The sequence below is a fragment of the Escherichia sp. E1130 genome (genome assembly GCF_005781065.1).
Lineage (GTDB): Bacteria > Pseudomonadota > Gammaproteobacteria > Enterobacterales > Enterobacteriaceae > Escherichia.
Genome location: NZ_VATL01000027.1, coordinates 1 through 115343, shown reverse-complemented (window position 1 = coordinate 115343; position 115343 = coordinate 1). Strand labels below are relative to the sequence as shown.

98 protein-coding genes, 1 tRNA gene, 2 other RNA genes and 2 pseudogenes (1 of these 103 running past the window's edge) are annotated in these 115343 nt (G+C 50.5%); 64 read left to right on the top strand and 39 right to left on the bottom strand.

Annotated features, from left to right (window positions below; all coding sequences use genetic code 11):
- From typA to fabY, 9 genes and pseudogenes are all read left to right on the top strand, one after another.
- On the top strand, nucleotides 1-1495 hold the 3' portion of the coding sequence (gene typA, locus FEK66_RS21685) for a ribosome-dependent GTPase TypA (protein ID WP_001514692.1). It extends 329 nt beyond the left edge of the window; only the last 1495 of its 1824 coding nucleotides appear in the window; its start codon lies beyond the left edge, outside the window; it ends in the stop codon at nucleotides 1493-1495.
- A 216-nt stretch (nucleotides 1496-1711) separates the two neighbouring features.
- Entirely contained in the window at nucleotides 1712-2422 is a 711-nt protein-coding gene (locus tag FEK66_RS21680) for a GntR family transcriptional regulator (protein WP_130209978.1), read from the top strand.
- Between the two features lie 7 nt (nucleotides 2423-2429).
- Nucleotides 2430-3410 carry a TIM barrel protein gene (locus FEK66_RS21675; protein WP_135495357.1) on the top strand — a complete coding sequence of 327 codons (981 nt, stop codon included), beginning with the start codon at nucleotides 2430-2432 and terminating at the stop codon, nucleotides 3408-3410.
- A 101-nt stretch (nucleotides 3411-3511) separates the two neighbouring features.
- On the top strand, nucleotides 3512-4777 hold the full coding sequence (locus FEK66_RS21670) for an MFS transporter (RefSeq protein WP_135495356.1): 1266 nt from the start codon (nucleotides 3512-3514) through the stop codon (nucleotides 4775-4777).
- A 103-nt stretch (nucleotides 4778-4880) separates the two neighbouring features.
- Nucleotides 4881-5115: pseudogene (locus FEK66_RS21665) on the top strand (aldose 1-epimerase); the annotation flags it as partial.
- A 140-nt stretch (nucleotides 5116-5255) separates the two neighbouring features.
- Nucleotides 5256-5855, top strand: coding sequence for a glucose-1-phosphatase (gene yihX / locus FEK66_RS21660; RefSeq protein WP_130209984.1), 600 nt, complete (start codon nucleotides 5256-5258; stop codon nucleotides 5853-5855).
- Nucleotides 5849-6721: a virulence factor BrkB family protein gene (locus tag FEK66_RS21655; protein WP_130209986.1), complete on the top strand. Its 873-nt coding sequence runs from the start codon at nucleotides 5849-5851 to the stop codon at nucleotides 6719-6721. The genes yihX and FEK66_RS21655 overlap by 7 nt, the downstream gene beginning before the upstream one ends.
- Entirely contained in the window at nucleotides 6718-7155 is a 438-nt protein-coding gene (gene dtd, locus FEK66_RS21650) for a D-aminoacyl-tRNA deacylase (protein WP_000560983.1), read from the top strand. Before FEK66_RS21655 ends, dtd begins: the two co-directional genes overlap by 4 nt.
- Nucleotides 7156-7199: 44 nt before the next feature.
- Nucleotides 7200-8141 (top strand): fatty acid biosynthesis protein FabY, encoded by a 942-nt coding sequence (gene fabY / locus FEK66_RS21645; protein WP_001297068.1) that lies wholly within the window; start codon nucleotides 7200-7202, stop codon nucleotides 8139-8141.
- Between the two features lie 63 nt (nucleotides 8142-8204).
- On the opposite strand, the gene FEK66_RS21640 is transcribed toward fabY, so the two are convergent.
- Nucleotides 8205-9113 (bottom strand): alpha/beta hydrolase, encoded by a 909-nt coding sequence (locus FEK66_RS21640; RefSeq protein ID WP_135495355.1) that lies wholly within the window; start codon nucleotides 9111-9113, stop codon nucleotides 8205-8207.
- Between the two features lie 202 nt (nucleotides 9114-9315).
- Between FEK66_RS21640 and FEK66_RS21635 the strand changes: the two genes are divergently transcribed.
- Nucleotides 9316-9534, top strand: coding sequence for a CopG family transcriptional regulator (locus FEK66_RS21635; RefSeq protein WP_130260093.1), 219 nt, complete (start codon nucleotides 9316-9318; stop codon nucleotides 9532-9534).
- Between the two features lie 214 nt (nucleotides 9535-9748).
- Here FEK66_RS21635 and fdhE read toward each other — a convergent pair whose 3' ends face one another.
- From fdhE to fdnG, 4 genes are read right to left on the bottom strand one after another with little or no spacing between them, the layout of a single operon-like run.
- Nucleotides 9749-10678 (bottom strand): formate dehydrogenase accessory protein FdhE, encoded by a 930-nt coding sequence (gene fdhE, locus FEK66_RS21630; protein WP_000027708.1) that lies wholly within the window; start codon nucleotides 10676-10678, stop codon nucleotides 9749-9751.
- Nucleotides 10675-11310, bottom strand: a complete 636-nt coding sequence (fdoI, locus tag FEK66_RS21625; RefSeq protein ID WP_130209996.1) for a formate dehydrogenase cytochrome b556 subunit — start codon at nucleotides 11308-11310, stop codon at nucleotides 10675-10677. The genes fdhE and fdoI overlap by 4 nt, the downstream gene beginning before the upstream one ends.
- The gene (gene fdoH / locus FEK66_RS21620) at nucleotides 11307-12209 is read right to left on the bottom strand and encodes a formate dehydrogenase O subunit beta (RefSeq protein WP_000331381.1); all 903 of its coding nucleotides are present in this window, start codon (nucleotides 12207-12209) and stop codon (nucleotides 11307-11309) included. The genes fdoI and fdoH overlap by 4 nt, the downstream gene beginning before the upstream one ends.
- A gap of 12 nt (nucleotides 12210-12221) precedes the next feature.
- The gene (gene fdnG, locus FEK66_RS21615) at nucleotides 12222-15272 is read right to left on the bottom strand and encodes a formate dehydrogenase-N subunit alpha (RefSeq protein ID WP_130209998.1); all 3051 of its coding nucleotides are present in this window, start codon (nucleotides 15270-15272) and stop codon (nucleotides 12222-12224) included.
- A 193-nt stretch (nucleotides 15273-15465) separates the two neighbouring features.
- On the opposite strand from fdnG, the gene fdhD reads away from it, so the two are divergent.
- From fdhD to FEK66_RS21595, 4 genes are all read left to right on the top strand, one after another.
- Nucleotides 15466-16302: a formate dehydrogenase accessory sulfurtransferase FdhD gene (gene fdhD, locus FEK66_RS21610; protein WP_135408289.1), complete on the top strand. Its 837-nt coding sequence runs from the start codon at nucleotides 15466-15468 to the stop codon at nucleotides 16300-16302.
- 434 nt (nucleotides 16303-16736) lie between these two features.
- Nucleotides 16737-18572 carry an ATP-binding protein gene (locus FEK66_RS21605; protein ID WP_000105778.1) on the top strand — a complete coding sequence of 612 codons (1836 nt, stop codon included), beginning with the start codon at nucleotides 16737-16739 and terminating at the stop codon, nucleotides 18570-18572.
- A gap of 1 nt (nucleotide 18573) precedes the next feature.
- On the top strand, nucleotides 18574-20880 hold the full coding sequence (locus FEK66_RS21600; protein WP_135495354.1) for a tetratricopeptide repeat protein: 2307 nt from the start codon (nucleotides 18574-18576) through the stop codon (nucleotides 20878-20880).
- A 212-nt stretch (nucleotides 20881-21092) separates the two neighbouring features.
- Nucleotides 21093-22148, top strand: coding sequence for a YiiG family protein (locus FEK66_RS21595; RefSeq protein WP_135495353.1), 1056 nt, complete (start codon nucleotides 21093-21095; stop codon nucleotides 22146-22148).
- A gap of 81 nt (nucleotides 22149-22229) precedes the next feature.
- Here FEK66_RS21595 and araD read toward each other — a convergent pair whose 3' ends face one another.
- The 9 genes from araD to yiaK form a co-directional block, all read right to left on the bottom strand.
- Nucleotides 22230-22925 carry an L-ribulose-5-phosphate 4-epimerase gene (araD, locus tag FEK66_RS21590; RefSeq protein WP_135408284.1) on the bottom strand — a complete coding sequence of 232 codons (696 nt, stop codon included), beginning with the start codon at nucleotides 22923-22925 and terminating at the stop codon, nucleotides 22230-22232.
- Entirely contained in the window at nucleotides 22919-23779 is an 861-nt protein-coding gene (locus tag FEK66_RS21585) for an L-ribulose-5-phosphate 3-epimerase (RefSeq protein WP_130260099.1), read from the bottom strand. The genes araD and FEK66_RS21585 overlap by 7 nt, the downstream gene beginning before the upstream one ends.
- The gene (gene ulaD, locus FEK66_RS21580; RefSeq protein WP_000089481.1) at nucleotides 23772-24434 is read right to left on the bottom strand and encodes a 3-keto-L-gulonate-6-phosphate decarboxylase UlaD; all 663 of its coding nucleotides are present in this window, start codon (nucleotides 24432-24434) and stop codon (nucleotides 23772-23774) included. Before ulaD ends, FEK66_RS21585 begins: the two co-directional genes overlap by 8 nt.
- Nucleotides 24431-25927, bottom strand: a complete 1497-nt coding sequence (gene lyxK / locus FEK66_RS21575; protein ID WP_135495352.1) for an L-xylulokinase — start codon at nucleotides 25925-25927, stop codon at nucleotides 24431-24433. The genes ulaD and lyxK overlap by 4 nt, the downstream gene beginning before the upstream one ends.
- Before the next feature lie 3 nt (nucleotides 25928-25930).
- Nucleotides 25931-26917 carry a 2,3-diketo-L-gulonate TRAP transporter substrate-binding protein YiaO gene (gene yiaO, locus FEK66_RS21570; protein ID WP_130258797.1) on the bottom strand — a complete coding sequence of 329 codons (987 nt, stop codon included), beginning with the start codon at nucleotides 26915-26917 and terminating at the stop codon, nucleotides 25931-25933.
- A 12-nt stretch (nucleotides 26918-26929) separates the two neighbouring features.
- Nucleotides 26930-28207 carry a 2,3-diketo-L-gulonate TRAP transporter large permease YiaN gene (gene yiaN, locus FEK66_RS21565; protein WP_130258798.1) on the bottom strand — a complete coding sequence of 426 codons (1278 nt, stop codon included), beginning with the start codon at nucleotides 28205-28207 and terminating at the stop codon, nucleotides 26930-26932.
- 2 nt (nucleotides 28208-28209) lie between these two features.
- Nucleotides 28210-28683 carry a 2,3-diketo-L-gulonate TRAP transporter small permease YiaM gene (yiaM, locus tag FEK66_RS21560; RefSeq protein ID WP_130210018.1) on the bottom strand — a complete coding sequence of 158 codons (474 nt, stop codon included), beginning with the start codon at nucleotides 28681-28683 and terminating at the stop codon, nucleotides 28210-28212.
- A 124-nt stretch (nucleotides 28684-28807) separates the two neighbouring features.
- Nucleotides 28808-29275 (bottom strand): YhcH/YjgK/YiaL family protein, encoded by a 468-nt coding sequence (locus FEK66_RS21555; RefSeq protein ID WP_135408272.1) that lies wholly within the window; start codon nucleotides 29273-29275, stop codon nucleotides 28808-28810.
- Between the two features lie 11 nt (nucleotides 29276-29286).
- Nucleotides 29287-30285 (bottom strand): 3-dehydro-L-gulonate 2-dehydrogenase, encoded by a 999-nt coding sequence (yiaK, locus tag FEK66_RS21550; RefSeq protein ID WP_135495351.1) that lies wholly within the window; start codon nucleotides 30283-30285, stop codon nucleotides 29287-29289.
- A gap of 214 nt (nucleotides 30286-30499) precedes the next feature.
- On the opposite strand from yiaK, the gene yiaJ reads away from it, so the two are divergent.
- Both yiaJ and FEK66_RS21540 read left to right on the top strand, forming a co-directional pair.
- A complete protein-coding gene (gene yiaJ / locus FEK66_RS21545; RefSeq protein WP_130260105.1) occupies nucleotides 30500-31333 on the top strand; it encodes an IclR family transcriptional regulator YiaJ in 834 nt (277 codons plus the stop codon).
- A 101-nt stretch (nucleotides 31334-31434) separates the two neighbouring features.
- Nucleotides 31435-31908, top strand: a complete 474-nt coding sequence (locus tag FEK66_RS21540) for a 4Fe-4S binding protein (protein WP_130210026.1) — start codon at nucleotides 31435-31437, stop codon at nucleotides 31906-31908.
- 141 nt (nucleotides 31909-32049) lie between these two features.
- Here FEK66_RS21540 and avtA read toward each other — a convergent pair whose 3' ends face one another.
- Both avtA and malS read right to left on the bottom strand, forming a co-directional pair.
- Nucleotides 32050-33303, bottom strand: coding sequence for a valine--pyruvate transaminase (avtA, locus tag FEK66_RS21535; RefSeq protein WP_135495362.1), 1254 nt, complete (start codon nucleotides 33301-33303; stop codon nucleotides 32050-32052).
- 177 nt (nucleotides 33304-33480) lie between these two features.
- Nucleotides 33481-35508 (bottom strand): annotated as a pseudogene (gene malS, locus FEK66_RS21530) (alpha-amylase); the annotation flags it as partial.
- A gap of 320 nt (nucleotides 35509-35828) precedes the next feature.
- On the opposite strand from malS, the gene FEK66_RS21525 reads away from it, so the two are divergent.
- On the top strand, nucleotides 35829-36653 hold the full coding sequence (locus FEK66_RS21525) for a protein bax (RefSeq protein WP_032337158.1): 825 nt from the start codon (nucleotides 35829-35831) through the stop codon (nucleotides 36651-36653).
- Nucleotides 36654-36781: 128 nt separating this feature from the next.
- On the opposite strand, the gene xylR is transcribed toward FEK66_RS21525, so the two are convergent.
- The 4 genes from xylR to xylF form a co-directional block, all read right to left on the bottom strand.
- Nucleotides 36782-37960, bottom strand: coding sequence for a D-xylose utilization transcriptional activator XylR (gene xylR / locus FEK66_RS21520; protein WP_130210034.1), 1179 nt, complete (start codon nucleotides 37958-37960; stop codon nucleotides 36782-36784).
- Nucleotides 37961-38037: 77 nt separating this feature from the next.
- Nucleotides 38038-39219: a xylose ABC transporter permease XylH gene (gene xylH / locus FEK66_RS21515; protein WP_130210036.1), complete on the bottom strand. Its 1182-nt coding sequence runs from the start codon at nucleotides 39217-39219 to the stop codon at nucleotides 38038-38040.
- Nucleotides 39197-40738 carry a D-xylose ABC transporter ATP-binding protein gene (xylG, locus tag FEK66_RS21510; RefSeq protein ID WP_135495350.1) on the bottom strand — a complete coding sequence of 514 codons (1542 nt, stop codon included), beginning with the start codon at nucleotides 40736-40738 and terminating at the stop codon, nucleotides 39197-39199. The genes xylH and xylG overlap by 23 nt, the downstream gene beginning before the upstream one ends.
- Nucleotides 40739-40815: 77 nt before the next feature.
- Nucleotides 40816-41808 carry a D-xylose ABC transporter substrate-binding protein gene (gene xylF / locus FEK66_RS21505; protein ID WP_135495349.1) on the bottom strand — a complete coding sequence of 331 codons (993 nt, stop codon included), beginning with the start codon at nucleotides 41806-41808 and terminating at the stop codon, nucleotides 40816-40818.
- A 366-nt stretch (nucleotides 41809-42174) separates the two neighbouring features.
- On the opposite strand from xylF, the gene xylA reads away from it, so the two are divergent.
- The 4 genes from xylA to yiaA all read left to right on the top strand — a co-directional run bounded on the left by xylA (nucleotide 42175) and on the right by yiaA (nucleotide 46013).
- Nucleotides 42175-43497 (top strand): xylose isomerase, encoded by a 1323-nt coding sequence (gene xylA, locus FEK66_RS21500; RefSeq protein ID WP_064527882.1) that lies wholly within the window; start codon nucleotides 42175-42177, stop codon nucleotides 43495-43497.
- Between the two features lie 70 nt (nucleotides 43498-43567).
- Entirely contained in the window at nucleotides 43568-45022 is a 1455-nt protein-coding gene (xylB, locus tag FEK66_RS21495; protein WP_135495348.1) for a xylulokinase, read from the top strand.
- A 166-nt stretch (nucleotides 45023-45188) separates the two neighbouring features.
- Nucleotides 45189-45530, top strand: a complete 342-nt coding sequence (gene yiaB / locus FEK66_RS21490; protein ID WP_130210044.1) for an inner membrane protein YiaB — start codon at nucleotides 45189-45191, stop codon at nucleotides 45528-45530.
- Between the two features lie 45 nt (nucleotides 45531-45575).
- Nucleotides 45576-46013: an inner membrane protein YiaA gene (yiaA, locus tag FEK66_RS21485; protein WP_130210046.1), complete on the top strand. Its 438-nt coding sequence runs from the start codon at nucleotides 45576-45578 to the stop codon at nucleotides 46011-46013.
- 36 nt (nucleotides 46014-46049) lie between these two features.
- On the opposite strand, the gene wecH is transcribed toward yiaA, so the two are convergent.
- The gene (gene wecH, locus FEK66_RS21480) at nucleotides 46050-47045 is read right to left on the bottom strand and encodes an O-acetyltransferase WecH (RefSeq protein ID WP_131161474.1); all 996 of its coding nucleotides are present in this window, start codon (nucleotides 47043-47045) and stop codon (nucleotides 46050-46052) included.
- Between the two features lie 174 nt (nucleotides 47046-47219).
- On the opposite strand from wecH, the gene FEK66_RS21475 reads away from it, so the two are divergent.
- The 5 genes from FEK66_RS21475 (at nucleotide 47220) to yidD (ending at nucleotide 51629) form a co-directional block, all read left to right on the top strand.
- Complete coding sequence (locus FEK66_RS21475) at nucleotides 47220-47519, top strand: YsaB family lipoprotein (protein WP_135495347.1); 300 nt, start codon at nucleotides 47220-47222, stop codon at nucleotides 47517-47519.
- Between the two features lie 94 nt (nucleotides 47520-47613).
- Nucleotides 47614-48525 (top strand): glycine--tRNA ligase subunit alpha, encoded by a 912-nt coding sequence (gene glyQ, locus FEK66_RS21470; protein WP_001168544.1) that lies wholly within the window; start codon nucleotides 47614-47616, stop codon nucleotides 48523-48525.
- A gap of 9 nt (nucleotides 48526-48534) precedes the next feature.
- Nucleotides 48535-50604, top strand: coding sequence for a glycine--tRNA ligase subunit beta (gene glyS / locus FEK66_RS21465; RefSeq protein ID WP_138211538.1), 2070 nt, complete (start codon nucleotides 48535-48537; stop codon nucleotides 50602-50604).
- 322 nt (nucleotides 50605-50926) lie between these two features.
- On the top strand, nucleotides 50927-51079 hold the full coding sequence (gene hokA / locus FEK66_RS21460; RefSeq protein ID WP_138211537.1) for a type I toxin-antitoxin system toxin HokA: 153 nt from the start codon (nucleotides 50927-50929) through the stop codon (nucleotides 51077-51079).
- A gap of 157 nt (nucleotides 51080-51236) precedes the next feature.
- A complete protein-coding gene (gene yidD, locus FEK66_RS21455) occupies nucleotides 51237-51629 on the top strand; it encodes a membrane protein insertion efficiency factor YidD (RefSeq protein WP_130210054.1) in 393 nt (130 codons plus the stop codon).
- A gap of 53 nt (nucleotides 51630-51682) precedes the next feature.
- Here yidD and cspA read toward each other — a convergent pair whose 3' ends face one another.
- Together cspA and FEK66_RS21445 are read right to left on the bottom strand one after the other, a co-directional pair.
- Nucleotides 51683-51895, bottom strand: a complete 213-nt coding sequence (gene cspA, locus FEK66_RS21450) for an RNA chaperone/antiterminator CspA (protein ID WP_000014594.1) — start codon at nucleotides 51893-51895, stop codon at nucleotides 51683-51685.
- 281 nt (nucleotides 51896-52176) lie between these two features.
- Nucleotides 52177-52467, bottom strand: a complete 291-nt coding sequence (locus FEK66_RS21445; RefSeq protein WP_135495346.1) for an HTH-type transcriptional regulator — start codon at nucleotides 52465-52467, stop codon at nucleotides 52177-52179.
- A 419-nt stretch (nucleotides 52468-52886) separates the two neighbouring features.
- Here FEK66_RS21445 and FEK66_RS21440 point away from each other — a divergent pair, with 419 nt between their 5' ends.
- Nucleotides 52887-53597, top strand: coding sequence for a DUF3053 domain-containing protein (locus FEK66_RS21440; RefSeq protein WP_130210058.1), 711 nt, complete (start codon nucleotides 52887-52889; stop codon nucleotides 53595-53597).
- Nucleotides 53598-53645: 48 nt separating this feature from the next.
- Here FEK66_RS21440 and ghrB read toward each other — a convergent pair whose 3' ends face one another.
- Together ghrB and FEK66_RS21430 are read right to left on the bottom strand one after the other, a co-directional pair.
- A complete protein-coding gene (ghrB, locus tag FEK66_RS21435; protein ID WP_130210060.1) occupies nucleotides 53646-54620 on the bottom strand; it encodes a glyoxylate/hydroxypyruvate reductase GhrB in 975 nt (324 codons plus the stop codon).
- 103 nt (nucleotides 54621-54723) lie between these two features.
- The gene (locus FEK66_RS21430; RefSeq protein ID WP_000747625.1) at nucleotides 54724-55383 is read right to left on the bottom strand and encodes an OmpA family lipoprotein; all 660 of its coding nucleotides are present in this window, start codon (nucleotides 55381-55383) and stop codon (nucleotides 54724-54726) included.
- A 152-nt stretch (nucleotides 55384-55535) separates the two neighbouring features.
- Between FEK66_RS21430 and bisC the strand changes: the two genes are divergently transcribed.
- The gene (gene bisC / locus FEK66_RS21425) at nucleotides 55536-57869 is read left to right on the top strand and encodes a biotin sulfoxide reductase (protein WP_135495345.1); all 2334 of its coding nucleotides are present in this window, start codon (nucleotides 55536-55538) and stop codon (nucleotides 57867-57869) included.
- Here the strand turns inward: bisC and FEK66_RS21420 are convergent.
- Both FEK66_RS21420 and tag read right to left on the bottom strand, forming a co-directional pair.
- The gene (locus tag FEK66_RS21420; RefSeq protein ID WP_130210064.1) at nucleotides 57838-58278 is read right to left on the bottom strand and encodes an N-acetyltransferase; all 441 of its coding nucleotides are present in this window, start codon (nucleotides 58276-58278) and stop codon (nucleotides 57838-57840) included. The genes bisC and FEK66_RS21420 overlap by 32 nt on opposite strands.
- The gene (gene tag / locus FEK66_RS21415) at nucleotides 58275-58838 is read right to left on the bottom strand and encodes a DNA-3-methyladenine glycosylase I (RefSeq protein WP_135408256.1); all 564 of its coding nucleotides are present in this window, start codon (nucleotides 58836-58838) and stop codon (nucleotides 58275-58277) included. The genes FEK66_RS21420 and tag overlap by 4 nt, the downstream gene beginning before the upstream one ends.
- Before the next feature lie 157 nt (nucleotides 58839-58995).
- Between tag and FEK66_RS21410 the strand changes: the two genes are divergently transcribed.
- The 12 genes from FEK66_RS21410 to dppA all read left to right on the top strand — a co-directional run bounded on the left by FEK66_RS21410 (nucleotide 58996) and on the right by dppA (nucleotide 71609).
- A complete protein-coding gene (locus tag FEK66_RS21410; RefSeq protein ID WP_130260119.1) occupies nucleotides 58996-59694 on the top strand; it encodes an autotransporter outer membrane beta-barrel domain-containing protein in 699 nt (232 codons plus the stop codon).
- Nucleotides 59695-59922: 228 nt separating this feature from the next.
- On the top strand, nucleotides 59923-61125 hold the full coding sequence (locus tag FEK66_RS21405; RefSeq protein ID WP_130260120.1) for an MFS transporter: 1203 nt from the start codon (nucleotides 59923-59925) through the stop codon (nucleotides 61123-61125).
- 323 nt (nucleotides 61126-61448) lie between these two features.
- Nucleotides 61449-61973 (top strand): long polar fimbrial major subunit LpfA, encoded by a 525-nt coding sequence (gene lpfA, locus FEK66_RS21400; protein WP_130210072.1) that lies wholly within the window; start codon nucleotides 61449-61451, stop codon nucleotides 61971-61973.
- 83 nt (nucleotides 61974-62056) lie between these two features.
- Nucleotides 62057-62743, top strand: coding sequence for a long polar fimbrial biogenesis chaperone LpfB (gene lpfB / locus FEK66_RS21395; RefSeq protein ID WP_130210074.1), 687 nt, complete (start codon nucleotides 62057-62059; stop codon nucleotides 62741-62743).
- A 23-nt stretch (nucleotides 62744-62766) separates the two neighbouring features.
- Nucleotides 62767-65298, top strand: a complete 2532-nt coding sequence (lpfC, locus tag FEK66_RS21390; RefSeq protein ID WP_130210076.1) for an outer membrane usher protein LpfC — start codon at nucleotides 62767-62769, stop codon at nucleotides 65296-65298.
- 10 nt (nucleotides 65299-65308) lie between these two features.
- A complete protein-coding gene (gene lpfD, locus FEK66_RS21385) occupies nucleotides 65309-66361 on the top strand; it encodes a long polar fimbrial protein LpfD (protein WP_240782963.1) in 1053 nt (350 codons plus the stop codon).
- 5 nt (nucleotides 66362-66366) lie between these two features.
- Complete coding sequence (lpfE, locus tag FEK66_RS21380; protein ID WP_135408246.1) at nucleotides 66367-66891, top strand: long polar fimbrial protein LpfE; 525 nt, start codon at nucleotides 66367-66369, stop codon at nucleotides 66889-66891.
- 252 nt (nucleotides 66892-67143) lie between these two features.
- A complete protein-coding gene (gene eptB, locus FEK66_RS21375; RefSeq protein ID WP_130260123.1) occupies nucleotides 67144-68835 on the top strand; it encodes a kdo(2)-lipid A phosphoethanolamine 7''-transferase in 1692 nt (563 codons plus the stop codon).
- A gap of 91 nt (nucleotides 68836-68926) precedes the next feature.
- A tRNA-Pro gene (locus FEK66_RS21370) sits at nucleotides 68927-69003 on the top strand.
- A 35-nt stretch (nucleotides 69004-69038) separates the two neighbouring features.
- Nucleotides 69039-69172, top strand: a non-coding RNA gene (locus FEK66_RS21365) — RtT sRNA.
- Between the two features lie 34 nt (nucleotides 69173-69206).
- Nucleotides 69207-69340, top strand: a non-coding RNA gene (locus FEK66_RS21360) — RtT sRNA.
- A 661-nt stretch (nucleotides 69341-70001) separates the two neighbouring features.
- The gene (gene dppA / locus FEK66_RS21355; RefSeq protein ID WP_001222876.1) at nucleotides 70002-71609 is read left to right on the top strand and encodes a dipeptide ABC transporter substrate-binding protein DppA; all 1608 of its coding nucleotides are present in this window, start codon (nucleotides 70002-70004) and stop codon (nucleotides 71607-71609) included.
- Between the two features lie 62 nt (nucleotides 71610-71671).
- Here dppA and FEK66_RS25745 read toward each other — a convergent pair whose 3' ends face one another.
- Nucleotides 71672-71899, bottom strand: coding sequence for a hypothetical protein (locus FEK66_RS25745; protein ID WP_165383329.1), 228 nt, complete (start codon nucleotides 71897-71899; stop codon nucleotides 71672-71674).
- Nucleotides 71900-71916: 17 nt separating this feature from the next.
- Here FEK66_RS25745 and dppB point away from each other — a divergent pair, with 17 nt between their 5' ends.
- The 7 genes from dppB to FEK66_RS21315 all read left to right on the top strand — a co-directional run bounded on the left by dppB (nucleotide 71917) and on the right by FEK66_RS21315 (nucleotide 77701).
- Nucleotides 71917-72936 carry a dipeptide ABC transporter permease DppB gene (gene dppB / locus FEK66_RS21345; RefSeq protein WP_000938857.1) on the top strand — a complete coding sequence of 340 codons (1020 nt, stop codon included), beginning with the start codon at nucleotides 71917-71919 and terminating at the stop codon, nucleotides 72934-72936.
- 9 nt (nucleotides 72937-72945) lie between these two features.
- Nucleotides 72946-73848 (top strand): dipeptide ABC transporter permease DppC, encoded by a 903-nt coding sequence (gene dppC / locus FEK66_RS21340; RefSeq protein ID WP_135495342.1) that lies wholly within the window; start codon nucleotides 72946-72948, stop codon nucleotides 73846-73848.
- A gap of 10 nt (nucleotides 73849-73858) precedes the next feature.
- On the top strand, nucleotides 73859-74842 hold the full coding sequence (dppD, locus tag FEK66_RS21335) for a dipeptide ABC transporter ATP-binding protein (RefSeq protein WP_001196445.1): 984 nt from the start codon (nucleotides 73859-73861) through the stop codon (nucleotides 74840-74842).
- The gene (gene dppF, locus FEK66_RS21330; protein ID WP_135495341.1) at nucleotides 74839-75852 is read left to right on the top strand and encodes a dipeptide ABC transporter ATP-binding subunit DppF; all 1014 of its coding nucleotides are present in this window, start codon (nucleotides 74839-74841) and stop codon (nucleotides 75850-75852) included. The genes dppD and dppF overlap by 4 nt, the downstream gene beginning before the upstream one ends.
- A 222-nt stretch (nucleotides 75853-76074) precedes the next feature.
- Entirely contained in the window at nucleotides 76075-76398 is a 324-nt protein-coding gene (locus tag FEK66_RS21325) for a helix-turn-helix transcriptional regulator (protein WP_130210090.1), read from the top strand.
- Nucleotides 76383-76694 (top strand): HipA N-terminal domain-containing protein, encoded by a 312-nt coding sequence (locus FEK66_RS21320; RefSeq protein ID WP_130210092.1) that lies wholly within the window; start codon nucleotides 76383-76385, stop codon nucleotides 76692-76694. The genes FEK66_RS21325 and FEK66_RS21320 overlap by 16 nt, the downstream gene beginning before the upstream one ends.
- The gene (locus FEK66_RS21315) at nucleotides 76694-77701 is read left to right on the top strand and encodes a HipA domain-containing protein (RefSeq protein ID WP_130210094.1); all 1008 of its coding nucleotides are present in this window, start codon (nucleotides 76694-76696) and stop codon (nucleotides 77699-77701) included. The genes FEK66_RS21320 and FEK66_RS21315 overlap by 1 nt, the downstream gene beginning before the upstream one ends.
- Nucleotides 77702-77717: 16 nt before the next feature.
- Here the strand turns inward: FEK66_RS21315 and FEK66_RS21310 are convergent, their stop codons facing one another.
- Nucleotides 77718-78989 (bottom strand): amino acid permease, encoded by a 1272-nt coding sequence (locus FEK66_RS21310; RefSeq protein WP_130210096.1) that lies wholly within the window; start codon nucleotides 78987-78989, stop codon nucleotides 77718-77720.
- 475 nt (nucleotides 78990-79464) lie between these two features.
- Between FEK66_RS21310 and FEK66_RS21300 the strand changes: the two genes are divergently transcribed.
- The 4 genes from FEK66_RS21300 to FEK66_RS21275 all read left to right on the top strand — a co-directional run bounded on the left by FEK66_RS21300 (nucleotide 79465) and on the right by FEK66_RS21275 (nucleotide 81019).
- Nucleotides 79465-79572: a type I toxin-antitoxin system toxin Ldr family protein gene (locus tag FEK66_RS21300; RefSeq protein ID WP_002431793.1), complete on the top strand. Its 108-nt coding sequence runs from the start codon at nucleotides 79465-79467 to the stop codon at nucleotides 79570-79572.
- A 374-nt stretch (nucleotides 79573-79946) separates the two neighbouring features.
- A complete protein-coding gene (locus tag FEK66_RS21295; RefSeq protein ID WP_002431793.1) occupies nucleotides 79947-80054 on the top strand; it encodes a type I toxin-antitoxin system toxin Ldr family protein in 108 nt (35 codons plus the stop codon).
- A 375-nt stretch (nucleotides 80055-80429) separates the two neighbouring features.
- Nucleotides 80430-80537, top strand: coding sequence for a type I toxin-antitoxin system toxin Ldr family protein (locus FEK66_RS25740; protein ID WP_074399497.1), 108 nt, complete (start codon nucleotides 80430-80432; stop codon nucleotides 80535-80537).
- 374 nt (nucleotides 80538-80911) lie between these two features.
- Complete coding sequence (locus FEK66_RS21275; protein WP_002431793.1) at nucleotides 80912-81019, top strand: type I toxin-antitoxin system toxin Ldr family protein; 108 nt, start codon at nucleotides 80912-80914, stop codon at nucleotides 81017-81019.
- 85 nt (nucleotides 81020-81104) lie between these two features.
- Here FEK66_RS21275 and bcsG read toward each other — a convergent pair whose 3' ends face one another.
- Genes bcsG through bcsE form a run of 3 tightly spaced genes read right to left on the bottom strand, consistent with a single transcriptional unit; the run spans nucleotide 81105 to nucleotide 84540 of the window.
- Nucleotides 81105-82784, bottom strand: a complete 1680-nt coding sequence (gene bcsG / locus FEK66_RS21270) for a cellulose biosynthesis protein BcsG (RefSeq protein ID WP_130210100.1) — start codon at nucleotides 82782-82784, stop codon at nucleotides 81105-81107.
- Nucleotides 82781-82972 carry a cellulose biosynthesis protein BcsF gene (gene bcsF / locus FEK66_RS21265; RefSeq protein ID WP_130210102.1) on the bottom strand — a complete coding sequence of 64 codons (192 nt, stop codon included), beginning with the start codon at nucleotides 82970-82972 and terminating at the stop codon, nucleotides 82781-82783. Before bcsF ends, bcsG begins: the two co-directional genes overlap by 4 nt.
- Complete coding sequence (bcsE, locus tag FEK66_RS21260) at nucleotides 82969-84540, bottom strand: cellulose biosynthesis c-di-GMP-binding protein BcsE (RefSeq protein WP_130260936.1); 1572 nt, start codon at nucleotides 84538-84540, stop codon at nucleotides 82969-82971. The genes bcsF and bcsE overlap by 4 nt, the downstream gene beginning before the upstream one ends.
- A gap of 273 nt (nucleotides 84541-84813) precedes the next feature.
- Here bcsE and bcsR point away from each other — a divergent pair, with 273 nt between their 5' ends.
- The 9 genes from bcsR to FEK66_RS21215 all read left to right on the top strand — a co-directional run bounded on the left by bcsR (nucleotide 84814) and on the right by FEK66_RS21215 (nucleotide 100555).
- Nucleotides 84814-85002 (top strand): cellulose biosynthesis protein BcsR, encoded by a 189-nt coding sequence (bcsR, locus tag FEK66_RS21255; protein ID WP_064527810.1) that lies wholly within the window; start codon nucleotides 84814-84816, stop codon nucleotides 85000-85002.
- Nucleotides 85003-85013: 11 nt separating this feature from the next.
- A complete protein-coding gene (gene bcsQ / locus FEK66_RS21250) occupies nucleotides 85014-85766 on the top strand; it encodes a cellulose biosynthesis protein BcsQ (RefSeq protein ID WP_135495339.1) in 753 nt (250 codons plus the stop codon).
- Complete coding sequence (bcsA, locus tag FEK66_RS21245; RefSeq protein WP_135488607.1) at nucleotides 85763-88381, top strand: UDP-forming cellulose synthase catalytic subunit; 2619 nt, start codon at nucleotides 85763-85765, stop codon at nucleotides 88379-88381. The genes bcsQ and bcsA overlap by 4 nt, the downstream gene beginning before the upstream one ends.
- 10 nt (nucleotides 88382-88391) lie before the next feature.
- Entirely contained in the window at nucleotides 88392-90731 is a 2340-nt protein-coding gene (gene bcsB / locus FEK66_RS21240; RefSeq protein WP_135495338.1) for a cellulose biosynthesis cyclic di-GMP-binding regulatory protein BcsB, read from the top strand.
- Nucleotides 90732-90737: 6 nt separating this feature from the next.
- On the top strand, nucleotides 90738-91844 hold the full coding sequence (gene bcsZ / locus FEK66_RS21235; RefSeq protein ID WP_135495361.1) for a cellulose synthase complex periplasmic endoglucanase BcsZ: 1107 nt from the start codon (nucleotides 90738-90740) through the stop codon (nucleotides 91842-91844).
- Nucleotides 91826-95299, top strand: a complete 3474-nt coding sequence (gene bcsC / locus FEK66_RS21230) for a cellulose synthase complex outer membrane protein BcsC (protein WP_138211536.1) — start codon at nucleotides 91826-91828, stop codon at nucleotides 95297-95299. The genes bcsZ and bcsC overlap by 19 nt, the downstream gene beginning before the upstream one ends.
- A gap of 82 nt (nucleotides 95300-95381) precedes the next feature.
- A complete protein-coding gene (hmsP, locus tag FEK66_RS21225; RefSeq protein WP_130210114.1) occupies nucleotides 95382-97370 on the top strand; it encodes a biofilm formation regulator HmsP in 1989 nt (662 codons plus the stop codon).
- A gap of 182 nt (nucleotides 97371-97552) precedes the next feature.
- Nucleotides 97553-98839, top strand: coding sequence for a C4-dicarboxylate transporter DctC (gene dctA, locus FEK66_RS21220; protein WP_130210116.1), 1287 nt, complete (start codon nucleotides 97553-97555; stop codon nucleotides 98837-98839).
- A gap of 219 nt (nucleotides 98840-99058) precedes the next feature.
- Nucleotides 99059-100555: a pitrilysin family protein gene (locus tag FEK66_RS21215; protein ID WP_130210118.1), complete on the top strand. Its 1497-nt coding sequence runs from the start codon at nucleotides 99059-99061 to the stop codon at nucleotides 100553-100555.
- A gap of 124 nt (nucleotides 100556-100679) precedes the next feature.
- On the opposite strand, the gene FEK66_RS21210 is transcribed toward FEK66_RS21215, so the two are convergent.
- The 3 genes from FEK66_RS21210 to kdgK form a co-directional block, all read right to left on the bottom strand.
- A complete protein-coding gene (locus FEK66_RS21210; RefSeq protein WP_130259064.1) occupies nucleotides 100680-102764 on the bottom strand; it encodes a hypothetical protein in 2085 nt (694 codons plus the stop codon).
- On the bottom strand, nucleotides 102751-103956 hold the full coding sequence (locus FEK66_RS21205) for a DUF3142 domain-containing protein (protein WP_135495337.1): 1206 nt from the start codon (nucleotides 103954-103956) through the stop codon (nucleotides 102751-102753). Before FEK66_RS21205 ends, FEK66_RS21210 begins: the two co-directional genes overlap by 14 nt.
- A 94-nt stretch (nucleotides 103957-104050) precedes the next feature.
- Nucleotides 104051-104980, bottom strand: coding sequence for a 2-dehydro-3-deoxygluconokinase (gene kdgK / locus FEK66_RS21200; protein WP_130260942.1), 930 nt, complete (start codon nucleotides 104978-104980; stop codon nucleotides 104051-104053).
- A 232-nt stretch (nucleotides 104981-105212) separates the two neighbouring features.
- On the opposite strand from kdgK, the gene pdeH reads away from it, so the two are divergent.
- A complete protein-coding gene (gene pdeH / locus FEK66_RS21195; protein ID WP_135495336.1) occupies nucleotides 105213-105980 on the top strand; it encodes a cyclic-guanylate-specific phosphodiesterase in 768 nt (255 codons plus the stop codon).
- 68 nt (nucleotides 105981-106048) lie between these two features.
- A complete protein-coding gene (locus FEK66_RS21190) occupies nucleotides 106049-108109 on the top strand; it encodes an AsmA family protein (RefSeq protein ID WP_135408230.1) in 2061 nt (686 codons plus the stop codon).
- A 109-nt stretch (nucleotides 108110-108218) separates the two neighbouring features.
- On the opposite strand, the gene FEK66_RS21185 is transcribed toward FEK66_RS21190, so the two are convergent.
- The 3 genes from FEK66_RS21185 to FEK66_RS21175 form a co-directional block, all read right to left on the bottom strand.
- Nucleotides 108219-109541 carry an MFS transporter gene (locus FEK66_RS21185; RefSeq protein ID WP_130210130.1) on the bottom strand — a complete coding sequence of 441 codons (1323 nt, stop codon included), beginning with the start codon at nucleotides 109539-109541 and terminating at the stop codon, nucleotides 108219-108221.
- A 410-nt stretch (nucleotides 109542-109951) separates the two neighbouring features.
- Complete coding sequence (yhjD, locus tag FEK66_RS21180; RefSeq protein ID WP_130210132.1) at nucleotides 109952-110965, bottom strand: inner membrane protein YhjD; 1014 nt, start codon at nucleotides 110963-110965, stop codon at nucleotides 109952-109954.
- A gap of 48 nt (nucleotides 110966-111013) precedes the next feature.
- Nucleotides 111014-111913: a LysR family transcriptional regulator gene (locus FEK66_RS21175; protein ID WP_205714135.1), complete on the bottom strand. Its 900-nt coding sequence runs from the start codon at nucleotides 111911-111913 to the stop codon at nucleotides 111014-111016.
- Between the two features lie 515 nt (nucleotides 111914-112428).
- Between FEK66_RS21175 and FEK66_RS21170 the strand changes: the two genes are divergently transcribed.
- Nucleotides 112429-113031 (top strand): response regulator transcription factor, encoded by a 603-nt coding sequence (locus tag FEK66_RS21170; protein WP_064527789.1) that lies wholly within the window; start codon nucleotides 112429-112431, stop codon nucleotides 113029-113031.
- 50 nt (nucleotides 113032-113081) lie between these two features.
- Here the strand turns inward: FEK66_RS21170 and FEK66_RS21165 are convergent, their stop codons facing one another.
- A complete protein-coding gene (locus FEK66_RS21165) occupies nucleotides 113082-114731 on the bottom strand; it encodes an alpha,alpha-trehalase (protein ID WP_135495334.1) in 1650 nt (549 codons plus the stop codon).
- Nucleotides 114732-115231: 500 nt separating this feature from the next.
- On the opposite strand from FEK66_RS21165, the gene FEK66_RS26060 reads away from it, so the two are divergent.
- A partial coding sequence (locus tag FEK66_RS26060; protein ID WP_240730938.1) for a hypothetical protein occupies nucleotides 115232-115343 on the top strand: 112 nt, incomplete at its 3' end.

The window sequence follows — 115343 nt, the reverse complement described above, 5'->3', positions numbered from 1 at the left end:
CTTCGTAACCAAAAAAGCGTTTGCTTACGGCCTGAAGCCGATTGTTGTTATCAACAAAGTTGACCGCCCTGGCGCGCGTCCTGACTGGGTTGTGGATCAGGTATTCGACCTGTTCGTTAACCTCGACGCGACCGACGAGCAGCTGGACTTCCCGATCGTTTACGCTTCTGCGCTGAACGGTATCGCGGGTCTGGACCACGAAGATATGGCGGAAGACATGACCCCGCTGTATCAGGCGATTATTGACCACGTTCCTGCGCCGGACGTAGACCTTGACGGTCCGTTCCAGATGCAGATTTCTCAGCTCGATTACAACAGCTATGTTGGTGTTATCGGCATTGGCCGCATCAAGCGCGGTAAAGTGAAGCCGAACCAGCAAGTTACTATCATCGATAGCGAAGGCAAAACCCGCAACGCGAAAGTCGGTAAAGTGCTGGGCCACCTCGGTCTGGAACGTATCGAAACCGATCTGGCGGAAGCTGGCGATATCGTGGCGATCACGGGCCTGGGCGAACTGAACATTTCTGACACCGTTTGCGACACGCAAAACGTTGAAGCGCTGCCGGCACTCTCCGTTGATGAGCCGACCGTTTCTATGTTCTTCTGCGTTAACACCTCGCCGTTCTGCGGTAAAGAAGGTAAGTTCGTAACGTCTCGTCAGATCCTGGACCGTCTGAACAAAGAACTGGTACACAACGTTGCGCTGCGCGTAGAAGAAACCGAAGACGCCGATGCGTTCCGCGTTTCTGGTCGTGGCGAACTGCACCTGTCTGTTCTGATCGAAAACATGCGTCGTGAAGGTTTCGAACTGGCGGTATCCCGTCCGAAAGTTATCTTCCGTGAAATCGACGGCCGTAAACAAGAGCCGTATGAAAACGTGACTCTGGACGTTGAAGAACAGCATCAGGGTTCTGTGATGCAGGCGCTGGGCGAACGTAAAGGCGACCTGAAAAACATGAATCCAGACGGTAAAGGCCGCGTACGTCTCGACTACGTGATCCCAAGCCGTGGTCTGATCGGCTTCCGTTCTGAGTTCATGACCATGACTTCCGGTACAGGTCTGCTGTACTCCACCTTCAGCCACTACGACGACGTTCGTCCGGGTGAAGTAGGCCAGCGTCAGAACGGCGTACTGATCTCTAACGGTCAGGGTAAAGCGGTAGCGTTCGCGCTGTTCGGTCTGCAAGATCGCGGTAAGCTGTTCCTCGGTCACGGTGCAGAAGTTTACGAAGGTCAGATTATCGGTATTCACAGCCGCTCTAACGACCTGACTGTAAACTGCCTGACCGGTAAGAAACTGACCAACATGCGTGCTTCCGGTACTGACGAAGCCGTTGTTCTGGTTCCGCCTATCCGCATGACTCTGGAACAAGCTCTGGAGTTCATCGATGATGACGAACTGGTAGAAGTGACTCCGACCTCTATCCGTATTCGTAAACGTCACCTGACGGAAAACGATCGTCGTCGCGCTAACCGCGCACCGAAAGACGATTAATTTCGCTTTTCAGTCATAAAAAACCTGCCAGCGATGGCAGGTTTTTTTTTGCCTGTCGTGAGCGCTCACCAATGCGAGTATCTCCCTTATAAGTCTGTGGTTACGTCAATAGAGAGCTTTGTCACAATTATCTGCAAAGTCATGCGCCGTTAATTGCTTTCTTTTTTGGCGTAAGCGTAAGATGCCTCATCTGGTTTAAACCAAAAGGATTAAACAATGACGGGAAATCAATCCACCGTAGAAAATGCAAAAGAGAAACTGGATCGGTGGTTAAAAGATGGCATCACCACGCCAGGTGGAAAACTCCCTTCAGAAAGAGAGCTGGGAGAGCTGCTGGGCATTAAACGTATGACGCTGCGCCAGGCGTTGCTGAACCTCGAGGCAGAATCCAAAATCTTCCGTAAGGATCGTAAAGGTTGGTTCGTGACTCAACCGCGATTTAATTACAGCCCGGAGCTGTCGGCGAGCTTTCAGCGGGCCGCTATTGAACAAGGGCGGGAACCTTCCTGGGGATTTACTGAGAAAAAACGTACCCGCGACATTCCTGAAACGCTCATGCCACTGATTGCAGTGACGCCGTCAACCGAACTCTACCGCATTACCGGTTGGGGGGCGCTGGAAGGACATAAAGTTTTCTATCACGAAACATATATTAATCCTGAAGTTGCCCCAGGTTTTATTGAACAACTTGAAAACCACTCATTTTCTGCAGTCTGGGAAAAGTGCTACCAAAAAGAGACGGTAGTAAAAAAATTGATTTTCAAACCCGTCAGAATGCCGGGCGATATCAGCAAGTATCTTGGCGGTTCTGCGGGTATGCCTGCGATCTTAATTGAAAAGCATCGCGCCGACCAGCAAGGCAATATTGTCCAGATAGATATTGAATATTGGCGATTTGAGGCCGTAGACCTCATCATTAATCTGTAGGTGTTTTATGGTGACAATAAATAACGCAAGAAAGATTCTACAACGTGTCGACACTCTTCCTCTTTATTTACATGCCTATGCCTTTCATTTAAATATGCGGCTGGAAAGAGTGTTGCCTGCTGATTTACTTGATATCGCGAGTGAAAATAATCTGCGGGGCGTCAAAATTCATGTTCTGGATGGCGAGCGTTTTTCTCTTGGCAATATGGACGATAAAGAACTCTCTGCCTTTGGTGATAAAGCCCGCCGTCTGAACCTTGATATTCATATTGAAACTAGCGCCTCAGATAAGGCATCTATTGACGAAGCCGTCGCCATCGCGTTGAAAACTGGGGCATCGTCCGTACGTTTTTATCCACGTTATGAAGGTAATTTGCGCGACGTATTATCGATCATCGCTAACGATATTGCCTATGTACGGGAAACGTATCAGGACAGCGGCCTGACTTTTACGATCGAGCAGCATGAAGATTTAAAAAGCCATGAGCTGGTGTCGCTGGTCAAAGAAAGTGAGATGGAATCTCTTTCCTTACTGTTTGATTTTGCGAACATGATCAATGCAAATGAGCATCCCATGGACGCTTTAAAAACGATGGCGCCGCATATTACCCAGGTGCATATCAAAGATGCATTGATTGTTAAAGAACAGGGTGGTCTGGGCCATAAAGCCTGTATTTCAGGTCAGGGAGATATGCCATTCAAAGCGTTATTAACGCACCTTATCTGCCTGGGCGATGATGAGCCGCAGGTGACGGCATATGGCCTGGAAGAAGAGGTTGATTATTATGCTCCGGCGTTCCGCTTTGAAGACGAAGATGATAATCCGTGGATCCCTTATCGCCAGATGAGTGAAACACCACTACCAGAAAATCATTTACTGGATGCGCGGTTACGTAAAGAAAAAGAAGATGCAATTAATCAGATAAATCATGTGCGTAACGTACTACAACAAATCAAACAAGAGGCAAGCCATCTTCTGAACCACTAATAAGTTTTAACCCATACGCAGTTAATAAAACCATTCCATAAGAATGGTCGATATCTTATTGCCTTTAAAACAGTGATTTTAAAAATCGCTTAGGGGATGTTATGCTCACGAAAAAGAAATGGGCGTTATTTAGTCTATTAACACTGTGTGGCGGTACAATTTATAAATTACCGTCGCTGAAAGATGCGTTTTATATCCCGATGCAGGAATATTTCCATTTGACTAATGGTCAAATTGGTAATGCTATGTCGGTAAACTCATTTGTCACCACAGTGGGCTTTTTTCTGTCTATTTATTTTGCCGATAAACTACCGCGCAGATACACCATGTCATTCTCCCTCATTGCGACGGGATTACTGGGTGTTTATTTGACGACAATGCCAGGTTATTGGGGCATCCTCTTTGTCTGGGCGCTATTTGGCGTTACCTGCGACATGATGAACTGGCCGGTCTTGCTCAAGTCGGTAAGTCGACTGGGCAATAGCGAACAACAAGGTCGTTTGTTTGGCTTCTTCGAAACAGGGCGTGGCATTGTTGATACCGTGGTGGCATTTTCTGCGTTGGCAGTATTTACCTGGTTTGGCAGTGGCTTGTTGGGCTTTAAAGCGGGTATCTGGTTCTATTCCCTTATTGTGATTGCCGTGGGCATTATCATTTTCTTTGTACTGAATGACAAAGAAGAGGCACCGTCCGTGGAGGTGAAAAAAGAAGACGAAGCATCGCAAAACACCAGTATGACTTCGGTGCTGAGAGACAAAACCATTTGGCTTATCGCTTTCAACGTCTTCTTCGTTTACGCGGTTTACTGTGGCCTGACATTCTTCATTCCATTCCTGAAAAACATCTATCTGCTACCCGTTGCGCTGGTGGGGGCTTACGGCATCATTAACCAATACTGTCTGAAAATGATCGGTGGACCGATTGGTGGCATGATTTCAGATAAGATCCTGAAATCACCGAGTAAATATCTATGCTACACCTTTATCATCAGTACCGCTGCGCTCGTACTGTTGATTATGCTGCCGCACGAAAGCATGCCGGTCTATTTAGGGATGGCGTGTACGCTGGGCTTTGGCGCGATTGTCTTTACGCAGCGCGCCGTATTCTTTGCACCTATCGGCGAAGCAAAAATTGCTGAAAATAAAACAGGCGCGGCGATGGCGTTGGGTAGCTTTATCGGTTACGCCCCGGCGATGTTCTGCTTCAGTCTGTATGGCTACATTCTGGATTTAAATCCGGGGATTATTGGCTACAAAATCGTGTTTGGCATTATGGCCTGCTTCGCATTCTGTGGTGCGGTGGTTTCCGTAATGCTGGTTAAGCGAATTAGTCAACGTAAGAAAGAGATGCTGGCGGCTGAAGCTTGATTAATGGCCGGATGTGTTTAATCCGGCCATTGAAAACAATACCAGCCTTATCAACCGTAGCCCGTATCCAGCAAAACAAAATTTTTTGCACCAGACTGATTGAGCTGGCCCTTGGGACGACTGTTTTGTCTTTTATGACGGGATGAAGGTTAAGTTACTGTGGCCTGGTAAACTCGTGATGACCATGACTTCTTCTGCAAACAGTCTGGTGGTATTTGATAAACAGCCCGATGCCACCTGTGTTAATCCACTTACCCAGGCAACTAAGGCCGGAATTAGCGGCACCAGATAAGCCACTGCTCATTGAAACCCATTGGCAATTTACACCTGAATCTTAACCATTCATCTATTGCGAAAAAGCCAGTGAAATTACTCTGCTTTTTCGCAATCAGCATCACAAGATTACCCTTATTGTCACATAGCCAAACCCATCCTTTCCCGCTACAGTTAATTTCTTGTGGCGAGAAAGGAGGCAAAAATGCTCTATATCTTTGATTTAGGTAATGTGATTGTCGATATCGACTTTAACCGTGTGCTGGGAACCTGGAGCGATTTAACGCGTATTCCGCTGGCATCGCTTAAGAAGAGTTTTCATATGGGGGAGGCGTTTCATCAGCATGAGCGCGGGGAAATTAGCGACGAAGCGTTCGCAGAGGCGATGTGCCATGAGATGGCTCTACCGCTAAGCTACGAGCAGTTCTCCCACGGCTGGCAGGCGGTGTTTGTCGCGCTGCGCCCGGAAGTGATCGCCATCATGCATAAACTGCGTGAGCAGGGGCATCGCGTGGTGGTGCTTTCCAATACCAACCGCCTGCATACCACCTTCTGGCCGGAGGAATACCCGGAAATCCGTGATGCTGCTGACCATATCTATCTTTCGCAAGATCTGGGCATGCGCAAACCTGAAGCACGAATTTACCAGCATGTTTTACAGGTGGAAGGTTTTTCACCCAGCGATACAGTCTTTTTCGACGATAACGCCGATAATATAGAAGGAGCAAATCAGCTAGGCATTACCAGTATTCTGGTGAAAGATAAAACCACCATCCCGGACTATTTCGCGAAGGTGTTATGCTAAAAACCATCCATGAAAAAGCCAGGTATCGTACCCGTCCGCTATGGGCCTGGCTGAAACTACTCTGGCAACGCATTAATGAGGACAACATGACCACCCTGGCAGGTAATCTTGCCTATGTGTCGTTGCTCTCATTAGTGCCGCTGGTTGCCGTTGTTTTTGCGCTTTTCGCCGCTTTTCCCATGTTTTCCGACGTCAGCATTCAGTTGCGTCACTTTATTTTTGCCAACTTTCTGCCTGCCACTGGCGACGTTATCCAGCAATATATTGAACAGTTTGTTGCCAATTCCAACAAGATGACCGCCGTCGGGGCATGTGGCCTGATCGTCACGGCGTTATTGTTGATGTATTCCATTGATAGTGCATTGAATGCCATCTGGCGAAGTAAACGGGTACGGCCAAAAATTTACTCTTTTGCTGTGTACTGGATGATCCTGACGTTAGGGCCGCTGTTGGCGGGGGCCAGTCTGGCGATCAGTTCCTATCTGCTCTCCCTGCGCTGGGCGAGCGATCTCAATACTGTCATCGACAATGTGCTGCGTATTTTTCCGCTGCTGTTGTCGTGGATCTCCTTTTGGTTGCTTTACAGCATCGTTCCCACCATCCGCGTACCCAACCGCGACGCGATTGTCGGCGCGTTTGTTGCTGCGCTCCTGTTCGAAGCAGGAAAGAAAGGTTTCGCGCTTTATATCACCATGTTCCCGTCATATCAGCTCATTTACGGCGTGCTGGCGGTGATACCCATTCTCTTTGTCTGGGTCTACTGGACATGGTGTATCGTCTTGCTTGGCGCGGAAATTACTGTCACTCTCGGGGAATACCGCAAACTAAAACAAGCAGCTGAACAAGAAGAAGACGACGAACCATGATTGCATTAATTCAACGCGTAACCCGTGCCAGCGTCACCGTGGAGGGAGAAGTGACGGGCGAAATTGGCGCGGGACTTTTGGTGTTATTGGGTGTCGAAAAGGATGACGACGAACAGAAAGCAAACCGTCTGTGCGAGCGTGTGCTCGGCTATCGCATTTTTAGCGATGCCGAAGGCAAGATGAATCTCAACGTGCAACAGGCGGGCGGCAGTGTGCTGGTAGTTTCCCAGTTTACCCTTGCCGCAGATACCGAACGAGGGATGCGCCCAAGCTTCTCCAAAGGCGCATCACCGGATCGCGCAGAGGCGTTATATGACTATTTCGTCGAACGCTGCCGTCAGCAGGAGATGAACACGCAAACAGGACGCTTCGCTGCGGATATGCAGGTATCGCTGGTCAATGATGGTCCCGTGACATTCTGGTTGCAGGTATGAGCCAGCTTCCAGGGGTGTCACGGGAAACAAGAGAGAGTATCGCTATGTATCACCTTCGGGTTCCACAAACAGAAGAAGAATTAGAGCGCTACTATCAGTTCCGCTGGGAGATGTTGCGTAAACCCCTGCATCAACCAAAAGGTTCGGAACGCGACGCGTGGGATGCGATGGCGCATCACCAGATGGTCGTCGACGAGCAGGGTAATCTGGTGGCAGTAGGGCGGCTGTATATTAATGCCGATAACGAAGCGTCCATTCGCTTTATGGCCGTTCATCCCGACGTGCAGGACAAAGGGCTGGGAACGCTGATGGCGATGACCCTGGAGTCTGTAGCGCGCCAGGAAGGCGTTAAGCGCGTGACCTGTAGCGCCCGCGAAGACGCAGTAGAGTTTTTTGCCAAACTGGGATTTGTTAATCAGGGAGAGATCACCACGCCAACCACCACGCCAATCCGCCATTTTTTGATGATTAAACCCGTCGCCACTCTGGATGACATTCTGCATCGCGGCGACTGGTGCGCGCAGTTGCAACAAGCGTGGTACGAACATATCCCGCTGAGTGAAAAAATGGGCGTGCGCATTCAGCAATATACCGGGCAAAAATTTATCACCACCATGCCGGAAACCGGCAATCAGAATCCGCACCATACGTTGTTTGCCGGGAGTTTATTCTCTCTGGCAACGCTCACCGGTTGGGGGCTAATCTGGTTGATGCTGCGCGAACGCCATCTCGGCGGAACGATTATTCTTGCCGATGCGCATATCCGCTACAGCAAGCCGATTAGCGGCAAACCCCATGCGGTAGCCGACCTTGGTGCGTTAAGCGGCGATCTTGACCGTCTGGCGCGCGGACGAAAAGCGCGCGTGCAGATGCAGGTCGAAATCTTTGGCGATGAGACGCCGGGTGCAGTGTTTGAAGGCACGTATATCGTTCTGCCCGCGAAGCCATTTGGCCCGTATGAAGAGGGCGGGAACGAAGAAGAGTAGGGGCGTTTTACTTGACTGAAAAGGTTTTCAATCTGAAAACCTTTTCAGGGCCCAGGTCCGAAGTTACCCTCCCGCTCTCCAGGCAACATCCCGTAGTGCCGATCGCGCGGCCTCACTGATACCACCTAACTGAAAAAATCCGTGGATAACGCCAGGGTAGCGTTGGCAGGTACATTGCACTCCTTGCCCTGTCATGCGGTGATACAACGCTTCGCCTTCATCACAAAGCGGATCATATTCTGCGGTAATGATATGAACAGGCGGCAAGCCATTAAAATCATCGCGCCATAGAGGACTGGCTTCAGGATGCTTGCGATCAATATCTGGCAGGTACATCTCAAAGCCGCTCAGTAGAGTATCGCGTGTAATGATGTAATCGTGACCATTGCGGATATAGCTTTCGAAATGCGCAGTCGCATCAAGCATGGGATAAATTAAAATGAGGTGTGCCGGTTGCCAGTTGCCAGCACGCTTTAATCGCAAAGCGGTCACCAGCGCCAGATGCCCACCTGCGCTGTCGCCTGCAAGGGTTATCCGTTGTTTATCAACGCCGAGTTGTTCGGCGTGCTGCCAGACTAATTCTGCACCTCGTTGCGCATCATCATGGGCGGCGGGGAAAGTATGTTCCGGTGCCAGCCGATACTGGACGGCAATAACCCGACATTGCCCGTAATAGGCTAACTGGCGCAGCTGGTTGTCGTGAGTTGCGAACCCGCCGCTAACAAAACAGCCACCGTAGTAATAAATTATCGTCGGGAGTAATGTCGGGGCATTCAGCGGTGACACTATTCGTAAGGTCATCCCTTCAAGTTCGATAGTCTGAATATCTACCCGCGTTTCTGTCTCACCCGCAAGGACAGCGCTGGCGATATAGCCCTCCCTGCGTTGCGCAATACTTTGTTGACGCGATGAGGGGCGACCCGCAGCGATAAACTCTGCGACTAACTCTGCAATTCCTTTTTCCAGTGCCATAGTAGAACTCGTTTTGCTGTATGAATGTACAGCTTTATACGCCCGTTTTTGCTGGATGGATACAGGGAAATTCACGGGCGTGAAAAATCTGGAAAGCGTCTCGCAAAAACAAAACAACATGCAAAAATCCGCTTTTTTTTAATGATTTTCCGGCGTAATTTTCGCACATACATTAATGAGTAATATATGTAAGGTGGTGGCAATGGCGATGAATACGGTTTTTCTTCATTTATCAGAAGAGGCAATTAAACGGCTGAACAAGCTTAGGGGCTGGCGTAAGGTTTCACGATCTGCAATTTTACGCGAAGCGGTAGAGCAATATCTGGAGCATCAGCAATTTCCGGTGCGTAAAGCAAAGGGTGGCAGGCAAAGGGGGGAGACAGTAGGTGTTGATGATCAGTGTAAGGAGCATAAGGAATGACAAAAATTTTTTATTCTTGAATATAAAAAACCAGATGCCCTTATTCTGGTATTAATACAAGATTGTTTTACCTGAACTTATAATAACTGCAACTGTTACATCATATCTGGAAAACGCCTCGCAAAATACGAGAGGTTTTGCGGGAATAGCAGGTGTCGTCACACCCTATGAGCTGTAATCCGGGCGACCAGCGCCACCCGGAAAACGTCAGAGATTATTCCCCTTCACCCGGAAACAGGAACGGGTTAATGGAACTGCGGGCGTAGCCTTCTTGCTCCATTCGCGCGTCCAGTACCAGAGAGGCGAGGTCATCTGCCACGGCTTCAACTTTCGGCTCTTTTTCCTGATAAAGAATCTTCAGGTAAGTGCCGCAGTCATCGCAGCTTTCGGCTTTAATCGCGGCCTGTTCGTCATCCAGCGACCAGTAGTGCAGTTTGCCGCTCTGCTCGCAGTTGCTGCATTTTACGCGCACCACGTGCCATTCGGTTTCACACAGGTTGCAGTGCAGGTAACGCAGCCCCTGAGTGGTGCCAATTTGCACCATGCTGGATACCGGCATAGAACCACAAACCGGGCAATATTGACGCTGTTCGCCGTATTCAGCGCGGGCTTTGCCGGGGATCAGATTGGCCATCTGCGCCCAGTAGAGCGACAGTGCAGCCCAGATAAACGGCGCTTTATCGCTGCTGACGGAAGAGAAATCAGAGGCAAACAGTGCGCTGGCCATATCTTCCAGCTCCTGGGTCGATGCCTTCTCCAGATTCTCAATCACCGCCAGCGCCGGGCCGCTCATTTCAGGTTTCAGTTCAGCAATCAGAGCCATCAGCAGTTTTTGCCAGTGCTTATCACGCGGCAGAACGTGAATATCCAGCGGTGGCTTGCCCTGTGCGCTGGCTTCTTTAATGCGCGCGGTCAGATCCATCTCCAGCGGATGGTCGTACAGCACCACTTCCTGGGCGTGGGCGATAAGCGCAGCAAAGCGCAGGTAATCACCCAGCGGATTATTTTCTGCCAGCTCGCGCAGACGCTCGGCGCGGCGGTTGTATAAATTTTTGAGCCGAGGGAACAATAACGGCGGAATCATATCCGCCGTACGTTTCTCGCTCGAACCCAGCTCATCTTGCGGGATTATGCGAATACTCATTCAGCTTTCTTTTCCGTTGTCTTGCGGACCTCACGGTACCAGCGCGGGTGATGTTTCTTCGCCCAGGCGCTGGTAACCCATCCTTCCACCATGGCGGTAATCGTGCCTTTCACCCAAAGGGCGGCGTAGATATGCACCATGATAACCACAATTAACGCCACTGCGGCAAATGAATGCAGCATTAACGCGAATCGGATCACCGGGATTGAGAAAGCAGGCGCAAAATAAGGACGCCAGATAATCACGCCGCTCACCAGCAGCAGGACCAGGAAAATAATCGCCGCCCAGAAAACGCATTTCTGACCGAAGTTATAACGCCCGGTGTCACCTACTTCCTCGTTGACGACGATCTTACGAATATTCTTCGCCCAAAAGATATCATCCCGATTGATTAGGTTGTGATGCCAGTAACGGAAAAACATGATGATGAACGAGGCAAACATAACCACGCCGACAAACGGGTGCAGAATGCGCGCCAGCTGCGGTGTGCCCATGATTTGCATCAACCAGTTGAAGGAGGGGAAGAAAAACCCCAGCCCGCTCACCGCCGCCAGGATGAAACAGAAGGCGGTGACCCAGTGGTTGATACGTTCCGGCGCGGTGTAGCGCACGATGGTGTCACGTCGTTTCATTTGCGCTCCTCGTCTTTCTCTTCGTGCAGATTGTTCTCTTCCTCATCCGCACGGTTCGGACCGACACCCACGTAGTGGAAGATACTGGCCGCAAAGGTAGCCGCAAAGCCAACAGCCGCGAGCGGTTTCCAGATGCCTTTCCAGAATTTCACGGTTTGGCTGATTTCCGGGTTCTCCGGCAAGCCATGATACAGATTCGGCTTGTCAGCATGGTGCAGCACGTACATGACGTGTGTACCACCAACGCCAGCCGGATCATACAGACCCGCATTGTCGTAACCACGGGTTTTCAGCTCAGCCACGCGCTCGCTCGCCAGCGTTTTCATCGACTCTTTCGTACCGAAGTGAATCGCACCCGTCGGGCAGGTTTTCACGCAGGCCGGCTCTTGCCCAACCACCACGCGGTCAACGCACAGCGTACATTTGTAGACGCGGTTGTCTTCCGGGTTGAGGCGCGGAATATCGAACGGGCAGCCCGCAATGCAATAACCGCAGCCAATGCACTGCTCGGACTGGAAGTCGACGATACCGTTGGCATACTGAATAATTGCCCCTTCCGCCGGGCACGCTTTCAGGCAGCCTGGATCGGAACAGTGCATACAGCCGTCTTTGCGGATCAGCCATTCCAGTTTGTCGTTCTGCTCCACTTCCGAGAAGCGCATTACCGTCCACGATTTGGCGCTTAAATCATTGGGGTTGTCGTACACCCCAATGTTATTGCCGACGGTATCGCGAATGTCGTTCCACTCTGAACACGCCACCTGACAGGCTTTACAGCCGATGCAGGTGGTGACGTCGATGAGTTTCGCCACTTCTTCCTGGAAGTCCCGCGCCTGAGGCGCGGGGGTCAGACCGTTAGTCGCGGAGCGACGAATAATGTCTTGCGATTGATAAGCCATATGTCGTCTCCGTTATACCTTTTCCACATTCACAAGGAAGGACTTAAACTCCGGCGTCTGCGTGTTCGCATCACCAACGAATGGCGTTAACGTATTGGCAATAAAGCCTTTTTTTGCAACACCTTCATAGCCCCAGTGAATTGGAATACCGATGGTATCGATATCTTTGCCGTTCGCTTTCAGCGTGCGAATACGTTTGGTCACCACCGCTTTGGCTTTGATATAGCCACGGTTGGAGGAGACTTTCACGGTATCGCCCTGGGCAATGCCAAGTTTATTCGCCAGCGACTCACCGATTTCCACAAACTGCTCTGGCTGCAAAATCGCGTTCAACAGCGCGTGTTTGGTCCAGTAGTGGAAGTGCTCGGTCAGACGATAGGTGGTTCCGACATATGGGAACTTATCGGCTTTACCCAGAGCTTCGGCGTCGTCTTTAAAGATACGCGCAGCCGGGTTCGAGATAACGTTTGGATGCAGTGGGTTAGTCCCCAGCGGCGTTTCAAACGGCTCGTAGTGTTCCGGGAACGGACCTTCCGCCATCTTATCGAGGGCAAACAGACGTCCCATGCCTTCCTGCTGCATGATAAACGGCCCGACGCCACTGCCCGGAGGCGCTGCGCTGTAGTCCGGAATATCCCAGCCGGTCCACTTAGTGCCGTCCCATTTCAGCAACTGACGCTTCGGATCCCACGGGTTACCCTGCGGGTCTGCGGAGGCGCGGTTATACAGAATGCGGCGGTTAAGCGGCCATGCCCATGCCCAGCCCAGCGTGTTACCGAGGCCAGACGGATCGGCGTTATCACGACGCGCCATCTGGTTGCCTTCTGGCGTCCAGCTACCGGCGAAAATCCAGCAGCCACAGGAGGTCGTACCGTCATCGCGCAGTTGGGCGAACGAGCTAAGTTGTTGGCCTTTCTTGACGATAACCGCACCGGTTGCCGGATCGGTAATATCGGCCAGCGCCTTACCGTTACTCTCCATCGCCACTTCTTCTGAAGATGGCTCATGCGGAATGGCGTAGTTCCAGGTCATGTTCAGCACCTGGTCCGGGTTCGCGCCACCCTGTTCGGCATACATCTTGCGCAAGCGCAGGAAGATACCGGAGAGGATCTCGCCGTCAGTCAGCGCAATCCCCGGGGCGTCCGCACCTTTCCAGTGCCACTGCAACCAGCGACCGGAGTTAACGATTGAACCGTTCTCTTCCGCGAAGCAGGTCGATGGCAGACGGAACACTTCGGTCTGGATCTTCGACGAGTCAACTTCGTTCAGCTCACCGTGGTTCTGCCAGAAGTTGGAGGTTTCAGTATTCAGTGGGTCGATGGTCACGAGGAACTTCAGTTTCGACAGACAACCGATCACTTTGTTTTTGTTCGGGAATGAGGCAACCGGGTTAAAGCCCTGGCAGATATAGCCATTGACCTTGCCCTCTTTCATCATCTCGAAGTATTGCAGGACGTCGTAGCCTTTATCCCACTTCGGCAACCAGTCAAAGCCCCAGCTATTTTCCGCCGTCGCTTTATCACCAAAGAAGGCCTTCATCATGGAGACGAAGAATTTCGGGTAGTTGCTCCAGTAGTTAACCTGTCCTTCCAGCAGCGGTTTCGGCGTGCTGGCGGCGAGGTAGGTTTGCAGATCAGTCTGCTTCTCGCTTGGCAGCGTCATGTAACCTGGCAGGCTCTGCGACAGCAGCCCCAGGTCCGTCAGCCCCTGAATGTTGGAGTGACCGCGCAGGGCGTTAACGCCGCCGCCTGCCATGCCCATATTGCCGAGTAGCAGCTGGATCATCGCCATCGTACGAATGTTTTGCGCGCCAACGGAGTGTTGCGTCCAGCCGAGCGCGTAGAGGAACGAGGCAGTTTTATCGTGAGCACTGGTTTCGGCGATATATTCGCAGACTTTCAGGAACGCGTCTTTTGGCGTACCACAGATGTTTTCAACCACATCTGGCGTGTAGCGGGAAACGTGCTGTTTCAGCAAGTTCCACACGCAGCGCGGATGTTGCAGCGTGGTATCGCGTTTGGCGAAGCCGTTTTCGTCCAGTTCGTAGGTCCAGCTGGATTTATCGTACTTGCGTTTTTCCGCGTCGTAGCCGGTGAACAGGCCATCTTCAAAGCCGTAATCCTCACGCACGATCAGGCTGGCGTTGGTATAGGCTTCGGTGTATTCGCGGTTGAATTTTTCATTGTTCAGCAGGTACAGCAATACGCCTGACAGGAAAGCAATGTCAGTACCGGAACGAATAGGGGCATAGTAGTCAGCCACCGCCGCCGTACGCGTAAAGCGAGGATCGATCACAATCAGCTTCGCGCCGTTGTGAATTTTGGCTTCCATCGCCCAGCGGAACCCGACCGGGTGAGCTTCAGCGGCGTTACCGCCCATCACCACGACGAGGTTGGCGTTCTTGATGTCGACCCAGTGGTTGGTCATCGCACCGCGACCAAATGTTGGAGCAAGACTTGCTACCGTTGGTCCGTGTCAGACACGCGCCTGGTTGTCGACCGCGAGCATACCCAGCGCGCGGGAGAATTTTTGCGTTAAATAGCCGGTTTCGTTACTCGACGCGGAAGCACACAGCATCCCGGTGGAGAGCCAGCGGTTAACAGTCACGCCTTCGGCGTTTTGCGCAATGTAGTTAGCATCGCGGTCTTCTTTCATCAGTTTGGCGATGCGATCAAACGCCTCTTCCCAACTGATTTGCTGCCATTTATCAGAACCTGGCGCACGGTATTCCGGGAACTTCAGACGGCTTTCGGAGTGGATGAAATCCACCAGGCCAGCGCCTTTCGGACAAAGTGCACCGCGGTTGACCGGGTGATCCGGATCGCCTTCGATATGGAAGATAGATGCTTTGGCGTTTTTTGCTCCGTCACCGAGGCTGTACATCAACAGCCCACAGCCTACGGAACAATAGGTGCAGGTATTACGGGTTTCGCGGGTGCGCAGCAGTTTATACTGCCGGGTTTCCGCGAGTGCTACGCTGGGTGCAAAACCCAGTGCCGCTGCCGTGGTGCCTGCCATACCGCCAGCGCAGATCTTAAAGAACTGCCTTCTGCTGACCTGCATGGATTGCTCCTTGTTTCGACATTGTCACGTCCCATTTACATTCGCTTGCTGAGTGTGCAGGGAGTGGGAGTTATTTTTCTTTGCGGAAGGGGCCGCAAAGGTCCAGAATTGGCTCAATTTCCCTCCATCCAAGAAGGGTTTGTAACAGAATACCATAATGTTGGTGTGTGTGTTCTTATCTGGTTAAGAGAAAGTGAAAAAAACACAGCAAAAAGAAACCAAAAATGTGACAAATATCACAGGTGTTCGTCAAATTGAGTTATGGCGGCGTGACGATTTACAACACCCACGGTTAGATGAGGTGGCGGAAGAAGTTCCCGTTGCGCTGGTCTACAACGGTATTTCGCATGTGGTGATGATGGCGTCGCCCAAAGACCTTGAGTACTTTGCGCTCGGTTTTTCGCTTTCCGAGGGGATTATAGAAAGCCCGCGCGATATCTTCGGCATGGATGTCGTTCCTTCCTGTAATGGTCTTGAAGTACAAATTGAGCTTTCCAGCCGCCGCTTTATGGGGTTGAAGGAGCGCCGCCGGGCGCTGGCGGGACGTACGGGCTGTGGCGTATGCGGCGTGGAGCAACTTAATGACATCGGAAAACCGGTGCAGCCGCTACCGTTCACCCAGACGTTTGATCTCAATAAACTGGATGATGCATTACGTCATCTCAATGATTTCCAGCCAGTGGGGCAACTGACTGGTTGTACTCACGCCGCCGCCTGGATGTTGCCATCTGGCGAACTGGTCGGCGGGCATGAAGACGTGGGTCGCCATGTGGCGCTGGATAAACTGCTGGGCCGCCGGGCGCAAGAAGGGGAAAGCTGGCAGCAAGGTGCGGTGCTGGTTTCCAGTCGTGCCAGTTATGAAATGGTGCAAAAGTCGGCGATGTGTGGCGTAGAGATTTTGTTTGCGGTGTCTGCCGCGACCACACTTGCCGTGGAAGTGGCCGAGCGCTGTAATCTGACGCTGGTGGGCTTTTGTAAACCGGGGCGGGCAACGGTTTATACGCATCCGCAGCGTTTGATTCATAATTAAAGAAATACCGCAATTCTGATTCTGGATTGCGGTTTTATTTTTCTATTAAATAATCCTCAATATATTATTCAGCATTTATACTCGTCATACTTCACGTTGCATGTGCTGCGACTGCGTTCGTTCACCCCAGTCACTTACTTTAGTAAGCTCCTGGGGATTCACTCGCTTATCGCCTTCCTGCAACTTGAATTATTTAGAGTATAAATAATATTTCACCACAAGAAATTATCTCGTTAACTTCGGTTTATATCGATATACTCCAGTCGCATTAATCCTTTAAGAATTAATCATTATTTATATAAAACATTTTGTTTTAATCATCGCGTCAATAAATAAATGTTTCCGATGTGTGAATGAAAATAACAAACCTTGCACCGGTTGTAAAAACAGCAATGTATTTTCAATAGTAGGTGATGGATTATGAGTATTGAAAAATGAGTACATTACAGTTACCTGGCAGTTCATATTCTACAGAAGTTAATTTAAACGGCTTAATTGAGGTGCTCAGTAAGCATCTTTACTCCACACCCGTGGTTGCCGTGCGCGAGCTGGTGCAGAACGGCCATGATGCGATTGTGCGCCGCAGGATTGAGCAGCCCGATGCGCCAAAGGATAACCAAATTCGTGTGGTGGCTGACGTGGCGAAGTCCACCATCACCATTACCGATACCGGTGCGGGTCTGACAGAAAGCGAAATACACGGCTTCCTGGCGACAGTAGGTGTGGGTTATACCCGAATGTTGCGCCAGCAGGATGACAACACCGGTTTAATTGGTATGTTCGGCCTCGGTTTTTTGTCGGCCTTTGTACTGGCAAAAGAGGTCACGGTGTTGACCACATCCTGGCAAACGCCGGATCAGAGCTGGAAATACCACTCTACCGACGGGCAAAAATATACCGTTACGCCGCATCAGTCCTCGGAAACGGGAACGCAGGTGATTCTGACGCTCAAAGAAGAGTACAGCCATCTGGCGAGTAATAATTTGCTGAACCGCGTTCTTTCCCGCTACTGCATATTGCTGCACGAACCGGTCTATGTCGGCGATGCCAGCGAGCCGGTAAATAAACTTCAACCACCGTGGCGTGAAGTTGCCCCCGAAGGCGTAACCATGCACCGTGCGCTAGTACAGCGTAAAAATCTCGCCTTTGCCGCGCAGTTTGAATCCTCCTTCGAACCGATTTGCACCATTCCGGTGGTGCCCGCGGGAATGAGCGACGCGGTCGGGATTTTATGGATTCAGGATGGCGCGACCTACGGCACCAGCGATAACCGCAACCTGTCGTTGTTTTTGCGCGGTATGTTACTGGATGATGAAGCGCGTGAATTGTTACCGCCCTGGGCCGGATTTATTGGCGGCGTGATTGAGTCATCGAAACTGACGCCGACGGCGAGCCGGGAAGATCTTCAGCGGGACGAAACCTGGGTTGCGGTACAAGAAGCGTTAAAAGAGGCGCTGATCTCTGGTTTGTCCGATCTCGCACAAAATCAGCCAGAAATCTGGCGGCGTGTATTAATGCGCCACAACGAAGCGTTGCTGGGTGCGGCATTGTGTGATGACCGCCTGTTTGATTTGCTCAAAGATCGCTTGCAGGTGCCAACGTCAAAAGGGGCGCTGCTGGCGAAGGATTTACGCGTTAATAACAGCATTCATATTCTGTTAAGCCGCGACGGCGGTTTTGAAGAGATGTTGTTCCACATTCTGCAACGGCCCGTAGCCCGTGGCGATCGCTATGCGGTGGTGCCATTTTTACGCCGTTGGGCGCTGTTATATCACTGCCGGATTATCGAAGTCGGTACGCAAACAGGTAATGAGCAGTTGTTCAGCCTGGCGGAATTACCCGAAGAGCAGGTGGCTTATCTGGAAGAGCATCTTTGCGATGGCGAGCAATTAATTATCTCCCGCTTCGAACCAGCGGTTTTACCGCTCGTGGTCACGCCAGACCGTGAAGCAGAATTAAAACAAATTCTCGAACAGGATGACGCAGATAAACGCATCAGTACCGCAGCGTTAATGCTGGCGCGGCAATTTACCTCGCAAATCCAAAAAACGAAAACCTCAAGTCTGTATATCAATCTTAATAACCCCTGTGTCATGCAACTGGTGACTGCCTTACAACACCATCAACAGCCAGCGGCAGCATTACGGTTATTAAAATCGCTGAAAGTGATTTTGTGCTCCAGCGGCAATAAAGAACAGCAGTGGGATTTACATCAGGCACTGGAAGATTTTACTCAGGTTATTCCTGTCTTAATTAATCAAGGAAAATAAAATGGATACATGGGAGTGGTACAACAAATATAGTCAGGAGTTGCGCGATGCCGGGCAAGAATATATTCCGCAGCTTATTGATGATTTTTCAGAAAGTGTTTTGCACCTGCAAATAGAAAAATGCGATTCGCTATTGCCGGAAATGAAAGCACTGAATCAAGTAGCCAAAAATCCGTGGCTGGAAATATTTATTGGTCACTGGGAAATGCGTCATCGCCTGACTAACTATGAAGAAGGTGAAAAGGTGCTGCCAGACGTGGTAGCGCTGTTTGAAAAAGCGCATCGGGAAGAGGCGAAAGATTGCCCGCAGTCCATTTGCGTTACCCAGGATTTATCAGCCTGCTACGAAAATATTGATGCACCTGGCTGGGCGAATGAACGCATGGCGGTGTGTGAGGAAACCATCGCGCGCATTGATCCGACCTGGAGCTGTTTTCAATGTTTGTCCACCGAATATGCCAGCGCACTGATAGATTCCAAAAGGGCAGAAGAGGCACTGGCGTACCTGGATCGGCAAATCGACGCGGTTAAAGCATCCGGTGATGATGATATTGAAGCATTATTGAATACCCGTGCCGATATTTTGATTGAACTGCAACGTTACGATGAAGCACGTAAATTAATTGATGAACTGGCAAAAGAGAACGATTACTGGGGACGTGATCGCATCAGTTATCACCTCAAAAAACTGTACATCATGGCGTTATGTGGGCAGGACGAAGAGGTCTGGGAGGAATTGCCTCGTTGGTCAGATCTGACCCCCTATTCGTGGGGCATGTGGGTGAAGATAATCACCGTGTTACTTCCCCGTCATCCACAAAGAAACAGCTGGCAGTTGGCGCGCATCATCCAACAAATATTGGAACATCGTTCGCAGGCCGGGGCGCACCGCAAAGCGGTTGATCTGGCGAAACTGCAAATTACCCTGGCGCTGGAGCGCGAATCCGTCTGGATTGCCAAAATGGCGATGAAACTGGCCCAGCGGCACATGCCAAAATTACGCTCGTTACTGGGCGTTGATCGCGAGTTTCTCGAACTTAGCGAAAAAATTGCCGCCAAAGAAGCGGAGTTGCTTGCTCGTCCGGTTGTAGAAGTACCTGAAAATAGCGATGAAGAAACGCAGCCCGACCCCGAAAAAGACGTCGAAACATTCCGTCGCGCTTATCTGAACACGCCAGATGATGCGGAATTGCTGGGCAAACTGGTCAATGCGTTAAACGCCTGTAATGCGATTAATGAGTCGATCGAACTTTTGCAACGCCACGTTGAAAGTCACCTTCAGGAAGATAACGGCCTTTGCTTCGATCTACTGGATCTCTTGCTTAACCGTGGCGATCAGCAAGCGATCGAGTACCTGGCGAAGCTGTATGAACAGGCGGGTCTGCTACATATGGCGCTGTGGTTCCGTGCGCGGGTGATTAACCAACAGGAAGACTGGAGTGAACTGGAGTCGATTGGGCAACAGTTGCTGCAACACGAAAAAGGGCGTGAGTGGGTTGGCGTTTATCGCATGTGCTCCTGGGCAGCACAAAAACAGGAAGCCTGGGATCGACAACTGGATTATTTACAGCAATTGCAGCAACTGATGATTAGCCGTGAAGAAGATATTCGAAATCTCCAGTGGGATATCATGGCGACCGCCAGCATCCTGCAACAATGGGATTTGGTTCGTGCTATTGCTGCTGAACTGGAAATCGAACTCACGGAAGGCGAAGGTTTTATTGACGAAAAATGGGGGCTGTTAAACATCCGCTTCCGGGAAAATTATGAATACCGCTATTACTATGCTCAACGTATTGGGCCGGTAACAGCAAGGATCATTGAGCCAACTTACCGGACCGATTATCCGCAACATGTTGATGAAGTTGTGGTATTCGATGCAGAAATGTTGAACTCCCGACCAGAGGATGAGGAAGAGCAGAAGAATTTCACGCCACTTTATGCCTGCCTGCAAACCATTATTCCGACCGAATACGGCGAGTCCTGGTTCTGCGAAGGTGTCATGCCTGGTGAAGAACAGTTTAATGCCTTCCGTGAGGCGCTCCGCGAACGAAACTGGTACTACTGGAGCAACAGTAATGATGACTATACGTTAACCGATAGTCATCAGGGTGAAGATGCGCAGCCACTTCCCGCATTCTACTTTGTTATCAGTGCGCCGCGTTCAGTTTCTAAAGGTGATATCGACAAGACCTTGCACGAATTGACCGCTGACTGGGAACATCCGTTGTGCTGGTGGCGTCTTGCCAAAGAAGCCGGGGCGAATGAAGAGAAGCATGCCGCTATTGCCGAACGCTACGGGATGTAGTGCGTGATTAATGGCGGGGGGGAGATGACACTCCCTCTCGCCAGGGTTGTGCCGTTAATTAAAATGAGTCCTGTGATTTAGAGATTAAATTACAGGACTCATTCATTTTGTGGATATTATAGATTTATTTATAAACAAAACACGCGTAGTGACATTTTCTTTTTTCCTTTATTATATTCACTCTCTTATCTATATATTTATAAGGCAATTAAATGAAAAGGAATTTATTATCTTCAGCTATTATTATCGCTATAATGGCCCTCGGTATCACCGGATGTGATGATAAAAAAACTGAAACAGAAACTCCCCCGCCCGCCAATAGTCAACCTGCCGCACCAGCCCCTGAAGCGAAACCTACTGAAGCTCCCGTTGCAAAAGCAGAAGCTAAACCTGAAACGCCTGCGCAACCGGAGGTGGATGAACAAGCGGTTTTCGATGAAAAAATGGATGTCTATATCAAGTGCTACAACAAGTTACAGATCCCTGTACAGCGCAGTCTGGCGCGTTATGCTGACTGGCTGAAAGATTTTAAACAGGGACCAACGGGTAAAGAGAGTCATGTTTATGGCATCTACGGCATTAGTGAATCCAGTCTTTCTGAGTGTGAAAAAGGCGTGAAAAGTGTTGTGGCGTTAACGCCTGAGCTGCAACCTATTGATGGCGTGGCGTTGAATTATATTAATACCGCAGTCGCGCTGGGGAATACTATTAATGAAATGGACAAATATTACACCCAGGAAAATTATAAAGACGATGCGTTTGCCAAAGGGAAAACGCTGCACCAGACATTCTTAAAAAATCTTGAAGCCTTTGAACCTGTAGCAGAATCTTATCATGCGGCAATTCAGGAAATTAATGATAAGCGTCAGCTTGTAGAACTGAAAAATATTGAACAAAGAGAAGGGAAAACATTCCACTACTACTCTCTGGCTGCCATGATTTCAGCGAAACAAATTAATAACCTGATATCGCAAGAGAAGTTTGATGCAGAAGCGGCAATGAAGAAAGTGGCTGAACTTGAAACGCTGGTGGCGCAAGCCAAAGAAGTGAGTAAAGACAGTATGAATTCTCTCTTCACAGGGGCAGCAGACCGATATCAAATTGCATCTAAAAAATATGTTCGTCGTATCAGAGATAAAGTCCCGTATTCTGACTGGGATAAAAAGAAACTTCAGGACGCAAACACAAGCTGGATGGTCGAAGACTCATATCCGAAATCATTACAAGCTTATAATGAACTGGTCGGTAACTATAATCGCCTGCGTTAAACGTTTCTGATTTTTGTGCGCAATGTAATCGGGAGTATATCAATTCATAGTACCGGGGCGATGAAGCCCCGGCGTGAGAGATTATTGCCCGTAATAAGCATTGGCCCCATGCTTACGCAGGTAGTGCTTATCTAAGAGTTCGTTTTGCATGGCAGGAAGCTGCGGCGCGAGCTGGCGTGAGAACAGGCCCATATAGGCGCATTCTTCCAGCACTACGGCATTATGCACCGCATCGGCGGCGTTTTTACCCCATGCGAACGGACCGTGAGAATGCACCAGTACCGCCGGAATTTGTGCCGGACTCCTGCCACGTTCTTCGAAAGTTTCAATGATCACTTTGCCGGTCTGGTATTCATACTCGCCGTTGATCTCCTCTGCGGTCATCTGGCGTGTGCAGGGGATTGCACCATAAAAATAATCGGCGTGTGTGGTGCCCCAGGCGGGGAGATCCAGCCCGGCCTGTGACCAGATAGTGGCGTGGCGCGAGTGGGTATGCACAATGCCACCGATTTCGGCATAGCGACGGTAGAGCGCCAGATGCGTTGGTGTGTCGGACGAGGGCTTTTTGCTGCCTTCCACCACCTTGCCGCTGGCTATCTCAACCACCACCATATCATCGGCGGTCATCACGTCGTACTCGACGCCGGAAGGCTTGATTACCATCCATTGCCGCGTGTTGTCTACCGCGCTGACATTGCCCCAGGTGAATGTCACCAGATGGTGAGCGGGAAGCGCCAGATTCGCCGCCAGCACGTCGGCTTTCAGTTGCTCTAACATAGAAATCCGGCCTCCTGCATACGCGCTTCAATCCACCGCCGTGCCTGAATAATCTCCAGTACCGGCTCGTTGGCTTTTTCGGTCCACATCTCAATCAGAAATGATCCGCGATAGTTCAGCTCATGCAGCGTTTTGAAGATGCCAACGAAATCGACGCAGCCTTCGCCAAACGGCACGTCGCGGAACTGTCCGGGGCTTTGCTCGGTAACGGGTTGAGTGTCTTTCAGGTGGATTGCGGCAATACGGTCAATGCCCAGCTTCAGTTCGGCGGGAACATCATTGCCCCAGGCGCTAAGATTGCCGACGTCCGGGTAGACGGTAAACCACGGCGAGGCGAGCATCTCGTCCCATTTTTTCCATTTGCTGATGGAGTTCATAAACGCGGTATCCATAATCTCCACCGCCAGCATTACTTGTGATGCCGCCGCCTGTTCTACCGCCCACGCCAGCCCTTCAGCAAAACGTTGCTGCGTGCCGTCGTCATGGTCTTCGTAATAGACGTCGTAACCAGCCAGTTGAATGGTGCGAATGCCGAGATCGCGCGCCAGGCGAATCGCTTTACTCATGATTTCCCGCGCCCGTTCGCGCACCGCCTCGTCCCGGCTGCCAAAAGGAAAACGGCGATGGGCAGACAGACACATTGACGGAATAGCAACGCCCGTTTCGATCATCGCGGTGACCAGTGAGGCACGTTGTGCGGCGCTCCAGTCAAGACGTGAAAGCCGTTCGTCGGTTTCATCCACTGACATTTCGACAAAATCAAAGCCGCAGCTTTTTGCCAGCACCAGCCGCTCCGGCCAGGAGAGATCTTTCGCCAGCGCTTTTTCATAAATCCCTAACGGATGATTACGCACGCGCGCCTCCCCAGATAGCATCGATTTGCGCATGGAAATCGCCAGCCACCTGCGCCGGATTTGCTGCTCCCGCCAGCGCCCGCCCGGCAATAAACGCCTTCACGCGGATATCTTTAAACAGCGGCAGGTCAGCAGGGGTAATCCCGCCAGTAATGGAAAGCTCAAGGCCGATATCGGAAAGCGCTTTCATGCGCGCCAGATCGGCCTCGCCCCACTGTTGCCCGCTGGCCTGCGCGTCACGACCACGATGATAAATGGCCTGCCGCACGCCAATACGATGCCAGTCACGGGCGTCGTCCAGTGTCCAGTTACCAAACAGCTCTATCTGGATTTCACCGCCGCAGCGTTGCGCCATCGCGTGGCCTTTTTCTACCGTGGCGAGCGGCGCGGCGCAGATGATGGTCATCCAGTTAGCGCCTGCGCCAAAAGCCTGTTGCGCGAGTGTTTCACCAGCGTCGGCGACCTTCCAGTCAGCAACGATGATTTTGTCCGGGCACTGTTCGCGCAAGGCTTTCACCGCGCCAAGCCCTTCGTTTAAGCAGAGAATGGTACCCGCTTCAACAATATCGACGCTGTCTTTTAACAGCGTAACGTCGCGCTGCGCGGCTTCAAGTGATGAGTGGTCGAGGGCCAGTTGCAGAAGTGGTCGGCTCATAATGTGTGCTCCTTAATGCGGGCGTGATAACCCTGAAGTGCAGCAATGAGATGCTGATAGCGTTGATATTTTTGTTGGTAAAGTTGATGCGCGGTCATATCCGGCAGCAGGGTGCGTACCGGGTGCTGTAAGTCACGTTGGGCTTCGCTGAAATTGCGATAAACCCCGGTGCCGACGCGGGCGGCAAGCGCCGCGCCAAAACAGCCGGTTTCTTCCACCTGCGGCAGCTCGATACGCAGACCGCTGACGTCCGCCAGCATTTGCATCCAGACATCGGAGTGCGCCGGACCGCCAGTCACGCGCAGGGTGTGAACATCAGTAAAACGTTCGCGCATCCGGTTGAGATGGGTCATATGGCTGAACACCACCCCTTCATAGATGGCCTGCAACAGGTGCGCGCGGGTATGAATGGCCTGCATCCCGTAGAAACCGCTGGTCATCTCAAGTCCGGCGTTGCTGCCGTACAGGAACGGCAAGAAAAAGAGATCGCCACCGGCTTTCGGCAAGCTGGCAACCGCCTGGTTGATCTCTGCAAACGAGATTTCTCCCCACTGTGCGGTAAACCATTCGAGGTTGCCGGAAGAAGTAGGGCTGGCTTCGTGCACGATAAATTCACCATCGTTAACGTAGCGACCATAGACATACGGATGCGCTTCACCGTCACGTAGACCGCTGGTTATGCCGCTGGTCACCGCCCAGGTGCCCATCACCGCATTGAGGGTAAATTCGTCTTCGATCCCGGCGCAGAGTGCGGTAGAAACCACATCAAACAGGCCGCCGACAACGGGCGTACCCGCTTGCAGACCTGTCAGTGCTGCTGTCTGAGCGGTGATTTCCCCGCAGATTTCGGCAGATCCCACAACAGGCGGCAGGGCGGGGTTGATTTCACCGATCCCCAGCCAGTCGGTGAGACACGGGTCATATTCCCCAAGACTCATGTTGTAAAGATTGGACTCGGAAATATTGCTCTCTTCGCAGCCTTTCACGCCAGTTAAACACCAGCGCAGGTAGTCGTGCGTCATCATCACGCAGCCAATTTGCGTGTAGCGTTCCGGTTCGTGCGCTTTCAACCAGCGTAACAATGACACCGGATGCCCGGTCCACAAGGTTTGTCGGGTCAATGGGTAGAGTTTTTCCGGGATGCCATCTTCCTGCCAGCGACGAACGATTTCCATCGCCCGGCGATCCGAAGACAAAATAGCATTACCGAGCGGCTTGTCGTTTTTATCCAGTAAAAACAAACCTTTTCCCTGAGCGGAGATACCGATGCCAACAATTTGTTCCCCGCTGACGCCGGAATGGGTAAGCAGGGCGCGAATGACAGCAGTGCAGCATTGCCACAGTTCTGCCATATCGCGCTCTGCCCAGCCTGGCTGCGGGCTTAATGCGCATAGCGGCAGGCGCTGCACGCCTGCCTCCCGGCCTTCGCGGTCATACAGCCCGGCTTTCAGCCAGCTACCGCCACAATCTAACCCCAGCCAGTATTGCGTCATGGTTTATTGCACCTCATCCACGGCTTTCAGCAGATCGGCGCCCTGCGGAACATCTTTAACAAACATGTCGCGAACCTGGTTCCCCAGCGCATCGCTAAAGGCTTTGCGATCGAGATCGGTGATGACTTCTACGCCCGCGTCTTTCATGCCGTCGATGATTTTTTGCTGATTTTCGGCGACTAGTTTGCGCTGGTAATTACCCGCTTCTTGCGCGGATGAGATAAGCACTTGCTGGAACTCCGGGCTTAAGCCATCAAACTTCGCTTTGTTGATTACCACCAGAAGCGGTGAATAGGCGTGGTGTGTCAGAGAAAGATACTTCTGCACTTCATAAAATTTTGCCGACCAGACGACGTTGATCGGATGCTCCTGGGCGTCGATGGTGCGGGTTTCCAGCCCGGTATAGACTTCGGCAAACGGCATCGGGATCGGGTTAGCGCCAAAGACTTTGAATGCTGCGATATTCATCGGGCTATTGTTGGTGCGGATTTTCAGCCCTTTCAGGTCGGCAGGCGTTTTAACCGGTGCGCGCGAGTTGGTGACATCGCGCCAGCCGTTTTCCCAGTAGGCCAGTACTTTCAGTCCTTTACCTTCAAGGGAGGCTTTCAGGTCATCACCGACTTTACCATCAAGCGTTTTATGCGCATGGGCGGTGTCGCGGAACAGGAAAGGAACGTCGAGCAGGTTCATCACCGGCGACAACCCGGCGAAGTTATTCGAGCCGGACATCTCCATATCAATAGTGCCGCCGCGCACGCCGCTAATCATCGCCTGTGCGTTACCGAGAGTGCTGTCCGGGAACAGTTTTAATTTCAGTTCGCCTTTGGTTCTCTCCTGTAATAATTCATTGAATTTTTTCGCCGCAATATGTTGTGAATCGGTTTGTGAGGTTTCATAACCGAAACGTAATGATTGCGCCGCCAGTGAAGATGTACTGAATGCAGCCAGGCCAGCAATGAATAATGCGTAGGTTACAGAGCGTAATTTCATAATATTTTCCTTTTAATTAATCCATTTCGAAGGGAGGATGATGAGATCGGGAATAAAAATAAATGCGGCTAATAAAGAATATAAAACCAATACGTAAGGGAAAACGCCTCTGACTGCATCATCAAATTTTAATCTCGCCACACCTGAAATAACGTTAAGTACATTACCGATGGGGGGTGTAATTAAGCCGATTGAACAGTTGATGATAAACATGACACCGAAATAAATCGGATCAATGCCAGCCTCTTTAACTAAAGGCATTAATACCGGAGTGAGAATTAACACGGTTGGTGTTAAATCCATAACCATGCCGACGATCAAAATTGCCAGCATAATCACGATAAACAACAAACGTGGTGAATCGACCAACGGTTGCAGTAAATCAGAAACCATCATCGGCAGTTCAGCAATGGTAATCAGCCAGGCGGAAACTTGTGCCGAGGCCACCAGAAACATGACCACAGAGGTCGTTTTCGCCGCGCCAATTAGCACATGCCAAAGTGTGGCGAAGGTCATTTCACGGTAAATAACTGTGGCGACAAACAACGCATAGAAAGCAGCAACGGCCCCGGCTTCGGTAGGGGTAAACAGACCGGAGCGAAAACCCCCAATAATGATGACCGGAAGAAACAGCGCCCAGATACCGGAGACAAAAGAGTGCCAGATTTCCTGCATTGTCGCTTTTTGCTGGCGGGGTAAATTAAGACGACTGGCCTGCCACCACCAGGTGAGCATCAGCGTTGCGCCCATCATAATGCCTGGGGCAATTCCTGCCATAAACAGTTTGCTGATGGACAAACCACTGGAAACGCCAAAAATAATAAATGGAATGGAAGGTGGAATAATGGGAGCGATAATCCCGCCTGAGGCAATTAGCCCCGCGGCCCGGTTGACCGGGTAGTTGGCGCTGCGCATCATCGGCACTAATAGCGCGGCAACGGCGGCGGTATCCGCAACGGCAGAACCGGAAAGACTTGCCATAATCATTGCCGCCAGAACACCCACGTAGCCCAACCCGCCAGGTTTATGCCCAACCAGTTTCATCGGCAGGTCAACAATGCGTTTTGACAAGCCGCCCGCATTCATGATTTCACCCGCCAGCACAAAGAATGGTATCGCCAGCAGGGAGAAACTGTCGGCTCCGTTCACCAGCGTTTGTGCCATGATCTGGACATCAAACATCTCCAGCCAGAACATTAACGCTGCGCCACATAACAAAAGTGCCCAGGCAATAGGCAAACCGATAGCAATGCCACCCAACAGGCAGCCCAGAAAAATCAGCACAGCCATGATTAAGCTCCTTGCGGTGGCGGCGTAACAGAATCGCTGCGCGAGATGAGTTGATATAAATGACGCAGTTCAAAGAAAGCGATAACAAGGCTGGTGGGCAGGCAAGCGGCATACATCAGGCCGATGGGTAAGCCGAGGATCGGTGAATAATCGCTCCAGTCCTGAATTGTTTTTAGCGTTGCGCCCCAGGCCAGTGCACCACAAATAAATAAGATTAAGGAATGGGTGACCAGAGCGACTCGTCGCTGCCATGCGGGAGAGAGTTTCTCTACCAGAAAGGTGACCTGAACGTGGGCGTTATCCATAAAAGCCACAATTGCGCCAATAAATGTTAACCAGACAAATAAATAACGCGATAATTCATCTACAGATAAAATACTTGTCTGAAAACCATATCTTAAAATAATATTTACAAACACAATACAGGAGAGCACGGCGAGATTAATCGCCAGTATTGCTTCAAGTATTTTCTTCATAGCTATTCCTTTAGGCTATACCCGTCATACTTCAGATTGCATGTGATGCGATTTGAAATATTTAGGGTATATATATTTAGCGCAATGACATTACCTTGTCGTTCTGGCGTAGAAGAGTCTTCGGTTAATCCAGCGCCGTTAATGCGACCTTAACCACAACTTTTCGTATCTCAGAGGCTGCTTCCAGAATACAACCTGGTCGATGAACATCCTGAGGGAAGAAAATAGCGTAACTGCCGGGCGTCATTTGAATAAATGATTCTTTTTCACAATGGTGATAAAAAATAATATCGCGCTGTTCTAATAGGGATTCGCTGACTTTATTATTTCCGGTATCAATAGCAATGCCGATTTTCTCTTCGCCCCATGCCAGATATTGAATATCAATATAGCGACGATGTACTTCTGGGCGATTTTCCTCCACCTGGCGCGTCGTTAAGTCGATAATTTGCGCAAAAATATTCTTGCCGTCGATTTCGACAACGCCCGGTTCCTGGGCGTTGAAGTCGGTAGCGCGCAGAAAATCGAGCGCCTTTTCAATGGCAGCGGGTAAACGGCACGGATTAGGCTGCGTGATATGTCCAGATATCATGGTCTATCTCCTTATAACGCCTGAATTTTTGCCCATACGCTGTCGTCAACGGTAATACCGTTACGGCGGTTTTCTGCCAGCAAAGTAGTAAATTCGTGTCCGGGTAAACGAATAGCCTGGTTTTCGTCAGCGCGTTCGGCGGTGGTAACGTAATCCATGATGCGTTGCAGCTTGGCGTCGCGGGTGGCGCCGTCGATCAATTTATCCACTTCAATGGCAATAAAGATTTGTGAAACACCGTATTCGTCGCTGTTATCCTCGGTGACTTCAGCAACCGATGCGCCATCAGAAAGGAGAGTAGCGATCATATCCAGCACAATCGACATGCCCGAACCTTTCCAGTAGCCCATCGGCAAAATGCGGCGATTTTTCTCGATAACGCCAGGTTCTTTGGTCAAATTGCCCTCATCATCAAAGCCACCATCTACCGGGAGCTGACGACCTGCCAGGCGGTTAACTTCTAACATGCCGTAGGAAAACATCGACATCGACATATCGACCATCGTAATGGGTGAGGAAGGAATGGCTACGATCAGCGGGTTAGTGCCGATGCGACACTCTTTTGCGCCCCACGGCGGCATCACGGCGATGGAGTTGGTCCAGCAAATGCCAATATAGCCTTTTTCCGCCGCCTGCCAACCGTAGCTGCCGCCGCGCATCCAGTGATTGGCGTTACGTAACGCCACCAGGCCAATTCCGTGACTGGCAGCCAGTTCGATGGCGCGATCCATCATCTTTTTCGCCGTCAGGTTGCCGATTGAGCGCTGAGCGTCCCACTGCTCAATCGCACCGAGGCTGGTCACGCGTTTGGGGTGGGCGTCAGGAATGATATCGCCGTTATCCAGTTGTTGAATGAAACGGGGGAAACGATTTACACCGTGGGAATAAACGCCGGACTCGGTGGTGCGGGCGAACATTTCCGCGCAGGCATCGGCAGTTTCGCTGTCAACGCCACGTGAAATTAAGACCTGATTAAAGGCCGCTTTTAACTGCTCAAATGTCACTTTCATCCCTGGCTTCCTTGTTTTTTTGAACGCTTTTTTAGCTTAAAATTCCACTATGCGAAATTTGATTTCAAATATATCGATCGCTTTTTAACAAAGCAATCCGCGCCATGATTTTCAAAAATCATATAAATCAAAATGTTATAAATTATCTGTCGAGATCGTGAACTACGACACACTTTGCGCTACCATCAGGACGCGACAAAATGGGGAAAAAGCGATGGGAAAAAATGAGAACGAGATGGCACAGGAAAAAGAGCGTCCAGCCGGAAGTCAGAGCCTGTTTCGTGGGTTGATGCTGATTGAGATTTTGAGTAACTATCCAAACGGTTGCCCACTGGCGCATCTCTCAGAACTGGCAGGTTTAAACAAAAGTACCGTCCATCGTTTATTGCAGGGATTACAGTCCTGTGGCTATGTGACCACCGCGCCTGCCGCAGGGAGTTACCGCCTGACCACCAAATTTATTGCCGTCGGTCAAAAGGCCTTGTCTTCGCTGAATATCATTCATATCGCAGCCCCGCATCTTGAGACGCTCAACATCGCCACCGGCGAAACCATTAATTTCTCCAGTCGCGAAGATGATCACGCTATTTTGATTTATAAACTGGAACCCACCACGGGTATGCTGCGTACTCGCGCCTATATTGGTCAGCATATGCCACTCTACTGTTCCGCAATGGGCAAGGTCTACATGGCGTTTGGTCACCCGGACTACGTGAAGTCGTACTGGGAAAGCCATCAGAATGAAATCCAGCCGTTAACCCGCAATACCATTACCGAGTTACCTGCGATGTTCGACGAACTGGCGCACATTCGTGAAAGCGGAGTAGCGATGGACAGAGAAGAAAATGAGCTCGGTGTCTCCTGTATTGCTGTTCCGGTATTTGATATTCATCGACGGGTGCCGTATGCCGTGTCGATTTCGCTTTCGACATCACGGTTGAAACAGGTAGGGGAGAAGAATCTTCTGAAACCACTGCGTGAAACCGCTCAGGCCATCTCTAATGAACTGGGATTTACTGTCAGAGACGACCAGAGTGCAATCACATAACGCTTTAGACAGGTGACAAAACTTTAACATTTCCTTCGTTGGATCAAAGCAGTAGAGGGGCGCTCTCTGGCACTCTGCTGTTTTAGTGCAAAGGAGTGATCATGAACCGGTTTATTATTGCGGATGCGACGAAATGTATCGGTTGCCGTACCTGTGAAGTGGCTTGCGCGGTGTCGCATCAGGAAAATCAGGATTGCTCTGCGTTGTCGCCGGGCGAGTTTATTTCGCGAATTCGAGTCATCAAAGACCATACCTGGACCACTGCAGTAGCCTGTCATCAGTGTGAAGATGCTCCGTGTGCGAATGTCTGCCCTGTGGAGGCGATTCGCCGCGAACATGGGCATATCTTTGTTGAACAATCACGTTGTATTGGCTGTAAAAGCTGTATGCTGGCTTGCCCGTTTGGTGCGATGGAGGTGGTTTCGGCGCGCAAAAAGGCGAGGGCGATTAAGTGCGATCTGTGCTGGCATCGGGCGACGGGACCGGCCTGTGTTGAAGCCTGCCCGACACAGGCGTTGCAATGTATGGATGTCGAGAAAATCCAGCGTCAGCGGCTACAGCAGCAGCCTGTTTGAAACGTTTTTCCGGCGTTATTCAACGCCGGAATTGTGCGCTTTGTTTATGCCGGATGCGGCGTAAACGCCTTATCCGACCTACAAATTCAATTGATTGCAGAAATTATGTAGGTCTGATAAGCGCAGCGCATCAGGCAATTTTTAATGGCTTTCAGCCCAGGCGCGTTCAATCTCTTCCGCCAGAATCTTCACACCCGCCTCAATTTTCTCCGGCTCTGGTACGTAGTTCATGCGCATACATTGATGTGTATGCGGCCACGGTTTATCCAGCCCTGGGAAGAAGTTGTGGCCCGGCACCATCAGCACGCCGCGCGCTTTCAGGCGCTGATAGAGCTGCTCGGTGGTAATCGGCAAATCCTTAAACCATAACCAGAGGAATATTGCCCCTTCTGGTTTATGAATCAGGCAGCGATCTTCCGGTAAATAGCGGCGAATGATAGCGATAGTCTCCTGAACACGCTGGTAATAGAACGGCTTGATGACCGTTTCTGACAGGCGCAGTAGATCGTTACGCTTAATCATTTCACACATTATCGCCGGACCAATGCCGCCAGGCGCGAGGCTGATAATGCCGTTCATATTGGTGATGGCGGTGATGATTTTTTCATTGGCGATGATAATGCCGCAGCGCGAACCTGGCAGACCCAGCTTGGAAAGGCTCATGCATAGCACGATATTCGGATTCCACAGCGGGCGCGCTTCGCTAAAGATGATGCCCGGGAACGGGACGCCATAGGCGTTATCAATCACCAGCGGGATCCCGTGCTGATTCGCCAGCGCATCCAGCTTCAGCAACTCTTCATCGGTTATCACATTACCTGTTGGGTTCGTCGGTCGCGAGACGCAAATCATCCCCGTCTCTTCGCCAATGCGCAGATGTTCGAAATCGACGTGATATTTAAACTGGCCCTCTGGCAGTAGTTCGATATTCGGACGCGTAGAAACAAACAGATCCTCTTCCAGCCCGGCATCCGCGTAGCCAATGTATTCCGGTGCCAACGGGAACAGCACTTTTTTGATCCGGCCATCGGCACGGCGTCCGGCAAACAGGTTAAATAAGTAGAAAAACGCGCTCTGGCTACCGTTTGTTAGTGCAATATTCTGTGGTTCGATATCCCAACCCAGCTTCTCGCGTAACATACCGGCAAGCAGAGACAGCAGCTCCGTTTTCCCCTGTGGCCCATCGTAATTGCACAGCGCATCCATTGCTTTACCGCTTTCCAGCATGTCGGTTAGCAGTGTCTGGAAGTAGTCCTGCATTTCCGGGATCTGCGCCGGATTGCCGCCGCCAAGCATAATCGCGCCGGGGGTGCGTAAACCGTCGTTCAGATCTTCCATCAGCAGCGTAATGCCGGAGTGGCGGGTAAATTTGTCACCAAAAAGGGAGAATGTCATAGCGGGATATCTGTCGAACTCTGTAGCAAGGAAGGTAACAATAACGCTACATTTGCCAGGGTGCAAATCACGCTGTTGACGGTGGATTGACACTTTATGCTGTGGTTTTCGGTTAGGATGGTATTTTAGTCTGGGTGGCTTCCCGACGTACTGCCGCACGGGAAGCCGGAAAAGTTGCTGTTGCCCCGCCCAGACGACCATTACTTTATCGTCGCCGTGTTCACGGACAAATCCGTAGCCCTGTTTCAGCGAAAGCGCCGTTTGTTTGCCTGCGCCAATGGCTGGATGCCGTGCGCGGAACTGACTGATGCGCTGCCAGTGCGCGACGCTGGCGGCAGATTTACCACTGATATCCTGCCAGTTCATATCAGAACGTGTGCCTTGTAGGGGATCAGAACCGGTGGGACCGAACGGACGTAAGGATTCATCACCGTAAAAGATTTGCACTGCACCTGGCGCGAGTAACAATAACTCTGCTGCTTTGCCGCCCCCTTCGCGGAACAAGCGGGTATCATGCGAGGAGAGATAGCTCAACACATTGAAATCTTGCAATTTCTCGGCCATTTGCTGCCAGGTGGTATCCATCTGCGCCAGGCAATCGACCGCTTTCGCCGCCTGTTCCTGATAATCAAAATTGATCATCGCGTCGAATCCGTGGCGATAGTAGTCGCTTTGCATTACACCATGGCCCCAGGCCTCGCCGGTCATCCAGAAAGGTTTGTCATCTAATGCTTTCTCGGGGTTAGCTTTTTTCCATTCGCGAAGTGCGGCGCTGGCCTGAGTTTTCAGTTGCTGCCAGGCGGGCAACTCAACATGTTTGGCGGTATCGACCCGAAAACCATCAATACCGTAGTCGCGGACCCATTGGCTTAACCAGTGGGTTAAGTAATCGCGCGGCGTATAGCCGTCAATGGCTTTGGCGTGGGTATCCGGTTTGTTTTTATAGAATACCGGCAGACCAGAAGCGGTAGTTGATTCGGTTTTGATATCCGGCAAAAAGGCTAGCGACATGGTGAGATCGTCGAATCCAGGATTGTCGTAATCGCCGATATCGGTACGGATCCAATTTTTCCCCCACCATTTATCCCAACCTGTTTTGTCGCTGAAATTAATGTAATCGTTAAAGCTATGCCAGGTTTGCCCGGCGGTAGGTTTCCAGTCGCTCCAGCGTTCACCCAGCGTTTTTTTCACTTCGTCACCTGAAAGGTATAACGCGCCAAACTGATACTCCTGCATATCCGCCAGCGTGGCATAGCCGGTGTGGTTCATCACCACATCAAAAATAATGCGGATACCGCGCTGGTGCGCGCTATCAACCAGCGTCCGTAGATCGGCTTCGTTGCCCATATTGGCATCAAGATTCGTCCAGTCCTGTGTGTAATATCCGTGGTAGGCATAATGTGGGAAATCGCCTTTTGTACCGCCGCCGACCCAGCCGTGAATTTGCTCAAATGGGGCGCTTATCCATAAAGCATTGACGCCCAGCTGCTGGAGATAATCCAGTTTGTTGGTCAGGCCGCGTAAATCACCGCCGTGGAAAGTGCCAATTTCCTCCATGCCGTCTTTATGACGTCCGTAGCTCTGGTCATTGCTGGGATCGCCGTTTTCGAAACGGTCTGTTAGTACAAAATAAATCGTGGCGTTATGCCAGTTGAAGGGGGCGGATGTGGCGGTTTCTGCCCGTTCCAGCAGTAGCAAGCCGTTACTGGTGGCGGCAGGTTGTAACGTTATTTGGCCGTTCTTCACCGTCGCGATTTGCTGGCTGTAATAATCCCGGACTACCGTACCTTCCGGGAAAGTGCCGCTGACATTAAGCGTCAGTGGTTTTCCATCCCATTTGGGGCATTCACGAGCCAGGTTCGCTACCGGTTCGGTGGTGTTCTGGACCGAAATCATCAACGTTGGTGTGCCGGAGCGGGTATCTATTTGCAGCGTATATTCACCGTTCCTGAACAATCGCCACTGAGGGGGCGTGCTGTCGCAAGGTTTGAGAGAAAGCATCTGATTGAGTTTTATCGCATCCGCAGGCTGCCAGCATTGTTGGTTAAAATTTAGCGTCAGCGGTCGCGTACCTTTGGTCAGCTGGGCATGACTAACAAATGTTCCTGCACTTTGTTCAGCAAAGGTTGGAAATCCCTGAGATGTCCAGTTGGCGGCAATGGCAACACTGGGCAGGAGTATCAGAAAACAGGCGGCAAGTTTCATAACGGATGAGTCCTTGTTGCTGCGAATTTCACCAGTTTGCCAGTGATAATACTGGTAAAACTCCTCCCTGATGAGGATTGCGGCAGGATGAGACGAAAGGGGGAGTATTTCACCTGAGATTTAAGCTTATTTTTTGCGATAAACCCCACATTTTCTGCGATTTAGCGCCAATCTGAACGGTTAACACGTGACATAGTTTCAGATTTGGACTATTCCTTGGGGTGCTCTTGACAGCTATTTTTGATATGATTTGAGATTCAACTCTCAAATTTGTGAAAAATATAAGGTGTTGGAATGATTAAATCCGACCAGGAGAACTGATGATTTTGACTCCCATACGACGATATGGGGCGATGATTCTTATGTTACTCACTCTGATGTTTTCGAGTGAGGTGTTAGCGAAAACGCACACGACAACAGCGAGTCAAAAGTCCCACATAACCAAAGCTAGTAATAAACAGGTAAGCAGTAAACAAGAGTATTCTCGCAATAGTGCAAAGAGCAGTTCACTTCCTGATTTGCGAAAATACCCTTCCGGAACACCAAGGAAAAAAGCGTTTCTCCGGACCGTAATGCCTTACATTACCAGCCAAAATGCTGCCATTACGGCGGAACGTAACTGGCTGATTTCAAAACAGTACCAGGGCCAATGGTCGCCTGCAGAGCGTGCGCGTCTGAAAGACATCGCCAAACGCTATAAGGTGAAGTGGTCTGGTAATACACGAAAAATCCCGTGGAATACGCTGCTTGAACGCGTAGACATTATCCCGACCAGTATGGTGGCGACGATGGCTGCGGCAGAAAGTGGTTGGGGTACGTCGAAGCTGGCGCGTAACAACAACAACCTGTTTGGCATGAAGTGCATGAAAGGGCGTTGTACCAATGCACCGGGTAAAGTGAAAGGCTACTCACAGTTCAGTTCTGTCAAAGAATCGGTGAGCGCCTATGTCACTAACCTGAATACGCACCCGGCGTACGCTTCGTTCCGTAAATCACGTGCACAATTGCGTAAAGCTGATCAGGAAGTCACCGCCACAGCGATGATTCACAAGCTGAAAGGTTATTCAACGAAGGGACAGAGTTATAACAACTACCTGTTCGCGATGTACCAGGATAACCAGCGGTTAATCGCTGCGCATATGTAATTGTATTCCCTCGAGCCTTATCCGACTTGTTGGTCGGATAAGGCTTTTGCTCGCATCAGGTGGTTGTGCTGCGTTACCTGATGCGACGCTGGCGCGTCTTATCATGCCTGGCGGCTTTTCTCCTCCTGCTACAGCAGGACCTCGCTGTTTACATCGCGATACTCTTTCGGCGTTGTGTCATATGCTTTTTTAAATACAGAGTAGAAATATTGCAACGATGGATAACCGCACATTTGCGATATCTCGTTTATTGATAAGGTTGTTGAAATTAGCAGGCTGCGCGCTTTCTCCAGCTTCTCGGCATGAATCATTGCGTGTATGGTTTCGCCCACCTCTTCTTTAAAACGCTTCTCAAGATTGGAGCGTGATATGCCGACAGCGTCCAGTACCTGATCCACTTTAATCCCTTTGCAGGCGTGATTGCGGATGTAATGCATGGCCTGAATAACAGCCGGGTCGGTCAACGAACGGTAATCCGTAGAACGTCGTTCAATGACGCGTACTGGCGGGACCAAAATCCGCTGCAACGGCATCGCTTCTTTATCTAACAACCGATGCAGAAGTTTTGCCGCCTGATAGCCCATTTGCCGTGCGCCCTGGGCAACCGAAGAAAGCGCGACGCGAGAAAGATAGCGGGTCAGCTCTTCGTTATCGATGCCAATTACGCATAATTTTTCCGGTACGGGAATATGCAGATGCTCGCAAACTTGCAGAATATGCCGCGCCCGGGCGTCAGTAACGGCAATAATCCCGGTTTGCGGTGGCAGCGTTTGCAACCAGTCGGCCAACCGGTTTTGCGCATGCTGCCAGTTTTCTGGCGCAGTTTCCAGTCCCTGATAAACGACACCACGGTACTTTTCTTCGGCAACAAGCTGGCGAAAAGCATATTCGCGTTCGGCTGCCCATCTTTTGCCACTCGACTCCGGTAGACCATAAAAAGCAAAGCGGTTAACGCCTTTTTCTTTTAAATGCAAAAATGCGCTTTCAACCAGCGCATAGTTATCAGTGGCAATGTAATGTACGGGCGGATAGCTTTCTGCCAGGTGATACGAGCCGCCAACCCCGACAATGGGGACGTCGACATCAGCCAACGCTTGCTCGATTTGTTTATCGTCAAAGTCGGCAATAACGCCATCTCCTAACCAGTCCTTGATTTTATCAATGCGGGCGCGGAAATCTTCTTCAATGAAAATATCCCATTCCGATTGTGACGCCTGTAAATATTCCCCCACACCTTCTACAACTTGACGGTCATAGGCTTTATTAGCATTGAACAGTAATGTGATTCGGTGACGTTTAGTAAACATGGTTCTTTTCCTGCTGAATCATGCAAAAACTCAAAACCGGCAACACGTTACCGGTTTTGAGAAAATTTTTATCAAAATCAGGAACGGCGTTTGGTTGCGGAGTCCATCCATACTGCCAGCAACAGAATCGCACCTTTGACGATATACTGCCAGAAGGTCGGAACATCCATCATACTCATGCCGTTATCCAGCGAAGCCATGATGAATGCCCCCATCACAGCCCCCGCAACACTCCCTACGCCGCCAGCCAGACTGGTGCCGCCAATCACGCAGGCTGCAATGGCATCCAGTTCGGCGATATTACCGGCAGAAGGCGAGCCTGCACCAAGCCGTGAACTGAGGATTAACCCCGCGATGGCCACCATCAAACCGTTGATAGCAAACACGACAAGTTTGGTGCGTTCTACGTTAATCCCGGAGAGTCGCGCCGCTTCCAGATTGCCGCCAATAGCGTAAATGCGCCGCCCGAAAGCTGTCCTTGTTGCCATAAACATGCCGCCGAGTAACAGCAACGTCAGCAGCAGGACAGGAGTAGGAACGCCACGGTAATCATTCAGTAGCCAGATTGCGCCTAATACGATGATGGCGGTCAAAGCCTGGCGACCGACCACCGCTGTAGATGCCGGAGATTGTAAACCCAAAGCTTGTCGGCGCATTCTTCCACGCCACTGCCAGCCGACAAAAGCCATTAAGCCAAGCGCGCCAATAATGAAACCGGTGCTGGCGGGTAGATAGCTCTGTCCAATTTGTGACATCGCGGCGCTGGTGGGGGAAACCGTCGTACCGTTGGTGATGCCAATGAGGATGCCGCGAAATGCCAACATGCCCGCCAGAGTGACAATAAATGAAGGCACTTTGCGGTACGCGACCCACCAACCATTCCATGCGCCGAGAAGCAGGCCCAGAACCAGCGTCACAATAATGGTGAGCGGCAGAGGCCAGCCTAACCAGACGTCGCAGATAGCGGCGACGCCGCCTAATAGCCCCATCATCGAGCCGACCGAGAGGTCGATTTCGGCAGAAATTATGACGAACACCATCCCTACCGCAAGGATGCCGGTAATCGCGGTCTGGCGCAGCAAGTTGGAGACGTTACGGGCGCTTAAATAGGCGCCGTCAGTAGTCCAGGTAAAGAACAGCATGATGGCGATGATTGCTGCAATCATCACGAAGACTTGTAAATTCAGTGACTTCAGCACAGAGAAGCCACCGGATGTCGGTACGGCTAATTTCACTTCAGACGGATTGCTTTTCGACATGATGTTCGCTCCTCAATGCGGCTTCCATCACCTGCTCCTGAGTCAGGTTATGATTTATCAGGTTGGCTTTTAGTTTTCCTTCATGCATAACCAGTACGCGATCGCTAAGACCAAGTACTTCAGGTAATTCAGAAGAGATGACAATGACGGCTATACCCTGCTGGACGAGTTGGTTAATTAATTTGTAGATCTCGTATTTCGCGCCAATATCGATACCCCTGGTAGGTTCATCAAGAATGAGAATGCGCGGGTTGAGTAACAGACAGCGTGCCAGGATCGCTTTTTGTTGATTGCCGCCGCTTAAACGTCCAATAGCAAGTTCCGGAGACGACGTTTTCACTTTGAGTCGCTGGATTGATTCCAGAATACATTTTTGCTCTGCGGCATCATCAAGCTGGCTAATACCCCCGGTAAATTTACTGAGTGCGGCGAGGGTAATATTTTTACCAACTGCCATTACCGGAACGATGCCATCACGCTTTCTATCTTCTGGCACCATTGCAATACCCTGGGCGATGGCGTGCTGGCAATTACGAATATCCACTTGTTTGCCATCAATATAGATTTTCCCTTCCCATTGTCCGGGCCAAACGCCAAAAAGGCATTGAATAGTTTCGGTGCGACCAGCGCCGACCAGTCCAGCAATCCCCAGTATTTCGCCACGTTTCAGGGAAAACGAGACATCGTTAACCCGTTTAATATGACGATTAACCGGATGCCATGCCGTCAGATGTTCTATGCGTAATATTTCATCGCCAGTGGTATGTGGTTCGTTTGGGTACAGTGCCGTTAATTCTCGCCCAACCATCATGGTGATAATATCGTCTTCGCTCATTCCGGCTGCATCACGCGTACCTATGTGCTGACCGTCGCGAATAACACAAATTGTGTCGGAAATCGCTTTGACTTCGTTGAGCTTGTGAGAAATATAGATACATGCGATGCCGTGTTGTTGCAGATCGCGAATAATATCCAGTAAAACTGTGGTTTCCAGCTCAGTTAATGTGGCTGTTGGTTCATCGAGAATTAATAAACGCACCTGTTTATTTAGTGCCTTGGCAATTTCAACGAGTTGTTGTTGCCCAAGCCCTAAATCACCCACGCGGGTATCTGGTGAAATGGATAAGCTGACTTGCGCTAACAGTTTCTGACAGCGTAGCGTCATCAGGTCATAATCCATGACCCCATTGTGGGTTATCTCATTGCCAAGAAAGATATTTTCCAGCACGGTCAACTCTTTCACCAATGCTAATTCCTGGTGAATGATGGCAATACCTTTGCGTTCGGTATCGCGGATGTGACTTGCCTGTATTACTTCACCAGCAAAAGTAATTTCGCCTTCGTAACTGCCAAAGGGATAAATTCCGCATAGCACTTTCATTAATGTTGATTTACCAGAACCGTTCTCACCGCAAAGTGAGACGATCTCACCAGCATTTAGCCGTAAACTGACGTTATCTATCGCCTTTACGCTGCCGAAAGTTTTGGTAATGCTCTTCATTTCAAGTAGATAAGACATAACGACTCCACCTAAGCCAATCAGTTCATGCGGCATGGAGAGAAATCACGTCCCCGTTGTCGACAGGGACGTAACGCTTAAAGCTCGCTCTCCTTGTGGAAACCGTCTTTAATCACCGTGTCTTTGATGTTGTTTTTATTCACATCAATAGGTGTCAGCAGGCGGGATGGAACATCTTTCAGCCCATTATTCAGCGTGGTATCTGCTTTAGGTTGTTGATCGTTACCCAGTTCAACGGCAATTTCCGCGGCAGTATTTGCCAGAAGAGTAATCGGTTTATACACCGTCATGGTTTGCGTACCCGCAGCAATACGTTTAATGCCGGCGAGATCCGCATCCTGACCGGAAATGGCGACTTTCCCTGACAAACCTTGCGCGCTTAATGCCTGAATAGCCCCGCCAGCAGTAGCATCGTTAGAAGCAACAACAGCGTCAATTTTGTTATTGTTGGCGGTCAACGCGTTTTCCATAATTTTCAGCGCGTTTTCTGGTAACCAGCCATCAACCCATTGGTCGCCTACGACTTTAATTTTCCCGGAGTCGACGTAAGGTTTTAATACTTTCATTTGCCCGGCGCGGAAAAGCTTAGCGTTGTTATCCACCGTAGAGCCGCCCATCAGGAAATAATTTCCTTGCGGGACGATATCGACCAGCGCTTTTGCTTGTAGTTCGCCCACTTTTTCGTTATCGAAAGAAATATAAAAGTCGATATCAGCATCATTAATCATGCGGTCGTAAGCTAATACTTTAATGCCTTCTTGTTTTGCTTCTTTTACAACGTTACTTAATACCTGTCCGTTATACGGAATAATGACAAGAACATCGACTCCCCGGTTAATCATGTTTTCAATCTGCGACATTTGAGTTTCTTCGTTGCCATTTGCAGACTGCACAAATACTTTTGCGCCGAGAGATTCAGCTTTTTTCACGAAAATATCCCGGTCTTTCTGCCAGCGCTCAAGACGGAGATCATCAATAGCCATACCAATTTTGACTTCTTTAGCATGTGCCGCAACGTTGGTTAGCAGAAGTGAGGTGCACAGGGTGAGTAAAATGTTCTTTATTTTCATGGTTCAGAGGCCTTCTTTTGTTAGAGGGTAGCTTTAAAAAGTAACAATCACCGCGTTAAACGTGACCAATTTTTAGCAACTAAATGGGGGAAAACAATTACAGATTTTTATCTTTCGATTACGATTTTTCGTTTATTTCTTGATTTATGACCGAGATCTTATTTTTGTTGGTTAATCGAATTTGTTGCATTTTTCTCTTCGAGTAATTACCCAATTTCATCATTCCATTTTATTTTGCGAGCGAGCGCACACTTGTGAATTATCTCAATAGCAGTGTGAAATAACATAATTGAGCAACTTAAAGGGAGTGCCCAATATTACGACATCATCCATTACCCGCGGCATTACCTGATTATGGAGTTCATTATGCAAGCTTATTTTGACCAGCTCGATCGCGTTCGTTATGAAGGCCCGAAATCCTCTAACCCGTTAGCATTCCGTCACTACAACCCCGACGAATTGGTGTTGGGTAAGCGTATGGAAGACCATTTGCGTTTTGCTGCTTGCTACTGGCACACCTTCTGCTGGAACGGGGCGGATATGTTTGGCGTAGGCGCGTTTAACCGTCCCTGGCAGCAACCTGGCGAGGCGCTGGCATTGGCGAAGCGTAAAGCAGATGTCGCATTTGAGTTTTTCCACAAATTACATGTGCCTTTTTATTGCTTCCACGATGTGGACGTTTCCCCGGAAGGCGCATCGTTAAAAGAGTACATCAATAACTTTGCGCAAATGGTCGATGTGCTGGCAGGTAAACAAGAAGAGAGCGGCGTGAAACTGCTGTGGGGAACCGCTAACTGCTTTACTAACCCACGTTATGGTGCGGGCGCAGCTACGAATCCCGACCCGGAAGTTTTCAGCTGGGCAGCAACACAAGTCGTTACGGCGATGGAAGCGACGCATAAACTGGGTGGTGAAAACTATGTATTGTGGGGCGGTCGCGAAGGTTACGAAACGCTGCTGAATACCGATTTGCGTCAGGAGCGTGAACAGATTGGCCGCTTTATGCAGATGGTGGTTGAGCATAAACATAAAATCGGTTTCCAGGGTACCCTGCTTATCGAACCGAAACCGCAAGAGCCGACCAAACATCAATATGATTACGATGCCGCGACGGTCTACGGCTTCCTGAAGCAGTTTGGCCTGGAAAAAGAGATTAAACTGAATATTGAAGCAAACCATGCAACGTTGGCGGGGCACTCTTTCCACCATGAAATTGCCACCGCCATTGCGCTTGGTCTGTTCGGTTCTGTCGATGCTAACCGTGGTGACGCGCAGTTGGGCTGGGATACCGACCAGTTCCCGAACAGCGTGGAAGAAAATGCGCTGGTGATGTATGAAATTCTCAAAGCGGGCGGTTTTACCACCGGTGGTTTGAACTTCGATGCCAAAGTACGTCGTCAGAGCACCGATAAATATGACCTGTTCTACGGTCATATTGGCGCGATGGATACGATGGCACTGGCGCTGAAAATTGCAGCACGCATGATTGAAGACGGTGAGCTGGATAAACGCGTAGCGCAACGTTATTCCGGCTGGAATAGCGAACTGGGCCAGCAAATTCTGAAAGGCCAAATGTCACTGGCGGATTTAGCAAAATATGCCCAGGAACATAATCTTGCACCGGTGCATCAGAGTGGTCGCCAGGAGCAGTTAGAAAATCTGGTAAACCATTATCTGTTCGACAAATAACGGCTAACTGTGCAGTCCGTTGGCCCGGTTATCGGTAGCGATACCGGGCATTTTTTAAGGAACGATCGCTATGTATATCGGGATAGATCTTGGCACATCGGGCGTGAAAGTCATTCTGCTCAACAAACAGGGTGAGGTAATTGCTTCACAAACAGAAAAACTAACCGTTTCGCGCCCACATCCCCTCTGGTCGGAACAAGACCCGGAACAGTGGTGGCAGGCAACTGATCGTGCAGTGAGAACACTTGCGCGACAATGTTCTTTGCAAGAGGTTAAGGCGTTAGGTATTGCCGGACAGATGCACGGAGCAACGTTACTTGATGCTCGGCAGCAGGTATTACGTCCAGCGATTTTGTGGAATGACGGGCGCTGTGCGCAAGAGTGCGCTTTGCTTGAAGCACGAGTCCCGGATTCGCGCGCTATAACCGGCAACCTGATGATGCCCGGATTTACCGCGCCTAAGCTGCTGTGGGTGCAACGCCATGAGCCAGATATATTCCGTCAGGTAGACAAAGTTTTATTGCCAAAAGATTATTTGCGTCTGCGTATGACCGGAGAGTTTGCCAGTGATATGTCTGATGCGGCAGGCACCATGTGGCTGGATGTCGCGAAGCGTGACTGGAGTGATGTCATGCTGCAAGCTTGCCAGCTGTCCCGTGACCAGATGCCAGCATTATACGAAGGCAGTGAAGTTACCGGGACTTTGCTACCCGAGGTGGCAAAAGCATGGGGAATGGCGGCAGTGCCCGTTGTCGCGGGCGGCGGCGATAATGCGGCTGGCGCGGTTGGTGTGGGTATGGTTGATGCCAACCAGGCAATGCTGTCGCTGGGAACTTCTGGTGTTTATTTTGCGGTGAGCGAAGGGTTCTTAAGCAAGCCGGAAAGCGCCGTACACAGCTTTTGCCATGCATTACCACAGCGTTGGCATTTAATGTCGGTGATGTTGAGTGCGGCATCGTGTCTGGATTGGGTCGCGAAATTAACCGGCCTGAGCAATGTTCCAGCCTTAATTACAGCTGCGCAACAGGCAGATGAAAGTGCCGAGCCAATCTGGTTTTTGCCTTATCTTTCCGGCGAGCGTACCCCGCACAATAATCCACAGGCGAAGGGGGTTTTCTTTGGCCTGACCCATCAACACGGTCCTAATGAACTGGCGCGAGCAGTGCTGGAAGGCGTGGGTTATGCGCTGGCCGATGGCATGGATGTCGTGCACGCCTGCGGTATTAAACCGCAAAGTATTACCCTGATTGGTGGTGGAGCACGTAGTGAGTACTGGCGTCAGATGCTGGCGGATATCAGCGGTCAGCAGTTGGATTACCGCACGGGTGGTGATGTAGGACCTGCACTGGGCGCAGCAAGGTTGGCGCAGATTGCGGTGAATCCAGATAAATCACTCAGTGAATTGTTGCCGCAACTGCCGTTAGAGCAGTCGCATATGCCGAACGCGCAGCATCATGCCGCTTATCAGCCACGACGCGAAACATTCCGTCGTCTCTACCAGCAACTTCTGCCACTAATGGCGTAAACTTATCCCCTGCCTGACCGGGCAGGGATAATTCCTGTCTATATAAATTATCAATTCATTAGTATTCAATATGAATTTATTCTGAAAATCATTTGTTAATGGTATTTTTCAGTTTTGTCTTTCGTTGGTTAATCGTAATGTATCGCTGGTAGATACGGAGATCATTATGAAAACCTCAAAGACTGTGGCAAAACTATTATTCGTTGTCGGGGCGTTGGTTTATCTGGTTGGGCTATGGATCTCATGCCCATTGTTAAGCGGCAAAGGCTATTTTCTCGGTGTGTTAATGACGGGAACGTTTGGCAATTATGCTTATCTTCGTGCTGAAAAACTCGGGCAACTGGATGACATGTTTATTCGCATCTGCCAGTTAGTTGCGTTAATCACTATCGGTCTGTTGTTTATCGGTGTTTTAAATGCACCTATCAATGCTTATGAAATGGTGATCTACCCCATCGCCTTTTTTGTCTGCTTGTTTGGTCAAATGCGTTTGTTTCGCTCGGCATGAGCAACATAAAGCTCTTACACATTCAGGAATGAAAGGAATACTGTGATGGAAAACAAAATATCAACCTATTCTCCAGCATTTAGCATTGTGTCATGGATAGCGCTTGGCGGCGGTATTGTTACCTATTTATTAGGGCTATGGAATGCGGAAATGCAGTTAAATGAAAAAGGATATTACTTTGCTGTTCTGGTGCTAGGACTATTTTCAGCCGCATCTTATCAAAAAACTGTGCGGGACAAATATGAAGGCATCCCCACTACATCCATTTATTATATGACCTGCCTGGTTGTCTTTATCATTTCTGTCGCATTACTGATAGTTGGTCTATGGAATGCAACATTATTACTCAGCGAAAAAGGGTTTTATGGGCTGGCCTTCTTTTTAAGTTTGTTTGGTGCAGTAGCAGTGCAGAAGAATATTCGTGATGCTGGAGTTAATCCAACAAAAGAAACTGTGGTTGTTCAGGAAGAATATAGCGAATAATCCTTGTAAGCCCGGTCAATGTGACCGGGCTTTTGCTCAACTTACGAATCTGTTGCGGTCGATTCGTTGCACCAGCACAGAAAGTAATAAGCTTGTGGCCAGCGTGGCGCAGAAGATCCAGATAATATCCAGTATTGGCCAGTTTTTAAGCTCAATCCCCCGGGTACGCAGCGCATGGATAATCAATGCGTGGAACCCGTATATACCTAAAGAATGGCGTGATATCAGCCCAAGCCCGGGAACAGTGCGTGTATCCAGCGTATTTTTTACCAGCGTCAGTAACGCGATTGCACAGATAAAAACCATCGGTCCGCAATAGAGATACCAGGTATCGGCAAAATTTCCTCGCCACTGTAATTCATATAATGTCCCGCGAGAGATAATAAATACCCCCGCAACAAACAGCGTGGCGCTCACCCACGACAGTGATTTATGTTGCGTATCCATCATGCCAATGGCGCGGCCCAACATGCCATACAGGATGTAGTAAAAAGTATCGCCATTGATATATAAGTTAATCGGTAGCCATTCGAAGCTGTCGATCTTCTGTGGCACTGTGTTTGGGTTAGCGATGATGCCAATCACCACCATTAGTACCAGCAACATTTTACCGCTAACGTTTTTCACCTGAACCAGCGGCGAAACCAGATAAATCACCGCAATCGCGAAGAAAAACCATAAGTGATAAAACACAGGCTTTTGTAGCAGGTTTTTCAGCGCTAACTCCACATTGATAGCGGTAAAAAGCGCAATGTAGATCAACGCGATGACACTATAAAACAGCAGGCATAAGCCAATACGCAAAAAATGACGCGGCTGGGCACTACGTTCGCCAAAAAAGAGATAGCCGGAAATCATGAAAAATAGCGGCACGCTGACACGGGAGGCAGAATTTAGAACATTCGCGATATCCCAGGTTACGGGGCTAACGCTATGGGCGTTGGTTACATACCAGGTGGTGGTATGAATCATCACCACCATTAAACAGGCTATCCCTCGCAGGTTATCAATCCAATAAATTTTGGGCTGCATCTGTGTCTCTGTAACTGGTTAAAAAAAGGTCTGACCGATAAATCATTCAGCTGTTGCACTGGAATAATCCGAGTTTTATCTCTACAGCTTATAGAGGCTTGAGGAAATTCGTTAGATTCAGCCACTATACCGATATTAATAATAAGACTCACCTGCAAATAAGACGGTAATTTAATGATGATGAACTCTTTCTTTCCAGCAATGGTACTTATTGTGTTAGTGGGATGCTCGACACCGCAACCCGAGCAGAAAGCACAGCGGGTAAAGGTTGAGCCGCTGCGTTCATTGAATATGGAAGCATTGTGCAAGGGTCAGGCAGCAAAACGTTATAACACCGGCGAGCAAAAAATCGACGTCACTGCCTTTGAACAGTTCCAGGGAAGCTACGAAATGCGTGGTTATACCTTCCGGAAAGAGCAGTTTGTCTGTTCTTTTGACGCAGATGGCCATTTTTTGCATCTTTCCATGCGTTAAGCCCTGCTTTTTCCCGTTTCGTACTGTATATCTTCCATCCAGCGGGTATACTGATCCCTTCCTTTAAATCCACACGTATCCAGCACGAAATAATATGCAAAAGTTTGATACCAGGACCTTCCAGGGCTTGATCCTGACCTTACAGGATTACTGGGCTCGCCAGGGCTGCACCATTGTTCAACCATTGGACATGGAAGTCGGCGCGGGAACCTCTCACCCAATGACCTGTCTGCGCGCGCTGGGGCCAGAACCGATGGCGGCTGCTTATGTTCAGCCTTCTCGTCGCCCGACCGATGGTCGCTACGGCGAAAACCCCAACCGTTTACAGCACTACTATCAGTTCCAGGTGGTGATTAAGCCATCGCCGGACAATATTCAGGAGCTGTACCTCGGTTCTCTGAAAGAGCTGGGCATGGACCCGACTATCCACGATATCCGTTTCGTGGAAGATAACTGGGAAAATCCGACGCTGGGTGCCTGGGGGCTGGGCTGGGAAGTGTGGCTGAACGGCATGGAAGTGACACAGTTCACTTACTTCCAGCAGGTTGGTGGTCTGGAGTGTAAACCGGTTACCGGCGAGATCACCTACGGTCTGGAACGTCTGGCAATGTACATTCAGGGCGTAGACAGCGTTTACGACCTGGTCTGGAGCGACGGCCCGCTGGGTAAAACCACCTACGGCGACGTGTTCCATCAGAACGAAGTGGAGCAGTCCACTTACAACTTCGAATACGCGGATGTGGACTTCCTGTTCACCTGCTTCGAGCAGTACGAGAAAGAAGCCCAGCAGCTGCTGGCGCTGGAAAATCCGCTGCCGCTGCCAGCCTACGAGCGTATTCTGAAAGCCGCCCACAGCTTCAACCTGCTGGATGCGCGTAAAGCCATCTCCGTCACCGAGCGTCAGCGCTACATTCTGCGCATTCGCACCCTGACCAAAGCAGTGGCAGAAGCATACTACGCTTCCCGTGAAGCCCTCGGCTTCCCGATGTGCAACAAAGATAAGTAAGAGGCGGCTATGTCTGAGAAAACTTTTCTGGTGGAAATCGGCACTGAAGAGCTGCCACCAAAAGCACTGCGCAGCCTGGCTGAGTCCTTTGCTGCGAACTTTACTGCGGAGCTGGATAACGCTGGCCTCGCACACGGCACCGTTCAATGGTTTGCTGCTCCGCGTCGTCTGGCGCTGAAAGTAGCTAACCTGGCGGAAGCACAGCCGGATCGCGAAATCGAAAAACGTGGCCCGGCAATTGCCCAGGCGTTCGACGGCGAAGGTAAACCGAGCAAAGCGGCAGAAGGTTGGGCGCGTGGTTGCGGTATTACCGTTGACCAGGCAGAGCGCCTGACCACTGACAAAGGCGAATGGCTGCTGTATCGCGCCCACGTAAAAGGCGAAAGTACCGAAGCACTGCTGCCGAATATGGTTGCGACTTCGCTGGCGAAACTGCCGATCCCGAAACTGATGCGCTGGGGCGCGTCTGACGTTCACTTTGTGCGTCCGGTTCACACCGTAACCCTGCTGCTGGGCGACAAAGTTATTCCGGCGACGATCCTGGGCATTCAGTCCGATCGCGTGATTCGCGGTCACCGCTTTATGGGCGAACCGGAATTCACTATCGACAATGCCGATCAGTATCCGGAGATTCTGCGTGAGCGCGGGAAAGTCATCGCCGATTATGAAGAACGTAAGGCGAAGATTAAAGCCGATGCCGAAGAAGCAGCGCGTAAGATTGGCGGTAACGCTGACTTAAGCGAAAGTCTGCTGGAAGAAGTGGCTTCTCTGGTTGAATGGCCGGTTGTTCTGACCGCGAAATTCGAAGAGAAATTCCTCGCTGTGCCGTCTGAAGCACTGGTTTACACTATGAAAGGTGACCAGAAGTACTTCCCGGTGTACGCGAACGACGGCAAACTGCTGCCGAACTTTATCTTCGTTGCCAACATCGAATCGAAAGATCCGCAGCAAATTATCTCCGGTAACGAGAAAGTCGTTCGTCCACGTCTGGCAGATGCCGAGTTCTTCTTCAACACCGACCGTAAAAAACGTCTGGAAGATAACCTGCCGCGCCTGCAAACCGTGCTGTTCCAGCAACAGCTGGGTACGCTGCGCGACAAAACTGACCGCATCCAGGCACTGGCTGGTTGGATTGCTGAACAGATTGGCGCTGACGTTAACCACGCAACCCGTGCGGGCCTGCTGTCTAAGTGTGACCTGATGACCAACATGGTCTTCGAGTTCACCGACACCCAGGGCGTTATGGGGATGCACTACGCGCGTCACGATGGCGAAGCGGAAGATGTTGCTGTTGCGCTGAACGAGCAGTATCAGCCGCGTTTTGCCGGTGATGACCTGCCGTCTAACCCGGTGGCCTGTGCGCTGGCGATTGCTGACAAGATGGACACCCTGGCGGGTATCTTCGGTATTGGTCAGCATCCGAAAGGCGACAAAGACCCGTTTGCGCTGCGTCGTGCCGCACTTGGCGTGCTGCGTATTATCGTTGAGAAGAACCTCAACCTTGATCTGCAAACGCTGACCGAAGAAGCGGTGCGCTTGTACGGTGATAAGCTGACCAACGCCAACGTGGTTGATGACGTTATCGACTTTATGCTTGGTCGCTTCCGCGCCTGGTATCAGGACGAAGGTTACACTGTTGACACCATCCAGGCGGTACTGGCGCGTCGTCCGACTCGTCCGGCAGATTTCGATGCTCGTATGAAAGCAGTATCGCACTTCCGTACGCTGGATGCGGCGGCTGCACTGGCGGCGGCGAACAAACGTGTATCCAACATTCTGGCGAAATCTGCCGAAGTGCTGAGCGATCGCGTGAATGCCTCTACCCTGAAAGAGCCGGAAGAAATTAAGCTGGCGATGCAGGTTGTGGTGCTGCGCGACAAACTGGAGCCGTACTTTGCTGAAGGTCGTTACCAGGATGCGCTGGTCGAACTGGCCGAGTTGCGTGAACCGGTAGATGCTTTCTTCGATAAAGTGATGGTCATGGTTGATGACAAAGATCTGCGTATCAACCGTCTGACCATGCTGGAAAAACTGCGCGAATTATTCCTGCGCGTTGCGGATATTTCGCTGTTGCAGTAATAACACCGTTATTAAATAGCCTGCCACTTGGCAGGCTTTTTTTATCGCTAAATAATACAGCTACCTTTAAAAATTTTCTGCTGAATAAAAATTATCTCATATATTAATTTCATGAGATTTTTTTAGGATTTTATTAAGGAGAGGAAAGGAATTTATTACGCTAGAATAGCTGTGGGTGCTTGAGACTGTTTGTCTCAGGTATTCACCGAAAGGCAGACAGAGAAAAGCCCCACCTGACTATAAATCAAAGTGAGGCTACCCTATGCCTGAACACCATAAGGTTAGCCTCTTACTCGTTGGAAATCAACACAGGAGGCTGGGAATGCCGCAAAAATACGGATTACTTTCTTTAATAGTGATTTGTTTCACGCTTTTATTTTTCACCTGGATGGTAAGAGATTCACTGTGTGAATTGCATATTAAACAGGAGAGTTATGAGCTGGCGGCGTTTTTAACCTGCAAATTGAAAGAGTAAGAGTTTTCGGCGGGAAGTTATTCCCGCCTTTCTTACGGTGTTGGGTATTCTCAATGCACCCTAATTTATTTCCTTGATGAATATTATTTAAAAAATGCGAATGGATTTGGCTATTAAATAGGTTTTTAATTGAGAACAGGAATAGTTCGGAGCCTTCATGAATAAACTGCTTTTACTGTTGATAATGCTTTATCAACGACATCTTTCTCCTCGCAAAGGATACCGCTGTGCTTACAGTGTGTTGCACCAAACGCAGGGATGTTCGGGAGCGGTCAAAGAGATTATTCAACAGAAAGGTGTTATTGCAGGCTGGGGCGAGATACGTCAGCGTTTTGCAGATTGCCGACTTGCGGCACAGACAATCAGGCAGAAGCAACACCTGAACGAGGTTATACGTAAAAAGAAGAATAATGATTGTGATTGTTCCGGGTGTGATGGTGCGGCCTGTCGTGATTGCCATATCCCGGACTTTTGCCCGGACATCCCGGTGCCGGATCTGGATTGTTCCTGCGACTGTTCTTCTCTACATTTAAAGCGGTTTTTCCAATAAAAAAATCCCCGCCAAATGGCAGGGATCTTAGATTCTGTGCTTTAAAGCAGAGATTACAGGCTGGTTACGTTACCAGCTGCCGGGCCTTTAGCGCCGCTTTCGATGGTGAAGGACACTTTCTGACCTTCGTCCAGAGATTTGTAACCATCGTTCTGGATAGCAGAGAAGTGTACGAACACGTCTTTAGAGCCATCGTCAGGAGTGATGAAGCCGAAGCCTTTGTCAGCGTTGAACCATTTTACGATACCAGTCATTTTACCGGACATAGTGTATTACCTTTAATAATTAAGTGTGCCTTTCGGCGATATGGCGTGCTTTACAGATTTTGAAGCGTTAAAGGAAATGTGCACTACGAGGGGTATCAACGATAACTCTTGAAGGGACTTGCCTTACTACACTGCTTTAATGGTCTGTACGTCAAACCGTTGATGTGCATTAAGCCACGCATTGGAGGTGGATGCAACAATTATTTTTCAAATTTATGATTAATCGGTCGGAAAACGGCCCTGTCATCAGGACCGTAAACATCAAAAAAGTTAATAAAACTCTATTCCATCAACTGCTTACTTAATGCCGGATTGGCCTGAATCAGACGCATTAATTTTAGTTCAGCACTGGAAGGCTTCACTCGTCTGGATTCCCATTCCTTTACCATCGCAACGGATACGCCCAAAATACGAGCGAAATCATCAATTTTTAACCCCGTTCCTTTGCGTAATTGCTCAATCTCGGTACAGGGCGTAGGTCTGTGCATCAGGGTAATCTTCTGTGTTTCATCTTTAAAAACAATTTGTTCCAGGCTGCTCAACAGCTCAAGCATTGGATCTTTATATTCCATTGAAAACTCCTCAAATCACACTGCGGGATCGTGAATTGCATTGAAGCTCATTAAGAATAGTCGGGAAACACAGACTCAGCGGGAAGCAACCAGAGTGTGATTCGATTCAGCCTATCAATAACTGTGACTTATAGTTGCCTAACGATATGATTAATGCCGATATATTTCGCAGAATCCAGGATTGTAAAGATTCCGAAAATTTCACCTACCTAAGAGAAGTAAAGTCCTGGCTAAAAAACGCAATAGCAATGCCTGTTTTTAACAATGAAACAACAAATTAACCTTCCTTCATTTTCTACATCATTTTCCCAGGAAGATTATGCATAAAGGGTATCTTGCAAGCTTGTCCTGGACTATCCTTGTCACGTCAGACACGCGTGTGTCGTTGTGCGCTTTTTTTGGGTGAAAGGAGTAAGAAAATGGCGACAGGAAAGTCCTGCTCTCGCTGGTTTGCGCCTCTTGCGGCGTTATTAATGGTAGTTAGCCTGAGTGGGTGTTTTGATAAAGAAGGCGATCAGCGTAAAGCGTTTATCGACTTCCTGCAGAATACAGTGATGCGTAGCGGTGAACGTCTACCAACCTTGACTGCCGATCAGAAAAAACAATTTGGTCCTTTTGTCTCTGATTACGCGATTCTGTATGGCTATTCCCAACAGGTGAATCAGGCGATGGATTCCGGTCTACGTCCGGTTGTAGACAGCGTTAACGCAATTCGTGCACCACAGGATTATGTCACGCAAAGTGGTCCGCTGCGTGAAATGAACGGTTCGCTGGGTGTACTGGCGCAACAGCTACAAAATGCGAAGTTGCAGGCCGATGCTGCGCACTCTGCGCTGAAACAGACTGATGATCTGAAGCCGGTCTTTGATCAGGCATTCACCAAAGTGGTGACGACACCGGCTGATGCGTTACAACCGTTGATTCCGGCGGCACAAACCTTTACACAACAACTGGTAATGGTTGGGGACTATATTTCCCAGCAGGGTACTCAGGTAAGCTTTGTGGCGAATGGCATTCAGTTCCCGACTTCGCAGCAGGCGAGTGAATATAACAAACTGATTGCGCCATTACCGGCACAACATCAGGCGTTTAATCAGGCCTGGACCGCAGCAGTAACTGCAACCCAATAAAGAGTAAAAGCCCGGGAGATTTTCGGGCTTTTCTCCACGCAGTCGCGGTTATTCCGCGACTTGCGGATTCACACAGTTCTTCTCGACATTCCCTTGTAACGCATTAATCAAATTATCCACCGCACAGGCGGCCATGCCATAACGCGTCTCATGAGTAGCAGAACCAATATGTGGGACTGCGACGACATTTGCCATTGAGAGCAGCGGTGAATCCACTGACAGTGGCTCTTGTTCGAAGACATCCAGTCCGGCGGCGTGAATTTCCCCTTTCTGCAATGCCGCAATCAGTGCATTTTCGTCAACCACCGGTCCACGTCCTGCATTAATGAAGATGGCGGAGGATTTCATTTTGGCGAATTGTTCAGCGCCAAACAGGTGATGCGTTTCTTCAGTTAGCGGCAGGATCAGGCAAACGAAATCCGATTCTTGTAGCAGCGTATCCAGATCGCAATAACGGGCGTTAAAGCGTTCTTCAGCTTCTTTATGGTGGCGGCGAGCGTTATAGAGAATCGGCATGTTGAAGCCAAAGTGCGCCCGTTGTGCCAGTGCCATGCCAATCCGTCCCATCCCGACAATGCCAAGAGTTTTATGATGCACGTCGCTGCCGTACCAGTCCGGGCCAATGCTCGCGGTCCATTCGCCTGCTTTTACGCGTTCTGCTACCTCGACAACCCGACGCGCGGTACACAGCACCAATGCCATCAGTGTATCGGCCACCGTTTCCGTTAATACGGTTGGCGTATGCATTAGCAGGATTTTTCGGGCGGTAAGCGCATCGACATCGAAATTGTCGTAGCCTACAGAGATAGTTGATGTGGCACGCAGTTTCGGCATTTTGTCCAGCAACGCGGCATCAACATTTTCATTTGAACCTAACAAGCCCTCGGCTTCGGCAAAAATTTCCGCGTTTTGCGCGACGGTCTGTGGAGTGAGGTCTGTCACCTGGTGAACGGTGAAATGTGCTTGCAGGCGTTGCAGTAAATCATCAGGTAAGGCTTTGTAGAGGATAACGGACGGCTTCATGCTTCTCTCCATTCACTGATAAGGCGATCACCTTAGCCTGAAAAATGAAGCAGGAAAACCTAAGAATACCAGGTGATTGAATCACCACCTGGCATGAAAGTGATTACAGCGGGCTTAAGGTAATTTCTACGCGACGGTTTTGGGCTTTGCCTTCTGCGGTGCTGTTGCTGGCGATCGGGTTAGCCGGACCAAGACCCTGGGTACGAATACGGCTGGCGTCAACGCCCTGGGTAATCAACGCGCTGGCAACGGAATCTGCACGCTGCTGCGACAGACGCATGTTCAGGTCATGACCACCAGTGCTGTCGGTGTAGCCAATCACGTTAACCGCCGTTTTCGGGTACTCTTTCAGTACCATTGCAACACCGGTCAGGGTGTTAGCACCTGCTGGTTTCAGAGTGGCGCTGCTGCTGTCGAAGGTCACATTGTTCGGCATGTTGAGGATAATGTTGTCCCCGCTGCGCGTTACGCTAACGCCGGTGCCGCGCATTTTGTCGCGCAGTTTCGCTTCCTGCACATCCATGTAATAGCCAACGCCGCCGCCCAGTGCCGCGCCTGCTGCTGCGCCAATCAGTGCGCCTTTACCACGATCTTTCTTCGAAGAAGAGAGTGCGCCAATGCCCGCGCCAACGAGAGAGCCCAGACCCGCGCCAATAGCAGATTTACCCGCTTCGCGTTCGCCGGTGTAAGGGTTAGTTGTACAGCCAGATACCGCCAGAGCGCCACTCACAACGGCGGCAATAAGATAAACACGTTTCTTCATTGTTAATCCTTAATAACCTTTTTATTCTTTGCCACGGGTTTCGTGGCGGAAGATTATGCCGTGTGAACATGAAGATTATTCCTGGGAATACTCGGAAATTTGTAAGTAATATTTAACTGCTCAATACATCTAACTTTTCAGGAGCCTTCGGTTTGGCCAACTCATCCTCACGTTATTCTGTTCTTACTGCCGCCCACTGGGGCCCAATGCTGGTTGAAACCGACGGTGAAACAGTTTTCACCTCGCGTGGTGCGTTAACCACAGGAATGGAAAACTCCTTGCAGAGTGCGGTTCGCGACCAGATTCATAGCAATACGCGGGTGCGATTTCCGATGGTGCGTAAAGGCTTTCTTGCGTCACCAGAAAATCCACAAGGAATTCGCGGGCAGGACGAATTTGTTCGCGTGAGTTGGGATGAGGCACTGGATCTTATTCACCAACAACACAAACGCATTCGCGGAGCTTATGGTCCGGCGTCGATTTTTGCCGGTTCCTACGGTTGGCGTTCAAATGGCGTGCTGCATAAAGCGTCAACATTGTTACAACGCTATATGGCGCTGGCAGGCGGCTATACCGGCCATCTGGGGGATTATTCGACCGGCGCAGCACAGGCGATCATGCCGTATGTTGTGGGCGGCAGCGAAGTTTATCAACAGCAGACCAGCTGGCCGTTGGTGCTGCAACACAGCGATGTGGTGGTGCTGTGGAGTGCTAACCCTCTAAATACGCTGAAAATTGCGTGGAATGCGTCTGATGAGCAGGGGCTTTCTTACTTTTGTGCACTGCATGACAGTGGGAAAAAGCTGATCTGCATTGATCCAATGCGATCGGAAACCGTCGATTTCTTTGGCGACAAAATAGAGTGGGTAGCTCCACATATGGGCACCGACGTAGCACTGATGCTGGGGATCGCCCATACGCTGGTGGAAAATGGCTGGCACGACGAGGCATTTCTGGCACGTTGTACCACAGGTTATGACGTCTTCGCCGCTTATTTGCTGGGCGAGAGCGATGGCATTGCGAAAACTGCCGAATGGGCGGCGGAGATTTGTGGTGTTGGCGCAGAGAAAATCCGCGAACTGGCGGCTATTTTCCATCAAAATACCACCATGCTGATGGCTGGTTGGGGAATGCAACGCCAACAGTTTGGCGAGCAGAAACACTGGATGCTCGTCACGCTGGCGGCAATGTTGGGGCAAATCGGTACACCAGGTGGCGGTTTTGGGCTTTCTTATCATTTTGCCAACGGTGGTAATCCCACGCGCCGCGCTGCGGTGCTTTCATCCATGCAGGGCAGTTTGCCGGAGGGCACCGATGCGGTAGATAAAATCCCCGTAGCTCGCATTGTTGAAGCTCTGGAAAATCCTGGCGGCGCGTATCAACACAACGGCATGAACCGACATTTTCCGGATATTCGTTTTATCTGGTGGGCGGGCGGTGCCAACTTTACCCACCACCAGGATACCAATCGCTTGATCCGCGCCTGGCAAAAACCGGAGCTGGTGGTGATATCGGAATGTTTCTGGACGGCGGCGGCGAAACACGCCGATATCGTCCTCCCCGCGACCACCTCATTTGAGCGTAACGATCTCACTATGACTGGTGATTACAGCAATCAGCATCTGGTGCCGATGAAGCAAGTAGTGCCACCGCGCGATGAAGCGCGTAATGATTTTGATGTTTTTGCTGAGTTAAGTGAGCGCTGGGAGAAGGGCGGCTATACACGGTTTACGGAAGGGAAAAGTGAGCTGCAATGGCTGGAAACGTTCTATAACGTTGCGCGGCAACGTGGGGCAAGTCAGCAGGTACACTTGCCGCCGTTTGACGAGTTCTGGGAAGCCAACCAGTTAATTGAGATGCCAGAAAACCCAACCAGCGAACAGTTTATTCGGTTTGCTGATTTTCGCCGCGCCCCACAGGCGCATCCGTTAAAAACTGCCAGTGGTAAGATTGAAATCTTCTCGCAGCGTATCGCGGATTACGGTTACCCTGATTGTCCAGGGCATCCCATGTGGCTGGAGCCGGATGAGTGGCAGGGCAACGCCGAACCGGAACAGTTGCAGGTACTTTCTGCTCATCCGGCGCATCGTCTGCACAGTCAGTTGAATTACAGTTCCCTGCGCGAATTGTACGCGGTGGCAAATCGAGAACCTGTCACCATTCATCCTGTAGATGCACAGGCGCGCGGTATACAAGATGGTGATACTGTTCGGCTGTGGAACTCACGCGGGCAAATCCTTGCCGGAGCGGTGATTAGCGAAGGTATCAAACCCGGTGTGATGTGCATTCACGAAGGGGCATGGCCGGATCTGGATTTTACTGCTGGCGGGATTTGTAAGAACGGTGCGGTGAATGTGCTGACCAAAGACCTCCCAAGCTCGCGGCTGGGGAATGGCTGTGCAGGTAACACGGCGCTGGCGTGGCTGGAAAAATACACTGGCCCTGAACTTACGCTTACGGCGTTTGATCCGCCTGCCAGTCCATAATCCAGGTAGGGAGTTGAGTTTCCTCCTGCCATGCGCAGTCGACAATGCGAAAGCCTTGCGCATGATAAAAACTTATCGCTGGTTGGTTTTTCTGGTAAACCTCCAGCAATAAATGGGGATGGCGTTGTTGCATATGTTGCATTAACGCCTTGCCGATACCGCGCCTGACAGCCTTCGGTGCGACAAACATCGCTGCCAGAAATCGCCCTTCCATCACGCTGACAAAACCGAGAAATTCACCGCTTTCTTCCCACACCCAGTTTTGTGCGTTAGCAAGATATGCATCACGCACCAGTGGAATGCAGTCACGCCAGTAACTCTCTTCTATAAAGGGATGTCCCCAGGTTGTGCTTTCCAGCCACAGTTCAAGGATCGCGGGCAGCTCAGAACGTTGCGCTTGTCTAATCATGCCTTATTCCCCGGATGGCAACAGCAGCCAACCACATGATCGTTCACCAGCCCACACGCCTGCATAAAGGAGTAACAAATCGTCGAGCCTACAAATTTAAAGCCACGTTTTTTCAATGCCTTAGAGAGTGCGTCGGAGGCAGGTGTCGACGAGGGGATTTCGCTCAACGTTGTGGCTTGTGTCACCTGTGGCTGATGATTTACGAACGACCAGACAAAATCGGCAAACGGTTCGCCGTTCTCTTCCATTTGCAGGTATGCACGCGCATTGCCAATAATGGCCTGAATCTTCCCGCGATGGCGGATAATCCCGGCGTCCTGAACCAGTCTTTCGACATCCTCTTCCTGCATTGCCGCAACTTTTACTGGATCGAACTGATGAAAACAGGCGCGATAATTCTCTCGTTTTTTGAGGACGGTAATCCAGGACAGCCCCGCTTGTTGACCTTCAAGGCAGATCATTTCGAACAGTTTTTTACTGTCAGTTTCAGGCACGCCCCACTCTTCATCGTGGTAGGCAATATAAAGCGGGTCCTGACTCACCCAGCCGCAACGTTCCATACTTTCCCTCGCTATGTACCTGTTCGTAAAAATTTCACCGGCTTTTCTTGACGCACCGGTGAAAAAGTCAATATTTAATACAGGACTACTATGCCCGATATCTTTCATACAATGACAATAATAATGCCGAATTCGGCTCTTCCCTGGAGTCGTGTTAATGATCATAAAAAAATGTGGTGGTCGCCAGACGTTAAGTCTACTGGCGAGCGTGGTAATCAATTCCTTTTTTCTCAACACAGCTTACGCCTGGCAACAAGAATATATCGTTGATACGCAACCCGGACATACCACGGAGCGTTACACCTGGGATAGCGATCACCAACCGGATTACAACGATATTTTGTCGCAACGTATTCAAAGCAGCCAAAGAGTGCTGGGACTGGACGTTAATCTGGCGGAAGAAACGCCTGCGGATGTAACCAGCAGCATGAGTATGGGCTGGAATTTCCCTTTATATGAACACGTTACGACTGGTCCGGTTGCCGCATTGCATTACGACGGTACGACCACTTCGATGTATAACGAGTTTGGCGACAGCACGGCAATGCTGACCGATCCGTTATGGCATGCCAGCGTCAGTACGTTAGGCTGGCGTGTTGATTCCCGACTTGGCGATTTCCGCCCCTGGGCGCAAATCAGCTACAACCAGCAATTTGGTGAAAATATCTGGAAGGCTCAATCAGGCCTAAGTCGCATGACAGCGACAAATCAGAATGGTAACTGGCTCGATGTGACCGTAGGAGCCGATATGTTGCTTAACCAACATATTGCCGCCTATGCCGCGTTATCCCAGGCGGAGAATAGCGCCAATGATAGTGATTACTTGTATACCATGGGCGTTAGCGCCAGATTTTAACGAATTGGTCACAATCAAAGCCCGGCAATAACAATTATTGTAATGATAGTGGGTGCTAACTCACTCAAATAATAATTTTAATGAATGTTTGTCATGTCATTCATTCCTTAGTTAAAGCATTTCATTCCGTTCTGATGGCATTTCATGCCGTTTTTCCCCTGGCATAAAATGCACTTCGTTATGGTTGTCGGCAGAGAATCTTCCAATTTACTACTGCAGGACACTGCCATGACACCTTCAAACTATCAGCGTACCCGCTGGCTAACCCTTATCGGTACCATTATCACCCAGTTTGCGCTGGGGTCAGTTTATACCTGGAGCCTGTTTAATGGCGCGCTCTCAGCCAAACTGGATGCGCCGGTCAGTCAGGTTGCTTTCTCCTTCGGCCTGTTGAGTCTGGGACTGGCAATTTCTTCTTCTGTTGCTGGCAAGTTACAGGAACGTTTTGGTGTCAAGCGCGTCACAATGGCTTCCGGTATTCTGCTGGGGGTAGGTTTCTTCCTTACCGCGCATTCCAACAGCCTGATGATGCTGTGGTTGAGCGCTGGTGTGCTGGTTGGTCTGGCAGATGGCGCAGGTTATCTGCTGACGCTCTCTAACTGTGTGAAGTGGTTCCCGGAGCGTAAAGGGCTGATCTCCGCGTTTGCTATTGGTTCCTATGGTTTGGGTAGCCTGGGATTCAAATTTATCGACTCGCATCTGCTGGAGACGGTGGGTCTGGAAAAAACCTTTGTGATTTGGGGCGCGATTGCGCTGGTGATGATTGTCTTTGGCGCGACGTTAATGAAAGACGCGCCGAAACAGGAAGTCAAAACCCATAATGGTGTGGTGGAAAATGATTTCACTCTGGCCGAGTCAATGCGTAAACCGCAATACTGGATGCTGGCGGTGATGTTCCTCACTGCCTGCATGAGCGGTCTGTATGTGATTGGTGTAGCGAAAGATATTGCTCAGAGTCTGGCGCATCTTGATGCAATTTCCGCGGCCAACGCAGTGACGGTTATTTCTATTGCTAACCTTTCTGGTCGTCTGGTGCTGGGCATTCTGTCTGACAAAATCGCCCGTATCCGTGTCATCACTATTGGACAGGTGATTTCGCTGGTGGGTATGGCAGCACTGCTGTTTGCACCATTGAATGCAGTGACATTCTTTGCGGCGATTGCCTGTGTGGCGTTTAACTTCGGCGGCACGATTACTGTGTTCCCGTCACTGGTCAGTGAGTTTTTCGGTCTTAATAACCTGGCTAAAAACTACGGTGTGATTTACCTCGGTTTCGGTATCGGCAGCATTTGCGGCTCGCTTATCGCCTCACTGTTTGGCGGCTTCTATGTGACTTTCTACGTCATTTTTGCCCTGCTGATTTTGTCTCTGGCGCTTTCTACTACCATTCGCCAGCCAGAGCAGGAAGTATTGCGTGAAGCACATATTTAGAAATATGTGGCTACTGAAATAAATCCCACAGGGAGACGTCAGCGTCTCCCTTTTTTATAATCGAATATTAAATGAGCAATAATATTCATATAAAGAATGTGTTTTGTTATTTAATATAAATCATAAATATAAATATATTCCTAAAAACACAGTGGCTATTTGATGTGTTATTTGTAATGCATTGAAGTTGAAGTAAATTTAACTTTGTTACCAAAATACACCTTCAGTAAAATAATTTTATTTTTTAGCACCGTTTGTATAATCTGCCCCCCCGTTGTTATGAACAACATCAAGCATATTTATCTATATAAATGGAGTTATAAATGAAAAAGGTTCTGTTTGCCTTATCTGCGCTTGCGCTGACCTCTACTTCCGTATTCGCAGCTGATGCGGGCGACGGTACTGTTAAATTCACTGGTGAGATTGTTGACGCCGCTTGTGTTGTGTCTCCAGACACTCAAAAACAAGAAGTTGTTCTGGGCCAGGTGAACAAGTCTGTGTTTACTGCTACTGGTGATAAATCCACAGCAACTCCGTTCAAAATCAAACTGGAAAACTGCGATATCTCCACGTTCAAAAATGTGGATATCAGTTTTAACGGTGTTGGTGATGCAGACAACAGCAAACTGATTTCTGTGAGCACTGAACCAGGTGCGGCATCTGGCGTAGGTATTGGTATTTATGATAACACCAATACGCTGGTTGAACTGAATACTGGTAAATCCAAAACTACTCTGAAACAAGGCCAGACCGTTCTGTATTTCACCGCTAACTATGTCTCTACTAAAGATGCAGTAACCATCGGTTACGGTAACGCCGAAGTCGACTTCAACCTGACTTACAACTAATCGAGCCTGACGGAACGATCATCTCTCAATGGCAACAGATTATCTGTTGCCATTATTCGCACCAATGACTCAGGGACCGAATCATGAAACGTATTAGCCTTGCCGTGCTGGCACTTTTAATGACCGCACAACAGTGTTTTGCTGGTGGCATAGCCTTAAGCACGACGCGTGTTATTTATGATGGCGGCAAGAAAGAAGCGTCGCTGACCGTTGAAAATCACAATAAAAATGAAGAGTTTTTGATCCAGTCATGGATTGATGATGTGAATGGCAATAAAAAAACACCGTTTATTATTACACCGCCATTATTCAAACTTGATCCCGATAAAAATAACGTCTTACGTATCGTCAATATTGAAGATACTTTACCTAAAGATCGTGAATCTGTTTACTGGATTAATGTAAAAGCGATTCCTGCGAAAAGCGCTGAAAATGAAAATAAAAACGTCTTACAGATAGCCGTTCGCACCCGTCTGAAGTTGTTCTACCGTCCGAAAGGCTTACCGGGAAGTAATCTTGAGGCAATGAAGCAGTTACGTTTTCAACGTCAAAATAACCAAATTGTGGTTAATAACGACTCCGCTTATAACCTGACCTTTAATCAGTTTTCCGTTAATGGACAAAAGATTGAACGGGCGGGAATGGTTCTCGCGAAAGGAAAGTTAAACATTAACCTTCCAGCCGGTACAGGCAATGCGAACGAAGTGAAATACAGCATTATTAATGATTTCGGTGTTGCTGGCGAAATGCTGACGAAGCCGATTAACTGATCCTTTTACAAGGCGCTTTTACTATGCATTGGATGCATTTACCTCTCTATCACTACAGAGCGCATTTTTCTTTCTCACTGCTGGCATTAACGATTGCCAGCTCGTTACCTGCGTATGGCGGAAAATTTAACCCTAAATTTCTCGAAAACGTTCAGGGTATCGATCAACACGTCGACTTGTCGGTATACGACTCACCTGTCGGCCAGCAAATACCCGGTAAATACCGGGTTTCGGTGTTTGTAAACGAAGAAAAAATGGCTTCCCGGACGCTGGATTTTAGTACCGCCAGCGAAGCGAAACGCAAAGCCAGCGGTGAGTCGCTTATGCCTTGCCTTAGCCGGGTGCAACTGGAAGAAATGGGCGTGCGTGTTGACAGCTTTCCGGCGCTGAAGATGTCACCACCGGAAGCCTGTGTGGCGTTTGATGAAATCATTCCCCAGGCCACCAGCCGCTTTGATTTTAATACTCAGACGCTGCATCTTTCCTTCCCGCAGGCGGCAATGATGATGACCGCTCGTGGCACGGTTGATCCTTCTCGCTGGGACGAAGGAATACCCGCGCTGTTGCTGGATTACAGCTTTAGTGGCAGCAATGGGCGCAATGAAGGAACAGGTTCATCTTCAGACTCTACCAGTGACAGTTATTACCTGAACCTGCGCAGCGGTTTGAACGTCGGTCCGTGGCGTTTACGTAATAACAGTATCTGGAACCGTACCGATGGCAAAAACCAATGGGATAACGTTGGTACATCGTTAAACCGGGCGATTATTCCACTCAAGTCACAGATAACACTGGGTGATACCGCCACGCCTGGCGAGATTTTTGACAGCGTACAAATGCGCGGGGCGTTACTGGCATCTGACGATGAGATGTTGCCGGACAGCCAGCGTGGCTTTGCTCCGGTGGTGCGCGGCATCGCCAAAAGCAACGCTGAAGTCAGTATCGAACAGAACGGCTATGTCATTTATCGCACTTTTGTTCAGCCGGGCGCATTTGAGATTAACGATCTCTACGCAACCTCCGGCAGCGGCGACCTGACGGTGATCATTAAAGAAGCCGACGGAAGTGAACAACGTTTCATCCAGCCGTTTTCGGCGGTGGCGATTTTTCAGCGTGAAGGGTATCTGAAATATAGCCTGGCTGCCGGTGAGTATCGTGCGGGTAATTACGACAGCGATAAATCGCGATTCGGGCAGTTTACCGCCATGTACGGCTTGCCGTGGGGAATGACCGCCTATGGTGGTGCATTGTTATCGGCTGACTACAACGCCTTAGCGCTGGGGCTGGGGAAAAACTTCGGCACCATTGGCGCGGTATCGGTGGATGTCACCCAGGCGAAAAGTCAGTTACGCAACAATGAAAAAGAGGAAGGCCAGTCTTATCGTTTCCTCTATTCGAAAAGTTTTGACGGCGGCACTGACTTGCGCCTGCTGGGCTACAAGTATTCAACTAGCGGCTATTACACCTTCCAGGAAGCGACCGATGTTCGCAGTGACGCCGACAGTGATTACCGTCGTTATCACAAGCGCAGCCAGATACAGGGCAACATTACTCAGCAACTGGGAGACTACGGCTCTGTTTATTTCAATATGACGCAGCAGGATTACTGGAACGTTGACGGTAAGGAGAACTCCTTAAGCGCTGGTTATCACGGTCATATTGGTCGGGTGAATTACAGTGTGGCCTATACCTGGACGAGAAGCCCGGAATGGGAAGAAGACGATCGCCTGTGGTCATTCAGTGTTTCGATCCCTCTGGGGGGCGCGTGGAGCAGTTATCGCATGACCACCGACCAGAATGGCAGGACGTCGCAACAGGCCTCTGTCAGCGGCACGTTACTGGAAGATCGTAACCTGAACTATAACGTTCAGCAGGGTTACACCAGTAATGGCGTTGGCTACAGTGGCAGCGTCAATATGGGGTATATGGGGGGCTCTGGCAACATCGACATGGGCTATAACTATTCCAAAGATAACCAACAGGTTAACTATGGCGTGCGCGGCGGTGTCATCGTTCACAGTGAAGGTATAACGCTTTCGCAGCCCTTAGGGGAAAGTCTGGCGATTGTTTCTGCTCCGGGCGCGCGTGGTGGACATGTGGTTAATAGCAGCGGCGTAGAAGTTGACTGGATGGGTAACGCGGTGGTGCCGTATCTCACGCCATATCGTGAAACCATTGTGGAACTGCGCAGCGACACGCTGGGGCAAAACGTTGAACTACAGGAAGCGTTCCAGAAAGTCGTGCCAACGCGTGGCGCAGTTGTGCGTTCCCGCTTTGAAACGCGCGTTGGTTACCGCGTATTGATGAGTTTAAAACAGGCGAATGGCAACGCTGTACCGTTCGGTGCTACCGCAGCATTAAGTGATGACAGCAAACCAGCCAGCAGCATTGTGGGTGAAGAGGGGCAGCTCTATATCAGCGGGATGCCGGAAGAGGGCGAGTTACAGGTGAGCTGGGGGAATGAGCAGGCGCAACGTTGCCGTGTGCCGTTCCGTTTGCCAGAGAAAAAGGACAATTCGGCTATCGTGATGGTTAATGCGGTATGTGAGAAATAAGGATATGCAGATGAGCTTTGTGAAATTAGTGTTTGGTGCTGTATTAATAACCTTAAGTTTATTTTCTACGAGTACTTATGCAGCGGATTGGGGACCCTGTCAGACTGATTCAGGAATACCTCACGACTATTGGTTTGATATAACGCAAACCATTATGGTCCCGACTGAAAATAAATCAGGTAAAATCGTCAGTATTCCATTTGATCTAGGGTATACTTATTCCGCTTATTGTCAGTGCCCTGATCCTATACCTCAAACGGGAGTAGTAACTAGATTTAAAGGAGAATCTACTCTTTTGGATTCAACTCCCCAGTCAAATTATTACAAGTTGAATAATAATATATCAGTATTAACGAAGATTTATATTTTTAGACGTGGGGATTATATTGTTCCATTTACGGACATTGATAATGTTACTCTTGGTCTGGAGTGTACGCGGGGATTGTCAACGGGTTGGACGACAGGGAGTAAAGGTAATGTATTAATAAAAATAACCAAGCCTTTTACTGGTGAACTGGATATTCCAAAAACTCAAATTGCTGCACTTTATGGTTCAAAAAAAGCTTCATCTTACGGCAGTATTCCAATGGCAACAGTAAGTATTTTGGGGAAAATCACTGTCACTCAAGGCTGTGAACTTGCCGCTGGCACCGTGCTGGATATTCCATTCGGAGAATATCAGGCCCATGACTTTAAAGGGCGTGCCGGGCAACCGCCACAAAATGTTCGGAAGGTAAAAAAAGAACTGAGTTTTGACTGCAATAATATTTCAGATGGCGTTAAAATTTATCTCAGTATTGATGCAACACCGAATAATGCTTACCCCAGCGCAATTGATTTAGGTAACGCCGATGTTGGTGCAGTCATTGAGGACGGTAAAGGTAATATCCTCAAGCCGAATGACAGTAATAGCTTATTAGAAATGAATCCCGGTTCGCTGTACGAAGATGTCAAACGCAAAGCGACAACCACGATTACCGCTTATCCCGTTAGCACGACCGGAAAATTACCCGCTGCCGGTGATTATAGCGGCATTGCTACCATGCATGTCGAACTGGAGTAACAGCCATGAAGCGAACAATACTTGCGTTATGTCTGCTGCCTCTTTCCTTTTCGTCACTGGCGGCAACCACGGATTTAGGGCCGAAAGGAACGTTGAAATTCACCCTCAAAATTAGCCAGGGCGCTTGTGAACTGGTAAAAGACAATATTGAGGTAGACCTGGGAAGGGCGGTCCTTAAACAGCCGGTAAGAATTGGAACAGAACTTAATCCCACTACTTTTTCCATCGGTCTGAAAAACTGTAGCGATGTGGTCAGAGCCTACGTCACTATGGATGGTACGCCCAATGCGGACGACCCGAATCTTTTTGCGCTGGATGCGGGGGGCGCTACGGGCGTTGGGCTGAAAATCAAAACCGCCGCGGGAGTACAACAGTTCCCGGAAAATACGACACCGACACCGGTTGAGTTTGCAATTAACGGTGATGGCGCACATCAACTGAACTATATCGCCAGCTATGTGCCAATTCGCGCTGATGCAACCATTGGTCGCGCGGATGCAACGGTCGATTTTACCGTTCAGTACGAATAATTTCGCATCTTCGGGGCCAGGAAACTGGCCCTTTTTACTGCTTTTTGTAACGCTAAAGTCTTTTTTCATACTTGTATTTTTGTAAATTTGTGCTTCAAGTACACTCTTTCCCCACACTTTTTCCCTTTGCTGTGGTCTACTTATCAGCGTGTGCAGATTTTCCTTATCTGACGACCTTCGCACTTTTCCCTTGCCTGGCTTGAAAGGCCATAATGCAGGGTGTTATCACCTGTTTTTCCAGGGTTTGTTTGCATGAGATATATCAAAACGATAACGCAGCAAAAGCTAAGCTTTTTGCTCGCTGTCTATATCGGTCTGTTTATGAATTGCGCAGTCTATTTCCGTCGGTTTGACGGTTACGCGCATAACTTCACTTTTCTTAATGGCGTCTCGGCGGTTATCGAACTGGCAGGGACGGTTCTGGCAACCTTCTTCTTTTTACGCTTAATTTCACTCTTTGGCAGAACGGCCTGGAAAGTGCTGGCTTCATTGCTGGTGCTGATTTCTGCCGGAGCCAGCTACTACATGACATTTATGAATGTCATGATTGGCTACGGGATTGTTGCTTCGGTGATGACCACCGACATTGACCTGTCGAAAGAAGTGGTTGGCTGGACGCTTATCGCATGGGTTGTACTGGTGAGTATTATCCCGTTGCTATTTATCTGGATGAACCGTTCACAAGACACTTTCTGGCGCCAACTTTGTACCCCGAAAACTCGCTGGCGTAGTGCGCTTACCGTGCTTTTGGCGGGCTTGTTGGTATGGGGCCCAATTCGTCTGATGGATGTAGTGCAAAAGCGTGCAGACCGTTTGGCCGGAGTGGATATGCCAAGCTACGGCGGCGTGCTGGCGAACTCTTATCTGCCTTCGAACTGGCTTTCTGCGCTGGGGCTGTATGCCTGGGCGCAAGTGGATGAATCGTCAGACAATCGGTCGCTGATGAATCCGGCAAAAAAATTCACCTATACCCCGACGCAAAATCTCGACGACACCTATGTGGTTTTCATTATTGGCGAAACTACGCGTTGGGATCATATGGGGATGCTGGGCTACGAGCGCGATACCACGCCGAAGCTGGCCAAAGAGAAAAACCTGGTGATGTACCGTGGTTATTCTTGTGATACCGCGACTAAATTATCACTACGCTGTATGTTTGTACGTGAAGGTGGAACGGAAGATAACCCACAACGTACGCTTAAAGAGCAGAACGTATTTGCGGTTCTCAAACAGCTGGGCTTTAGCTCTGATTTGTACGCCATGCAGAGTGAGATGTGGTTCTACAGCAACACCATGGCTGACAACATTGCCTATCGCGAGCAAATTGCAGCAGAGCCGCGTAACCGTGGGAAAGCGGTGGACGATATGTTGCTGGTCAATGAAATCGAGCGTTCGCTGGAGAAAAAACCAGAAGGTAAGCATCTGATTGTCCTGCATACCAAAGGTTCGCACTACAACTATACTCAACGTTATCCCCGTGAGTTTGCCCAGTGGAAGCCAGAGTGCTATGCCATTGACCGCAAATGCCCACGAGCGCCGATGATTAACTCATACGATAACTCAATCACCTACGTTGATCATTTTATCGACACGGTTATCGACAAATTCCGCGATAAGAAAGCCATTATTTTCTATGCAGCGGACCACGGTGAGTCAATTAACGAACGTGAGCACTTGCATGGCACACCACGTGAATATGCGCCGCCGGAGCAGTTCCGCGTACCGATGATGGTCTGGATGTCGGATAAATATCTGGAGAATCCGGCCAACGCGCAGGCATTCGCGCAGCTGAAAAAAGAGGCGGATATAAAAGTGCCACGCCGTCATGTAGAACTGTACGACACCATTTTAGGTTGCCTTGGTTATACTTCACCGGACGGTGGTATCAACGAAAACAACAACTGGTGTCGAATCCCTCAGGCGAAGAAAGCAGAAGCTAACTAAATGCACTGCTGAGTTTCTCGCCGATCAAAAGGCATTTTGCTATTAAGGGATTGACGAAGGCGTATCTGAGCAGTAAGATGCGCCCCGCATTCGGTGATTGGCGCAGCCTGGTAGCGCACTTCGTTCGGGACGAAGGGGTCGGAGGTTCGAATCCTCTATCACCGACCAAATTCGAAAAGCCTGCTCAGTGAGCAGGCTTTTTTGCATTTGTAGCCTCATGAGGATGAGAACCTCCGGGGGCAGGGAGGTTCGACTCGAGCGAAGCGAGAGAACGTTGCGCCAGCAACGGCCCGCAGGGCGAGCCACGAAGTGGCGAGTAATCCTCTATCACCGACCAAATTCGAAAAGCCTGCTCAGCGAGCAGGCTTTTTTGCATTTGTAGCCCATGAGGACGAGAACCTCCGGGGGCAGGGAGGTTCGACTCGAGCGAAGCGAGAGAACGTTGCGTCAGCAACGGCCCGCAGGGCGAGCCACGAAGTGGCGAGTAATCCTCTATCACCGACCAATTTAGAAAAACCAGCCTACGGGCTGGTTTTTTGCTTTCTGTAACCCGCTCGAACGTAGGCCTGATAAGACGCGGCTGCGTCGCATCAGGCAATGGCAGCACACATTTCCCTGCCAAATTTGCGCCCCATATCTCACTATCCATTAACGGATTTGTGACAGAAACCATTGTCTTTTTTTATATTTGCTTAAATCTTTTTTTGCGTTACTTATGGCTGGCGCTGGCATTTTCCGCTGTGCGGTTTAGCGTTCATGGTATTAATCGCTCAGATATCCACCTTTTCCTCAGATTTTTTTCATTAAATGCATAAAACTTAATCACCAATTGTTGCTAAATATTAAGCTGATTGTTCTGGTTATGTTGGCGTAGCACAAATTTCTCTGCTGCAAATAGTTGTTTGAAGTTTTTTTAATCTTTGTTTGTGGATTCTCACCGTTGGTGTAAATCCCGGTGGGCTGTATTGACGTTTTCACATTCTGTTGACAGATTGTAGGTCACGAGGGGCATTTTATGGAGGATCCGCACTGTAACACTGATGTTAATTAGTACGGCATCCCCACCTCATAACGTTGACCCGACCGGGCAAAAAACAAAAAAGGTCAGGCAGCGACAACCCACTGCAAAGGGTTAAAACAACAAACATCACAATTGGAGCAGAATAATGCGTATTTCCTTGAAAAAGTCAGGGATGCTGAAGCTTGGTCTCAGCCTGGTGGCTATGACCGTCGCAGCAAGTGTTCAGGCTAAAACTCTGGTTTATTGCTCAGAAGGATCTCCGGAAGGGTTTAACCCGCAGCTGTTTACTTCCGGCACCACCTATGACGCCTCTTCCGTACCGCTTTATAACCGTCTGGTTGAATTTAAAATTGGCACCACCGAAGTGATCCCGGGCCTCGCTGAAAAGTGGGAAGTCAGCGAAGACGGTAAAACCTATACCTTCCATCTGCGTAAAGGTGTGAAGTGGCACGACAATAAAGAATTCAAACCGACGCGCGAACTGAACGCCGATGACGTGGTGTTCTCGTTTGATCGTCAGAAAAACGCGCAAAACCCGTACCATAAAGTATCTGGCGGCAGCTACGAATACTTTGAAGGCATGGGCTTGCCGGAGCTGATCAGCGAAGTGAAAAAGGTGGACGACAACACCGTTCAGTTTGTGCTGACTCGCCCTGAAGCACCGTTCCTGGCTGACCTGGCAATGGACTTCGCTTCTATTCTGTCAAAAGAATATGCTGACGCGATGATGAAAGCCGGTACGCCGGAAAAACTGGACCTCAACCCAATCGGCACCGGCCCGTTCCAGTTACAGCAGTATCAAAAAGATTCCCGTATTCGCTACAAAGCGTTTGATGGCTACTGGGGCACCAAACCGCAGATCGATACGCTGGTCTTCTCTATTACCCCTGACGCTTCCGTGCGTTACGCTAAATTGCAGAAAAATGAATGCCAGGTAATGCCGTACCCGAACCCGGCAGATATCGCTCGCATGAAGCAGGATAAATCCATCAATCTGATGGAAATGCCGGGGCTGAACGTCGGTTATCTCTCGTATAACGTGCAGAAAAAACCACTGGATGACGTGAAAGTTCGTCAGGCACTGACCTACGCGGTGAACAAAGACGCGATCATCAAAGCGGTTTATCAGGGCGCGGGCGTGGCAGCGAAAAACCTGATCCCGCCAACCATGTGGGGCTATAACGACGACGTTCAGGACTACACCTACGATCCTGAAAAAGCGAAAGCCTTGCTGAAAGAAGCGGGTCTGGAAAAAGGTTTCTCCATCGACTTGTGGGCAATGCCGGTACAACGTCCGTATAACCCGAACGCTCGCCGCATGGCGGAGATGATTCAGGCAGACTGGGCGAAAGTGGGCGTGCAGGCCAAAATCGTCACCTACGAATGGGGTGAGTACCTCAAGCGTGCGAAAGATGGCGAGCATCAGACGGTAATGATGGGCTGGACTGGCGATAACGGGGATCCGGATAACTTCTTCGCCACCCTGTTCAGCTGCGCCGCCTCTGAACAAGGCTCCAACTACTCAAAATGGTGCTACAAACCGTTTGAAGATCTGATTCAACCGGCGCGTGCTACCGACGACCACAACAAGCGCGTTGAACTGTACAAACAAGCACAGGTGGTGATGCACGATCAGGCTCCGGCACTGATCATCGCTCACTCCACCGTGTTTGAACCGGTACGCAAAGAAGTTAAAGGCTATGTGGTTGATCCATTAGGCAAACATCACTTCGAAAACGTCTCTATCGAATAATTAAAAGCCATACAAGACTGATGGCAAAGGCAGAACTGCCTGATGCGCTCCGCTTATCTGGCCTACGAAAATTCTGCAATGTATTGAGTTTGCACGATTTTGTAGGCCGGATAAGGCGTTAACGCCGCATCCGGCATAAACAAAGCGCACTTTGTCAACAATCTGCATACCCGGTGGTGCTGTGCCTCTGCGCGCAGCGCCATCCGGCAGCAATACTTCATTCCCTGTCCGGCACGGGCGGGAATTGATTTGTGAGCAATACAGACACGCAGTTCCAGGCTGCGGGTCACTACAGAGAATCCGGGTTATGTTGCAGTTTATTCTCCGACGTTTGGGACTCGTCATCCCCACGTTTATCGGTATTACCCTTCTCACATTTGCCTTTGTCCACATGATCCCGGGCGATCCGGTGATGATCATGGCGGGCGAACGTGGGATCTCCCCAGAGCGTCACGCGCAATTGCTGGCAGAACTCGGCTTGGATAAACCGATGTGGCAGCAGTATCTCCATTACATTTGGGGCGTAATGCACGGCGATTTAGGCATTTCGATGAAAAGCCGCATCCCGGTTTGGGAAGAGTTCGTGCCGCGCTTCCAGGCCACGCTGGAACTTGGTGTCTGCGCGATGATTTTTGCTACGGCAGTCGGTATTCCGGTAGGTGTGCTGGCTGCGGTTAAACGCGGTTCCATTTTCGATCACACTGCGGTTGGCCTGGCGCTGACCGGCTACTCGATGCCGATCTTCTGGTGGGGCATGATGCTGATCATGCTGGTTTCGGTGCACTGGAACCTGACGCCTGTCTCCGGTCGCGTGAGCGACATGGTGTTCCTCGATGATTCCAATCCGTTAACCGGTTTTATGCTGATCGACACCGCTATTTGGGGTGAAGACGGTAACTTTATCGATGCCGTCGCCCATATGATCTTACCGGCGATGGTGCTGGGCACAATTCCGCTGGCGGTTATCGTTCGTATGACGCGCTCCTCAATGCTGGAAGTGCTGGGCGAGGATTACATCCGCACCGCGCGCGCTAAAGGGCTAACCCGGATGCGGGTGATTATCGTCCATGCGCTGCGTAACGCGATGCTGCCGGTGGTGACTGTTATCGGCCTGCAGGTGGGAACATTGCTGGCGGGGGCGATTCTGACCGAAACCATCTTCTCGTGGCCCGGTCTTGGGCGCTGGTTGATTGACGCACTGCAACGCCGCGACTATCCGGTAGTGCAGGGCGGCGTATTGCTGGTGGCGACGATGATTATCCTCGTCAACCTGCTGGTCGATCTGCTGTACGGCGTGGTGAACCCGCGTATTCGTCATAAGAAATAAGGGGACATCATGTCACAGGTTACTGAAAATAAAGTGATTACCGCACCGGTGCCGATGACCCCGTTACAGGAGTTCTGGCACTATTTTAAACGCAACAAAGGCGCGGTTGTCGGGCTGGTTTACGTCGTCATCGTGCTGTTTATCGCGATCTTTGCCAACTGGATTGCGCCGTATAACCCGGCGGAACAGTTCCGCGATGCGCTACTCGCCCCGCCAGCCTGGCAGGAAGGCGGCAGCATGGCGCACTTGCTCGGTACAGATGACGTCGGTCGTGACGTTATGTCGCGCCTGATGTATGGCGCGCGCTTGTCGCTGCTGGTTGGCTGTCTGGTGGTGGTGTTATCGCTGATTATGGGCGTTATTCTCGGCCTGGTCGCCGGTTACTTCGGCGGCCTGGTCGATAACATCATCATGCGCGTGGTCGATATCATGCTGGCGCTGCCAAGTCTGCTGCTGGCGTTGGTGCTGGTGGCGATTTTCGGCCCGTCGATTGGTAACGCCGCGCTGGCGCTAACCTTCGTTGCCTTGCCGCACTATGTGCGCTTAACTCGCGCCGCCGTGCTGGTGGAGGTGAATCGCGATTACGTCACCGCGTCTCGCGTGGCAGGTGCCGGGGCGCTGCGCCAGATGTTTATCAATATTCTTCCCAACTGCCTTGCACCGTTGATTGTTCAGGCGTCGCTCGGTTTCTCTAACGCCATTCTCGATATGGCTGCTCTTGGTTTCCTCGGCATGGGGGCGCAGCCGCCAACACCGGAGTGGGGCACCATGCTCTCCGATGTGTTGCAGTTCGCGCAAAGCGCCTGGTGGGTCGTGACCTTCCCGGGTCTGGCGATCCTGCTGACGGTGCTGGCATTTAACCTGATGGGTGACGGTCTGCGTGACGCGCTCGATCCCAAACTGAAGCAGTAAGAGGTTCGAGATGGCGTTATTAAATATAGATAAATTATCGGTGCATTTCGGCGACGAAAGCGCACCGTTCCGCGCCGTAGACCGCATCAGCTACAGCGTAAAACAGGGCGAAGTGGTCGGGATTGTTGGGGAGTCTGGCTCTGGTAAGTCGGTCAGTTCACTGGCGATTATGGGGCTGATTGATTATCCGGGCCGCGTGATGGCAGAAAAGCTGGAGTTTAACGGCCAGGATTTGCAGCGTATCTCAGAAAAAGAGCGCCGTAATCTGGTGGGCGCCGAAGTGGCGATGATCTTCCAGGACCCGATGACCAGCCTTAACCCGTGTTACACCGTGGGTTTCCAGATCATGGAAGCGATTAAGGTGCATCAGGGCGGCAACAAAAGTACCCGCCGTCAGCGGGCGATTGACCTGTTGAATCAGGTCGGCATTCCCGATCCGGCATCGCGTCTGGATGTTTATCCGCATCAGCTTTCCGGCGGCATGAGCCAGCGCGTGATGATCGCCATGGCGATTGCCTGTCGGCCAAAACTGCTGATTGCCGATGAACCGACTACCGCGCTGGACGTGACCATTCAGGCGCAAATCATCGAACTGCTGCTGGAGTTGCAGCAGAAAGAGAACATGGCGCTGGTGTTGATCACTCATGACCTGGCGCTGGTGGCGGAGGCGGCGCATAAAATCATCGTGATGTATGCAGGCCAGGTGGTGGAAACGGGTGATGCCCACGCCATCTTCCGTGCGCCGCGTCACCCGTATACTCAGGCATTGCTGCGTGCATTGCCGGAATTTGCTCAGGACAAAGAACGTCTGGCATCGTTGCCTGGCGTCGTTCCAGGCAAATACGACCGCCCGAACGGCTGCCTGCTTAACCCGCGTTGTCCCTATGCCACTGACAAATGCCGCGCTGAAGAACCGGCGCTGAATATGCTCGCTGACGGGCGTCAGTCCAAATGCCATTACCCACTTGATGATGCCGGGAGGCCCACACTATGAGTACGCAAGAGGCCACCTCGCAACAACCATTGTTGCAGGCTATCGACCTGAAAAAACATTATCCGGTGAAGAAAGGCATGTTCGCGCCGGAACGTCTGGTGAAGGCGCTGGATGGCGTTTCGTTTACCCTTGAACGTGGCAAAACGCTGGCGGTGGTAGGTGAATCCGGTTGCGGTAAATCGACACTTGGTCGGTTACTGACGATGATTGAAACGCCCACCGGCGGTGAACTGTATTATCAGGGGCAGGATTTGCTCAAGCACGATCCGCAGGCGCAGAAGCTGCGTCGGCAGAAAATCCAGATCGTCTTCCAGAACCCCTATGGTTCACTGAATCCGCGTAAAAAAGTCGGGCAAATTCTCGAAGAGCCGCTGCTTATTAACACCAGCTTAAGCAAAGAACAGCGTCGGGAAAAAGCCCTGTCGATGATGGCGAAAGTCGGCCTGAAAACCGAGCATTACGACCGCTATCCGCATATGTTCTCCGGCGGTCAGCGTCAGCGTATCGCCATTGCCCGTGGTCTGATGCTCGACCCGGATGTGGTGATTGCCGATGAGCCGGTTTCCGCGCTGGACGTTTCGGTGCGCGCGCAGGTGCTGAACCTGATGATGGATTTGCAGCAGGAGTTGGGGCTGTCTTATGTCTTTATCTCCCACGACCTGTCGGTGGTGGAGCACATTGCTGATGAAGTGATGGTAATGTACCTGGGCCGCTGCGTGGAGAAGGGAACGAAGGACCAAATCTTTAATAACCCGCGCCATCCGTATACTCAGGCACTGCTCTCTGCGACGCCGCGCCTGAACCCGGACGATCGCCGCGAGCGCATCAAACTCACCGGTGAACTGCCAAGCCCGCTGAATCCACCGCCGGGCTGCGCCTTCAACGCCCGCTGTCGTCGACGCTTCGGCCCCTGCACCCAGTTGCAGCCGCAGCTAAAAGACTACGGCGGTCAACTGGTTGCCTGCTTTGCTGTTGATCAGGATGAAAATCCGCAGAAGCCTGCTGTATAACCCACCCGATGAGACCGGCTTTCATGCTGGTCTCATGTCAAATATGACCTTCTTGTGCTTTAACTATCACTTATAGATCTTTTTTGACCATTTTTATTGCCAGTGGATTATATATGAGCTAAATTATAATCATTAATAAAAAATGGTTCATTTATGATGCTTAACGAATTCCTTTAACCATAAGTGATCTTTTTTGTCTTTTATCAATTGAAAGGTTCTTTAATGATCTACACGGGGACACAGAATCTGGCTCAAGAGTTGAAAGCGATCGGCGACCAGCTCCAGGAGTTGCAGAAGAAACTTATCCAGGGGCCGAATATTAGTCAACCACGCCCCCTCCGGACCATTGAGACTCCCCGCCATTTGGGGGAACAACTGAACGCACGGCGCAAAGAATTGGGCATTGATTTATACACCCTTGAACTACAAACGGGGATCTCAACGTCCACGTTAAAGCGACTTTTTAAGGATCCTGAACAGGTTAAATTCGGCAGTGTGTTTGCGGTGGCGAACGTTCTTGGAGTGAAACTATGCATCGACGAGTGAAAGTGTTGCTCTATGGTCAGGTAGTGGGTGAACTCTCTCAGAACGACAGTGGTTTTTTGTTTCAGTACGCCCCGGATTACCACGGACCGGCAATCTCAATCAGTCTGCCCGTCGCACAGCGTCAGTTTCCTAGTGAGACGTTGCATCCTTATTTTGCCTCACTGGCGCCAGAAGGATGGCTGCGTCAACGCTACAGCCAGATACAGCATCGTGACGAAAACGATCCGCTGGGAATGCTTATTGATAACGGCAAGAATCTGCTGGGGGCAATCCAGATTTTACCTTGGGAGGAATAATGGCGAATTGTCGCATTCTGTTAACGCCGCTGAATGAACGTGACGAACAGCGCGGATATTCGACACAAGGGTTGAAGCGCCTGAGCGGCACTGCAAAATTGAATCCTCGGCTGGGGTTTACGCGAACTCAGTTTGTGCAGGAACTTCCGCGTCAACAAAAAGGGATGAGTATTTCCGGTTACCAGCCCAAATTGCAATTAGTGCTGGATGAAGGAGAGTTCCGCGTCGTAGATCATCAGGGAAATTTTATCCTTAAGCCCTCTCCAGCCGACTTTCCCGGTTTGGCCGAAAATGAACATGCAACAATGACATTGATGTCTCGTTTGGGATTTGACGTACCTGTGCATGGCCTGCTGAGTTTTGCACCACAATCAGAGGAGGAGCTTGAATACGCGTTTGTTATCCGGCGCTATGACCGGGATGACAAGGGGCAGCCAGTGCATCAGGAGCAGCTTGATGGCGCGATGCAGATTACAGATAAATATGGCAAAACGGGAAATGATAACGAGCAATACGTCAGCTATGAAACGCTGGCCCGATTTTTAATTGCCCATGTTAACGACAACATCGCATTTAAAATCGATCTCTTTCGTCGCATTGTTTACGCCTGGTTGCTGGGTAATAACGACATGCATTTACGAAACTTTGGCTTAGTGTACTCCGATGGTTTGACGCCAGCGTTAGCGCCGGTGTATGACTTTGTTTCTGTCGCTCCCTATCCGGAATATTTTCTCTCAAACTATCTGGCGCTGCCGTTATTGATGCGAGAAGAAGGCGGTCGGGAACTGGCTCCTGGATTTGAAAGTGATTATGGCGAGTATATCGGGCAGGACTTTTTGCTGTTGGGTGAATCGATGGGATTAGCGCCCAGATTGCTGGAAAAACTCTTTCAGGATATACGTAAAGAAAATGCCATTGTTATGGAAACGTATGAACAGTCCTTTATGACTCAGGAGCATATCCAGGCTGTACTGAAATGCTATCGACATCGTCTGGGGCTGCTGTGAGCAGCCCCCGTTACTTTTACTCAATCAGCTTCAACAGCGGCGAAAAGCACAGCAAAATGCCATAAAACAGGATAAGCCATGTTTTTAGCCCGCGTAGTTTTTTCAGTTGTGAAACTTTAGAGATCAGGAAAAACGGAATCAGGCACGACACAATGCCATATAACGGGCTTCCTAACTGAAAGAACACCAGCACCGATACACGAAACGAAACCCAAATCGTCAACGTAATGACGATAAAAGCGCAAATTGCCAGAGTCAGCATACGCGAGTTAATTTTCTGGGTATCAATAATTCGGCTTAACAGATTGAGAATAATGCCTTTAATGGCCTCGTGGAAACCGAGGTAAATGCCAAAGAATGCGGTCAGTACGGCAAAGATATTCAGCACCGTAGAGGTGATATGAATGATATGCCCGGGGATCACCTGCGCGGCTAGTGCCAGTGCCGAGATATTTTGTTCAAAGGCAGAAACGGCTTCTTCGTGGCTAATTGAGAAGGTAAACGAAAAGGCAAAAAACAGGATCACCGCGATGAGCGTGATATAGCTAATCCGGTGGGTACGCAGCGCGAGCCGAGTTGCCAGTACTTTATCTGTTTCCCGTTTACGATAGGCAATATTCATCGGGTTAAGCACCTGAATAAATACCGCAGAGAAGAAACAAAATGGAATGGTGAGCAGGACGTCGCGGAAAAATACGGAGGCTTGTGGGAAGGCGGTTATATTGGCGAAATTCCAGTGCGGGATCATCGCAAAACCGAACACGACAATAATGCCGACTTTGACCACCACCATTGGCCCGGAGATCTTAAATAGCAACCTTTCACCACCAGACGCAATTGCCACCAGTACGGCGAAAATAGCGACTTTATAAAGTAGAGATTGTGAAAGATCGGCATCGGTTAAACCGAAGGTTTTCAGGTATGAGGCGCTGTCGAAAACAACGGAGAGAGAGTAGATAAAAATCCCGTGGATAATCATCAAAAAGTAGATAACCCCGAGGAAAATTCCCCAGTTTTTGCCCAGGTAATGACTGATAATATCTGTATAGTCATTACAGGAATCACTTTCCGAAAGTGTCTTTAAATAAATGTCCTGCACTATCCAGGTTGCCGGATAAGCAATGATTGCAGCGGTAATAAATACCCAAATCCCCTTCAGGCCAATTTGTACCGGCATCAGCACGGTTCCGGCACCAATCGCCATTCCTATACATAATAAAACCCAGCCGAAGTCATAGCGCGTAAACGGCAATTTGTGATCGTGTAATGGTTGTGTGTTGTGCTGCATAAAGTCCTGTCCAGAAAGAAGTCAGCCTCGTAAAAATGAATAACCCCAGCTTCTCTTGCGCAACAGGTAGAGAAGTTGAATACGCAGTGTGTAACGAATGAGACAACAGATTCACTGGGGAGATTGCGAGGAGGCGCAATTCTACAAAATTGCGCATTTCACTACCAGTCTGGAGTCAGCTCGGATATGAACTGCAACTATTGTAAACAAAGAAATTAAGCTGGAAGGCATCACGCAGTGAGGAAAATTGCCAGATGCTGACGGTAAAACGCAATCGTAGAATCAGCGGCAAGCCGGAAGGATTCCGGTGAGGCGCAATGTTGCGGGGGCTTTATCCCCGGCGGCATTGGTTGCTGGAAAGAGAAAACCCCCGCACGTTGCAGGTATGCACCTGACAACATCACGGGGGCCATTCTTGATAGTAGACAACTCAAGGATAGCCGCGAAACGTTGTCATTACAACAGAGGCGGCTATATGACGCTCGCAGAGTTGGGCATGGCCTTCTGGCACGATTTAGCGGCTCCGGTCATTGCTGGCATTCTCGCCAGCCTGATCGTGAGCTGGCTGAATAAGCGGAAGTAATATGCAACGTGGGCGTCAGGCTGCCGTAATGGCAATTTGCGCCCGGACCAGGCCGCAGGGGTGAAACTCCGCGGCCTTTTTCGTAAGAAAAATGCAACGGTTGCAAGCCGGTCATATTCTGCGGAATGCGCAGCACAGAGTGAAGAAGTGACGGATTTCGAAGCAGAAAAACAGCTGTAGAATCAGCCGCAAGCCGGAAGATTCCGGTGAGGCGCAATGTTGCGGGGGCTTTATCCCTGGTGGCATTGGTTGCTGGAGAGAGAAAACCCCCGCACGTTGCAGGTATGCACCTGACAACATCACGGGGGCCATTCTTGCATCTAGACCATTCAAGAATAGCCGCGAAACGTTGTCATTACAACAGAGGCGGCTATATGACGCTCGCAGAGTTGGGCATGGCCTTCTGGCACGATTTAGCGGCTCCGGTCATTGCTGGCATTCTTGCCAGCCTGATCGTGAGCTGGCTGAATAAGCGGAAGTAATATGTCATGCGGGCGTCAGGCTGCCGTAATGGCAATTTGCGCCCGGACCAGGCCGCAGGGGGGAAACTCTGCGGCCTTTTTCGTAAGAAAAATGCAACGGTTGCAAGTGGATAATATTCTGCGGAATGCGCAGCACAGAGTGAAGAAGTGATGGATTTCGAAGCACAAAAATGGTCGTAGAATCAGCGGCAAGCCGGAAGGTTCCGGTGAGGCGCAATGTTGCGGGGGGCTTGATCCCTGGTGGCATTGGTTGCTGGAGAGAGAAAACCCCCGCACGCTGCAGGTATGCACCTGACAACATCACGGGGGCCATTCTTGAAACTAGACGACTCAAGGATAGCCGCGAAACGTTGTCATTACAACAGAGGCGGCTATATGACGCTCGCAGAGTTGAGCATGGCCTTCTGGCATGATTTAGCGGCTCCGGTCATTGCTGGCATTCTCGCCAGTCTGATCGTGAGCTGGCTGAATAAGCGGAAGTAACGTGTCATGCGGGTGTCAGGCTGCCGTAATGGCAAGTTGCGCCCGGATCAGGCCGCAGGGGGGAACTCTGCGGCCTTTTTCGTAAGAAAAATGCAACGGTTGCAAGCGGATAATATTCTGCGGAATGCGCAGCACAGAGTGAAGAAGTGATGGATTTCGAAGCACAAAAACGGTCGTAGAATCAGCGGCAAGCCGGAAGGGTTCCGGTGAGGCGCAATGTTGCGGGGGCTGTATCCCCGGTGGCATTGGTTGCTGGAGAGAGAAAACCCCCGCACATTGCAGGTATGCACCTGACAACATCACGGGGGCTAATCTTGAACCTAGACCACTCAAGGATAGCCGCGAAACGTTGTCATTACAACAGAGGCGGCTATATGACGCTCGCAGAGTTGGGCATGGCCTTCTGGCACGATTTAGCGGCTCCGGTCATTGCTGGCATTCTTGCCAGCCTGATCGTGAGCTGGCTGAATAAGCGGAAGTAATATGCCATGCGGGCGTCAGGCTGCCGTAATGGCAATTTGCGCCCGGACCAGGCCGCAGGGGGAAACTCTGCGGCCTTTTTCGTAATTACTGCGGATAAGGCACCCAGTCGCCACCGTTCAGGCGAACATACGGTTTATTTTGATATTGAATGACCACCGCATTCGAGTTCTCGGAAACAGGCGCAGTCTGTGGTAATCCACTAGTGAGTTTTTTCCAGTCAACATTGTCTTCGGTGAAAATCTTGCCGTCGAGAACGCGAACCACCAGATCAGAGATTGCCAGGAAGCTGCTTGGTTGGTCGATGACAATTGGTGCGCCCTGATGTGGTGTTTTCATGCCGAAGAATTTCACGCCAACCGGTACATCAGTGATTGCCGGGCTGGGGATATCACGCAAACCAGAAACTTGCATTCTGTCACCTTTCAACGCGCCACCGTGTTCCGGTACTACGACGACCATCACTTTACGACCCGATTTCTCCAGTTCAGTAAAGAAGGCGTCCAGTTCATCAAAGAACTTCTGCGCTCGCGCTTTGTAATCCGCTGTTTTGCTGACGCCCGGATAATGGTTGCCGTCATGCAGTGGAAGCGTGTTGTAGAACGTGGCGCTACGGCTGTTTTTATCTTTTTCGGTAACGTCCAGCCAGCGGTTAAGCACGGCAGTATCGTCATAAACCGGCGAACCATCAAAGCCCAGCAAAATGACGGGAAGATTTGTTTGATCCATCAATTCGGTCTGCATACCGCCGTTTTCGCGAACTTCTTTCAGGAAGCCGCCAAACTGGCCGTTATGTCCCATCATCAGGTGCTGGGTAAAGCCCAGTTTTGACAAGTTATCGAACAGATAGCAGTCATTATTTGCTGGTTGATACAGATTGGTGTGCGATGGCTGACCGCAACTGGCGCGCAGCAGACGAATCGCCGCCGGACCGCTGTATGAGGTTGCAGAGTTGAAATTCTTGAACTCAATATCAAAATGCGACCACAACGGATGTGACATTAATCCGGCAGCTTCAATATCCGACCATGAAAGCGAACAGATATTAATCACCAGAAGCTCAAATGGCTGCGCATCCGCTGGCAGCGCGGATGGGAAGGTCGATTTACGTTTCGCCTCGGCGTTATAGAAATTATTCAGCCAGGCATTGAGGTTTGCGGTTGTCGGTGGTGCAGTTTGCGCTGGCATATCTCCAACTACTGGCGTGCCGCCGGTTGCCGCGACTGTTGCCGCAGCGTTACCGCCCGTCGTTGTTACCGTGGTGGTCGGTTGACCGGCTGGCCACAGGGAGAAACTTGGACCAGCCAGCGTAAGTACGTTCAGCCATACCAGAATGGCGACCACAAAAACGGTGATGCGAATCCATTGCGACAAGAATAACCAGGCCACTAACAAAACAAAGACAGCACCAATCATCTGCCAGTTAATAAAGCGCGTGACCAGATCGATTAAATAATCGGGACTAAAGCCTGCCACTTGTGACCCCTGGCTCATAATACTTTCCGGGCCAGGTAGCCAGGTATCATGCCAGAAGAGGGCAAAGCCGATTGGCAGGGCGATCCAGTGGCGCAGGCGATGCAGGCTGTAGCGCGGAATCGGCATCAGCAGGAACGCGGCAAATACCAGATTGAGTAGCGGATGGAAGTTAAGGTAGCCCGCCCACAACAGGCCGAACTTAACCAGAAAATAAAAGTTCCAGCCAGAAAGGCCGCGCCAGTATTGCCAGAGTGAAGAAGGCATAGCGGTATTTTGGGTAAATTGAGTCATTTTTTGGTAGCCCTGGCTTTTTCTGCACGGCGTAACGTACCGGCCGGTTTTACATAACGAGGTTTCGCAAATAACAAACGCAGGGTGTCACGAATGCGCCGTAGGGAATGGCGCGCCAGATAGCCCAGCGGGAAAAAAACAATCGCACAAACGATAATGATTTCAATGATATCGCTGATGGTCATCATGATGAATGCTCCACTGCATCACCCAACAGTCGCAGCGGTTCCGGTATTCGTCGCCAGTTACGCCCATCATGCTCGGCATTGATTACCGGCATGGAGGCCTGAGTTAAAGGCAGTGGCACCCCCCATTGTTCCGGGGCAAGTAAACGCATTTGCACCAGTTCAGCGCTGATTTGGTCATCTTCAAACCAGACCATGCGGTTAGAGAAAATATCGCCGGTAGGTAACGGGAAAATGTGATTCAACGCAGTATCCAGATCGTTGATCCTGCAGAATGAGAGGAACAGGACCAGTCGATTTCCACCAACGGTCATAATGTCGCCAGTGCGATTTGGACGGCACAGCGTCAGGGCTTGCTCAACGCGGATGCCCGGTACTGGGCGTAAAGCGACCAGCACGCCTTTACCATGAGCAGGCAACAACGTGTTATTCATCATGTTATTGACCGCCTCACAGAACACATCCCACTTTTGAAAACCGCGCAGTTTCAGCGGCTGGGTCATGGATAGCAGGGTAGTGATATCTTCCGGAACATAGCGGCTGAACTTCTGCCCTTGCACGCTTTCAATCATCGTCAGACAACGGGAGAGCGGAGCATTCCACGGAATCACCATATTCGCACCGCAGGCCAACAACAAACGTTCATCCGTGGCACGCAGGCTGGCGGTATTTTCCCGCACGAGGATCTTCATCGCACTACCACGCTGGCGACGCAGGGTATGAATGCTGCGGGCCAGTGGTTCAATTTGCCCATTTTGCTGTAAAGAGAAAACGACGGTTGCAGCCTGTGCAGTCCGGGCTTCATTGAACAGAGTTTCGTTGTTGTCGAACAGTTGCCAGTGTTCTGATAAAGGGGGGGCGCCTTCCAGCACAGCAATATTGCTAAGAATGCGTTTTTCATCGCTGCGTGGTTGGATCTCCGCTTCTTCACGCTGAACTAACGTCCAGATACCCTCTTGCTGCTGAACGATGAGTTGCTGACGGGCGCTAACCCCTTTTTCGTTACACCAGAAGGCGATATCCAGCAGATGTTGATCGCCCTGAAAACGCAAACTGGCAAGCCCAAAAAGTGAGCGGTATTCCTCCAGCAACAATGAAAATTGTTTATCGTTATTATTTCCTGGATTAATTACCAGCAGTGAGCAATGGTATAATCTGCTCCACTTGTTCATTTTATCCAGCCATGAACGAAGCCGCTCAGTTGGAATGTTTTGCCATGCATTATTGGCACAAACAAGAATGAAAAGATAATTTTCGGGATCAATAGAACATTGTAAATCACGGGGCAAATAGTATAGCCCCTTTTCATGATTTAGCATTGAAAATAATTTTATTTTTTCCGGTCCGTGAGAATCATCTAATTTGAAGGTTTTTTCGGGATCGTTATCCATGCTAATGACCGCGACTTTCGCGGTTTCAGCTTGAGAAGCCATCGTTTGATTCACAAGGCTGATAGCATCTTCTTGACGATCGACGTTAAACCACCAGACGCCGCCTGCTGGCATATGCCGCAACTCATCCCACAAAGATGAGATACCGATAGAGAATACAGGGTCCACAACGTCCCTCAAGTCACCATTTTGTCTGATTATTAGTTTACTAGCGAAAGCTAAGAAATAAACCTACCATTGAAATTAAAACTTATCAGATTTAGCATGTGAATCAATTTAGCAGGCTGGAAGCCTTATGATATCAGTCTTTTCGTTTTTTACTTTCGTTAGTTGCGTACATGAAAGTTAAAAAATGAACGGATTACGTATTGCCGTCTGGCATTATACGGGCAAAATTCTGTCGATTAGAATTGACTGATGCGTGGCGGGTATATTTTATCGAGATTAAGCATAATGAATAACAACGAACAGGATACTCTGCCTGATCCCGCGATAGGCTATATCTTTCAGAATGATATTTTGGCGTTAAAGCAGGCGTTTTCACTGCCTGATATCGATTATGCCGATATTTCTCAGCGTGAGCAGTTAGCAGCGGCGTTAAAACGCTGGCCATTGTTGGCTGAGTTTGCGCAACAGAAGTAGGGGAGTAGTGAATGGCCGTACTGGGATTACAGGGGGTGCGGGGAGGTGTGGGTACAACAACCATCACCGCCGCGTTGGCCTGGGCATTGCAAATGATGGGAGAAAATGTCCTGGTGGTTGATGCCTGCCCGGACAATTTGTTGCGCTTGTCGTTCAACGTTGATTTTACCCATCGTCAGGGCTGGGCCAGAGCCATACTGGATGGTCAGGACTGGCGAGATGCCGGGATGCGCTATACCTCGCAGCTCGATCTACTGCCTTTTGGTCAGTTAACCATTGAAGAGCAAGAGAATCCCCAGCACTGGCAAAGTCAGTTGAGTGCAATTTGCGAAGGCTTGCAGCAGCTGCAGGCCAGTGGGCGTTATCAATGGATTTTGATCGACTTACCGCGCGACGCCTCGCAGATAACGCATCAAATCCTGAGCCTGTGCGATCACTCGCTGGCAATCGTTAAAGTGGATGCTAACTGCCATATTCGGCTGCATCAGCAAGCACTGCCTGCTGGCGCGCATATATTGATTAATGATTTCCGCATTGGCAGCCAGGTACAGGAAGATATTTACCAGTTGTGGTTGCAAAGCCAGCGCCGGTTACTGCCAATGTTGATTCATCGCGATGAAGCGATGGCTGAATGCCTGGCGGCGAAACAGCCGTTAGGTGAATACCGCAGTGATGCGCTGGCGGCGGAGGAAGTTCTGACGCTGGCAAACTGGTGCCTGTTGAACTATTCCGGTCTGAAAAAGCCAGTCGGGAGCGCGTCATGAGTATCTTGACCCGGTGGTTGCTTATCCCGCCGGTCAACGCGCGTCTTATCGGGCGTTATCGGGATTATCGTCGTCACGGCGCATCGGCTTTCAGCGCGACGCTTGGCTGTTTTTGGCTGATCCTGGCCTGGGTGTTCATTCCGCTTGAACACCCGCGCTGGCAGCGTATCCGCGCAGAACATAAAAACCTTTACCCACATATCAACGCTTCGCGTCCGCGCCCGTTGGATCCAGTCCGCTATGTCATTCAGACTTGCTGGTTGTTGATCGGCGCTTCACGCAGAGAGACGCCAAAACCACGCTGGCGGGCATTTTCTGGCCTGCAGAATATCCGTGGGCGTTACCATCAATGGATGGACAAACTGCCAGAGCGTGTCAGCCAGAACACGCAACATCTTGATGAGAAAAAAGAACTGGGCCATCTGAGCACCGGAGCACGGCGTTTTATTCTTGGTGTTATTGTGACTTTCTCGCTGATTCTGGCGCTAATTTGCGTCACTCAGCCTTTTAACCCGTTGTCGCAATTTATCTTCCTGATGTTGCTGTGGGGCGTGGCGCTAATGGTGCGGCGTATGCCAGGGCGCTTCTCGGCGTTGATGTTGATTGTGCTGTCGCTGACTGTCTCGTGTCGCTATATCTGGTGGCGATATACCTCGACGTTGAACTGGGATGATCCGGTCAGCCTGGTATGTGGCTTAATCCTGCTATTTGCGGAAACTTATGCGTGGATTGTGCTGGTGCTTGGCTACTTCCAGGTGGTATGGCCACTGAATCGTCAGCCAGTACCGCTGCCGAAAGACATGTCGCAATGGCCGTCGGTGGATATCTTTGTACCGACCTACAACGAAGATCTCAGCGTGGTGAAAAACACCATTTATGCTTCGCTGGGTATCGACTGGCCGAAAGACAAACTCAACATCTGGATCCTCGATGACGGCGGCAGGGAAGAGTTTCGCCAGTTTGCGCAAAACGTGGGGGTGAAATATATCGCCCGAACGACGCATGAACATGCGAAAGCAGGCAACATCAACAATGCACTGAAATATGCCAAAGGCGAGTTCGTGTCGATTTTCGACTGCGACCACGTTCCCACACGCTCGTTCCTGCAAATGACCATGGGCTGGTTCCTGAAAGAAAAGCAGTTGGCGATGATGCAGACGCCTCACCACTTCTTCTCACCAGATCCGTTCGAACGCAACCTGGGGCGTTTTCGTAAAACGCCGAACGAAGGCACGCTGTTCTACGGTCTGGTGCAGGACGGTAATGACATGTGGGATGCCACTTTCTTCTGCGGTTCCTGTGCGGTGATTCGTCGTAAGCCGTTGGACGAGATTGGCGGCATCGCGGTCGAAACCGTGACTGAAGATGCGCATACTTCTCTGCGTTTACACCGTCGTGGCTACACTTCCGCTTATATGCGTATTCCCCAGGCGGCGGGGCTGGCGACTGAAAGCCTTTCGGCGCACATTGGGCAACGTATCCGTTGGGCGCGCGGAATGGTGCAAATCTTCCGTCTTGATAACCCGCTTACTGGTAAAGGACTGAAGTTCGCTCAGCGGCTGTGCTACGTCAACGCTATGTTCCACTTCTTGTCGGGGATTCCACGGCTGATCTTCCTGACCGCACCGCTGGCGTTCCTGCTGCTGCACGCCTACATCATTTACGCGCCTGCGTTGATGATTGCCCTGTTTGTGCTGCCGCATATGATTCACGCCAGCCTGACCAACTCGAAGATTCAGGGTAAATATCGCCACTCCTTCTGGAGTGAAATCTACGAGACGGTGCTCGCCTGGTATATCGCCCCGCCGACGCTGGTGGCGCTGATTAACCCGCACAAAGGCAAATTTAACGTCACCGCCAAAGGTGGTCTGGTGGAGGAAGAGTACGTCGACTGGGTGATCTCGCGACCGTACATCTTCCTCGTATTACTCAACCTTGTCGGTGTTGCTGTCGGCATCTGGCGTTACTTCTATGGCCCGCCGACTGAAATGCTCACCGTGGTCGTTAGTATGGTTTGGGTGTTCTACAACCTGATTATTCTCGGCGGTGCAGTAGCGGTATCGGTAGAAAGCAAGCAGGTACGTCGTTCGCACCGTGTTGAGATGACCATGCCAGCGGCGATTGCCCGGGAAGATGGGCATCTTTTCTCCTGCACCGTTCAGGACTTCTCTGACGGCGGCCTGGGGATCAAGATCAACGGTCAGGCGCAGATTCTGGAAGGACAGAAAGTGAATCTGCTGCTCAAACGCGGTCAGCAAGAGTATGCCTTCCCGACTCAGGTTGCGCGCGTGATGGGTAACGAAGTGGGGCTGCAATTGATGCCGCTCACTACCCAGCAACATATCGATTTTGTGCAGTGTACGTTTGCCCGTGCGGATACATGGGCGCTCTGGCAGGACAGCTACCCGGAAGATAAGCCGCTGGAAAGTCTGCTGGATATTCTGAAGCTCGGCTTCCGTGGCTACCGCCATCTGGCGGAGTTTGCGCCTTCTTCGGTGAAGGGCATTTTCCGTGTGCTGACTTCTCTGGTTTCCTGGGTTGTTTCGTTCATTCCGCGTCGCCCGGAGCGGAGCGAAACGGTACAACCATCGGATCAGGCTTTGGCTCAACAATGATGATAACGCGATGAAAAGAAAACTATTCTGGATTTGTGCAGTGGCTATGGGGATGAGTGCGTTCCCCTCTTTCATGACGCAGGCGACACCGACGACGCAACCACTGATCAATGCTGAGCCAACTGTGCCTGCCCAGGCGGAGCAAAATCCGCGGGTCGGACAGGTGATGCCAGGCGTGCAGGGCGCGGACGCGCCCATCGTGGCGCAGAATGGCCCTTCGCGCGATGTGAAGCTGACCTTTGCGCAAATCGCGCCGCCGCCGGGTAGCATGATACTGCGTGGCATTAACCCGAACGGCAGCATAGAGTTTGGTATGCGCAGTGATGAAGTAGTGACGAAGGCGATGCTTAACCTTGAATATACGCCGTCGCCATCACTGCTGCCGATACAGTCGCAGTTGAAAGTCTATCTGAACGATGAGTTGATGGGCGTGCTGCCAGTGACCAAAGAGCAGTTGGGTAAAAAGACGTTGGCGCAAATGCCGATTAATCCGCTGTTTATCACCGACTTCAACCGCGTGCGGCTGGAGTTTGTTGGTCATTATCAGGATGTCTGTGAAAACCCGGCCAGCACAACGCTCTGGCTGGATGTTGGACGCAGTAGCGGACTGGATCTGACATATCAATCACTGAATGTGAAAAATGATCTGTCGCACTTCCCGATTCCGTTTTTCGACCCGAGGGATAACCGAGCCAATACGTTGCCGATAGTTTTTGCTGGTGCGCCGGATGTTGGTCTGCAACAGGCTTCGGCGATTGTTGCGTCGTGGTTTGGTTCGCGTTCTGGCTGGCGCGGACAGAACTTCCCGGTACTCTATAATCAGCTTCCGGACCGCAATGCGATTGTCTTTGCGACCAATGACAAGCGACCGGACTTCCTGCGCGATCATCCGGCAGTAAAAGCCCCGGTGATTGAGATGATCAACCATCCGGAGAATCCTTACGTCAAATTGTTGGTGGTCTTTGGGCGTGATGACAAAGATCTATTGCAGGCGGCGAAAGGCATTGCTCAGGGCAATATTTTGTTCCGTGGTGACAGCGTAGTGGTGAACGATGTTAAACCGCTATTGCCACGTAAACCGTACGATGCGCCAAACTGGGTGCGAACCGATCGTCCGGTCACCTTTGGTGAGCTGAAAACCTATGAAGAACAGTTACAGTCCAGCGGGCTGGAGCCGGCAGCGATTAATATCTCGCTGAACTTGCCGCCAGATCTCTACCTGATGCGCAGCACCGGTATCGATATGGATATCAACTATCGCTACACCATGCCGCCGGTGAAAGATAGCTCGCGGATGGATATCAGCCTGAACAACCAGTTCCTGCAATCTTTCAACCTGAGCAGTAAACAGGAGGCGAACCGCCTGCTGCTGCGGATCCCGGTGTTGCAAGGTTTGCTGGATGGTAAAACCGATGTCTCCATTCCGGCGCTGAAACTGGGGGCGACCAACCAGTTGCGTTTCGATTTTGAGTATATGAACCCAATGCCGGGTGGTTCGGTGGATAACTGTATTACCTTCCAGCCGGTGCAGAATCACGTCGTGATTGGTGACGACTCTACCATCGACTTCTCGAAGTATTACCACTTCATCCCGATGCCGGATCTGCGCGCGTTTGCTAATGCGGGCTTCCCGTTCAGCCGGATGGCGGATTTGTCGCAAACCATTACCGTGATGCCAAAAACACCAAACGAAGCGCAGATGGAAACACTGCTTAATACGGTGGGCTTTATTGGTGCACAGACGGGCTTCCCGGCGATCAACCTGACGGTGACCGATGATGGCAGCACCATTCAGGGGAAAGACGCCGATATCATGATAATTGGCGGTATCCCGGACAAGTTAAAAGATGACAAGCAGATCGATCTGCTGGTGCAGGCTACCGAAAGTTGGGTGAAAACGCCGATGCGCCAGACTCCGTTCCCCGGCATTGTACCTGACGAAAACGACCGCGCAGCAGAAACTCAGTCCACGCTGACCTCTTCTGGTGCGATGGCGGCGGTGATTGGCTTCCAGTCACCGTATAACGACCAGCGCAGCGTAATTGCGTTACTGGCGGATAGTCCACGCGGTTACGAGATGCTCAACGATGCGGTGAACGACAGCGGTAAACGCGCCACTATGTTTGGTTCCGTAGCGGTGATTCGCGAGTCCGGTGTTAACAGCCTGCGCGTTGGCGACGTCTATTACGTCGGTCATCTGCCGTGGTTTGAACGTTTATGGTACGCACTGGCGAACCATCCGATTCTGCTGGCGATACTGGCGGCAATCAGCGTGGTGCTGCTGGCATGGGTACTGTGGCGTCTGCTGCGCATCATCAGCCGTCGTCGTCTTAATCCGGATAATGAGTAATCGATGATGAAAGTTTTGCGTAGTGGGATCGTGACGATGCTGCTGTTGGCTGCCTTCAGTGTTCAGGCAGCCTGCAACTGGCCTGCCTGGGAGCAGTTCAAAAAGGATTACATCAGTCAGGAAGGGCGCGTCATTGACCCCAGTGATGCACGCAAAATTACCACCTCTGAAGGGCAAAGCTACGGCATGTTCTTTGCCCTGGCGGCTAATGATCGTGTGACATTTGACAACCTACTTGACTGGACCCAGAACAATCTTGCTCAGGGGTCCTTAAACGAACATTTGCCTGCCTGGCTGTGGGGCAAAAAAGAGAACAGCAAGTGGGAAGTGCTGGACAGCAATTCGGCCTCTGATGGTGATATCTGGATGGCCTGGTCGTTGCTTGAGGCGGGGCGATTGTGGAAAGAGCAGCGTTATACCGACATCGGCAGCGCATTGTTAAAACGCATTGCGCAAGAGGAAGTGGTGACGGTGCCGGGGCTGGGGTCCATGCTGTTACCGGGAAAAGTCGGCTTTGCCGAGAATAACAGCTGGCGTTTGAACCCGAGTTATCTACCACCGACGCTGGCGCAGTATTTCACCCGCTTTGGCGCGCCCTGGACTACGCTGCACGAAACGAATCAACGTTTGCTGCTGGAAACTGCCCCGAAAGGTTTTTCGCCTGACTGGGTGCGTTATGAAAAAGATAAAGGCTGGCAGCTGAAAGCTGAAAAAACGCTGATCAGCAGCTATGACGCCATTCGCGTTTATATGTGGGTCGGCATGATGCCAGATACTGATCCGCAAAAAGCACGGCTGTTAGCGCGTTTTAAACCGATGGCGACATTTACTGAGAAGAACGGCTATCCGCCGGAGAAAGTTGATGTCGCGACGGGTAAAGCGCAGGGGCAAGGGCCGGTAGGTTTTTCTGCGGCTATGTTGCCGTTTCTTCAGGACCGTGACGCGCAGGCTGTACAGCGCCAGCGTGTGGCAGATAACTTTCCTGGCAGCGATGCCTATTACAATTATGTGCTGACCCTGTTCGGACAAGGCTGGGATCAACACCGTTTCCGCTTCTCGACAAAAGGTGAGTTATTACCGGACTGGGGCCAGGAATGCGCAAATTCACACTAAACATCCTCACACTTTCCCTCGGTCTGGCTGTGATGCCGATGGTCGAGGCGGCGCCAACCGCCCAGCAACAGCTACTGGAGCAGGTACGAGTTGGCGAAGCGACTCACCGCGAAGACCTGGTGCAGCAGTCGCTGTATCGTCTGGAACTTATTGATCCGAATAACCCGGACGTCGTTGCTGCCCGTTTTCGCTCTCTGTTACGGCAGGGTGATGTTGATGGGGCGCAAAAACAACTCGACCGATTGTCGCAATTAGCGCCGAGTTCAAACGCTTACAAATCGTCGCGGACGACGATGTTGCTTTCCACGCCGGATGGTCGTCAGGCATTGCAACAAGCACGATTGCAGGCCACCACCGGGCATGCGGAAGAAGCCGTGGCGGGTTACAACAAACTGTTCAACGGGGCGCCGCCGGAAGGTGACATTGCCGTCGAGTACTGGAGTACCGTGGCGAAAATTCCGGCTCGCCGTGGCGAAGCGATTAATCAGCTAAAACGCATCAATGCGGATACACCGGGCAATACGGGCCTGCAAAACAATCTGGCGCTATTGCTGTTTAGCAGCGATCGCCGTGACGAAGGTTTTGCCGTACTGGAGCAGATGGCGAAATCGAACGCCGGTCGTGATGGTGCCTCTAAAATCTGGTACGGGCAGATTAAAGACATGCCTGTCAGCGATGCCAGCGTGCAGGCGCTGAAAAAATATCTCTCAGTATTTAGCGATGGCGACAACGTGGCTGCTGCACAATCGCAACTGGCAGAACAACAAAAACAACTGGCCGATCCTGCTTTCCGTGCCCGTGCGCAAGGTTTAGCGGCGGTGGATTCAGGTATGGCGGGTAAAGCCATACCCGAGTTGCAACTGGCGGTGCGTGCTAACCCGAAAGACAGTGAAGCGCTGGGGGCGCTGGGCCAGGCGTATTCTCAGAAAGGCGATCGCGCCAATGCGGTGGTGAATCTGGAGAAAGCCCTCGCGCTGGACCCGCACAGCAGCAACAACGACAAATGGAACAGCCTGCTGAAAGTGAACCGTTATTGGCTGGCGATCCAACAGGGCGATGCCGCGCTTAAAGCAAACAATCCTGATCAAGCGGAACGGTTATTCCAGCAGGCGCGCAATGTAGATAATACTGACAGCTATGCGGTGCTGGGGCTGGGTGATGTGGCGATGGCGCGCAAAGATTACCCTGCAGCCGAACGTTATTATCAGCAGACGCTGCGGATGGACAGCGGCAACACCAACGCCGTGCGCGGTCTGGCGAATCTTTATCGCCAGCAATCGCCGGAAAAGGCTGAAGCATTTATTGCCTCGCTCTCTGCCAGCCAGCGGCGCAGCGTTGACGATATTGAACGTAGTCTGCAAAACGACCGTTTGTCACAGCAGGCCGAAGCGCTGGAAAAACAGGGCAAATGGGCGCAAGCAGCAGCACTTCAGCGCCAGCGACTGGCACTGGACCCCGGCAGTGTGTGGATTACTTACCGACTTTCGCAGGATCTCTGGCAGGCCGGACAACGCAGCCAGGCTGATACTCTGATGCGCAATCTGGCGCAGCAGAAGCCGAACGACCCGGAGCAGGTTTACGCCTACGGGCTGTATCTCTCCGGTCATGATCAAGACCGGGCGGCACTGGCGCATATCAACAGCCTGCCGCGCGCGCAGTGGAACAGCAATATTCATGAACTGGTGAACCGGCTGCAAAGCGATCAGGTGCTGGAAACAGCCAATCGCCTGCGTGAAAGCGGCAAAGAAGCCGAAGCGGAAGCGATGCTGCGTCAGCAGCCGCCTTCCACACGCATTGATCTCACCCTGGCCGACTGGGCGCAGCAACGGCGCGATTACACCGCCGCCCGCGCGGCTTATCAGAACGTCCTGACGCGCGAGTCGAATAACGTCGACGCCATTCTTGGTCTGACGGAAGTGGATATCGCTGCTGGTGACAAAGCGGCGGCACGTAGCCAGCTGGCGAAACTGCCCGCCACCGATAACGCCTCTCTGAACACTCAGCGGCGCGTGGCGCTGGCGCAGGCGCAGCTTGGCGATACCGCAGCGGCGCAGCAGACATTTAACAAGCTGATCCCGCAGGCAAAATCTCAGCCGCCGTCGATGGAAAGCGCGATGGTACTGCGCGATGGTGCGAAGTTTGAAGCACAGGCGGGCGATCCAAAGCAGGCGCTGGAAACCTACAAAGACGCGATGGTCGCATCTGGTGTGACCACGACGCGTCCGCAGGATAACGACACCTTTACCCGACTGACCCGCAACGACGAGAAAGATGACTGGCTGAAACGCGGTGTACGTAGCGATGCGGCGGACCTTTATCGTCAGCAGGATCTTAACGTCACCCTGGAGCACGACTACTGGGGATCGAGCGGCACTGGCGGATACTCCGATCTGAAAGCGCACACCACCATGTTGCAGGTAGATGCACCCTATGCGGACGGACGAATGTTCTTCCGCAGCGATTTCGTCAATATGAATGTCGGCAGTTTCTCCACCAACGACGACGGCACGTGGGACAACAACTGGGGGACCTGTACGTTACAAGATTGTAGCGGCAATCGCAGTCAGTCGGATTCTGGCGCAAGCGTGGCGGTCGGCTGGCGAAATGACGTCTGGAGTTGGGATATTGGCACCACGCCGATGGGCTTCAATGTCGTGGACGTGGTCGGTGGCGTTAGTTACAGCGATGATATCGGGCCGCTTGGCTACACCGTTAACGCCCATCGCCGACCTATTTCCAGTTCATTACTTGCCTTCGGCGGACAGAAAGACTCTCCGAGCAATACCGGGAAAAAATGGGGCGGCGTACGTGCCGATGGTGTGGGGTTAAGTCTGAGCTATGATAAAGGTGAGGCAAACGGCGTCTGGGCATCACTTAGCGGTGATCAGTTAACCGGAAAAAATGTCGAAGATAACTGGCGCGTGCGCTGGATGACGGGCTATTACTATAAAGTCATCAACCAGAATAATCGTCGCGTTACTATCGGCCTGAACAACATGATCTGGCATTACGACAAAGACCTGAGTGGGTACTCACTTGGGCAGGGCGGCTACTACAGCCCGCAGGAATATCTGTCGTTTGCTGTACCGGTGATGTGGCGTGAGCGCACGGAAAACTGGTCATGGGAGCTGGGCGCGTCTGGCTCATGGTCGCACTCGCGCACTAAAACCATGCCGCGTTATCCGCTGATGAACCTGATTCCGAATGACTGGAAAGACGACGCCGCTGACCAGACCAACGGTGGCAGTAGCAGCCAGGGCTTTGGCTATACGGCGCGGGCGTTACTTGAACGACGCGTTACATCCAACTGGTTTGTCGGCACGGCGATTGATATCCAGCAGGCGAAAGATTATGCGCCAAGCCATTTCCTGCTCTACGTACGGTATTCTGCCGCCGGATGGCAGGGCGATATGGATTTACCGCCACAGCCGCTGATACCTTACGCCGACTGGTAAGTTTTCAGATAGCGCCTCTCTTAATGCCGCTGCGATCGGGTATACTCGGGCGGCAGTCTGGGATTTCCGGGGGAGAGATAATTTGCGCGTTAGTCGTTCGTTAACAATCAAGCAGATGGCAATGGTGGCGGCCGTTGTTCTGGTGTTTGTCTTTGTTTTTTGCACCGTTTTGCTGTTCCACCTGGTACAGCAGAATCGCTATAACACGGCTACGCAACTGGAAAGCATTGCTCGTTCTGTCCGCGAACCCTTGTCCTCAGCCATCCTCAAAGGGGATATTCCCCAGGCGGAGGCCATTCTCTCCAGCATCAAACCTGCGGGCGTGGTCAGCCGCGCAGATGTGGTGCTGCCTAACCAGTTCCAGGCGCTGCGTAAAAGTTTTATTCCTGAACGCCCGGTGCCGGTAATGGTTACCCGACTGCTCGAACTACCGGTGCAAATCTCGCTGGGCGTCTACTCGCTGGAGCGCCCGGCAAACCCACAACCGATTGCCTATCTGGTGTTACAGGCGGATTCCTTCCGCATGTATAAGTTCGTGATGAGTACGCTCTCAACGTTAGTGACCATTTACTTACTTTTGTCGCTCATCCTGACAGTGGCGATTAGCTGGTGTATTAACCGACTGATATTACATCCTTTACGCAATATTGCTCGTGAGCTGAACGCCATTCCACCGCAAGAGATTATCGGCCATCAGCTGGCGCTGCCGCGTCTGCATCAGGACGATGAAATAGGTATGCTGGTGCGCAGTTATAACCTTAACCAGCAACTGTTGCAGCGCCATTATGAAGAGCAGATCGAAAACGCGATGCGCTTCCCGGTGTCGGATTTGCCAAACAAAGCCCTGCTGATGGAGATGCTGGAACAGGTGGTGACGCGTAAACAGACTACTGCGCTGATGATTATCACCTGCGAAACCCTGCGCGACACCGCCGGTGTGCTGAAAGAGGCGCAGCGGGAAATCCTGCTACTTACGCTGGTGGAAAAACTCAAGTCGGTGCTGTCGCCGCGCATGGTTCTCGCGCAGGTCAGTGGCTATGACTTCGCTGTTATCGCCAACGGTGTGCAGGAGCCGTGGCACGCTATTACGTTAGGTCAGCAAGTACTCACTATCATGAGCGAGCGCTTGCCTATTGATCGCATTCAACTGCGCCCACACTGTAACATCGGCGTGGCGATGTTCTATGGCGATATCACCGCCGAACAACTTTATGGTCGTGCTATTTCTGCGGCGTTTACCGCGCGTCATAAAGGGAAGAATCAGATTCAGTTCTATGATCCGCAGCAGATGGAAGCCGCTCAACAGCGACTGACGGAAGAGAGCGATATCCTTAATGCGCTTGAAAATCATCAATTTGCGATTTGGCTACAACCACAAGTTGAGATGACCAGCGGCAAGTTAGTCAGCGCGGAAGTGTTATTGCGTATCCAGCAACCGGATGGGAGTTGGGACCTACCGGATGGGTTAATTGATCGTATTGAGTCTTGTGGACTGATGGTTACCGTCGGTCACTGGGTGCTGGAAGAGTCATGCCGACTGCTTGCCGCCTGGCAGGAGCGCGGCATTATGCTGCCATTATCGGTGAACATCTCAGCGCTGCAACTGATGCATCCGAATATGGTGGCGGATATGCTGGAACTGCTAACGCGCTATCGTGTTCAGCCAGGAACGCTGATTCTGGAAGTGACAGAAAGCCGACGCATTGATGACCCTCACGCGGCGGTGGCAATCCTTCGTCCGCTGCGCAACGCCGGAGTACAGGTGGCGCTGGATGATTTCGGTATGGGCTATTCAGGGTTGCGTCAGTTGCAGCATATGAAATCTCTCCCGGTGGACGTTTTGAAAATCGACAAAATGTTCATTGATGGGTTACCGGAAGATAGCAGCATGATTGCCGCGATTATCATGTTGGCGAAAAGCCTGAATCTGCAAATCATTGCTGAAGGCGTAGAGACAGAAGCACAACGTGACTGGTTGGCAAAGGCGGGCGTTGGTATTGCCCAGGGCTTCCTCTTTGCACGTCCACTTCCCATTGAAATCTTCGAAGAAAGTTACCTGGAAGAAAAATAGCTACCCCAAACTGATTACAAAACTTTAAAAAGTGCTGGTTTGTGCGAGCCAGCTCAAACTTTTTAACATTTTTGTTTCAATTATGATCCAGGTACATTTCTGTGATGTTGTCTGGGTGTTATTTTAAGGCCGCAGGTACCCCATAACCTTACAAGACCTGTGGTTTTACTAAAGGACACCCTATGAAAACCTCTCTGTTTAAAAGCCTTTACTTTCAGGTCCTGACAGCGATAGCCATTGGTATTCTCCTTGGCCATTTCTACCCTGAAATAGGCGAGCAAATGAAACCGCTTGGCGACGGCTTCGTTAAGCTCATTAAGATGATCATCGCTCCCGTCATCTTTTGTACCGTCGTCACTGGCATTGCGGGCATGGAAAGCATGAAGGCGGTCGGTCGTACCGGCGCAGTCGCACTGCTTTACTTTGAGATAGTCAGTACCATCGCGCTGATTATTGGTCTTATTATCGTTAACGTTGTACAGCCAGGTGCTGGAATGAACGTCGATCCGGCGAGTCTGGATGCGAAAGCGGTAGCCGTTTACGCCGCGCAGGCGAAAGACCAGGGCATTGTCGCCTTCATTATGGATGTCATCCCGGCGAGCGTCATTGGCGCGTTTGCCAGCGGTAACATCCTGCAGGTGCTGCTGTTTGCCGTACTGTTTGGTTTTGCGCTGCACCGTCTGGGCAGCAAAGGCCAGCTGATTTTTAACGTTATCGAAAGTTTCTCGCAGGTCATCTTCGGCATCATCAATATGATCATGCGCCTGGCACCGATTGGGGCGTTTGGGGCGATGGCATTTACCATCGGTAAATACGGCGTCGGAACACTGGTGCAGCTGGGGCAGCTCATTATCTGCTTTTACATCACCTGTATCCTGTTTGTGGTGCTGGTACTGGGTTCAATCGCTAAAGCGACCGGTTTCAGTATCTTCAAATTTATCCGCTACATCCGTGAAGAACTGCTGATTGTGTTGGGAACATCGTCTTCCGAATCGGCGCTGCCACGTATGCTCGACAAGATGGAAAAACTCGGCTGCCGGAAATCGGTGGTGGGGTTGGTCATCCCGACAGGCTACTCGTTTAACCTTGATGGCACATCGATATACCTGACGATGGCGGCGGTATTTATCGCCCAGGCTACCAACAGTCAGATGGATATCTTCCACCAAATCACGCTATTAATCGTGTTGCTGCTTTCTTCTAAAGGGGCGGCAGGGGTAACGGGCAGTGGCTTTATCGTGCTGGCGGCGACGCTTTCAGCCGTAGGCCATTTGCCGGTGGCGGGTCTTGCGCTGATCCTCGGTATCGATCGCTTCATGTCGGAAGCTCGTGCGCTGACTAACCTGGTCGGTAACGGTGTAGCAACCATCGTGGTCGCTAAGTGGGTTAAAGAACTGGACCACAAAAAACTGGACGATGTGCTGAATAATCGTGCGCCAGAAGGCAAAACGCACGAATTATCCTCTTAATCTCACCTCTTATGCCCGCACTCCCTTCCCCGAGTGCGGGTGTTTGCGCATAATTGCCCCCTGTGCCTGAACTTACCACCTGGGTGAGTTCAGGTTTATTTCACTTCTTCCGTGACATTTCCATGTTCTTGCGGTCTAACACGAAGTGTTTTTAACGTTATTCAGACTGACCGATAACGGGCAGTCTTTTATTACCAGGATAGTTGATCAGGGGTTCACATGCAGGGCACAAAAATTCGACTTTTAGCGGGCGGTTTGCTGGTGATGGCCACTGCTGGCTATGTGCAGGCAGATGCGCTCCAGCCTGATCCAGCATGGCAACAGGGGACGCTCTCCAACGGTTTACAGTGGCAAGTGTTGACCACGCCCCAGCGTCCCAGCGATCGTGTTGAAATTCGCCTGCTGGTTAATACTGGTTCGCTCGCCGAAAGTACCCAACAGAGCGGTTATAGTCATGCCATTCCCCGCATCGCGCTGACGCAAAGCGGTGGCCTTGAAGCGGCACAGGCACGTTCATTGTGGCAACAGGGGATCGACCCTAAGCGCCCGATGCCACCGGTGATCGTTTCTTACGACACCACGCTGTTTAATCTTAGTCTGCCAAATAACCGTAACGACTTGCTGAAAGAGGCGCTCTCTTATCTGGCAAATGCCAGTGGCAAACTGACCATCACACCAGAAACCATCAACCACGCGCTGCAAAGTCAGGACATGGTGGCAACCTGGCCTGCCGACACCAAAGAAGGCTGGTGGCGTTATCGCTTGAAGGGATCGACTTTATTAGGTCACGATCCTGCCGATCCGCTGAAACAACCCGTTGAAGCGGAAAAGATTAAAGATTTCTACCAGAAATGGTACACCCCGGATGCAATGACGCTGCTGGTGGTGGGGAACGTTGATGCGCGCTCGGTTGTAGACCAAATCAACAAAACGTTTGGCGAACTGAAAGGCAAACGTGAAACACCGGCTCCGGTGCCGACGCTTTCTCCTCTGCGTGCGGAAGCGGTGAGCATTATGACCGACGCAGTGCGTCAGGATCGGTTATCCATCATGTGGGATACGCCGTGGCAGCCGATTCGTGAATCAGCCGCACTGCTGCGCTACTGGCGTGCGGACCTGGCCCGTGAGGCGCTGTTCTGGCACGTTCAGCAAGCATTAAGCGCCAGTAACAGTAAAGACATTGGTCTTGGATTTGACTGCCGTGTGCTGTATCTGCGTGCGCAGTGTGCCATCAACATCGAGTCACCAAACGACAAGCTGAACAGCAACCTTAATCTGGTGGCGCGTGAGCTGGCGAAAGTTCGTGATAAAGGTCTGCCGGAAGAAGAGTTCAATGCTCTGGTTGCGCAAAAGAAACTGGAGTTGCAGAAATTGTTTGCTGCTTATGCGCGAGCTGATACCGATATTCTGATGGGCCAGCGGATGCGTTCGTTGCAAAATCAGGTTGTCGATATCGCGCCGGAGCAATATCAGAAACTGCGTCAGGATTTCCTCAACAGCCTGACGGTAGAAATGTTAAATCAGGATTTGCGTCAGCAACTGTCGAACGACATGGCGTTAATTCTGTTGCAGCCGAAAGGTGAGCCGGAATTTAACATGAAAGAGTTGCAGGCCGCATGGGATCAAATCATGGCCCCATCGACTGCGGCTGTGACTACATCCGTAGCCACGGATGACGTCCATCCTGAAGTTTCGGATATTCCACCCGCGCAGTAATAAATAACCCGGCAGCGTTTCTTCTGCGCTGCCGGGATTAACGGTAATGAATAACGTAGTCTGAATGATATGCGTCAGCAGTTTTCGCCAGTCCGTAAGGAGAGCCTTTCTCATCCCTGTAAGGTTATTTCTTCAGATCCTTCTTAAACACTGGTTCAGGACAATCACGACCAAAATGTGCAGCCCAGTCAAAAGCTTTACCGTTTTTCACGTAGCGTTGATAAATTAATGCACCGGTTTCTGGATCAAGGTATCTGACCCAACTTGCAGCATGGCATAACACGGCGGCCCATGTCTGGGTTTTGGGGTGAAGTAAATCGGCAGATTGTCCAGCCCATTCCGCAGCTTGCCAGCGGTAATGCAAAAAGTGATTATTTTTGTCAGGTACTGCATTAGCAAAACGACGGTTTTCTTTCTCACTTATCCAGCCGCTATCATTAGTGTAGGAATAAGGTGTGGAATATGCTCCGCTGGTAATAGCATAGTCGGGATACATTTCATAGGCGACGAGTTCGATGCCATTATATCGTAATAATCTTGCCGCCTCGTATTGCGCCTGCGCGCGCTCCTGATTATTGATATTATTATTTTGGCTTTTTTCCATTAAATCTGCCAGTTGCTGCGCCATTTTACGGTAATTTGGAATATCAAAGTAGCTGACGGCTTGCTGATATTGACCATTGCGAATAAACCTTCTGGCCAGTAATGCACGTAATTTTACGTCAGTTGGAATGAGCGTTGGGGGAACGAAGTAACCGCTATATTCTCTGTCATAATCATTTTCAGATGACTGCAAATTAAAGGGTTTTAGCTGTTGGCTGGGCGGAGGTACATTTTTATCAACAAACGTTTTTAACTCCTGTAACGTTAATACACTTTCCCCCACATCAGCTAAATCTGCCCAATAAGTATCTTTGCCTTTATAAAACAGCGTCATTGCTTGCAAGTAATCATCGCGCTTCAACGCCAGAATTGCTTGCTCGCCAGCAATACGACATGATGGCATAATGATCTCATTACCGTGGTAGTAATCACTTTCTGTCATCGGGTTGCCCCACGTTTCATTTTCCGGGAAGAATTTTGCCGCACTGGCATAATAGCGGGTCGCTAAAGGAATATTACCTTCACGCAGCGCCATTTTTGCGTTTAACCATTCGCGGAGGCCGCTTTCTGGCGCATCCTCTAATAAGACTTTCGTTAACGAGTAATCACCATTACGATAAGCTAATGCGGCCAGTCGATCGCTATAAGAAAATCCTTTTATCCGATGGTTCACCAACAAGTTGATCAATTTTTCACGTTGTGTTGTGCAGAAATATTCACTGTTTTCGGTAATGCACCCATCCTGGCTATACCCTCTGTCGTGACGAATAAAAAGCTCTGCGATGACCAGTTTCTGAACTATGGGATCATCAATAATATTTTCTAAAAGGGCGAAATTTTTTTCATTTGTCAGATACAGTGCAATTCTGCGTAATGAGATTTTACCTACGGGGGAACCTTGTGCAGCCTGTTGCGCATAATATGTGATGGCTCCATTCATATCTGCTTTATTCAGCCGGTAAAAACCTAACTGCCCCAAGCTGGCGAGAGAGAGTTGTTCGGGGTCTGGCTCACCATTGCGAACTTCTTCTATAATTTGTTGATAAAGTTTAATCCCCTTTATGGATTCCTCACTATGATACGCGCCAGTATTATAAGCTAACTCGTCATTTTCACCTGAATCGAATATTTTACGGGCCTGGGTATACATTGCCTTCAGCCGCCATTCACCTTGTTCGCTTTTGGGTAAGGCTAATAATTTATCGAACCAGGGGCTGTCATAGATGAAGTGATAAAAGTCTATGGCTCCCAGATAATAGAGTCGTTCTGCTGTAGGTAGTTTTGTCTTCAGTTTCTCTGCTATCTCTTGTAGACGTTTTTCGCGAGTGTAATGCTGATAATCGGTATCCTTTTGCGTTTCTCTGTACTGATAATAGTCCTCTAAATCGTTTGGTTCGATCTCTGGCTGCCATAAAGGTAAACGTGGATCGCGTTCGACTAAATGTCGAGCTTCATATATGAAACTGCCATTAGGCATTTCTGTTAATGTGTGTTGTCGATCATGCAAAAGTGAGTTCGGCGCATAAGGCCCGCAAGCATAAGCGTTCTCGCAAATGAGCGTGAATAACACAACGCTGGCAATCCGCGATATCTCATGGCGTAACATTAAACTCTCCTTGTAGTCTTTGATTGCAGCGCGCCCATCCCAGCGGACTGCTTTCTCCGGCGCGCAGTTGCCTGGCGCTTCCTCTCACAAAATTCAGGCTGGATGGCCCGGATTGCACCTGATAGTGGCTGGCTCCATCAGCGAATAGACAATCTGCATTGGGCAGAATTATTTGTTTCGGCAACGGCGCATCAATTTCGCCATTGTTTTTAATAGCCAGATCAAAAAGCTGTTCGTCTGCATGTTGAGCAATAATTAACGACCAGCGTGGGGTCAGCGGTTGATGCTGAATCACGGCTTCCAGCGTCGTCAGTGACCAGGCGCGGCGATCGCCTGCTAACGGTAGCCGAAACCATACCAGCCCCTGTAATCCACGCGGTGGTTGCTGTTCTAAATATTGAATGAAATCGGCAATGGTTTGCGGTGACACACTTAATTCACGCATCTCTTCGGCAACGTATAACGGAGCTTCACTCTCGACGCGATTATCACTGGTAAGCGCAGAACCGTAAGCGGGCAATGCGATGAAAAAAGGATGCGTGGTTTGTCTGGCATATTGCTTTACCCAACGCTGCGCCAGACTGGCATCTAACAGGCCTTTTTCGGGCGAAAGCACGTTATGTACCTGTAAAACCGAAGAGTCCGCAATGCGCAATAATCGGGCGAGATGTGGTGATTTAAGCCAGGTCGGCAGGGCGGTAACGCTAAGTTTTATATTTGCAGGAAGCGTCTGATGTAACGCACTAAGAAGTGTCATATATTCCGGCAATTTTGCTGTTGGCGCGTCATAATCAATTTCCACACCTGCCAGCGTAACCCCTGCCTTTTGCCACTCACGTAGGGTCTGTTGAATATGCTGGATAACTTGCTGGTTATTAAACCGTGTAAGCTGGCCATCGAGTCGCGCGACCAGCCAGACCGGGCGACCATCTTGCTTAATAAGTGAAGTATTAACCGTAAAGTGTCGGATGCCTTCTTGCGGGTGAAATTGCATCCCAAGTATGCGTAGCGTAGAGAAAAGTGGGCGGCTTCGTTTTAGTGCCTCGTTATGTTCTGCTGTCCAGACGCGTTGCCAGATATAGACTTGCTGATCAAAGCGAAGCGGTTGTGAAGGGGTAAATAAAATATGCAGCCCGTAGCCCAGGCCGATCAGAAGAAGTGAAGCTGCAAAAATCCTTTTGCAAGATGGCATATTGTTACGGCATTACGATTATCAACAGGCTGATAGTGTACCGCTGTAACTATTAACGGAGAACGAATATCTATCCGTTCTCCGTCAAAAACCATTATTCCGGCATTGCTTCACGCGGGATAATCGCGCCGCGATACTGAATAACGGTACTTGCAGTCAAATGCCCACGTTTCGCGGCATCTTCCGCACTACCGCCTGTCAGACGTACCGCCAGATAACCGGCGCTGAAAGAGTCGCCAGCTGCGGTGGTATCGATCACTTTTTCTTTCGGCAGTTTCACCGCCGGAACATCCACTAACCCTTCACCTGCAATGGACACCAGGCAAGAATCAGCCCCGCGTTTCACCACCACTTCTTTCACGCCTGCTTTATGGGTGCGCGCAATGACGTCTTCCACCGGTTGTTGACCCCACAGCGCGTCTTCGTCGTCCAGCGTCAGGAAGGCGATATCCGTGCATTCCAGCATTTGCTGATACACCTGCTGCGTCTCTTCTTTGCTGGCCCACAGGCGCGGACGGTAGTTATTGTCGAAAATCACTTTTCCGCCATTGGCGCGGCATTCGCGCAGCAGGGAAAGCAGTTTTTCGCGGCTGGTTGGGCTTAAAATCGCCAGGCTAATCCCGCTAAGGTAGAGATAATCGAATTTCGCCAGCTCTGCGCAAATCGCCGCTGACTGCTCGCTTTCCAGCCAGAATTTGGCCGCGGCTTCGTTACGCCAGTAGTAGAACGTACGTTCGCCAGTGTCATCGGTTTCAATGTAGTAAAGGCCCGGCAGGCGGTTTTCCATCCGTTGGGTCAGGGAAGTATCAACGTTCTCGCCGTGCCAGGCGTCCAACATCTGCTGACTAAAACTGTCCGTTCCCAGCGCCGTCACGTAATGAACGGTTAATGCCGCAGGATCGACCTGACGGGCGATATAGACGGAGGTGTTCAGGGTATCGCCGCCGAAACCGCGCTTAACGTCTGCGCCTTTCTCGGAAAGCTCAATCATGCATTCGCCAATCACGGCAATCTTTTTGGACATAGTCGTGAACCTGATCTGTAAAAAAATTAGCGTTAGTTTGCGCTGTGGTGGTTTGTTGGTCAACTATATTAAAACACTGTTCCATTATTTTTTTGAGCCAGAACGTATTCCTGGACGATTTCGCCGCAGGACGGGCAAATTTAGCCGCTTCGGGCGGTAAAGTTCTGGCGTTGCGCGCCGATAACATTTGTCGAGTCCGGGCAGCATCACTTTTAAACACAGGACATCTTCGATGATAAGGCAGGTTATTCAGCGAATAAGCCATCCTGAAGCAAGTATCGAAAGCTTGCAGGAACGACGCTTTTGGTTGCAGTGTGAACGTGCTTACACCTGGCAACCGATTTACCAGACATCCGGTCGGTTGATGGCCGTAGAGCTATTAACGGTCGTTACTCATCCCGAGGATCCTTCGCAACGACTGCCGCCGGATCGTTATTTTGCTGAAATCACCATCAGACATCGTATGGATGTGGTGAAAGAACAGATTGATTTGCTGGCGCAAAAAGCCGTGTTCTTTGTTGAGCATGGGCTGCTGGCATCGGTTAATATCGATGGTCCGACACTTCTCGCCCTACGTCAGAAGCCGGAAATTTTGCGTCAGATTGACCGCCTTCCCTGGCTGCGTTTTGAACTGGTAGAACATATCCGCCTGCCAAAAGATTCAACCTTTGCCTCGATGTGCGAATTTGGTCCGCTATGGCTTGATGATTTTGGCACTGGGATGGCAAATTTCTCCGCGCTCAGTGAAGTCCGTTATGACTACATTAAAATCGCTCGCGAACTGTTTGTGATGCTGCGCCAGTCGCCGGAAGGCCGCACGCTCTTTTCGCAGCTTTTACATCTAATGAATCGCTATTGTCGCGGGGTGATTGTCGAGGGCGTGGAAACGCCGGAAGAGTGGCGCGATGTACAGAACTCGCCCGCATTCGCCGCACAAGGCTGGTTTCTTTCGCGTCCGGCACCGATAGAAACGCTGGATACGGTGGCTCTGGTGGTGTAGCCGCCTCATTTTCCGCCTGGCTGGACTATCTTTAGGACTGGCCCAGGAAGAATATGAGGAAGCGAACTATGAGCAAGGCAGGCAAAATAACCGCCGCGATTTCAGGTGCTTTCTTGTTGTTGCTCGTCGTGGCGATCATTTTGATTGCGACTTTTGACTGGAATCGACTCAAACCGACCATCAACCAGAAAGTCTCTGCGGAGCTGAATCGCCCGTTCGCTATTCGTGGCGATCTGGGCGTGGTATGGGAGCGGCAAAAACAGGAAACTGGCTGGCGCAGCTGGGTGCCGTGGCCCCATGTACACGCGGAAGACATCATTCTCGGCAACCCGCCAGACATTCCCGAAGTCACAATGGTGCATCTGCCACGGGTAGAAGCAACGCTGGCCCCTCTGGCGCTGCTGACCAAAACGGTCTGGCTACCGTGGATCAAACTGGAAAAGCCCGACGCACGCCTGATTCGCCTCTCAGAAAAGAATAACAACTGGACGTTTAATCTCGCCAGCGATGACAACAAAGACGCGAATGCAAAGCCGTCGGCGTGGTCGTTTCGGCTGGATAATATTCTGTTCGATCAAGGGCGGATCGCCATTGATGACAAAGTAAGCAAAGCGGATCTGGAAATTTTTGTCGATCCATTAGGCAAGCCGTTACCGTTCAGTGAAGTCAGCGGATCGAAAGGTAAGAACGAGAAAGAAAAGGTGGGCGATTACGTTTTTGGCCTGAAGGCGCAGGGACGTTATAACGGCGAACCGCTCACGGGCACGGGAAAAATTGGCGGCATGCTGGCGCTGCGTGGCGAAGGGACGCCGTTTCCGGTACAGGCTGATTTCCGCTCTGGTAACACCCGTGTTGCTTTTGATGGCGTCGTGAATGACCCAATGAAAATGGGCGGCGTCGATTTACGGCTTAAATTTTCCGGCGATTCGCTGGGCGATCTCTATGAACTGACGGGCGTTCTGCTGCCTGATACCCCACCGTTTGAAACCGATGGTCGGCTGGTAGCGAAAATCGACACGGAAAAATCGTCGGTCTTTGATTATCGTGGCTTTAACGGGCGTATTGGCGATAGCGATATTCACGGTTCTCTGGTCTACACCACCGGTAAGCCACGGCCAAAACTGGAAGGTGACGTCGAGTCGCGCCAATTGCGGCTGGCAGATTTAGGACCGTTAATTGGCGTTGATTCCGGTAAAGGGGCGGAAAAGTCGAAACGGTCTGAACAGAAGAAGGGCGAAAAAAGCGTTCAGCCTGCGGGCAAAGTGCTGCCGTATGACCGCTTCGAAACCGATAAATGGGACGTCATGGATGCCGATGTTCGATTCAAAGGCCGTCGTATTGAGCATGGCAGCAGCCTGCCGATTAGCGATCTTTCTACCCATATCATCCTCAAAAATGCTGACCTACGCCTGCAACCGCTGAAATTTGGCATGGCGGGCGGCAGCATTGCGGCGAATATTCATCTGGAAGGCGATAAAAAGCCGATGCAAGGGCGGGCAGATATTCAGGCTCGTCGACTGAAACTGAAAGAACTGATGCCGGATGTGGAATTGATGCAGAAGACGCTGGGGGAAATGAACGGTGATGCGGAACTACGCGGTAGCGGTAACTCAGTGGCGGCGCTTTTGGGGAACAGTAACGGTAACCTGAAACTGTTGATGAATGACGGGCTGGTGAGCCGCAACCTGATGGAGATTGTCGGGCTGAACGTCGGTAACTACATTGTCGGTGCGATCTTCGGTGATGATGAGGTGCGGGTGAACTGCGCGGCAGCAAATCTGAATATTGCCAATGGCGTGGCGCGTCCGCAGATTTTTGCTTTTGATACTGAGAACGCGTTGATTAATGTTACCGGCACGGCAAGTTTTGCTTCGGAACAGCTGGATTTGACTATTGATCCGGAGAGTAAAGGGATTCGGATTATCACACTGCGTTCGCCGCTGTATGTGCGTGGGACGTTTAAAAATCCGCAGGCTGGGGTGAAAGCCGGGCCGTTGATTGCCCGAGGTGCCGTTGCGGCGGCACTGGCAACGCTGGTGACGCCAGCTGCGGCCTTGCTGGCGCTGATCTCACCTTCCGAAGGGGAGGCTAATCAGTGTCGGACGATTTTGTCGCAGATGAAGAAGTGATGATAATTGCCGGATATCTGGCATCCGGCAATTAAACAGATTTAGATTGTTAGCAAAGTGCGCTTTGTTCATGCCCGATAAGCGTAGCGCATCAGGCTTTTCACTCTTATTACAACGACTGATGTCGCGTCTCATGCGTCAGCAGCAGGGCGATTAACGTCAAGCCAGCCATTGCCGCCAGATATAACCCCACCGCACCTAACCCGTAGTTAGTTTGCAACCAGGCCGCGATATATGGCGCAACGGAAGCCCCGAGAATCGACGCTACGTTGTAAGAGAACGATGCTCCGGTGTAACGCACTTCTGTCGGGAACAACTCTGGTAACAGCGCGCCCATCGGCCCGAAGGTCAGCCCCATCAGGCTTAACCCCAGCAGCAGGAAAGCAAAAACCAGAATAGGATTGCCAGAACCGAGCAGTGGATTAAAGGCGAACAGCGCGAACAGGATGATTAGCGTCGTGATGATCACCATGCTTTTACGCCGCCCAAAGGCATCGGCCAGCAATCCGGCTACTGGTACCATCACGCCAAAACCAATAACTGCCATCATCAGCATCCACAGCACTTCATTGCGCGGCAGGCCAAGCCCAATTGGCGCGGCGGCGGTACTGAAGGTCATTGAGTAGACGGTCATGATATAAAACAACGTGTAGGTTGCCAGCATGATAAAGGTGCCGAGTACCGTGACGCGCACGTGTTTGGTCAGCAGTGTACCCAGCGGGATCTTCACCTGCTTTTTCGCTTTAGCGACTTTTTCAAACACCGGCGACTCATGCAGCGACACGCGAACATACAGGCCGATAATGACCAGCACCGCCGAGAAGATAAACGGCACGCGCCAGCCCCAGCTCATAAACTGCTCATCGGTCAGCAGCCAGGAAAGCAGCAGAAAAGTGCCGTTAGCAAAGAAGAAGCCAATCGGTGCGCCCAGCTGTGGGAAGGAGCCGTACAGCGCACGTTTACGCGGTGGTGCGTTCTCGGTTGCCAACAGCGCTGCGCCACCCCATTCACCGCCTAATCCCAGACCTTGACCAAATCGAGCCAGTGCCAGCAGCAGCGGGGCGAAAATACCAATCGTGGCGTAGCCCGGCAGCAGACCAATCACCACTGTTGAAATCCCCATCGTTAGCAACGAGGCGACCAGCGTCGCTTTACGCCCAACGCGATCGCCGAAATGACCAAATACGGCAGAACCGATTGGGCGTGCGACGAAAGCGATGGCGAAGGTGGCGAGCGATTGTAGCGTCGCTGCCGCCGGATCGCCCTGCGGGAAGAAGATATGCGGGAACACAATAACGGCCGCAGTGGCGTAAATGTAGAAGTCGAAGAACTCAATGGCCGTGCCAATGAGGGAGGCGACAAGGACTTTATTACGTGAGTTTATCGGCTTGTATTCTTGCTCGTTGTCGAGTGTTGTGGCTGTTGCTTGCATAATCTTTTCTTATTTTTTGGCGAACGAATAGCCATATTACGCACAGCAAAAGTGATATTTCAATGTGTAACAAATCGCGGAAAAGGTTAAAAACCAGGCAAAAAGCGGATAATGTTTAGACTAGTGATTTTTCTTCTATGAAATGCTTCACACAATTTCATAAATGGTGGATAAAACTGGTTTCAGGTTAAATAAAAGTTACCAACTGGATTTATATGCTGGGTTTATGAGTTGATGTGAAATTGTTGGCTCCCGAAGAGATGGCTGAAGAGGTCCAGGGGAAGAGTTTCAGGTGGTTATGTGCGCATTATAGCCGGATGCGATGCTGGTGCATCTTATCCGGCCTACGGCGAGCCAGGTTGAATAAATTCGTAGGCCGAATAAGGCGTTTACGCCGCATCCGACCTATTTTAATGCTGCGTTTTCCCCGGCATTCGCGGGTCGTCTTTGTATTCGGCGGTGGCAATCCACGCCGCGCAAAACAACGTCAGACGGGCAAAGAAGTAAAAAAACGCCATCAGCCCCAGCACGGAACCAAATGCCGCGCCAGACGGGGATTTCATCAACGACGGCAGGGTATACGTCATCACGATTTTAATGACTTCAAAACCAATAGCCGCGATGAATGTTCCACGAATCAGCGCCTTTTTACGCGGGCGATGACGCGGAAGACGCCAGAAGATCCAGAAGAAAAGCAGATAGTTAGCGAAGATAGAAATCGCCATGCCAATCAACCGCCACGTCGGTTTCAGCCACTCAATACTGTTAAGGTGCAGGGCGCTAATAATCATTTGCTGCGCCGAACCGGCAACCGAGGTTATTGAAAGCGTGACAATCAGCGCAATCAATAAACCAATTAGTGAAATAAAATCACGCAGATACTTAACCCAAAACTTCTCCTGATCTTGCGGTGAACGTTCCCAAACATCACGCGATTGAGCGCGAATTGCTTCACGCAAATTTCCCATCCAGTTGATCCCGGAATAGAGCGCCACCGCCAGGCCGACAAGCCCTACGGTCGTTCGCTGCTGAACGGCGGTGTTGATGGTATTTTTCAATGTGGCCGCCAGCGTCGGATCGCTGATGTTTTGCAGAATTTTGTCGAAGATATCCTGCAGCAGCATCGGGTGGGAGGCCAGCACAAAGCCCCCTGCGGCAAACGACACCATCAAAATCGGGATCATCGATAAAAACGAGAAATAAGTGATTGCCGCGCCAAACTGGTTACCCAGCCGATCATTGAAGCGTTCTGTCGCGCGTATCAGGTGCGCGATGATTGGTTGACGTTGGACTTTCCCGGCAGTGGTGGTAACGGTTTCCAACGCCTGACTGACTTTGCTGCCTTTATCGCTATTATCCAGATGTTTAATTTGCTCGTGCTCCAGATCCTGGGTGGGACGTTTGATCTCGTTTTCCTGCGTCATCCGCTCTTTAGTCCTTCTGTCGTTGTCTGTCTTAAAAAGTATAGTCGGTCAGTCCAGGTGCTCTTTTATTACGCCAGCCAGCCACTGCATAAACAGATTTACACGGCGGGAAAGCTCCCGACGCTGGGGATAAACCAGAGAAATGGATAGCGGCTCGGCGCGGTAGTTGGGCAACACTTCAATAAGCCGCCCGGCGCGTAGGGCTTCGCGTACGGCGACGCGGGGGATTTGAATGATACCCAGACCCGCCAGGCCGGCGGCGAGATAGGTTTCGCTACTGTTTACCGTCAACATGCCGCCGGACTTAAACCACTGGACGCCATTACTGGTGGCAACCTCAAAACCTAATGGATGCGCGCCCAAATGCGGCGTGTAATGCACCACTGCGTGCGAAGTCAGATCGTCCACACTTTGCGGATAATCAAAACGCGTCAGATAGTGCGGGCTGGCACAGTTGACCATCGTCAGTTTGCCGAGGGGGCGGGTAATAATACCCTCGTCGGGCAACGAGCCCGTGCGCATCACGCAATCATAGCCATCACGAAGAATATCAATCGCCCGGTCACTGCTACTTAATTCCAGTTCAATCCCTGGGTACTGATGAAGAAATTCTGGCAGGCGCGGCAGCAACAGGTTTTTCGCAATTCCGAGCGGGATATCGACGCGTAATTTGCCGCTGATGCTGGTGGTATCCTGCTGAAACAGGCCGTCCAGTTCGTTGAGATTACTCAACACATCTTTCGCTCGTTGGTAATAGGTCATGCCGTCGGGGGTAAGTTTGACCCGCCGCGTAGTGCGATGCAGCAACTGGGTGCCAAGCTGATGTTCCAGTGCCTGTATCTGGCGCGAAACACTTCCCTTTGGCAAAGCAAAGAAATCCGCTGCACGGGAAAAACTTTCCAGCTCTGCGACCTTAATGAACAACTGCATTGCGTGAATTTTATCCATTTCTTTGACCGATTGTTGTTCACAGCGAAACAGTAACGCGCATAGCGCATTATTTATTGTTTTTTCTAGCATCTAATGCAAGGTTTCACAATGTAGTAATGATTAATACCGGTATTTTTTAGAAGGAAATGGCTGATAAGCTTCACTGGAAAGGAAAAATAACGCTTGAAGGACTGTCTTTTCAGCAATTTCCTGCAAAATAGTAAATGCAGTATTGGCTTTTCGTGCGCAATTTAATCATTTTGCGGTCAGGTATTTAGCCAGCTCTCGCGAAAATCACAGTTTATTTGAATGCTTGTCAGACGAAGATATAAGGATTTCCTCAAAAATGTTTTAAATAATGCCCTCGACATGTAATTTCAGGCTGTCAGCTGTAACTATTTATATCGGTAACTATTTTCCACATTGCATATCTGTAGAATGGCCACCGCCAAATGGCGAATTCTTATTTTGCCTCTCGGGTAATACCCTTCCCCTACTTGAGAGTTTTAACGTATCCAGGTGGAGATTCAGTAATGCATATAATCATGTTTGACAGGCAGTCAATATTTATTCACGGAATGAAAATCAGCTTACAGCAGCGTATTCCTGGAGTGAGTATTCAGGGCGTCGATCAGGCAGATGAACTGTGGCAAAAACTGGAAAGCTCCCCTGAAGCCTTGGTCATGCTTGATGGCGATCAGGATGGTGAGTTTTGCTACTGGTTACTGCAAAAAACCGTAGTGCAATTTCCTGATGTTAAAGTGTTGATAACGGCGACAGATTGCAGCAAACGATGGTTACAGGAAGTTATCCATTTTAACGTGATGGCAATTGTACCGCGTGATTCAGCCGTCGAGACGTTTGCATTGGCGGTAAATAGCGCGGCAATGGGAATGATGTTTCTGCCCGGAGACTGGCGAACGACACCGGAAAAAGACACAAAAGACCTCAAATCGCTAAGCGCCCGCCAACGGGAAATTTTAACTATGCTGGCGGCAGGTGAATCAAATAAAGAGATCGGCAGGGCGTTAAATATCAGTACCGGAACGGTTAAAGCGCATCTGGAATCGCTTTATCGCCGTCTGGAAGTGAAAAACCGCACTCAGGCGGCGATGATGTTAAATATCGCCTCCTGAAGAGGATAGTTTTATAGCCAGCAGGTTGTTAGTGGCTGGCTGTTAAAATATTACGGTTCGCCGTACAAACCTATCAGACGCCGTACCACACCGTTGGTCCAGCCAAATCCATCCTGCAACGGATATTCGCCCCCGCCGCCCTCACGGGGAATGCCATCGGCAATATGGTATTTCTCGATCAGTCTGTGATGTTCCAGGTAAAACTGGTTCACTGTCTTCAGCCAGCTACGCGCGATTTCATCACCCAGATAGTCATCGCCGTACATTTTAAATCCCTGAATCGCCATCCACTGCAATGGCGCCCAGCCGTTGGGTTTATCCCACTGTTCTCCGGTTTCGTACTCGCTCGCCAGAATCCCACCCGGCGTCAGTAAACGGCTACGTACGGCGTTTGCCAGGCGGTCTGCCTGTTCGTGATTCGCCATGCCCACGTATAACGGCACAATAGCGGCAGCGGAAAAGAGGGCTAACTGCTCGCGCCGCCAGTCGTAATCGCGGTAGATGCCGTTTTCATCATCCCAGAGATAACGGTTAACTGCATCGCGGCGGGCGCTGGCTTTCTGGCGGAACAGCGTTTCTGTCTCTTTCTCACCTTTCAGCGCCGAGATGTTGGCAATGGCGCTCTCCAGTTTAAACAGGAAAGCATTAAGGTCGATGGGGATGAATTGGGTAGTGCGAATGCTTGCCAGACGGCCCGCGTCACGTAGCCAGCGTGATGAGTAATCCCAGCCAGAAGCGGCACCTGCGCGTAAATCGCGATACACCTCGTTAGGCGGGCGACCGGAGTGTTTCGCGGTTTCCACATCTTCCAGCCAGGATTCATCGCGCGGCGTGTCGCGGTCATCCCAATAACGGTTGAGCAGGGCGCCGTCCGGCATCCGCACCACATGGCGATAGGCCTGATTCGGAATCAGTGATTCTGCGCCGTCCATCCAGAAGGCATATTCCATTTTTAGATGATCAAGGTAGCGGCGTGCACCGCGCACACCATCTTCTTCAAATAGCTCCACCATCAACGCAAAAACCGGTGGCTGCGAGCGGCTCAAATAATAGGTGCGGTTGCCGTTGGGGATGTGGCCATAGTTTTCTATCATCCAGGCGAAGTTGTCGGCCATGCATTTCAGTAAATCCTCACGCCCGCTCTCTGCCAGCCCCAGCATGGTGAAATAGGAATCCCAGTAGTAGGTTTCGCTAAAACGGCCCCCCGGGACAATGTACGATTGCGGTAGCGCCAGCAGGGAAGACCAGGGAATATGATCCTGGGGTTCGCGGGTTAACACCGGCCATAGTTGGTCGATATGCTCTTTCAGTGAGTTTTGCGGGTCCGATACATACTCGCTGGAGTAGACTTCCGGCTGCCAGAAGTGCTGTTCAACAAACTGGCGTAAGTCGAAATCGCGATGACGGCGCACTTTACGATAGCGGATTAAGATATCCAGCGGGTCCATTTTGGGGGCGCAGTCAGGGAAGGTTTTGCTGTCAGGGAAAATTTTCGCCGACTGGACATGCTCGAACAGTTCGAGATAACGATCGGCAGGGGTCAGCGCATCAGAGGCGGGTAGCCCCTCAATCATCTCGGGTTCTGGCTCTGCCTCCATCATCTCATCCAGTTTTAATTCATACGGATCCAGCTCATAGCAGAGATCGACTTCGATCATCCGTTCATCTGGATTAAGGTTTTGAATTTTCTGATTGAGCATAAGGATCCGACCTCCGAAATTCGTCTCTAATTATCGGGCTTTCCTTTAAGAGTAGTCATTCGCTACGGTCGATGGGGGATGAAGTGTGCGGAAGATCACGTTTATTAATGTGTCAAAAAATATAACCCATTAATATACAAAGAAAATGAGTGATAAACGTTTTTTTGCAAAATTTCATTTTCGGAACATTCACGCTACTCCATGATAAAAGCAGGTGTATCGCTGTTATTACAAATAAGAGTAGCGGTAATCAGTGTAAGAATGCAGAAGGAAGTAAACTCTTTTTGGTTATTAAAATAAATAACAGGAATTCCTTAAATATATATTTAAAATTAATCTGGTGTTTTCTGGTGTAAATATTATTGGTGTTAGTTTGTTATATAGATAAATCAATTTCATGCTTAGGATTTTGTTATTTAAATTATACCTGTAACCCCTTGCGTCCATTCCAGATAAATCCTACTTTTTTATTGCCTTCAAATAAATTTAAGGAGTTCGAAATGGACCAGAAGCTGTTAACGGATTTCCGCTCAGAACTACTCGACTCGCGTTTTGGCGCGAAGGCAATTTCTACTATCGCGGAATCAAAACGTTTTCCGCTGCATGAAATGC

Bases quoted from the DNA above. Each gene is read 5' to 3' on its own strand.
- FEK66_RS21315 (WP_130210094.1), top strand. From the start codon at position 76,694: ATGGCGAATTGTCGCATTCTGTTAACGCCGCTGAATGAACGTGACGAA.
- dppB (WP_000938857.1), top strand. From the start codon at position 71,917: ATGTTGCAGTTTATTCTCCGACGTTTGGGACTCGTCATCCCCACGTTT.
- bcsA (WP_135488607.1), top strand. From the start codon at position 85,763: ATGAGTATCTTGACCCGGTGGTTGCTTATCCCGCCGGTCAACGCGCGT.
- FEK66_RS21410 (WP_130260119.1), top strand. From the start codon at position 58,996: ATGATCATAAAAAAATGTGGTGGTCGCCAGACGTTAAGTCTACTGGCG.
- FEK66_RS25740 (WP_074399497.1), top strand. From the start codon at position 80,430: ATGACGCTCGCAGAGTTGAGCATGGCCTTCTGGCATGATTTAGCGGCT.
- FEK66_RS21640 (WP_135495355.1), bottom strand. From the start codon at position 9,113: ATGGCACTGGAAAAAGGAATTGCAGAGTTAGTCGCAGAGTTTATCGCT.
- yiaA (WP_130210046.1), top strand. From the start codon at position 45,576: ATGGAAAACAAAATATCAACCTATTCTCCAGCATTTAGCATTGTGTCA.
- yhjD (WP_130210132.1), bottom strand. From the start codon at position 110,965: ATGACGCAGGAAAACGAGATCAAACGTCCCACCCAGGATCTGGAGCAC.
- FEK66_RS21540 (WP_130210026.1), top strand. From the start codon at position 31,435: ATGAACCGGTTTATTATTGCGGATGCGACGAAATGTATCGGTTGCCGT.
- FEK66_RS21595 (WP_135495353.1), top strand. From the start codon at position 21,093: ATGAAAAGGAATTTATTATCTTCAGCTATTATTATCGCTATAATGGCC.
- glyQ (WP_001168544.1), top strand. From the start codon at position 47,614: ATGCAAAAGTTTGATACCAGGACCTTCCAGGGCTTGATCCTGACCTTA.
- lpfC (WP_130210076.1), top strand. From the start codon at position 62,767: ATGCATTGGATGCATTTACCTCTCTATCACTACAGAGCGCATTTTTCT.
- bcsR (WP_064527810.1), top strand. From the start codon at position 84,814: ATGAATAACAACGAACAGGATACTCTGCCTGATCCCGCGATAGGCTAT.
- pdeH (WP_135495336.1), top strand. From the start codon at position 105,213: ATGATAAGGCAGGTTATTCAGCGAATAAGCCATCCTGAAGCAAGTATC.
- FEK66_RS21175 (WP_205714135.1), bottom strand. From the start codon at position 111,913: ATGGATAAAATTCACGCAATGCAGTTGTTCATTAAGGTCGCAGAGCTG.
- FEK66_RS21170 (WP_064527789.1), top strand. From the start codon at position 112,429: ATGCATATAATCATGTTTGACAGGCAGTCAATATTTATTCACGGAATG.
- wecH (WP_131161474.1), bottom strand. From the start codon at position 47,045: ATGCAGCCCAAAATTTATTGGATTGATAACCTGCGAGGGATAGCCTGT.
- lpfE (WP_135408246.1), top strand. From the start codon at position 66,367: ATGAAGCGAACAATACTTGCGTTATGTCTGCTGCCTCTTTCCTTTTCG.
- lpfD (WP_240782963.1), top strand. From the start codon at position 65,309: ATGAGCTTTGTGAAATTAGTGTTTGGTGCTGTATTAATAACCTTAAGT.
- yiaM (WP_130210018.1), bottom strand. From the start codon at position 28,683: ATGAAGAAAATACTTGAAGCAATACTGGCGATTAATCTCGCCGTGCTC.
- FEK66_RS21670 (WP_135495356.1), top strand. From the start codon at position 3,512: ATGCTCACGAAAAAGAAATGGGCGTTATTTAGTCTATTAACACTGTGT.
- fdoI (WP_130209996.1), bottom strand. From the start codon at position 11,310: ATGAAACGACGTGACACCATCGTGCGCTACACCGCGCCGGAACGTATC.
- FEK66_RS21675 (WP_135495357.1), top strand. From the start codon at position 2,430: ATGGTGACAATAAATAACGCAAGAAAGATTCTACAACGTGTCGACACT.
- fabY (WP_001297068.1), top strand. From the start codon at position 7,200: ATGTATCACCTTCGGGTTCCACAAACAGAAGAAGAATTAGAGCGCTAC.
- FEK66_RS21430 (WP_000747625.1), bottom strand. From the start codon at position 55,383: ATGAAGAAACGTGTTTATCTTATTGCCGCCGTTGTGAGTGGCGCTCTG.
- bcsF (WP_130210102.1), bottom strand. From the start codon at position 82,972: ATGATGACCATCAGCGATATCATTGAAATCATTATCGTTTGTGCGATT.
- bcsB (WP_135495338.1), top strand. From the start codon at position 88,392: ATGAAAAGAAAACTATTCTGGATTTGTGCAGTGGCTATGGGGATGAGT.
- bcsG (WP_130210100.1), bottom strand. From the start codon at position 82,784: ATGACTCAATTTACCCAAAATACCGCTATGCCTTCTTCACTCTGGCAA.
- FEK66_RS21310 (WP_130210096.1), bottom strand. From the start codon at position 78,989: ATGCAGCACAACACACAACCATTACACGATCACAAATTGCCGTTTACG.
- yiaB (WP_130210044.1), top strand. From the start codon at position 45,189: ATGAAAACCTCAAAGACTGTGGCAAAACTATTATTCGTTGTCGGGGCG.
- FEK66_RS21445 (WP_135495346.1), bottom strand. From the start codon at position 52,467: ATGGAATATAAAGATCCAATGCTTGAGCTGTTGAGCAGCCTGGAACAA.
- fdhE (WP_000027708.1), bottom strand. From the start codon at position 10,678: ATGAGTATTCGCATAATCCCGCAAGATGAGCTGGGTTCGAGCGAGAAA.
- FEK66_RS21475 (WP_135495347.1), top strand. From the start codon at position 47,220: ATGATGATGAACTCTTTCTTTCCAGCAATGGTACTTATTGTGTTAGTG.
- bcsQ (WP_135495339.1), top strand. From the start codon at position 85,014: ATGGCCGTACTGGGATTACAGGGGGTGCGGGGAGGTGTGGGTACAACA.
- FEK66_RS21205 (WP_135495337.1), bottom strand. From the start codon at position 103,956: ATGCCATCTTGCAAAAGGATTTTTGCAGCTTCACTTCTTCTGATCGGC.
- FEK66_RS21185 (WP_130210130.1), bottom strand. From the start codon at position 109,541: ATGCAAGCAACAGCCACAACACTCGACAACGAGCAAGAATACAAGCCG.
- bcsC (WP_138211536.1), top strand. From the start codon at position 91,826: ATGCGCAAATTCACACTAAACATCCTCACACTTTCCCTCGGTCTGGCT.
- kdgK (WP_130260942.1), bottom strand. From the start codon at position 104,980: ATGTCCAAAAAGATTGCCGTGATTGGCGAATGCATGATTGAGCTTTCC.
- FEK66_RS21655 (WP_130209986.1), top strand. From the start codon at position 5,849: ATGCTAAAAACCATCCATGAAAAAGCCAGGTATCGTACCCGTCCGCTA.
- araD (WP_135408284.1), bottom strand. From the start codon at position 22,925: ATGTTAGAGCAACTGAAAGCCGACGTGCTGGCGGCGAATCTGGCGCTT.
- bcsZ (WP_135495361.1), top strand. From the start codon at position 90,738: ATGAAAGTTTTGCGTAGTGGGATCGTGACGATGCTGCTGTTGGCTGCC.
- dppA (WP_001222876.1), top strand. From the start codon at position 70,002: ATGCGTATTTCCTTGAAAAAGTCAGGGATGCTGAAGCTTGGTCTCAGC.
- eptB (WP_130260123.1), top strand. From the start codon at position 67,144: ATGAGATATATCAAAACGATAACGCAGCAAAAGCTAAGCTTTTTGCTC.
- hokA (WP_138211537.1), top strand. From the start codon at position 50,927: ATGCCGCAAAAATACGGATTACTTTCTTTAATAGTGATTTGTTTCACG.
- FEK66_RS21525 (WP_032337158.1), top strand. From the start codon at position 35,829: ATGATTTTGACTCCCATACGACGATATGGGGCGATGATTCTTATGTTA.
- FEK66_RS21210 (WP_130259064.1), bottom strand. From the start codon at position 102,764: ATGTTACGCCATGAGATATCGCGGATTGCCAGCGTTGTGTTATTCACG.
- dppC (WP_135495342.1), top strand. From the start codon at position 72,946: ATGTCACAGGTTACTGAAAATAAAGTGATTACCGCACCGGTGCCGATG.
- FEK66_RS21295 (WP_002431793.1), top strand. From the start codon at position 79,947: ATGACGCTCGCAGAGTTGGGCATGGCCTTCTGGCACGATTTAGCGGCT.
- xylR (WP_130210034.1), bottom strand. From the start codon at position 37,960: ATGTTTACTAAACGTCACCGAATCACATTACTGTTCAATGCTAATAAA.
- FEK66_RS21605 (WP_000105778.1), top strand. From the start codon at position 16,737: ATGAGTACATTACAGTTACCTGGCAGTTCATATTCTACAGAAGTTAAT.
- glyS (WP_138211538.1), top strand. From the start codon at position 48,535: ATGTCTGAGAAAACTTTTCTGGTGGAAATCGGCACTGAAGAGCTGCCA.
- xylG (WP_135495350.1), bottom strand. From the start codon at position 40,738: ATGTCTTATCTACTTGAAATGAAGAGCATTACCAAAACTTTCGGCAGC.
- FEK66_RS21420 (WP_130210064.1), bottom strand. From the start codon at position 58,278: ATGATTAGACAAGCGCAACGTTCTGAGCTGCCCGCGATCCTTGAACTG.
- FEK66_RS21325 (WP_130210090.1), top strand. From the start codon at position 76,075: ATGATCTACACGGGGACACAGAATCTGGCTCAAGAGTTGAAAGCGATC.
- xylB (WP_135495348.1), top strand. From the start codon at position 43,568: ATGTATATCGGGATAGATCTTGGCACATCGGGCGTGAAAGTCATTCTG.
- xylF (WP_135495349.1), bottom strand. From the start codon at position 41,808: ATGAAAATAAAGAACATTTTACTCACCCTGTGCACCTCACTTCTGCTA.
- fdoH (WP_000331381.1), bottom strand. From the start codon at position 12,209: ATGGCTTATCAATCGCAAGACATTATTCGTCGCTCCGCGACTAACGGT.
- FEK66_RS21440 (WP_130210058.1), top strand. From the start codon at position 52,887: ATGGCGACAGGAAAGTCCTGCTCTCGCTGGTTTGCGCCTCTTGCGGCG.
- yiaK (WP_135495351.1), bottom strand. From the start codon at position 30,285: ATGAAAGTGACATTTGAGCAGTTAAAAGCGGCCTTTAATCAGGTCTTA.
- yiaO (WP_130258797.1), bottom strand. From the start codon at position 26,917: ATGAAATTACGCTCTGTAACCTACGCATTATTCATTGCTGGCCTGGCT.
- avtA (WP_135495362.1), bottom strand. From the start codon at position 33,303: ATGACATTCTCCCTTTTTGGTGACAAATTTACCCGCCACTCCGGCATT.
- dppF (WP_135495341.1), top strand. From the start codon at position 74,839: ATGAGTACGCAAGAGGCCACCTCGCAACAACCATTGTTGCAGGCTATC.
- FEK66_RS21635 (WP_130260093.1), top strand. From the start codon at position 9,316: ATGGCGATGAATACGGTTTTTCTTCATTTATCAGAAGAGGCAATTAAA.
- xylH (WP_130210036.1), bottom strand. From the start codon at position 39,219: ATGTCGAAAAGCAATCCGTCTGAAGTGAAATTAGCCGTACCGACATCC.
- FEK66_RS21405 (WP_130260120.1), top strand. From the start codon at position 59,923: ATGACACCTTCAAACTATCAGCGTACCCGCTGGCTAACCCTTATCGGT.
- FEK66_RS21680 (WP_130209978.1), top strand. From the start codon at position 1,712: ATGACGGGAAATCAATCCACCGTAGAAAATGCAAAAGAGAAACTGGAT.
- FEK66_RS21600 (WP_135495354.1), top strand. From the start codon at position 18,574: ATGGATACATGGGAGTGGTACAACAAATATAGTCAGGAGTTGCGCGAT.
- FEK66_RS21320 (WP_130210092.1), top strand. From the start codon at position 76,383: ATGCATCGACGAGTGAAAGTGTTGCTCTATGGTCAGGTAGTGGGTGAA.
- yidD (WP_130210054.1), top strand. From the start codon at position 51,237: ATGAATAAACTGCTTTTACTGTTGATAATGCTTTATCAACGACATCTT.
- FEK66_RS21275 (WP_002431793.1), top strand. From the start codon at position 80,912: ATGACGCTCGCAGAGTTGGGCATGGCCTTCTGGCACGATTTAGCGGCT.
- lpfA (WP_130210072.1), top strand. From the start codon at position 61,449: ATGAAAAAGGTTCTGTTTGCCTTATCTGCGCTTGCGCTGACCTCTACT.
- FEK66_RS21555 (WP_135408272.1), bottom strand. From the start codon at position 29,275: ATGATATCTGGACATATCACGCAGCCTAATCCGTGCCGTTTACCCGCT.
- xylA (WP_064527882.1), top strand. From the start codon at position 42,175: ATGCAAGCTTATTTTGACCAGCTCGATCGCGTTCGTTATGAAGGCCCG.
- ulaD (WP_000089481.1), bottom strand. From the start codon at position 24,434: ATGAGCCGACCACTTCTGCAACTGGCCCTCGACCACTCATCACTTGAA.
- cspA (WP_000014594.1), bottom strand. From the start codon at position 51,895: ATGTCCGGTAAAATGACTGGTATCGTAAAATGGTTCAACGCTGACAAA.
- yihX (WP_130209984.1), top strand. From the start codon at position 5,256: ATGCTCTATATCTTTGATTTAGGTAATGTGATTGTCGATATCGACTTT.
- ghrB (WP_130210060.1), bottom strand. From the start codon at position 54,620: ATGAAGCCGTCCGTTATCCTCTACAAAGCCTTACCTGATGATTTACTG.
- dppD (WP_001196445.1), top strand. From the start codon at position 73,859: ATGGCGTTATTAAATATAGATAAATTATCGGTGCATTTCGGCGACGAA.
- tag (WP_135408256.1), bottom strand. From the start codon at position 58,838: ATGGAACGTTGCGGCTGGGTGAGTCAGGACCCGCTTTATATTGCCTAC.
- dctA (WP_130210116.1), top strand. From the start codon at position 97,553: ATGAAAACCTCTCTGTTTAAAAGCCTTTACTTTCAGGTCCTGACAGCG.
- yiaJ (WP_130260105.1), top strand. From the start codon at position 30,500: ATGGGAAAAAATGAGAACGAGATGGCACAGGAAAAAGAGCGTCCAGCC.
- dtd (WP_000560983.1), top strand. From the start codon at position 6,718: ATGATTGCATTAATTCAACGCGTAACCCGTGCCAGCGTCACCGTGGAG.
- FEK66_RS21215 (WP_130210118.1), top strand. From the start codon at position 99,059: ATGCAGGGCACAAAAATTCGACTTTTAGCGGGCGGTTTGCTGGTGATG.
- FEK66_RS21190 (WP_135408230.1), top strand. From the start codon at position 106,049: ATGAGCAAGGCAGGCAAAATAACCGCCGCGATTTCAGGTGCTTTCTTG.
- lpfB (WP_130210074.1), top strand. From the start codon at position 62,057: ATGAAACGTATTAGCCTTGCCGTGCTGGCACTTTTAATGACCGCACAA.
- FEK66_RS21300 (WP_002431793.1), top strand. From the start codon at position 79,465: ATGACGCTCGCAGAGTTGGGCATGGCCTTCTGGCACGATTTAGCGGCT.
- yiaN (WP_130258798.1), bottom strand. From the start codon at position 28,207: ATGGCTGTGCTGATTTTTCTGGGCTGCCTGTTGGGTGGCATTGCTATC.
- lyxK (WP_135495352.1), bottom strand. From the start codon at position 25,927: ATGACGCAATACTGGCTGGGGTTAGATTGTGGCGGTAGCTGGCTGAAA.
- FEK66_RS21165 (WP_135495334.1), bottom strand. From the start codon at position 114,731: ATGCTCAATCAGAAAATTCAAAACCTTAATCCAGATGAACGGATGATC.